Source organism: Amphritea atlantica (assembly GCF_018860855.1).
GTDB lineage: Bacteria > Pseudomonadota > Gammaproteobacteria > Pseudomonadales > Balneatricaceae > Amphritea > Amphritea atlantica_A.
The window spans coordinates 57,672-173,014 of sequence record NZ_JAHKQE010000009.1 but is presented as its reverse complement, the minus strand read 5'-3'; the positions used below and the strand labels follow the sequence as shown (position 1 = coordinate 173,014).

At 48.3% G+C, this 115,343-nt stretch carries 104 protein-coding genes and 1 pseudogene (1 of these 105 only partly in view); 56 read left to right on the top strand and 49 right to left on the bottom strand.

From position 1 onward, the window contains the following. The 3 genes from KO512_RS03580 to KO512_RS03570 all read left to right on the top strand — a co-directional run. A protein-coding gene (locus KO512_RS03580) for a DUF6489 family protein (RefSeq protein WP_215950967.1) crosses the window boundary here: on the top strand, positions 1-171 show its 3' portion. Its footprint begins 90 nt before the window's first position; only the last 171 of its 261 coding nucleotides appear in the window; its start codon lies beyond the left edge, outside the window; its stop codon occupies positions 169-171. A gap of 71 nt (positions 172-242) precedes the next feature. After that, positions 243-725: a polyhydroxyalkanoate synthesis repressor PhaR gene (phaR, locus tag KO512_RS03575; protein ID WP_215950966.1), complete on the top strand. Its 483-nt coding sequence runs from the start codon at positions 243-245 to the stop codon at positions 723-725. A gap of 130 nt (positions 726-855) precedes the next feature. After that, entirely contained in the window at positions 856-999 is a 144-nt protein-coding gene (locus KO512_RS03570) for a hypothetical protein (protein WP_215950965.1), read from the top strand. An 851-nt stretch (positions 1,000-1,850) separates the two neighbouring features. On the opposite strand, the gene KO512_RS03565 is transcribed toward KO512_RS03570, so the two are convergent. Together KO512_RS03565 and KO512_RS03560 are read right to left on the bottom strand one after the other, a co-directional pair. Beyond that, on the bottom strand, positions 1,851-2,201 hold the full coding sequence (locus tag KO512_RS03565; protein WP_215950964.1) for a ribbon-helix-helix domain-containing protein: 351 nt from the start codon (positions 2,199-2,201) through the stop codon (positions 1,851-1,853). A gap of 122 nt (positions 2,202-2,323) precedes the next feature. Beyond that, positions 2,324-2,890 (bottom strand): DJ-1/PfpI family protein, encoded by a 567-nt coding sequence (locus KO512_RS03560; RefSeq protein WP_215950963.1) that lies wholly within the window; start codon positions 2,888-2,890, stop codon positions 2,324-2,326. Between the two features lie 212 nt (positions 2,891-3,102). Between KO512_RS03560 and KO512_RS03555 the strand changes: the two genes are divergently transcribed. Together KO512_RS03555 and KO512_RS03550 are read left to right on the top strand one after the other, a co-directional pair. Further along, positions 3,103-3,492 (top strand): GFA family protein, encoded by a 390-nt coding sequence (locus tag KO512_RS03555; protein ID WP_215950962.1) that lies wholly within the window; start codon positions 3,103-3,105, stop codon positions 3,490-3,492. A 203-nt stretch (positions 3,493-3,695) separates the two neighbouring features. Then, positions 3,696-4,178, top strand: a complete 483-nt coding sequence (locus tag KO512_RS03550) for a hypothetical protein (RefSeq protein ID WP_215950961.1) — start codon at positions 3,696-3,698, stop codon at positions 4,176-4,178. A 173-nt stretch (positions 4,179-4,351) separates the two neighbouring features. Here KO512_RS03550 and speD read toward each other — a convergent pair whose 3' ends face one another. The 4 genes from speD to KO512_RS03530 form a co-directional block, all read right to left on the bottom strand. Further along, a complete protein-coding gene (gene speD, locus KO512_RS03545) occupies positions 4,352-5,167 on the bottom strand; it encodes an adenosylmethionine decarboxylase (RefSeq protein WP_215950960.1) in 816 nt (271 codons plus the stop codon). A gap of 123 nt (positions 5,168-5,290) precedes the next feature. Beyond that, the gene (phaC, locus tag KO512_RS03540) at positions 5,291-6,364 is read right to left on the bottom strand and encodes a class III poly(R)-hydroxyalkanoic acid synthase subunit PhaC (protein ID WP_215950959.1); all 1,074 of its coding nucleotides are present in this window, start codon (positions 6,362-6,364) and stop codon (positions 5,291-5,293) included. Next, complete coding sequence (locus tag KO512_RS03535) at positions 6,364-7,278, bottom strand: poly(R)-hydroxyalkanoic acid synthase subunit PhaE (protein WP_215950958.1); 915 nt, start codon at positions 7,276-7,278, stop codon at positions 6,364-6,366. Before KO512_RS03535 ends, phaC begins: the two co-directional genes overlap by 1 nt. A 52-nt stretch (positions 7,279-7,330) precedes the next feature. Continuing rightward, the gene (locus KO512_RS03530) at positions 7,331-8,212 is read right to left on the bottom strand and encodes a LysR family transcriptional regulator (protein ID WP_215950957.1); all 882 of its coding nucleotides are present in this window, start codon (positions 8,210-8,212) and stop codon (positions 7,331-7,333) included. Positions 8,213-8,377: 165 nt separating this feature from the next. Between KO512_RS03530 and leuC the strand changes: the two genes are divergently transcribed. The 16 genes from leuC (at position 8,378) to KO512_RS03450 (ending at position 26,992) form a co-directional block, all read left to right on the top strand. Further along, entirely contained in the window at positions 8,378-9,793 is a 1,416-nt protein-coding gene (leuC, locus tag KO512_RS03525) for a 3-isopropylmalate dehydratase large subunit (protein ID WP_215950956.1), read from the top strand. A gap of 20 nt (positions 9,794-9,813) precedes the next feature. Then, the gene (gene leuD / locus KO512_RS03520) at positions 9,814-10,461 is read left to right on the top strand and encodes a 3-isopropylmalate dehydratase small subunit (protein WP_215950955.1); all 648 of its coding nucleotides are present in this window, start codon (positions 9,814-9,816) and stop codon (positions 10,459-10,461) included. A 66-nt stretch (positions 10,462-10,527) separates the two neighbouring features. Then, positions 10,528-11,610, top strand: a complete 1,083-nt coding sequence (gene leuB, locus KO512_RS03515; protein WP_215950954.1) for a 3-isopropylmalate dehydrogenase — start codon at positions 10,528-10,530, stop codon at positions 11,608-11,610. A gap of 191 nt (positions 11,611-11,801) precedes the next feature. Beyond that, positions 11,802-12,917 (top strand): aspartate-semialdehyde dehydrogenase, encoded by a 1,116-nt coding sequence (gene asd / locus KO512_RS03510; protein ID WP_215950953.1) that lies wholly within the window; start codon positions 11,802-11,804, stop codon positions 12,915-12,917. A 431-nt stretch (positions 12,918-13,348) separates the two neighbouring features. Continuing rightward, complete coding sequence (locus tag KO512_RS03505; protein ID WP_215950952.1) at positions 13,349-15,940, top strand: FimV/HubP family polar landmark protein; 2,592 nt, start codon at positions 13,349-13,351, stop codon at positions 15,938-15,940. 199 nt (positions 15,941-16,139) lie between these two features. Then, positions 16,140-16,946 carry a tRNA pseudouridine(38-40) synthase TruA gene (gene truA / locus KO512_RS03500; RefSeq protein ID WP_252734805.1) on the top strand — a complete coding sequence of 269 codons (807 nt, stop codon included), beginning with the start codon at positions 16,140-16,142 and terminating at the stop codon, positions 16,944-16,946. Between the two features lie 72 nt (positions 16,947-17,018). Beyond that, positions 17,019-17,639 (top strand): phosphoribosylanthranilate isomerase, encoded by a 621-nt coding sequence (locus KO512_RS03495; protein ID WP_215950950.1) that lies wholly within the window; start codon positions 17,019-17,021, stop codon positions 17,637-17,639. A gap of 25 nt (positions 17,640-17,664) precedes the next feature. Beyond that, entirely contained in the window at positions 17,665-18,852 is a 1,188-nt protein-coding gene (gene trpB, locus KO512_RS03490; RefSeq protein ID WP_215951065.1) for a tryptophan synthase subunit beta, read from the top strand. A 23-nt stretch (positions 18,853-18,875) separates the two neighbouring features. Then, the gene (trpA, locus tag KO512_RS03485; protein ID WP_215950949.1) at positions 18,876-19,679 is read left to right on the top strand and encodes a tryptophan synthase subunit alpha; all 804 of its coding nucleotides are present in this window, start codon (positions 18,876-18,878) and stop codon (positions 19,677-19,679) included. Between the two features lie 30 nt (positions 19,680-19,709). Continuing rightward, the gene (gene accD, locus KO512_RS03480) at positions 19,710-20,570 is read left to right on the top strand and encodes an acetyl-CoA carboxylase, carboxyltransferase subunit beta (protein ID WP_215950948.1); all 861 of its coding nucleotides are present in this window, start codon (positions 19,710-19,712) and stop codon (positions 20,568-20,570) included. 87 nt (positions 20,571-20,657) lie between these two features. After that, the gene (gene folC / locus KO512_RS03475; RefSeq protein WP_215950947.1) at positions 20,658-21,953 is read left to right on the top strand and encodes a bifunctional tetrahydrofolate synthase/dihydrofolate synthase; all 1,296 of its coding nucleotides are present in this window, start codon (positions 20,658-20,660) and stop codon (positions 21,951-21,953) included. Beyond that, entirely contained in the window at positions 21,950-22,501 is a 552-nt protein-coding gene (locus KO512_RS03470; RefSeq protein WP_215950946.1) for an SPOR domain-containing protein, read from the top strand. The genes folC and KO512_RS03470 overlap by 4 nt, the downstream gene beginning before the upstream one ends. A gap of 72 nt (positions 22,502-22,573) precedes the next feature. Next, entirely contained in the window at positions 22,574-23,083 is a 510-nt protein-coding gene (locus KO512_RS03465; protein WP_215950945.1) for a CvpA family protein, read from the top strand. Positions 23,084-23,134: 51 nt separating this feature from the next. Then, positions 23,135-24,652, top strand: coding sequence for an amidophosphoribosyltransferase (gene purF, locus KO512_RS03460; RefSeq protein ID WP_215950944.1), 1,518 nt, complete (start codon positions 23,135-23,137; stop codon positions 24,650-24,652). 63 nt (positions 24,653-24,715) lie between these two features. Continuing rightward, entirely contained in the window at positions 24,716-25,933 is a 1,218-nt protein-coding gene (locus KO512_RS03455; RefSeq protein ID WP_215950943.1) for an O-succinylhomoserine sulfhydrylase, read from the top strand. 102 nt (positions 25,934-26,035) lie between these two features. Continuing rightward, positions 26,036-26,992, top strand: a complete 957-nt coding sequence (locus KO512_RS03450; protein ID WP_252734782.1) for a tRNA-dihydrouridine synthase — start codon at positions 26,036-26,038, stop codon at positions 26,990-26,992. 15 nt (positions 26,993-27,007) lie between these two features. On the opposite strand, the gene amrS is transcribed toward KO512_RS03450, so the two are convergent. Continuing rightward, positions 27,008-28,084, bottom strand: coding sequence for an AmmeMemoRadiSam system radical SAM enzyme (amrS, locus tag KO512_RS03445; protein WP_215950942.1), 1,077 nt, complete (start codon positions 28,082-28,084; stop codon positions 27,008-27,010). Between the two features lie 140 nt (positions 28,085-28,224). On the opposite strand from amrS, the gene amrB reads away from it, so the two are divergent. Together amrB and amrA are read left to right on the top strand one after the other, a co-directional pair. Then, positions 28,225-29,004, top strand: coding sequence for an AmmeMemoRadiSam system protein B (gene amrB, locus KO512_RS03440; RefSeq protein WP_215950941.1), 780 nt, complete (start codon positions 28,225-28,227; stop codon positions 29,002-29,004). Next, positions 28,991-29,581 (top strand): AmmeMemoRadiSam system protein A, encoded by a 591-nt coding sequence (amrA, locus tag KO512_RS03435; protein ID WP_215950940.1) that lies wholly within the window; start codon positions 28,991-28,993, stop codon positions 29,579-29,581. The genes amrB and amrA overlap by 14 nt, the downstream gene beginning before the upstream one ends. Positions 29,582-29,750: 169 nt before the next feature. On the opposite strand, the gene KO512_RS03430 is transcribed toward amrA, so the two are convergent. From KO512_RS03430 to KO512_RS20130, 4 genes and pseudogenes are all read right to left on the bottom strand, one after another. Next, entirely contained in the window at positions 29,751-30,170 is a 420-nt protein-coding gene (locus KO512_RS03430) for an Hsp20 family protein (RefSeq protein WP_215950939.1), read from the bottom strand. A 153-nt stretch (positions 30,171-30,323) separates the two neighbouring features. Beyond that, positions 30,324-30,731 (bottom strand): immunity protein Imm33 domain-containing protein, encoded by a 408-nt coding sequence (locus KO512_RS03425; RefSeq protein WP_215950938.1) that lies wholly within the window; start codon positions 30,729-30,731, stop codon positions 30,324-30,326. 144 nt (positions 30,732-30,875) lie between these two features. Beyond that, entirely contained in the window at positions 30,876-31,820 is a 945-nt protein-coding gene (locus KO512_RS03420) for a flavin reductase (protein WP_215950937.1), read from the bottom strand. Between the two features lie 217 nt (positions 31,821-32,037). Further along, positions 32,038-32,172: pseudogene (locus tag KO512_RS20130) on the bottom strand (helix-turn-helix domain-containing protein); the annotation flags it as partial. Positions 32,173-32,739: 567 nt separating this feature from the next. On the opposite strand from KO512_RS20130, the gene KO512_RS03410 reads away from it, so the two are divergent. The 5 genes from KO512_RS03410 (at position 32,740) to KO512_RS03390 (ending at position 37,135) form a co-directional block, all read left to right on the top strand. Further along, positions 32,740-33,594, top strand: coding sequence for a PA4780 family RIO1-like protein kinase (locus tag KO512_RS03410; protein WP_126156816.1), 855 nt, complete (start codon positions 32,740-32,742; stop codon positions 33,592-33,594). 358 nt (positions 33,595-33,952) lie between these two features. Then, complete coding sequence (locus KO512_RS03405) at positions 33,953-34,312, top strand: 4-fold beta flower protein (RefSeq protein WP_215950936.1); 360 nt, start codon at positions 33,953-33,955, stop codon at positions 34,310-34,312. Positions 34,313-34,450: 138 nt separating this feature from the next. Next, entirely contained in the window at positions 34,451-35,659 is a 1,209-nt protein-coding gene (locus tag KO512_RS03400) for an ATP-binding protein (protein ID WP_215950935.1), read from the top strand. Positions 35,660-35,776: 117 nt separating this feature from the next. Beyond that, positions 35,777-36,622 (top strand): hypothetical protein, encoded by an 846-nt coding sequence (locus tag KO512_RS03395; RefSeq protein ID WP_215950934.1) that lies wholly within the window; start codon positions 35,777-35,779, stop codon positions 36,620-36,622. Positions 36,623-36,733: 111 nt separating this feature from the next. Then, positions 36,734-37,135: a GFA family protein gene (locus KO512_RS03390; protein ID WP_215950933.1), complete on the top strand. Its 402-nt coding sequence runs from the start codon at positions 36,734-36,736 to the stop codon at positions 37,133-37,135. A gap of 150 nt (positions 37,136-37,285) precedes the next feature. Here KO512_RS03390 and acnA read toward each other — a convergent pair whose 3' ends face one another. Beyond that, a complete protein-coding gene (gene acnA / locus KO512_RS03385) occupies positions 37,286-40,003 on the bottom strand; it encodes an aconitate hydratase AcnA (protein ID WP_215950932.1) in 2,718 nt (905 codons plus the stop codon). A gap of 902 nt (positions 40,004-40,905) precedes the next feature. Between acnA and KO512_RS03380 the strand changes: the two genes are divergently transcribed. Next, positions 40,906-43,698: a bifunctional aconitate hydratase 2/2-methylisocitrate dehydratase gene (locus KO512_RS03380; protein ID WP_215950931.1), complete on the top strand. Its 2,793-nt coding sequence runs from the start codon at positions 40,906-40,908 to the stop codon at positions 43,696-43,698. Between the two features lie 510 nt (positions 43,699-44,208). On the opposite strand, the gene acnB is transcribed toward KO512_RS03380, so the two are convergent. Next, positions 44,209-46,803, bottom strand: coding sequence for a bifunctional aconitate hydratase 2/2-methylisocitrate dehydratase (gene acnB / locus KO512_RS03375; RefSeq protein ID WP_215950930.1), 2,595 nt, complete (start codon positions 46,801-46,803; stop codon positions 44,209-44,211). 424 nt (positions 46,804-47,227) lie between these two features. On the opposite strand from acnB, the gene KO512_RS03370 reads away from it, so the two are divergent. From KO512_RS03370 to KO512_RS03340, 7 genes are all read left to right on the top strand, one after another. Then, a complete protein-coding gene (locus KO512_RS03370) occupies positions 47,228-47,680 on the top strand; it encodes a hypothetical protein (RefSeq protein ID WP_215950929.1) in 453 nt (150 codons plus the stop codon). A gap of 40 nt (positions 47,681-47,720) precedes the next feature. After that, positions 47,721-49,097: a hypothetical protein gene (locus tag KO512_RS03365; RefSeq protein WP_215950928.1), complete on the top strand. Its 1,377-nt coding sequence runs from the start codon at positions 47,721-47,723 to the stop codon at positions 49,095-49,097. Between the two features lie 85 nt (positions 49,098-49,182). Then, positions 49,183-49,818 carry a hypothetical protein gene (locus KO512_RS03360; protein ID WP_215950927.1) on the top strand — a complete coding sequence of 212 codons (636 nt, stop codon included), beginning with the start codon at positions 49,183-49,185 and terminating at the stop codon, positions 49,816-49,818. A gap of 55 nt (positions 49,819-49,873) precedes the next feature. Continuing rightward, positions 49,874-50,236, top strand: coding sequence for a roadblock/LC7 domain-containing protein (locus tag KO512_RS03355; RefSeq protein WP_019622314.1), 363 nt, complete (start codon positions 49,874-49,876; stop codon positions 50,234-50,236). An 80-nt stretch (positions 50,237-50,316) separates the two neighbouring features. Beyond that, positions 50,317-50,787 carry a PAS domain-containing protein gene (locus tag KO512_RS03350; protein WP_215950926.1) on the top strand — a complete coding sequence of 157 codons (471 nt, stop codon included), beginning with the start codon at positions 50,317-50,319 and terminating at the stop codon, positions 50,785-50,787. A gap of 5 nt (positions 50,788-50,792) precedes the next feature. Beyond that, a complete protein-coding gene (locus KO512_RS03345; protein ID WP_215950925.1) occupies positions 50,793-51,539 on the top strand; it encodes a phosphate/phosphite/phosphonate ABC transporter substrate-binding protein in 747 nt (248 codons plus the stop codon). A gap of 422 nt (positions 51,540-51,961) precedes the next feature. Next, positions 51,962-53,251, top strand: a complete 1,290-nt coding sequence (locus KO512_RS03340) for an NAD(P)/FAD-dependent oxidoreductase (RefSeq protein WP_215950924.1) — start codon at positions 51,962-51,964, stop codon at positions 53,249-53,251. A 134-nt stretch (positions 53,252-53,385) separates the two neighbouring features. Here KO512_RS03340 and KO512_RS03335 read toward each other — a convergent pair whose 3' ends face one another. Next, positions 53,386-55,614, bottom strand: coding sequence for an NADP-dependent isocitrate dehydrogenase (locus tag KO512_RS03335; protein WP_215950923.1), 2,229 nt, complete (start codon positions 55,612-55,614; stop codon positions 53,386-53,388). A 283-nt stretch (positions 55,615-55,897) separates the two neighbouring features. Beyond that, the gene (locus KO512_RS03330) at positions 55,898-56,965 is read right to left on the bottom strand and encodes a 3-deoxy-7-phosphoheptulonate synthase (RefSeq protein ID WP_215950922.1); all 1,068 of its coding nucleotides are present in this window, start codon (positions 56,963-56,965) and stop codon (positions 55,898-55,900) included. Between the two features lie 272 nt (positions 56,966-57,237). Here KO512_RS03330 and dsbD point away from each other — a divergent pair, with 272 nt between their 5' ends. Continuing rightward, complete coding sequence (gene dsbD, locus KO512_RS03325) at positions 57,238-59,139, top strand: protein-disulfide reductase DsbD (RefSeq protein ID WP_303492501.1); 1,902 nt, start codon at positions 57,238-57,240, stop codon at positions 59,137-59,139. 217 nt (positions 59,140-59,356) lie between these two features. Here dsbD and KO512_RS03320 read toward each other — a convergent pair whose 3' ends face one another. Then, positions 59,357-60,016, bottom strand: a complete 660-nt coding sequence (locus tag KO512_RS03320) for a CoA transferase subunit B (RefSeq protein WP_126156831.1) — start codon at positions 60,014-60,016, stop codon at positions 59,357-59,359. A gap of 65 nt (positions 60,017-60,081) precedes the next feature. Beyond that, complete coding sequence (locus KO512_RS03315) at positions 60,082-60,783, bottom strand: CoA transferase subunit A (protein WP_215950921.1); 702 nt, start codon at positions 60,781-60,783, stop codon at positions 60,082-60,084. A gap of 268 nt (positions 60,784-61,051) precedes the next feature. On the opposite strand from KO512_RS03315, the gene KO512_RS03310 reads away from it, so the two are divergent. Then, positions 61,052-61,969, top strand: a complete 918-nt coding sequence (locus KO512_RS03310; protein WP_215950920.1) for a LysR family transcriptional regulator — start codon at positions 61,052-61,054, stop codon at positions 61,967-61,969. A gap of 267 nt (positions 61,970-62,236) precedes the next feature. On the opposite strand, the gene KO512_RS03305 is transcribed toward KO512_RS03310, so the two are convergent. From KO512_RS03305 to xthA, 3 genes are all read right to left on the bottom strand, one after another. Continuing rightward, positions 62,237-62,911, bottom strand: a complete 675-nt coding sequence (locus KO512_RS03305) for a tRNA (adenine(22)-N(1))-methyltransferase (protein ID WP_215950919.1) — start codon at positions 62,909-62,911, stop codon at positions 62,237-62,239. A 95-nt stretch (positions 62,912-63,006) separates the two neighbouring features. Continuing rightward, a complete protein-coding gene (locus KO512_RS03300; protein WP_215950918.1) occupies positions 63,007-63,327 on the bottom strand; it encodes a hypothetical protein in 321 nt (106 codons plus the stop codon). Between the two features lie 226 nt (positions 63,328-63,553). Further along, positions 63,554-64,363, bottom strand: a complete 810-nt coding sequence (xthA, locus tag KO512_RS03295; protein WP_215950917.1) for an exodeoxyribonuclease III — start codon at positions 64,361-64,363, stop codon at positions 63,554-63,556. 233 nt (positions 64,364-64,596) lie between these two features. Here xthA and gorA point away from each other — a divergent pair, with 233 nt between their 5' ends. Further along, complete coding sequence (gene gorA, locus KO512_RS03290) at positions 64,597-65,952, top strand: glutathione-disulfide reductase (protein WP_215950916.1); 1,356 nt, start codon at positions 64,597-64,599, stop codon at positions 65,950-65,952. Positions 65,953-66,322: 370 nt separating this feature from the next. Here gorA and KO512_RS03285 read toward each other — a convergent pair whose 3' ends face one another. Continuing rightward, positions 66,323-67,336, bottom strand: coding sequence for a GGDEF domain-containing protein (locus tag KO512_RS03285; RefSeq protein WP_215950915.1), 1,014 nt, complete (start codon positions 67,334-67,336; stop codon positions 66,323-66,325). 287 nt (positions 67,337-67,623) lie between these two features. Between KO512_RS03285 and KO512_RS03280 the strand changes: the two genes are divergently transcribed. Then, positions 67,624-69,282 carry a SulP family inorganic anion transporter gene (locus KO512_RS03280; RefSeq protein ID WP_215950914.1) on the top strand — a complete coding sequence of 553 codons (1,659 nt, stop codon included), beginning with the start codon at positions 67,624-67,626 and terminating at the stop codon, positions 69,280-69,282. Here KO512_RS03280 and KO512_RS03275 read toward each other — a convergent pair. Both KO512_RS03275 and KO512_RS03270 read right to left on the bottom strand, forming a co-directional pair. Next, entirely contained in the window at positions 69,275-69,877 is a 603-nt protein-coding gene (locus KO512_RS03275; protein WP_215950913.1) for a YigZ family protein, read from the bottom strand. The genes KO512_RS03280 and KO512_RS03275 overlap by 8 nt on opposite strands. 23 nt (positions 69,878-69,900) lie before the next feature. Then, positions 69,901-71,064 (bottom strand): cation diffusion facilitator family transporter, encoded by a 1,164-nt coding sequence (locus KO512_RS03270; protein ID WP_215950912.1) that lies wholly within the window; start codon positions 71,062-71,064, stop codon positions 69,901-69,903. A 426-nt stretch (positions 71,065-71,490) separates the two neighbouring features. On the opposite strand from KO512_RS03270, the gene KO512_RS03265 reads away from it, so the two are divergent. Continuing rightward, positions 71,491-72,381: a bile acid:sodium symporter family protein gene (locus tag KO512_RS03265; protein WP_215950911.1), complete on the top strand. Its 891-nt coding sequence runs from the start codon at positions 71,491-71,493 to the stop codon at positions 72,379-72,381. Here KO512_RS03265 and queE read toward each other — a convergent pair. From queE to ccoN, 14 genes are all read right to left on the bottom strand, one after another. Beyond that, a complete protein-coding gene (gene queE, locus KO512_RS03260; RefSeq protein WP_215951062.1) occupies positions 72,364-72,987 on the bottom strand; it encodes a 7-carboxy-7-deazaguanine synthase in 624 nt (207 codons plus the stop codon). The genes KO512_RS03265 and queE overlap by 18 nt on opposite strands. Before the next feature lie 251 nt (positions 72,988-73,238). Next, positions 73,239-74,153, bottom strand: coding sequence for a recombination-associated protein RdgC (gene rdgC / locus KO512_RS03255; RefSeq protein ID WP_215950910.1), 915 nt, complete (start codon positions 74,151-74,153; stop codon positions 73,239-73,241). Positions 74,154-74,318: 165 nt separating this feature from the next. Then, complete coding sequence (locus KO512_RS03250; protein WP_215950909.1) at positions 74,319-74,861, bottom strand: adenine phosphoribosyltransferase; 543 nt, start codon at positions 74,859-74,861, stop codon at positions 74,319-74,321. A 110-nt stretch (positions 74,862-74,971) separates the two neighbouring features. Continuing rightward, positions 74,972-75,751 carry a fumarate/nitrate reduction transcriptional regulator Fnr gene (gene fnr / locus KO512_RS03245; RefSeq protein ID WP_215950908.1) on the bottom strand — a complete coding sequence of 260 codons (780 nt, stop codon included), beginning with the start codon at positions 75,749-75,751 and terminating at the stop codon, positions 74,972-74,974. A gap of 86 nt (positions 75,752-75,837) precedes the next feature. Next, positions 75,838-77,229, bottom strand: a complete 1,392-nt coding sequence (gene hemN / locus KO512_RS03240) for an oxygen-independent coproporphyrinogen III oxidase (protein WP_215950907.1) — start codon at positions 77,227-77,229, stop codon at positions 75,838-75,840. Between the two features lie 69 nt (positions 77,230-77,298). Continuing rightward, positions 77,299-77,973, bottom strand: coding sequence for a sulfite exporter TauE/SafE family protein (locus tag KO512_RS03235; protein WP_215950906.1), 675 nt, complete (start codon positions 77,971-77,973; stop codon positions 77,299-77,301). Next, on the bottom strand, positions 77,970-78,176 hold the full coding sequence (gene ccoS / locus KO512_RS03230) for a cbb3-type cytochrome oxidase assembly protein CcoS (protein WP_215950905.1): 207 nt from the start codon (positions 78,174-78,176) through the stop codon (positions 77,970-77,972). Before ccoS ends, KO512_RS03235 begins: the two co-directional genes overlap by 4 nt. Positions 78,177-78,203: 27 nt before the next feature. Further along, positions 78,204-80,669, bottom strand: a complete 2,466-nt coding sequence (locus tag KO512_RS03225) for a heavy metal translocating P-type ATPase (protein WP_215950904.1) — start codon at positions 80,667-80,669, stop codon at positions 78,204-78,206. A 6-nt stretch (positions 80,670-80,675) separates the two neighbouring features. Beyond that, positions 80,676-81,182 carry a FixH family protein gene (locus KO512_RS03220; RefSeq protein WP_215950903.1) on the bottom strand — a complete coding sequence of 169 codons (507 nt, stop codon included), beginning with the start codon at positions 81,180-81,182 and terminating at the stop codon, positions 80,676-80,678. A 78-nt stretch (positions 81,183-81,260) separates the two neighbouring features. Then, a complete protein-coding gene (ccoG, locus tag KO512_RS03215) occupies positions 81,261-82,673 on the bottom strand; it encodes a cytochrome c oxidase accessory protein CcoG (RefSeq protein ID WP_215950902.1) in 1,413 nt (470 codons plus the stop codon). 174 nt (positions 82,674-82,847) lie between these two features. Continuing rightward, positions 82,848-83,732 (bottom strand): cytochrome-c oxidase, cbb3-type subunit III, encoded by an 885-nt coding sequence (gene ccoP, locus KO512_RS03210; protein ID WP_215950901.1) that lies wholly within the window; start codon positions 83,730-83,732, stop codon positions 82,848-82,850. Continuing rightward, entirely contained in the window at positions 83,729-83,932 is a 204-nt protein-coding gene (locus tag KO512_RS03205; protein ID WP_215950900.1) for a cbb3-type cytochrome oxidase subunit 3, read from the bottom strand. The genes ccoP and KO512_RS03205 overlap by 4 nt, the downstream gene beginning before the upstream one ends. A gap of 5 nt (positions 83,933-83,937) precedes the next feature. Further along, positions 83,938-84,558 carry a cytochrome-c oxidase, cbb3-type subunit II gene (ccoO, locus tag KO512_RS03200; RefSeq protein WP_215950899.1) on the bottom strand — a complete coding sequence of 207 codons (621 nt, stop codon included), beginning with the start codon at positions 84,556-84,558 and terminating at the stop codon, positions 83,938-83,940. 20 nt (positions 84,559-84,578) lie between these two features. Next, positions 84,579-86,009 carry a cytochrome-c oxidase, cbb3-type subunit I gene (ccoN, locus tag KO512_RS03195; RefSeq protein ID WP_215950898.1) on the bottom strand — a complete coding sequence of 477 codons (1,431 nt, stop codon included), beginning with the start codon at positions 86,007-86,009 and terminating at the stop codon, positions 84,579-84,581. Positions 86,010-86,383: 374 nt separating this feature from the next. Between ccoN and KO512_RS03190 the strand changes: the two genes are divergently transcribed. Both KO512_RS03190 and rlmM read left to right on the top strand, forming a co-directional pair. Next, the gene (locus KO512_RS03190) at positions 86,384-86,995 is read left to right on the top strand and encodes an alpha/beta fold hydrolase (protein WP_215950897.1); all 612 of its coding nucleotides are present in this window, start codon (positions 86,384-86,386) and stop codon (positions 86,993-86,995) included. A gap of 11 nt (positions 86,996-87,006) precedes the next feature. After that, positions 87,007-88,071, top strand: coding sequence for a 23S rRNA (cytidine(2498)-2'-O)-methyltransferase RlmM (gene rlmM / locus KO512_RS03185; protein WP_215950896.1), 1,065 nt, complete (start codon positions 87,007-87,009; stop codon positions 88,069-88,071). A gap of 179 nt (positions 88,072-88,250) precedes the next feature. On the opposite strand, the gene KO512_RS03180 is transcribed toward rlmM, so the two are convergent. Then, positions 88,251-88,724 (bottom strand): hypothetical protein, encoded by a 474-nt coding sequence (locus KO512_RS03180; RefSeq protein ID WP_215950895.1) that lies wholly within the window; start codon positions 88,722-88,724, stop codon positions 88,251-88,253. A gap of 594 nt (positions 88,725-89,318) precedes the next feature. Between KO512_RS03180 and tusA the strand changes: the two genes are divergently transcribed. Together tusA and KO512_RS03170 are read left to right on the top strand one after the other, a co-directional pair. After that, positions 89,319-89,558, top strand: coding sequence for a sulfurtransferase TusA (gene tusA, locus KO512_RS03175; RefSeq protein ID WP_252734780.1), 240 nt, complete (start codon positions 89,319-89,321; stop codon positions 89,556-89,558). 82 nt (positions 89,559-89,640) lie between these two features. Beyond that, entirely contained in the window at positions 89,641-90,090 is a 450-nt protein-coding gene (locus KO512_RS03170; protein ID WP_215950893.1) for a ProQ/FINO family protein, read from the top strand. Between the two features lie 87 nt (positions 90,091-90,177). Here the strand turns inward: KO512_RS03170 and KO512_RS03165 are convergent, their stop codons facing one another. From KO512_RS03165 to KO512_RS03145, 5 genes are all read right to left on the bottom strand, one after another. Then, a complete protein-coding gene (locus KO512_RS03165; RefSeq protein WP_215950892.1) occupies positions 90,178-92,112 on the bottom strand; it encodes a bifunctional diguanylate cyclase/phosphodiesterase in 1,935 nt (644 codons plus the stop codon). Positions 92,113-92,142: 30 nt separating this feature from the next. Continuing rightward, positions 92,143-92,715, bottom strand: coding sequence for a transglutaminase-like cysteine peptidase (locus KO512_RS03160; RefSeq protein ID WP_215950891.1), 573 nt, complete (start codon positions 92,713-92,715; stop codon positions 92,143-92,145). 216 nt (positions 92,716-92,931) lie between these two features. Further along, the gene (locus tag KO512_RS03155; protein ID WP_215950890.1) at positions 92,932-93,981 is read right to left on the bottom strand and encodes a DUF3080 family protein; all 1,050 of its coding nucleotides are present in this window, start codon (positions 93,979-93,981) and stop codon (positions 92,932-92,934) included. 29 nt (positions 93,982-94,010) lie between these two features. Next, on the bottom strand, positions 94,011-95,354 hold the full coding sequence (locus tag KO512_RS03150; protein WP_215950889.1) for an MATE family efflux transporter: 1,344 nt from the start codon (positions 95,352-95,354) through the stop codon (positions 94,011-94,013). Between the two features lie 78 nt (positions 95,355-95,432). Then, positions 95,433-97,175: a PHA/PHB synthase family protein gene (locus KO512_RS03145; RefSeq protein ID WP_215950888.1), complete on the bottom strand. Its 1,743-nt coding sequence runs from the start codon at positions 97,173-97,175 to the stop codon at positions 95,433-95,435. A gap of 489 nt (positions 97,176-97,664) precedes the next feature. On the opposite strand from KO512_RS03145, the gene KO512_RS03140 reads away from it, so the two are divergent. Continuing rightward, positions 97,665-97,919, top strand: a complete 255-nt coding sequence (locus KO512_RS03140; RefSeq protein WP_215950887.1) for a glutaredoxin family protein — start codon at positions 97,665-97,667, stop codon at positions 97,917-97,919. On the opposite strand, the gene KO512_RS03135 is transcribed toward KO512_RS03140, so the two are convergent. Both KO512_RS03135 and KO512_RS03130 read right to left on the bottom strand, forming a co-directional pair. Beyond that, positions 97,904-98,725 carry a TatD family hydrolase gene (locus KO512_RS03135; protein WP_215950886.1) on the bottom strand — a complete coding sequence of 274 codons (822 nt, stop codon included), beginning with the start codon at positions 98,723-98,725 and terminating at the stop codon, positions 97,904-97,906. The two genes, KO512_RS03140 and KO512_RS03135, sit on opposite strands and share 16 nt — an antisense overlap. Before the next feature lie 5 nt (positions 98,726-98,730). Continuing rightward, positions 98,731-100,761, bottom strand: coding sequence for a transglycosylase SLT domain-containing protein (locus tag KO512_RS03130; RefSeq protein WP_215950885.1), 2,031 nt, complete (start codon positions 100,759-100,761; stop codon positions 98,731-98,733). 213 nt (positions 100,762-100,974) lie between these two features. Between KO512_RS03130 and KO512_RS03125 the strand changes: the two genes are divergently transcribed. Next, on the top strand, positions 100,975-102,858 hold the full coding sequence (locus tag KO512_RS03125) for an ATP-binding cassette domain-containing protein (RefSeq protein WP_215950884.1): 1,884 nt from the start codon (positions 100,975-100,977) through the stop codon (positions 102,856-102,858). Positions 102,859-102,913: 55 nt separating this feature from the next. Here KO512_RS03125 and KO512_RS03120 read toward each other — a convergent pair whose 3' ends face one another. Then, positions 102,914-103,357 (bottom strand): universal stress protein, encoded by a 444-nt coding sequence (locus KO512_RS03120; RefSeq protein ID WP_215950883.1) that lies wholly within the window; start codon positions 103,355-103,357, stop codon positions 102,914-102,916. Between the two features lie 94 nt (positions 103,358-103,451). Here KO512_RS03120 and KO512_RS03115 point away from each other — a divergent pair, with 94 nt between their 5' ends. Next, entirely contained in the window at positions 103,452-103,958 is a 507-nt protein-coding gene (locus KO512_RS03115; RefSeq protein ID WP_215950882.1) for a hypothetical protein, read from the top strand. 22 nt (positions 103,959-103,980) lie between these two features. Beyond that, positions 103,981-104,199, top strand: coding sequence for a DUF1653 domain-containing protein (locus KO512_RS03110; RefSeq protein WP_303492488.1), 219 nt, complete (start codon positions 103,981-103,983; stop codon positions 104,197-104,199). A 29-nt stretch (positions 104,200-104,228) separates the two neighbouring features. On the opposite strand, the gene KO512_RS03105 is transcribed toward KO512_RS03110, so the two are convergent. Further along, positions 104,229-104,891 carry a DNA topoisomerase I gene (locus KO512_RS03105; RefSeq protein ID WP_215950880.1) on the bottom strand — a complete coding sequence of 221 codons (663 nt, stop codon included), beginning with the start codon at positions 104,889-104,891 and terminating at the stop codon, positions 104,229-104,231. A 267-nt stretch (positions 104,892-105,158) separates the two neighbouring features. Here KO512_RS03105 and topA point away from each other — a divergent pair, with 267 nt between their 5' ends. The 3 genes from topA to KO512_RS03090 all read left to right on the top strand — a co-directional run bounded on the left by topA (position 105,159) and on the right by KO512_RS03090 (position 108,717). Next, positions 105,159-107,813, top strand: coding sequence for a type I DNA topoisomerase (gene topA, locus KO512_RS03100; protein ID WP_215950879.1), 2,655 nt, complete (start codon positions 105,159-105,161; stop codon positions 107,811-107,813). 13 nt (positions 107,814-107,826) lie between these two features. Next, positions 107,827-108,351 carry a DUF6586 family protein gene (locus KO512_RS03095; protein ID WP_215950878.1) on the top strand — a complete coding sequence of 175 codons (525 nt, stop codon included), beginning with the start codon at positions 107,827-107,829 and terminating at the stop codon, positions 108,349-108,351. 78 nt (positions 108,352-108,429) lie between these two features. After that, positions 108,430-108,717, top strand: coding sequence for a hypothetical protein (locus KO512_RS03090; protein ID WP_215950877.1), 288 nt, complete (start codon positions 108,430-108,432; stop codon positions 108,715-108,717). A 42-nt stretch (positions 108,718-108,759) separates the two neighbouring features. On the opposite strand, the gene KO512_RS03085 is transcribed toward KO512_RS03090, so the two are convergent. Together KO512_RS03085 and lexA are read right to left on the bottom strand one after the other, a co-directional pair. Then, complete coding sequence (locus KO512_RS03085) at positions 108,760-109,218, bottom strand: cell division inhibitor SulA (RefSeq protein ID WP_215950876.1); 459 nt, start codon at positions 109,216-109,218, stop codon at positions 108,760-108,762. Between the two features lie 2 nt (positions 109,219-109,220). Then, complete coding sequence (gene lexA / locus KO512_RS03080) at positions 109,221-109,826, bottom strand: transcriptional repressor LexA (RefSeq protein WP_215950875.1); 606 nt, start codon at positions 109,824-109,826, stop codon at positions 109,221-109,223. Positions 109,827-109,955: 129 nt separating this feature from the next. Here lexA and dinG point away from each other — a divergent pair, with 129 nt between their 5' ends. From dinG to KO512_RS03060, 4 genes are all read left to right on the top strand, one after another. Then, positions 109,956-112,076, top strand: a complete 2,121-nt coding sequence (gene dinG / locus KO512_RS03075) for an ATP-dependent DNA helicase DinG (RefSeq protein WP_215950874.1) — start codon at positions 109,956-109,958, stop codon at positions 112,074-112,076. 134 nt (positions 112,077-112,210) lie between these two features. Then, positions 112,211-113,500: an ATP-dependent RNA helicase RhlB gene (gene rhlB, locus KO512_RS03070; protein WP_289847206.1), complete on the top strand. Its 1,290-nt coding sequence runs from the start codon at positions 112,211-112,213 to the stop codon at positions 113,498-113,500. A 17-nt stretch (positions 113,501-113,517) separates the two neighbouring features. Further along, positions 113,518-114,960 carry a protein adenylyltransferase SelO gene (locus KO512_RS03065; RefSeq protein ID WP_215950872.1) on the top strand — a complete coding sequence of 481 codons (1,443 nt, stop codon included), beginning with the start codon at positions 113,518-113,520 and terminating at the stop codon, positions 114,958-114,960. A gap of 69 nt (positions 114,961-115,029) precedes the next feature. Then, positions 115,030-115,257 (top strand): hypothetical protein, encoded by a 228-nt coding sequence (locus KO512_RS03060; RefSeq protein ID WP_215950871.1) that lies wholly within the window; start codon positions 115,030-115,032, stop codon positions 115,255-115,257. Positions 115,258-115,343: the final 86 nt, after the last annotated feature.

The window sequence follows — 115,343 nt, the reverse complement described above, 5'->3', positions numbered from 1 at the left end:
ATGGGTAAAATTCAGGAACGCATGGATGCCGGTGTTGATGGTTACGACCCGTTAACGCTGTTTCAACCTTATATGGCTAGCGGGCTTGGCTCGATGGATGCAATTCAAAAGATGTTATTGAATATGATGACTAGCTATAGCAATAAGCAAAAAACTTCAGATAAAAAATAAATGACTTTGTCGCATTAAAAAGCGGCCAGAGCTGTTTAATCAAGTAACGGAACAGGTAGAGAGACACTATTTTGAGAATTCTCAGAAAATACACCAATCGCCGTTTGTATGACACATCCCGCAGTTGCTACATCACGTTAGAGGATGTGAAACAATTGGTACTGAGCCAAGAAGCTTTTCAGGTTCAGGATTCTAAAACCGGGGCCGACCTAACACGAAATATTCTGTTGCAAATTATCAGCGAACAGGAAGCGTTGGGCCATGGAACGCTGCTGACTAATCAGGTTTTACAGCAGTTGATCCGTTTTTATGGTGACAGTATGCAGGGCATGATGAGTCAGTATCTGGAGCAGAGCATCGCTACCTTTATTGATCAACAAGAACGTATTCGTGAACAGATGCAAAATATGATCGGTGCAGCTAACCCGCTGAATATGATGAATAAAATCGCTGATCAGAATATGGCAATGTGGAATATATTTACCCCTCCGGGTGATGAGCATAACGAAAAGCAGGCGAGTAATGACGCCGAAAATGCGAAAGAAGATAAATAACGAAGTCATATCCCTTTTGCATAGCAAGGTCATTCATTGCTAAGCTTCAGAGGTTGTTTAACAAAAACCCGCTTTAGATTCCCGAAAATCTGAGCGGGTTTTTTCTTTTAATCTGTGGGAGCTAAGGGCGATGTGTCGGGTGGTGAGCTTTGCGAACCGCGCCATCAATAGCGGCACAAACGGTATTAGCGTCATGCCCACCGGTGCGATTCGTTCCTCATCAGCACCCTACGCGTCGGATATTTGGGGGCAACTGGGTTCGCGGGCCATTTGATCTGTAGGGTGTGGTGAGCTTTGCGAACCGCACCATCAATATAGGCACAAAGGGTATTATCGTCATGCCCACCGGTGCGATTCGTTCCTCATCAGCACCCTACGCGCCGGATATTTGGGTGCAGCTGGGTTCGCGGGCCATTGGATCTGTAGGGTGTGGTGAGCTTTGCGAACCGCACCATCCATATCGGCACAAACGGTATTATCGTCATGGCCATCGGTGCGATTCGTTCCGCATCAGCACCCTACGCGCTCGACACTTAGGTAGGGTGGCGGTGAGGAACAAACCGCACCATCATTGTAATAAACATCGAAACATTAACGTATTTAAAGGTTTGATTCGTAACGCGTAGGGTGTGTTGAGCCTTGCGAACCGCACCATCAATATCGGCACAAACGGTATTATCGTCATGTCCATCGGTGCGATTCGTTCCTCATCAGCACCCTACGTGCTCAACAACTTAGGTAGGGTGGCGGTGAGGAACAAACCGCACCATCATTGTAATAAACATCGAAACATTAACGTATTTAAAGGTTTGGTTCTTAACGCGTAGGGTGTGTTGAGCTTTACGAACCGCACCATCAACTTCGGCACAAACGGTATTATCGTCATGTCCATCGGTGCGATTCGTTCCTCATCAGCACCCTACGCGCCGAGAGATAAAAGGGTGTGGTGAGCCTTGCGAACCGCACCATCAACATCGGCACAAACGGTATGATCGTCATGGCCATCGGTGCGATTCGTTCCTCATCAGCACCCTACGCGCCGGATATTTGGGTGCAGCTGAGTTCGCGGGCCATTGGATCTGTCGGATGTGGTGATCTTTACGAACCCCCTCCATCATCAATACTTCAATGTCGCTTCTGAATTTCGCTGGATAATATGGCATTCGCATCTAACGCACTGATAGCGATGTCGGTATTGGTGGGGATCTCACCTGCTAATTGCAATGCGAGATAACGCATACAGCAGACCCGTAAAAATGATGTGAAATTGCCTAGATCGTGTCCGGCATCGATCGATTCGTGATAGAGGCGGGTGAGCATCTGTGGAATATTAAGATGATCACGGCTAGCAATCGCTTCTAACGTACTCCAAAAGTAGTTTTCTAGGCGCACGCTGGTCACCATGCCATCGATACGTAATGAGCGGGTGCTGCTTTTCCATAGATCAGAATTTGCGTTGATAAACAGTTTGCACATAGTGGGCTCCTGTCCTGTTATTTTTATAGGTGTTATCGCTATCTATTCTAGGCGATCAGCTCAGTATGCCGCAAAACGGCGGCCTTTGCAGGTGGCCGTTTTGCGATCGGGCAGGGGCAGGTTTATTTTAGCAGGGCCATAAATTGAGCTAACCAAGCGGGGTGGGCAGGCCAAGCGGGGGCGGTCACGAGATTGCCGTCGGTGATCGCAGCATCAATCGCGATCTCGGCGAAGATACCACCGGACTGATTGATTTCAGGCATGCAGGCAGGGTAGGCGGAGCATTGACGATCCTGCAAGACGCCCGCGGCGGCGAGCAGTTGTGCTCCGTGGCAGACGGCAGCGACCGGTTTGTTGGTGGTGAAAAAGTGACGCACCATCTCTAACACGTCGGTGTTAAGGCGGAGATATTCTGGCGCGCGACCACCGGGAATGACCAGTGCATCGTAATCAGCAGGGTTGATATCCGCAAAGGTCGCATTAAGGGCGAAGTTATGGCCTCGCTTCTCGGTATAGGTCTGATCGCCTTCAAAATCGTGTATGGCGGTGGCAACGGTGTCGCCAGCGACCTTGTCGGGGCAAACCGCATCGACGCTGTGGCCGACGGCTAAGAGCGTCTGGAAAGGCACCATGGTTTCATAATCTTCTGTGAAATCACCGGTAATCATCAGTATTTTTTTGTTACTCATAACAAACTCCTAAGTCGTGCTGATTGTTTTTGTTTGTCAATAAGGTAGCAGTTCAGAAGTGAGTGCGGGTATTAGCTGAATACTACAGGGTGCTGTTCGTTGTTCGTTGTTCGTTGTTCGCTGATCGGTAAAGGTTGCCGTGTTATCACTGAGTAGTTTAGTCTTGTTGTTTAAGCATATTTTATGATGAGTCATTTTGTATCGAGGTTTAAATGGTTACCGGAAGTTGTTTATGCGGCCATGTTAGGTATGAAATATCAGGTGCTATTGGAGATATCGTACATTGCCATTGTCAAACTTGCCGCAAAGCTCATGGTTCGGCATTCTCAAGTGTTGCTGGGGTACAGGACAACGATTTTAAATTGATGAGTGATGACGCATTAGGTTGCTATGAATCATCACCAGGGAAATATCGATATTTCTGTCAGAACTGCGCAACACAGATCTATGCCAAAAAAGAGGGAGCAGAGCATATCGTTTTACGGTTAGGGTCATTAGATGACGATCCCCAGTCGAAAGAGATGAGCCATATTTGGGTTTCTCAAAAAGCACCTTGGTACTCATTAAACAGCCGTTTACCTGAGTACGCTGAATTCGAGTAGCGCTGATCAGATCCAACAAACCGATGTTTGAAATGCCGGTTTTACCTGTAGGGCAGGGCAATAACGGCGAGCACTAGCAGTTGATAATCGGGTAGCCTTGGGGCGTCCTAATGCATCGGTAAATGGCATAATAGGCGGTAATGGCAGAGCGGGTCTTCTCAAAAATATTCATACACAGCTTGCAAGGCAGGCTTTCGGCGACAATGGAAATCACTAAAACCTTCGTTCATACATTCAAAGACAGCATTCGAACGAAACTGAGACAGTTTATGCGTCGTAGCCTGTATCGATATGCGTTCGGTGTCGCTCTTATCACTTTCGCTGCTCATGGAATGGATGCTGAGATGGGAGCGCTAGAGATTGCGCTGCGTGGGTTAATCTATCTCACCATCGCTTGTGCGGGCATATTGGTTGTTTATGTTATCTCGTCGTACGTTCAGTCAAAAAATAGGGTGCCGATAACTATCCGATTTAGTGAAGTCGGTTTGGTTGTGTCTCAGGGAGTTGATTCAGTCAATCACGATTGGTGCTGGATTCAATCAGCAGAAGAGTCGAGCAATCTGCTAACCCTCGTTATTCGAGAATTGCCGCGTTATGAGCTTTATTTGTCGAAGCCTGAATGCCCCGATAAGGAGTATAAGGTGCTTCGGGAATGGCTGGTGTTGCATGGCAAGTTGCTTAACTGAAACGTTCGCTATAGCGATATAAAATGCTGAATCCTCAAGGTTGATTCGATCAGTTGGGCTATGAGATGAGGGGCAGGTGATTACACCACTCGCTGAGAATGCTTCAGCGAGTGGTATTTTCAATGTGCTTATGTCTTATGAAATTGCATGCTGCGATGGGACGCGCGATGCGATTATTTACCGCTCATATCCGGCATGTTGCGGCCATAAAAGATCTCCGACATCTCTTTGTAGAGGCGTTCGGTAATCTCTTCAATCTCTTGTTCGCTGAGATCAGCGGTTGTTGTGCCGAATAGGTAGGTGTTGAGATCGACATCATTGAGCATCATCTTGGTGTGGAAGATGTTTTCTTGATAGACGTTCACATCGACCATCTGATACTGCTCTCGAATATCGGGGGTGATAAAGTTTTGAATCGAGTTGATATCGTGATCGATGTAATATTTAACACCATTCACATCACGGGTGAAGCCGCGCACGCGATAGTCGATGGTGACGATATCGGAATCCAGCTTGTGGATCAGATAGTTCAGCGCTTTCAGCGGGGAAATAATACCGCAGGTCGATACTTCTATATCGGCACGGAAAGTACAGATGCCATCGTCCGGGTGCGCTTCTGGGTAGGTGTGCACACAGATATGACTTTTATCTAGGTGGGCGACAACGGAATCCGGCAGTGGACCAGGTTTTTCCGTGGTATCGACATTGTCCGAATCTTTAATGGGCTCTTCAGCGACCAGAATCGTAACGCTAGCACCCTGAGGTTCGTAGTCTTGGCGGGCAACATTTAATACAGTGGCGCCAATGATTTCGCAGGCTTCAGTCAGGATCTCTGTCAGGCGGTCTGCGTTGTACTGCTCATCGATATACTCGATGTATTCAGCCTTCTGCTTAGGGGTCTGCGCATAACAGACATCATAAATACAGAAACCCAGGCTTTTGGTAAGGTTGTTAAAACCTTGCAGTTTGATTTTCCCATTAGATGGCAACTTCGTAAACTCCGGCTAAAAAACCAAGTGGTTTTTTGTTAACGACAAAAGAAAGGCCGGATTTTAGAGGAGAAACCTAACGGAAAAAAGATAATTTTTAATTATCGGACGTTTATTCAGTGGTTAATCGTGCTGTTTTAACCAGTTGGCGATGGAGGGGGCGACCTCGGTTTGTGACTTTCCGGAGACGAAGACACCAATATGGCCGGAGGCGACTTCGTATTCGCTATAATCCTTGCTATCCGTGAGACCTTTCAATGCACGGGATGCAGAGGGGGGGACGAGATGATCGGCGCTGCCAAAGACATTCAGTATGGGCTGATGAATCTGTTGCAGATCGACCGGCGTGTCGGCCACCGTGGCGTTGTGATTGATAAAGCCGTTGTGCTTAAAAAAGGTGGTGAGAAACTGACGGAACATCTCGCCAGCCTGATCTGGGCTGTCGTAGATCCATTTTTCCATGCGCAGAAAGTTCAGCGCGGAGGTTGGATCTTTCAGTTGGCGGGGAATGTTGAGATTTTTTTGCAGCCCTAAGCGCATCGGCATCAGCGCATTGTAGGCATCGTTGAGCATCGCGCCGGGAATGTTGCCGTAGGTTTCGACCGCCAGATCGATATCGATCTGCTGGGCGAGGTGGCTAAGCATGTTGTCCGGGGTTTTGAAATCCACCGGGGTCACCATGGTAATCAGGTTTTTAACCTTAGCGGGATGCAGGGCGGTGTAGCATAGGCTGAGGGTGCCGCCTTGGCAGATACCTAATAGGTTGAGCTGTTCTTGACCCGAATCCTTTAGCACCTGATCGACACAGTTGGCGATATAGCCATTGATATAATCATCCATATCCAGATAACGGTCGGCCGCGTCAGGATAACCCCAGTCGATTAGGTAGATATCCAGCCCTAGCTCTAACAGCCGCTTAACAAAGGAGCGTTGCTGATCGAGATCGACCATATAGGGGCGATTAACCAAGGCATAGCAGATGAGTAGAGGCGTTTTGCAGCGTTTGCGTCCTGGGGTTTTATCACTTTGATAGCGCAACAGTTGCAGCTTATCTTCACGATAAATAACCTCTTTAGGGGTCAGGCCCACACACACTTCATCCAGTTGTTGCAGGGTAGTAAAGCTCTGTAACAGCTGCTCGCTAAACTGGTTCAGCTCGGCGGTGACTTTTTCCGGATTGAATTTGAAGCCGCTCATCAGGCTTTGCCTCGCTGGCGGGGTTGAGTCAACTGAGCCGCTAGGCTGTTCACCAGTGTGCGTAGTTCGTTAATCTCTTGCTGCTGACGGCGTACCTGTTTACGCAGTTGATGTTGCTGATAGATAGCACTGTCGAGTTCGGCACGGGTCACTAAGCCAAGCTCTTTAAATTTGTTATCCCGGCTATCGAACGCCAGTTTACGCACGCGATTGAGGCTGTTACTGATACGGCCATGGGCGGTTTGGTATTGCTCGGTGAAGACGGTATCGCGATAGGCTTTTTCGTAACACTCGATCCAAAGATTCTGCAGTGCATTGAGACTATCGATATCACTGGTTGATTGATCCAGCAGTTGCTTCAGATCTTCACCGGTTTGTTCAAAGATATGTTCGTATTGTTGCAGGTAATCCTGCAGTGAATCTTGATAATCGAGCATTGCCTGCGCTAAGGCTCTAAGCTGTGCGGGGCTATAGGGGCCGTTACCAATCTCGGGGGTTTTTGCTAGCTGTTCGAGTAATTCGCGAAGGGGCGCTTGGGTTAGTGATTCACTATTGAGTACCGCATCTTTCATTAGGCCGGCAAAGGGCTCTGGGATATGCCACTGCCGACTGAGCAGGTCGTTACACTGGTGCTGCATATAGGTTTGCAATTGATCGACGAGTTGCTCGTGACTGACATTACCGCTGGATTTTTGCAATAGCGATTCAGCAAAATGGCTGAAATGTTCCGACTGATGTTTAACCAGATTCAGGAGGTTGGCCTGCTGATCACGAAAGTCGGTGCTAGGACCTACCTGAAGGCTATCGAGGAAAGTTTGCCACTGCTCAGATTTAAGAGGCATCTGTTGTGCCATCACTTGCCAGCGTTGCAGTTGTTCCTGTAACCAGCTATCGCTGCCTGAGCTATCGGTCATTATCGGTTCCTAAACAATGTCGGTATGAACATATTAATGAAGCGGGTGCTGATTATGAACCCTTTTCTGCTGCTTGTTCTAAAAGTTGAATAAAGTGACGGGCTGCATTACTCAGAGTGCGCTCTTTATGGGTGATATATCCCAGCTCGCGAGTGACCGCTGGTGCATCTACTTTTAGCACGGTTAAACTGTTTTCGGTCATGGTTTCCGGCAGTAGTGACCAGCCCAGTCCAATTTCGACCATCATGCGTATGGTGTCGAGATAGTTAGTGGACATGGCGATGTCTGGTTGCAGTGCCAGTTGTGAGAATTGTTGTTCCGCCAGTTGCCGGGTAAAGGTGGCGCTGCCGGAAAGAATAGCAGGGTAGCGGCAAAGTTGTTCTAGCGTGACCTGTTGTAACGAGGCCAGAGGATGATCGGTGGCAACAACATAGTTTAGTTTGTCGCGCCAGATCGTCTGACAATGAATGTTTGGATCGGGGCTCGGGGCGAGGGTGATCAGGGCTATCTCTAAATTGCCTTTAACCACGTTGTCGTAGGCGATCTCCGATTCATCAAAGCGCAGATCGAGCTTTACCTCCGGAAAATCAGAGCTGTATTGACGTAACACCGGTGGCAGGCGGTGCAAACTAATATGGTGGCTGGCGGCGACGGACAAAGTACCACTGACATCACCACGGAGGTTGCTTAACGAACGGCGGGCATCTTCTAATTCGAGTAATATTCGGCGGGCTCGGGGTAACAGTTCACGTCCCGCTTCGGTCAGACTAACGGTGCGGCCAATACGATCGAATAAGCGATTATTGAGCTGCTGTTCGAGTATTAGGATGCGTTTGCTCATCGCCGATTGGGTGAGAAAGAGCTGTTCTGCTGCCCGTGAAAAAGAGCCACTTTCAGCCACGGCAACAAAGGCCTGCAGTGAGTTGGTATCCATATACACCTGCCTCATATGATTGCTATCAGTCTATTCATTCCTTCTTGGAATGCAAACTATAAAAATAATGAATTTGTTTTCTGATAAATGGTGGATTAGGATGGCAGCCTATAAAAAGCCGGTAACGAGCAAGCCGGTTAAAAAGACGTAGTGAGGTGACCTTCAATGGCTGGAAAAACGTTATACGACAAATTGTTTGATTCGCATTTAGTGCGAACCAATGAAGATGGTAGTTCTCTGATCTATATCGATCGTCAGGTACTGCATGAAGTGACTTCACCTCAGGCGTTTGAAGGATTGCGCTTGGCCGGTCGTAAGCCATGGCGGATTGATGCCAATATCGCAACGCCGGATCATAACGTGCCAACGACAGAGCGTTCTGGCGGCGTCGATCTGATTGTTGATCCCGTGTCTAAAATTCAGGTAAAAACCCTTGATGCCAACTGTGATGAGTTCGGTATTCTTGAATTCAAGATGAATGATCATCGCCAAGGTATCGTCCACGTGATGGCACCCGAGCAGGGCGCTATCCTGCCAGGCAGCACCGCGGTGTGTGGTGATTCCCATACGGCTACACTCGGTGCCTTGGGTGCTTTGGCGCATGGTATCGGTACTTCTGAAGTTGAACATGTGTTAGCTACGCAGTGCCTGATTACTAAGAAAATGCAGAACATGCTGATTCGTGTTGATGGCGAGTTGGGTCTCGGTGTGACCGCCAAAGATGTCGTGCTGCATGTGATCGGCGTGATCGGTACCGCTGGTGGTACAGGTTATGCGATTGAGTTTGGCGGTGATGTGTTCCGCGCGATGTCGATGGAAGGCCGAATGACCGTGTGTAATATGGCGATTGAAGCCGGCGCACGGGTAGGTTTGGTGGCGGTAGATCAGATTACCATCGATTATTTTGATGGACGTCCATTTGCGCCTAAAGGCGAACAGTGGGAGGCCGCTGTTGCCGAGTGGCGTGGTCTGGTGTCTGATTCCGATGCCGAGTTTGATGCGGTGGTTGAGATCAATGCCGCCGATATCGAGCCGCAGGTAACCTGGGGAACCTCACCGGAAATGGTGGTGGGTATCTCCGGTCAGGTGCCAAACCCTGATGCTGAAAAAGATGCCGTTAAAGTGGATGGCATCAATCGTGCGCTGAAATATATGGGGCTCAAGGCTGATCAGAAGATCACTGATATTCAGCTCGATCGCGTGTTTATCGGCTCCTGCACCAACTCCCGTATTGAAGATCTACGGGATGCAGCAAAAGTGGTTAAAGGTCGCAAAGTAGCCGATAACATTATTCAGGCGCTGGTGGTGCCCGGTTCTGGTTTGGTGAAAACTCAGGCGGAACAAGAAGGGCTGGATAAGATCTTTATCGACGCGGGACTTGAATGGCGCGAACCGGGTTGCTCGATGTGTCTGGCGATGAACCCTGACAAGCTGGGTAATGGCGAGCACTGTGCTTCAACTTCTAACCGTAACTTTGAAGGGCGTCAGGGGTTCGGTGGACGGACCCATTTGGTCAGCCCTGCCATGGCGGCGGCCGCAGCAGTAACCGGACACTTCATTGATGTCCGTGAGTTGATTTAATAAGGTATCGGGAGAGCGAGATGAATAAGTTTACATTGCACACAGGTATCGCTGCACCGCTGGATCGGGCCAATGTCGATACCGATATGATTATTCCTAAACAGTTTTTGAAATCGATTAAGCGTTCCGGTTTCGGTAAAAACTTGTTTGATGAGCTGCGTTATCTGGATGAAGGTCAGCCGGATCAGTCCTGCGAAGGGCGTCCGCTGAACACCGAGTTTGTCCTGAATCAGCCCCGTTATCAGGGTGCTAGTGTTCTATTGGCACGGGAGAACTTCGGCTGTGGTTCGAGTCGTGAGCACGCTCCTTGGGCGCTGGATGATTATGGTTTTCGCTGTGTGATCGCCCCAAGTTTTGCTGAGATTTTTTACAACAACTGTTTTAAAAACGGTCTGTTGCCGATTGTGTTGCGCGATGAGCAGTTAGATCAACTGTTTAAAGAGGTGGCTGAAAACGAAGGTTATCAGCTGAGCATCGATCTTGAGCGCCAATTGGTGATTACCCCATCCGGCGAAGAGATGACCTTTAGTATCGATGGCTTCCGTAAGCACTGCCTGCTGAATGGTTTGGATGATATTGGTATCACCCTGCAGAGTGAAGCGGATATTCGTGCCTATGAAGCGCGCCGTCGGGAACAGGCGCCTTGGCTGTTTGATGCCATCAAGTAAGTGTATTTAACCTATTGACGATCTGGCTGCCCATGATTGGCAGCCTTGATGAAAGGAAAGCAGATAATGTCTAGAAATGTACTGATTTTACCGGGTGATGGCATTGGCCCTGAGATTGTCGGTCAAGCGCGCCGTGTATTGGCGTTGGTTAATGAGCAAGATAATCTGGATCTGGAACTGACCGAAGCCCTAGTTGGCGGCTCCGCCATCGATGCGGATGGCGTACCGCTGCCAGAAGCAACCTTAGAAGCGGCTCGTGCGGCGGATGCGATTCTACTTGGCGCCGTGGGTGGTCCTAAGTGGGACACGAACCCTGATTTTCAGATTCGTCCAGAGAAGGGCTTGCTGGGGATTCGTTCAAACCTAGGTCTGTTCGGTAACCTGCGTCCTGCGATTCTCTATCCACAACTGGCCCATGCGTCAACGCTGAAGCCAGAAGTGGTCTCCGGCTTGGATATTCTGATCGTTCGTGAACTGACCGGCGGTATCTACTTCGGTCAGCCACGTGGCGTGCGCGTGAAAGAAGATGGCGTTCGCGAAGGTTATAACACCTACGTTTATGATGAGAATGAAATTCGCCGTATTGGCCGAGTTGCCTTTGAAGCAGCACGGGCGCGCGATAAGCGTCTCTGTTCCGTCGATAAAGCGAACGTACTGGAAGTCACCGTGCTGTGGCGTGAAATCATGGAAGAACTCGCCAAAGAGTATCCGGATGTCGAGCTGAGCCATATGTATGTTGATAACGCCGCGATGCAGCTGGTGCGTGCACCGAAGCAGTTTGATGTGATGGTCACCGGCAACATGTTTGGTGATATCCTCTCCGATGCGGCGGCGATGCTGACCGGTTCTATCGGTATGTTGCCATCGGCATCACTGGATGTGAACGGCAAGGGTATGTATGAGCCATGCCACGGTTCTGCACCGGATATTGCCGGTCAGAATATGGCTAACCCACTGGCGACTATTCTCTCTGTTGCGATGATGCTGCGCTATTCGCTGGCAGCCGGTGAAACCGCTGATCGTATTGAAGCGGCCGTGAGCCAAGTACTGGATCAGAACTTGCGTACCGGTGATATCTGGTCAGAAGGTATGCAGAAAGTATCGACCTCTGAAATGGGTGATGCGGTAATCGCTGCTCTGCAGGCGTAATGCCGGTTTTTATGGCCTTGATTGGCTATAAAATGCCCAGGTTCAGATAGTCTATGTAGCTAAATTGTTGCATAATTGATGGGCTCGAACGTTAAGAGTCATAACGGGCTGCCACCGATTTCATGTGGCAGCTTTGTTGTTTTTATTCGCACGAACCTGATAACAGGTTCGCATAGTTTTTGGTGGAGCAGATGAAGCGTGTAGGTTTTGTAGGTTGGCGCGGAATGGTAGGTTCTGTGCTGATGCAGCGCATGATGGAAGAGGGTGATTTCGAGCATATCGAAGAGCCCGTTTTCTTTACAACGTCCCAAGCAGGTCAACCAGGTCCGAATATTGGTAAAGATATTCCGGCGCTGAAAGATGCCACATCCATTGATGAGCTCAAACAGATGGATGCCATTATTTCCTGTCAGGGCGGCGACTACACGAAACAGGTTTACGGTGCTCTACGTAGCGCTGGCTGGAATGGATACTGGATTGATGCAGCGTCTTCTCTGCGGATGGAAGACGACGCCATCATCGTACTTGATCCGGTGAACATGCATGTCATCAAAGATGGTCTAGCGAGCGGCGTAAAAACCTACGTAGGTGGTAACTGCACCGTCTCTCTGATGCTGATGGGCTTAGGTGGCTTGTTTAGCGCAGGCGTGATCGATTGGATGACCTCCATGACCTATCAAGCGGCTTCTGGCGGCGGTGCCCGTCATATGCGGGAGTTGATCAACCAGATGGGTGTGATTCATGATTCGGTCGCGGCTGATCTGTCTAACCCTGCGAGCGCTATCCTCGATATCGATCGGCAAGTGGCAGCGACTATTCGTTCTGATGCGATGCCAACCGATAACTTTGGTGTACCACTGGCGGGTTCATTGATTCCTTGGATCGATACCCGGCTGGACAACGGTCAGAGCCGTGAAGAGTGGAAAGCCTATGCTGAAACCAACAAAATTCTCGGTTTGAGCAATAACCCAATACCGATTGATGGCACCTGCGTGCGGATCGGTGCAATGCGCTGTCATAGCCAAGCCTTCACTATTAAGCTGAAGGAAAATGTGCCGATGGATGAGATTGAGTCCATGATTGCTGAAGCGAATGACTGGGTGAGTGTCGTACCGAATGAGCGTGAGATCACTGCTCGTGACCTGACGCCGGCGAAAGTGACCGGTACGTTAGGCGTACCTGTTGGTCGTCTACGTAAGCTGAATATGGGTGATGAATACCTCAATGCGTTCAGCGTCGGTGACCAACTGCTGTGGGGTGCTGCTGAGCCACTGCGACGCATGCTACGCATTTTGCTGCAGGACTAAGGCTTATTATGAAAAGATAACCGGCTGATATAGCCGGTTTTTTTTGCCTGCACAGCCGTGACTTAAATCAATTAAAGCAGAATAAATGCTTGTTGGTAGAGTGGCTTAGGCTGTCATCATTTTAGGTAGTATAAAGCAGGCACTGCTTGAATTATTTTTTGACATCAAGTCAAAAATCACAATTTGATATTAAGCCATTGAATTTATTGAAATTAATTTTTTTAGGCCTGGTTTTTTATGCTCATTCTGTCGCTATGTGGCGATAAGATATGTTTTGGCTATAGTGGTTTAGCTATTTAAGGCCGATCTGGGTTGTTGATTAAACATAGGTTTTAATGAATACTTTGGGCATTGATACTGGATACGTAACTTTCTGAATATTGACGATTTTATATAATATTCAGGACCGGGGAAATTAAGGAAGCGAAAATATGCTGCGCAAATTAGCCCTAAGCTTGGCAATTGCAGGTGCACTAGGGACCTCAACTGCACATGCGCTTGGTCTCGGCGAGATCAGAATAACTTCAGCGTTGAATGAACCGCTCAAAGCCGAGATACAGCTGTTGCAGATGCGATCTGTTGATCCGCAACAAGTTCAACCTAAAATGGCCAATGTTGATGACTTTGCCTTGGCGGGTATAGAAAGACTTCGCTTCCTTTCGGACGTGAAATTTGAGGTCAAACCCGGCGCTTCAGGTCAGGGAACGATTATCCTGACCTCACAGTCCCCAGTAAAAGAGCCTTTTCTTAACTTCCTGTTAGAAGTGAACTGGCCTAGCGGCCGTTTAGTGCGAGAGTATACGGTTTTACTCGATCCGCCTGTTTATGATCCAAACCCAGCGCCTGCCGCCGTTCAACCGGCAAGCTCTACAGCGGTTGGTTCCTCGGGCACTGTCGCGGCAAAACCCATGTCGCCGCAAAAGCCGGTTAATAATATTCGTACCCGCATGACTGATGGTCAAGTCTATGTTGATGTTAACGATACCCTTTGGGATCTCGCTAAGCGTTATAAGCCGACGGGTTCGGTGACTGAAGCGCAGATGATGTTGGCTTTGCAGCGCAAGAATCCAGAAGCGTTTCGAAACAATAATGTGAACCAGTTACGGGCTGGTGTGGTGATGGATCTCCCTTCGTTGAAGGAGGTGCAGGCGCTAGATCGAAAGCAAGCGAATGAAGAGTTCTGGCGCCAAACGCAGCGATGGAAGCAGGGTGTTACTTCAGCGCCGAGTGCTGAACCGGTGGATGCGTCCTCTACTGCTGATAAGAAAGGAGAGGTCTCCGAAAAAAAGACTGATGAGGTTGCCGCCAAATCGGCTCAGGGGCAACTGAAGATAGTTTCTCCTGATAAAACTGCTGAAACCGATATGGTTTCAGATCAGACGGCCGATACCGACATGAGTCAGGCTGACTCTGTCTTGTTAAAAAAAAACCAGCAACTCGAAACTGAACTAGCCAGTGCGCTTGAATCCGTTGATAAAATTCAGCGTGAGAATGAAGAGTTAAGTGGTCGGGTTGATGCGTTGGCGCAGCAGATGGAAAGCCTGCAGCGGTTATTAGAATTGAAAGATCAGCAGATGGCTGAACTTCAGGCCGAATTAGAGTCGGCGAAAAATCAGCCGGTTATCTCACCGGCCGATCAGGCAGCGGCAACGAATGCTGCTGAGCCTACCGAGAAAACGCTACTTGAACGGTTTGGTTTGTACATCGGCGCTGCCGGTGGTGCTCTGATAGCGTTCCTATTAGCGCTGCTATTGCTGCGTCGGACGAAGAAAGAAGATAAAGAAGATAAAGAAGATACAGGCGATGTGATTGCGCCTGTTGCGGCGGCTGCTGCGACAGCGGCGGTTGTTGATGCTGCTGCAGATGATGCTGAAGAAGCGGTTGAGCCTGCGGCAGAGGTTGTCGCTGAAGCGGCCATCGAAGAGACTGATCTTGATGATCTGGATCTAGACCTCGATCTTGACATGGATATGGAACAGGTCGATACCGCGCCCATCGATACCATTAATGAAGATGAGTTTGATCTCGGATTTGATGATGGTTTTGATTCAGAGCCTGCGGCTGTTGAAGAAGAAGCGGCGAAATCAGTCGAAGCCGTCTTAGATGAAGATGAAGAGATTGATGATGCGTTGGATTCTATTCTCGGTGAAGACACTGACTCCTTTAATCTAGATGAATTGCGGGTTCCTGAGGTTCAGGGTCTAGGTGAGGTACCTTTAGATGAACCAGAGGAAGAGCCAGAAGCTGAGAACATTGAAGAACTGCTGGCTGGCGGCGCTCAGACTGAAGAAGCTGATCAGGCCCCTGAAGATCTCGATTTAGAGTTTGATATTGAATCGTTTGACGATACTGCGGATAACACTGTTAGTGAGGCTGCGGCTGCTGATGATGATTTAGATCTCGATTTTAATCTTGATCTTGCAGATGCTGATGTTGCTGCTGATGCAGAAACGGAAGACGACTTTGGTGAAGACGATCTAGAGTTGACAGAGTTTACCTTGGATGGCGCGCCAACTGAGGTTGTTGAGCCTGCCGAAGTAGACGAGCCTGCGATTGATGCGGATGCTGAGTTAGATCAGTTACTCGCTGACACTGGGGAATCTGAATCTGACCTTGAAGAACTTGATCTTGATGCGGACCTTCAGGCATTGCTGGATGGCGAAGATGAAGATGAAGATGAGGTCGTGTTGGATGAGCAAGAGATTGCACCGAGACCTTCTGATGATTCAGTTGCCGGTCAGGATTTAGATGCTGAATTGGATTCTGAATTGGAAATGCTGTTAAGTGATGCGGGCGACGAAGATCTTAGCTTAGACATGACTGACGATTCCGAAGAATATACACTGGATAATCTAAACCTTCTCGATGATGCTGATGAAGTGGAAACCAAACTTGATTTAGCGCGTGCTTATATCGATATGGAAGATCTAGATGGTGCCAAAGATATTCTTGGCGAGATATTGAAAGAGGGTACTGAGGCTCAGCAGGCTGAAGCGAATAACCTGCTAACCTCATTAAGCTAGCCTTTATAGGCTAAGCTTTTTTTGTGGGCGTTGTTGCCTGATTTGATTAACCGTTAAGATAAGATGTTATATGCAACGGGATGATACCCAGATAGACAATCAGCAAGGGGCGACTACGGTCGCCCTTTCTTGTGTTTCGGCGGATGATAAAGCGGGTGAAGCCCGACAGCCTAATGACGATAATAGTGCTTCTAAGGTGATGAAAACGCGTCGCTATGCGCTCTGTGTGGAATACGCCGGTGGCGCGTATCGAGGCTGGCAGACACAGAAAGAGAAAGATGTTCCTTCGATTCAAGAAACGGTCGAACAAGCGCTCTCGAAGATTGCTAATGAGCCGATTGCGGTTATCTGTGCAGGACGAACCGATGCCTGTGTCAGCGGTACCTATCAGATTATTCATTTTGACACTCAGGCCGAACGCTCGGATCGCTCTTGGGTGATGGGTACCAATACGCAGTTGCCGGATGATATTGCTATTCGTTGGGCGAAACCCGTAGATGATAGTTTTCATGCGCGCTTTTCGGCCTTAGAGCGTCGCTATCGATATCTTATCTATTCGTCGCCGGTAAAACCTGCGTTGTTGAGTCGGGGAGTAACCTGGACTCATAAACAGCTGGATATGTCGCGGATGCAAACCGCCGCGAACTACCTGTTAGGGGAGCACGACTTTACTTCGTATCGAGCGGTCGGCTGTCAGGCTAAAAGCCCTGTGCGTGAGGTGAAGGCGATGGATATCTATCAGGCCGGTGATCTGATTGTGATCGATGTTCGGGCGAATGCTTTTTTGCAACATATGATTCGTAATTTTGCTGGTGTGCTGATGACCATTGGTTGTGGCGAGGCTGAGCCGATTTGGGCAAAACAGGTACTTGATGCCCAAGATCGAAGAAAAGGGGGGGTAACTGCACCGCCTTATGGGCTCTATTTTGTCGATGTAAAATACCCCGAGCAATATGAGTTGCCAAAATCTGCCTTAGGCCCTTATTTCCTAACGCAAAACGGTTAACCTCTGGCCCTGCTATCTGTTACTATTAAGCTCTTTTTAAATAATCTTTCTTTAAATAGTCTGATCTAAGTGATGCGAACCCGCGTAAAAATCTGTGGAATTACCCGATTAGAGGATGCCCTTAACGCTGTGGAAGCGGGTGCTGATGCGCTTGGGTTTGTATTTTATCCGCCTAGTCCTCGTTATGTTGAGCCCGCAGTGGCGGAAGCTATCATTCAACAGTTGCCACCTTTTGTAACAACCGTGGCGTTGTTTGTGAATGAGTCTGATGCGCAGGTCAAGATGATTATGGATCAGACTGGCATTGATCTGCTGCAGTTTCATGGTGATGAGTCGCCAGCGTTTTGTCAGCAGTTTGATCAACCCTATTTTAAGGCTGTGCGTATGTCTGCGGACATTGATGTTACGGCTGAAAGTAAACGTTTTGCTTCTGCTAAGGCTATTTTGCTGGATGCATACCGCGCAGGTGTTCCTGGCGGTACTGGCGAAGCGTTTGATTGGGACCGCATCCCATCTGATCTCGAATTACCGCTTATACTTGCCGGTGGTCTTGATCAGAGCAATGTGGCTAAAGCAATATGCCAAGTGAAACCCTATGCTGTTGATGTCAGCGGCGGGGTTGAAATGGCGAAAGGCTTAAAAGATTGTTCCAAAATAATATCCTTTATGAATGAGGTAGCTTGTGCCAACTAAAGAAGATCTCGCGATCGCAAAGCAGATGCCCGATGCCAGTGGTCATTTCGGCCAATTCGGGGGCCGTTATGTGTCTGAAACTCTGATGGCTGCTCTCCAGCAGCTTGAACAGACCTACGAAAAGCTTTGGCGGGATCCACAGTTTCAGGCAGAGTTTGATCGCGACCTTGCGCATTATGTTGGCCGTCCATCGCCGCTGTATCATGCAGAGCGCCTTTCCCGCGAGTTAGGCGGAGCGCAAATTTACCTGAAACGTGAAGATCTAAACCATACCGGTGCCCACAAAGTGAACAATACCATTGGCCAAGCATTGCTGGCTAAGTTCACGGGTAAGCCAAGGGTGAGCGCAGAAACAGGCGCTGGCCAGCATGGTGTTGCTACGGCGACCGTCGCTGCGCGATTGGGGCTTGAGTGTACTGTCTACATGGGCGAAGAAGATATTCGTCGGCAGGCACTGAACGTTTATCGGATGAAACTACTGGGGGCTGAAGTTGTCTCTGTTACGTCCGGTACACGCACACTGAAAGATGCCATGAACGAAGCGATGCGCGACTGGGTCACCAATGTCGATAATACTTTTTACATTATCGGTACGGCGGCAGGCCCGCACCCTTATCCTAAACTGGTGCGTGACTTCCAGTCGGTTATTGGTCGTGAAGCTCGACAGCAATGTTTGGCGCAGGCCGGTAAACTACCGGATGTGCTGATGGCGTGTGTTGGCGGTGGTTCTAACGCGATTGGTCTGTTTCATCCGTTTATTGAAGATGCGGATGTGCGGATGATCGGTGTTGAAGCCGGTGGTTATGGTATCGAAACAGGACAGCATGCCGCACCATTGAGTGCCGGTAGCCGTCCAGGCGTATTGCACGGTAACCGTACCTCGCTGATGTCAGATGAAGGCGGTCAGGTTATTGGTACGCACTCGGTTTCTGCGGGTCTTGATTACCCGGGTGTTGGACCTGAACATGCCTATCTCAAAGAGATTGGCCGAGCTGAATATACCGCGATCAATGATGATGAGGCGCTACATGCTTTCCGTCACCTAACACTGACCGAAGGTATTATGCCAGCACTGGAATCCAGTCATGCGGTGGCTGAAGCGATGAAGATGGCACCAACCATGGACAAAGATCAGATTATTCTGGTTAACCTGTCGGGACGGGGTGACAAGGATATCCATACCGTTGCAGAAATTGACGGTATTAACTTTTAAGCCCTGACTGAGTGAAGATTAAGATGAGTCGTATTACTGAGTGTTTTAATAATCTGAAAAGCCAGGGCCGTAAAGCGCTGATCCCTTATGTGACAGCCGGCGACCCTGATCCTAAAGTAACCGTACCGCTAATGCATGCGCTGGTTGAATCTGGCGTCGACATTATTGAGCTGGGCGTACCTTTCTCTGATCCAATGGCCGATGGTCCTGTGATTCAGCTAGCCTGTGAACGTGCGTTGCTGCACGGCACACGGTTGGTTGATGTGCTGGACATGGTAGCTGAGTTCCGTAAAACCAATCAGACCACTCCGGTGGTACTGATGGGTTATCTCAATCCGATTGAGGTGATGGGCTATGCGACCTTTGCTGAGAAAGCCAAAGCGGCTGGCTTGGATGGTGTCTTAACGGTAGATCTGCCCCCAGAAGAGGCGTGTGAATTTAACCCGTTGATGAAAGCTGCGGGTATCGATGTGATCTACTTGATCGCGCCGACCACTGAAGAGTCTCGGGTGAAGCAGATTTGTGCTGCCGGCAGCGGTTATCTCTATTATGTGTCTGTTAAAGGCGTGACCGGATCGGCTGCGCTGGATGTAGGCGAAGTGGCCGACAAACTGGAGATGATTCGTCAGTATGCCGATATGCCGATAGGCGTTGGTTTTGGTATTCGTGATGATGTCTCTGCGCGGGCGATTTCAGCCGTGGCTGACGGTGTTATTGTCGGTAGTGTATTGGTTAATAAGATTGCCGAACTGGCTGGCAATCAGGCACAGATTCCTGAGGCAGTTGCCGCGATTACTGCGAGCATGCGTCAGGCAATGGATAAATAAAGACTGCCACAGGCAGACGCTGGAGTAATAATGAGTAGTTGGCTGGATAAAATTGTTCCTTCTCTGGTTCGTTCTGAGAAGAAGCGAACCAACATTCCTGAAGGGCTTTGGGAAAAGTGTCCAAAGTGTGAATCTGTGCTGTATCGGCCAGAGCTGGAAAAAAACCTTAACGTTTGTCCTAAGTGCGATCATCATATGCGCTTAACTGCGCGGGTGCGTTTGAATGCGTTTCTAGATGAGGGGACTTTGCGTGAGATTGGTGCTGAAATAGAGCCGGTTGATCATCTTAAGTTCCGTGATACGAAGAAGTATAAAGATCGTCTAGTTGCCGCTCAGAAAGCGACCGGTGAGAAAGATGCTTTAATCGCTATGCGCGGCGAAGTTAAGGGATTGCCGGTTGTTGCGGTAGCCTTTGAGTTTCGCTTTATGGGCGGCTCGATGGGCGCTGTTGTTGGTGAGCGATTTGTACGTGCTGCCAATATCGCATTGGAAGAGGGTATTCCAATGATCTGTTTCGCGGCCAGTGGTGGTGCGCGGATGCAGGAAGCGTTGTTCTCGCTGATGCAGATGGCGAAAACCAGTGCAGCCCTTGAGCGACTTAAGCAGGCGGGTGTGCCGTATATCTCAGTACTGACCGATCCTGTTTATGGTGGTGTCTCGGCATCACTGGCTATGCTAGGTGATTTGAATATCGGTGAACCGGGTGCATTGGTCGGCTTTGCGGGTCCGCGAGTGATCGAGCAGACGGTTCGTGAGAAGTTGCCAGAAGGCTTTCAGCGTAGTGAATTCCTGCTGGAGCATGGACAGATCGATATGATTATCTCTCGGGGTGATCTGCGCGATCGGATATCCTCGGTGTTGCGTATGATGCAGGGGCTTCCAGCCGCCTGATCATGGACGTTTAATAAGGCCGCTGTTAGTTTCAGCGGCTTTTTTTGTTGTTCTAAATTGTTGTCCTGAAGAAAAGCTGAAAGCACTATGGCCGAAGTACATTTTAATACTCTATCGCAGTGGCTCGAGTGGATTGAAACCAATCATCCGGTCGATTTGATTGAACTGGGGCTGGATCGATTGCGTGAAGTCTATGAGCGCATGAATCTGGACCTGAGTAGCAGTCGTATCGTTATCGTGGGTGGTACTAATGGTAAAGGCTCGACTATTGCCATGCTGGATCAAGTGCTTCGTGATCAGGGCAAAACCGTGGGGTGTTTTACCTCACCGCATTTTTTGCGTTATAACGAGCGGATTAAACTCGCCGGCCAGCCGGTGAACGATGATCTGATTGTTCGTGCTTTCGCCGCAATAGAACAAGCGCGGGGCGATGTCCGGTTAACTTATTTTGAATACAATACGTTAGCTGCGCTGCACGTATTTGCCCTTGAACAGCCTGAGGTGATGTTGCTTGAGGTTGGTTTGGGAGGGCGTCTCGATGCCATTAATATTATTGATGCGGATATCTCTGTCGTCACAACAGTGTCAGTTGATCATGTCGATTGGTTGGGTGATGATCGGGAGCAGATCGGCTACGAAAAAGCCGGTATCTATCGTGCAGGTCGTCCGGCGGTGTGTGGCGATCCTTGCGCGCCGCAAAAGTTGATTGATCATGCCACGGCCATCGGAGCGAAGCTATTTCTGCGGGGGCGTGACTTTAATCTGTCCACTGATGTGGATGACGGTTGGTTGTGGCAGGGTGAGCAGTTGAATGGCAATATGTTGACGGTTTCAGGTTTGCCTGAGATCACCTTACCGAAAGCCAATGCTGCCACTGTCTTACAGGTATTAAACCTGCTGGATATGATGCCTGAGCCCGATGACCTTAGGCAGAGTTTGACGCGAGCTACACTGACCGGGCGAATGCAAAAGGTTCGTGTGGGAGCCGTGGATTACACGCTCGATGTCGCTCATAATCCGGAAGCCGCGGCATACCTGGCAGACCGGCTAGAGGGGCAGTCGGTTAAAGGGCGTACGTTCATGGTGCTGGGAATACTGGCGGATAAAGATATTGATCAGGTGTTGGCCTGCTTAAAGCCGGTTATTGATGAGTGGTATCTAGTGACGCTGAATAAACCCCGCGGGCAAAAGGCGGCGGCCTTGCGTGAAAAGTTAGCCAAGCTGGGTGTGATCGATACGGTTCAGACTTACGCGTCGGTGGCTGAAGCGCTTGAAACGGTTGCCCATGATGCTACGCCTGATGATCGAGTCATTGTTGCTGGGTCTTTTTTTACGGTGAGTGATGCGTTAATGGCACTTAATATGGAAGGTGAATCTACGTGAATGATGGCTTTAAGCAGCGCCTTGTTGGGGGCGCGATTCTGTTAGTGGCAGCAGGCATTTTGTTACCCATTTTCTTCGATGGGGCAGGCTACCGTGAGCGTCACCTTGAGAGTGCAATACCGCCACCTCCTTCTGAGCCGCAATTGGTCACCATTGCGCCTAAAAATGAACCATTGCCAGATACGTCCACCTTTGCTCCGCCGGACGAGCCTGTGACTGTCGCGGTGATGCCGAAGCAGGTCGCTGCTGAGGTTGCCAAGCAAAAACCACGGATTAGCGAACGAAACGACCCGCCAGCGCTGGATCAGGAAAATATTCCGGTTGCCTGGAGTCTGCAGTTGGCCAGTTTTAAAGATGAAGATAACGCTAAGGGCTTGAGTCGTAAGCTGATCAAAGCGGGCCATAAGGTCTATATTCGCAAGACCGGTGATCTGATCCGAGTCTTTGTTGGGCCGGATATTCAGAAGTCCAAACTGGTTGAATTACAGGCGGATATTCAGAAAGAGTTTGGTCTAGACGGCATTATCGTCCGCTTTACAACACGATAATCATTGGGTTAATCCGTTAGCTCTGGTAGAATTCTGCCCTTAATTTCATTGATCTTGAAGTAGATTGAAAACATGGTATTAAACTGGGCCGATTGGGCAATTATTGGCATCATCGCACTGTCTGGGTTATACAGCCTGCGCGGTGGTTTTATGAAAGAAGCCCTGTCACTGGTAACTTGGGTGGCCGCTTTTATTGTGGCTCGGTTGTTTGCCCCTTCATTGAGTACCCTGCTAGATCATCTACTTGAGACTCCCTCGCTGCGCATCGGTGCAGCCTTTATTCTTCTTTTTATTGCCACCTTGATGGTTGGCGCCGTTATCAATAGCCTTATTAATATGCTGGTTCAAGCGACGGGTTTGAGTAGCACTGACCGTATTTTAGGCGTTGGTTTTGGTGTGGTCAGGGGCGGATTGATTGTCATTGTTATCACGGCGTTATTGGTGCGTTCACCGGTAACCCAAGATAGTTGGTGGGCTGAATCTCAATTGATTCCCCATTTCTTACTGATGGAATCCTGGACCCGGGAAACCGCAGCTGATATTGGCCAGATGATCTGGAATATCAGTGGTAGAAATAGCTAAGTGTTTTAAATTTATATTGCTGTAACTAACTTAATACCTGAGGTAGCCTGAATGTGCGGTATAGTTGGCATCGTAGCCAAATCTAATGTGAATCAGACAATTTTTGATGCATTAACAGTGCTACAGCACCGAGGCCAGGATGCCGCTGGGATGGTGACCTGTGAATCAAATCGTTTCTTTATGCGTAAAGATAATGGTTTGGTAAACGAAGTGTTCCGAACTCGTCATATGAAGCGTTTGATGGGTAATATCGGCATTGGCCATGTACGCTATCCAACAGCGGGTAGTTCTAGCTCTGCGGAAGCCCAGCCGTTCTACGTCAATGCGCCTTACGGTATTGCGTTGGCCCATAACGGTAACCTGACCAATACAGCGGATCTGCGTGAGCGGATGCGCAAAGAGAATCTGCGTCATATTAATACGACCTCTGACTCAGAGGTGTTACTTAATATCATGGCGCATGAGTTGCAACAAATTGGCCGGCTTGTGCCTACCTCCGATGATATTTTCGCGGCGATTAAAGCGTTACATAAGCGTGTGCGTGGCGGTTATGCGGTCGTTTCGGTCATTACTGGTTACGGTATCGTAGCGTTTCGCGATCCTCATGGTATCCGCCCGTTGGTATACGGTCAGCGTGAAACTAAAGAGGGCACTGAGTACATGGTGGCCTCGGAATCGGTTGCTTTGGATATTTCAGGTTTTACTCTGATTCGCGATATCGAACCGGGTGAAGCGATCTTCATCACTCAGGATGGTGATGTTCACACCATGCAGTGTGCTGAAAATCCACAGTTACATCCTTGTTTGTTTGAATATGTGTATCTGGCGCGGCCTGATTCTATTATTGATAACGTTAATGTTTATAAATCCCGTATGCGTATGGGTGTGAAGCTGGCTGAAAAAGTTAAACGCGAACGGCCTGATCACGATATTGATGTGATTATTCCAATCCCAGATACGAGCCGCACCTCTGCACTAGAGATGGCTCACCATCTGGGTGTGAAGTTCCGTGAAGGCTTTATCAAAAACCGTTATATCGGTCGTACCTTTATCATGCCTGGCCAAACTCAGCGAGCTAAATCGGTGCGTCGTAAGCTCAACCCCATTGAACTTGAGTTTAAAGGTCGGGTTGTGATGCTGGTTGACGATTCCATTGTCCGTGGCACAACCTCTAAGCAGATCGTTCAGATGGCATTGGAGATGGGTGCGAAGAAAGTTTATTTCGCATCAGCGGCGCCTGCGGTACGTTTTCCTAACGTCTATGGCATCGATATGCCATCCGCTAAAGAGTTGATTGCCCACGGTCGTACCGATGATGAAGTCGGTGAAGAGATCGGTGCAGACTGGATGTTATATCAAGACCTTGATGACCTAAAAGACTGCCTGCGTGCCGGTAATAAATCGCTGAAAGGCTTTGATGCATCGGTGTTTGATGGCAAATATATCACCGGTGATATCGATGACGCTTATTTGAAACGCATCGATGATGAACGTAATGATAATGCTAAAGGCGGCGACAAAAAGTCAGCAACCAATCAAAATGCAAACCTTCATGCGACGATTCGTTAATCGGTAATTGATGTGTTTTTGGTAATAAGTTGTTAGTCGTTGTAATTATGGGAATGATGGTTGATGTCCAAGTCCAATTTTGAACGTCCAGAACGAATTCAGTTTGATGATGCTGACTATGCATTTAGTACGCTTGCCATTCGGTCTGGGCAGCAGCGGAGTGATGAGGGAGAGCATAACGATGCGATCTATCCGACCTCCAGTTTTGTTTATTCCAGTGCCCGTGAAGCCGCGGCCCGTTTTGGCGGCGAAGAAGAGGGTAATATTTATTCTCGCTTCACCAATCCAACGGTGCAGGGGTTTGAACGACGTATGGCGGCCCTTGAGGGGGCTGAACGTGCGGTTGCCGCTGCCTCAGGCATGGCCGCTATTCTTAGCACCTGTTTATCATTGCTGAAGCAGGGCGATCATGTTGTCTGTTCTCGCAGCGTGTTTGGCTCTATCGTCTCGCTGTTTGATAAATATCTAAGCCGCACCGGTATCACGGTTAGCTACGTTGATCCAACAGATATCAATGCTTGGTCGGCTGCGGTCACGCCGGCAACGAAGATGTTTTTCTTAGAAACACCGTCCAATCCATTAGCCGAACTGGGTGATATTGAAGCCGTTGCGACATTGGCTCATGCTCATGATGCGCTGTTGGTGGTTGATAACTGTTTCTGTACACCCGCTTTGCAGCAACCGATTAAGCTGGGGGCTGATATTGTGGTTCACTCGGCCACTAAATACCTGGATGGTCAGGGTCGCTGTGTGGGTGGTGTGGTGGTTGGCCGCGATAAAGAGATGGAAGAGATCTTTGGCTTTATCCGTACCGGTGGTGCCTGCTTAAGCCCATTTAATGCATGGGTCTTTATGAAGGGCTTAGAAACACTAGAGCTGCGAATGATGGCTCACAGCGCCAATGCCTTGGCGATGGCCGAGTGGCTGAAACAGCAGCCGGGTATCGATAAGGTGTATTACTCTGGTTTGGAAGAGCACCCTCAGCATCTATTGGCGAAAAAACAGCAGCGTGCATTTGGTGGTGTTCTGGCCTTTGAAGTCAGTGGTGATCAAGCGGCAGCGTGGCGCTTTATTGATGCGACCCAGATGATCTCTATCACCGGTAACTTGGGTGATGTTAAGAGTACGATTACGCATCCGGGTACGACGACCCACGGGCGAATGAGTGCCGCAGCAAAAGCCAACGCCGGTATCAAGGACAATCTGATCCGCTTCTCAGTGGGCCTTGAATCCCTTGAAGACCTTAAGCGTGATCTGCAGCTAGGTCTGGCTGCTATCTAACGCGATGCTGGTTACGATGCCCGCCTGATGCAGATCGGAGCGGGCATTTTATTTATCTGCATGGGCGAAATTTCTTTAGAGCATATTGATGATAGGGTTAATTTGAAAATTATACTGGCACCGATGGAAGGCGTTGTGGATGCGCCCATGCGGGAGATACTGACCCGTATCGGTGGTATTGATCAGTGTGTCACGGAATTTATCCGAGTCTCTGAACGGGTGTTGCCGGCTAAGGTTTTCCGCCGTATCAGCCCGGAGCTTTTCAACGATAGCCGCACCAGCTCAGGTACGCCGGTGACGCTGCAGTTGTTGGGCAGTGATCCTCGTATTCTTGCCGGTAATGCCCGTAAGGCGGTGAGTATTGGTGCTCGGGGTATCGATCTTAACTTCGGTTGTCCGGCCAGAACCGTTAATAAAAGTCGCGGTGGTGCGATTCTATTGAACGAGCCGGAACTGGTGCACCAGATCGTCTGGTGGGTACGGCAGGCGGTGCCAGCACATATTCCGGTGACGGCGAAAATGCGTTTAGGCTTTAGCGATAAATCCCGTGCTTTAGATAATGCTGCCGCGATTGCGGATGCCGGTGCCTGCGGTTTAACCGTGCATGCGCGCACCAAAGAGGAGGGCTATCGGCCACCCGCCCACTGGGAATGGATCGCGCGGATTCGTGAGCAGGTGGCTATTCCCGTGACCGCCAATGGGGAAGTGTGGAACTGGCAGGATTATCAGCGCTGCCGTGAGGTGAGTGGCTGTGATGACGTTATGATAGGGCGTGGCTTAGTGGCGGCGCCGGATTTGGGTTTGCGGATTAAAGCTTGGCAACGAGGAGATGATCCCGATCACCTGAGCTGGCCGGAAATGTTACTGTTACTCCAGCAGTTTTTAGAGATGGTTGAGCAACAATTAGCGCCGAAGTATGTGCATGGCCGGATTAAACAGTGGCTGAAAATGATGTCGCGAGAATATCCCGAAGCGATGCCGCTGTTGCAGCAGATGCGCACCCTAAAGCAGGTGGCTGAGGTGCGTCAGTTTTTGCAGCAGGCGGTGGCGTCGTTGTAAGCCGGTTTGAAACAATTAACTAAATCGTAGTACTTGTCGTTGTGATCCCCAGTCACCCGGTTGTGCTTCAAAGTGCCCCGCGAGTGGCGTTTTACAAAACCGGCAGCGACCCTGTTCGTCTAGATTCCATTCTCCCAATTGATATTGTGAGCGTTCAATCAGTCGTTGCTGGCAATGACTACAGTAGGTCGAGCCGCTGTCGAGCGACGTCACATTACCGGTATAGACATGCTTGAGACCGCACTTCAGTGCGATACGTCGGGCGGCGGCTAAGGTTGCGTAGGGGGTCGCTGGAATGTCCTTCATCTTATAGTCAGGATGAAAGGCGGTAAAATGGAGCGGCACGAACGGCCCTAATTGATCGTGAATCCATTGGCACATCGCTTCTAATTCGGCAGGGTCATCGTTTTCGCCGGGAATAATCAGGTTGGTAATCTCTACCCAGCAAGAAGTTTCATGCACCAGATAGATCAGTGTATCCAATACGGGCTGCAAATGGCCCCCGCAGAGCTTGCGATAGAACGTCTCGTTAAAGCCTTTTAGATCAATATTGGTTGCATCCATATAGCGGAAAAACTCATCTCGGGCGGCGGGTAATATATAACCGGCAGAGACTGCGATCGAGTTGATATTACGTTCTCGGCAAGCTTGCGCCACATCGATGGCATATTCCATAAAGATGACCGGATCGTTGTAAGTATACGCGATGGAGCGACAGCCGGTATCAACACAGGCCTGCGCTAGTTGTTCGGGGCTCGCTTGACTTGCGAGGGTATCCATCTGTCGAGATTTACTCATATCCCAGTTCTGACAAAACTTACAGCTCAGATTACAGCCTGCCGTGCCAAAGGAGAGTACGGGTGTACCGGGCAGGAAGTGATTGAGTGGTTTTTTCTCGATGGGATCGATACAAAAGCCGCTGGAACGACCATAACTATAGAGCACAATCTTGCCGTTTTCGCAGCCTCTGACATAACAGAGTCCCCGCTGGCCCTCCTGTAGCTGACATTGGTGGGGGCAGACATCGCACTGGGTTCGTCCGTCGGCTGAATGCCAGTAGCGGGTTGCATGAGATGATGAGGGCTTATTCATAAGGCGTTTATATTGTCTGTGTTGGCAAGGTTTTTCGATAGGCGGTAAATATTTTTCCGCGCCGAATCCATGGTGCGTCCCTCGATCTTGTTGATCGGACTATACTGATAATACCGTTAATCGTTATAGGATGAGTGTAGATGAAAATTAAACAGGCTGCTGTGGCGGGTATGTTTTATCCGCAGCAGCCGGATGAGTTGACGCGGCTGGTGAGCCAATTGTTAGCCGATAATCCGCAATCTGGGGCGAAGCCGGTGGCGATTCAGGTGCCTCATGCGGGTTTAATCTATTCCGGTGGTATCGCCGCGAAAGCCTATAATCGCATTCGGCCATATCTGGCGGATTACCGGCGGGTGGTCTTGTTGGGGCCTGCGCACCGAGTTCCGTTACAAGGGATGGCGGTGATGAGTGCCGATCGGTGGCAGACGCCCTTAGGCGAGGTTGAGATTGATACCCTGCTTAGTCAAACACTGCAGCAAGAGGGTTTGGTGAGTGTTAATGATCTGGCCCATGCGCAGGAGCATTGCTTAGAGGTGCAACTACCTTTTCTGCAGCTAATGCAGAGCGACCTGCCGGTGTTACCGGTACTGGTTGGTGAAACACCCGTTGGCGCGGTTGAGTCACTGATCACAAGCGTCTTAGCTGAAACGCAAACCTTGTTGCTAGTGAGTAGCGACTTGAGTCATTTTCATAGCTATGAGCAGGCTAAACAGATAGATCAAGCGACGCTTACTAGCATTGATCAACTGAGTAGTGATATTCAACCTCAACAGGCCTGTGGTTGTTACGCCTTAAATGGTTTGTTGGCTTATGCGGTTAAGACTGGGCTTGAGGCCGAGTTATTGGGTTATTGTAATTCAGGTGATACCGCAGGGGATCATCAGCGGGTAGTGGGGTATTGTGCTTATGCCTTCTGTTGAACAGTATAGTCAGGCCGATCAGCGTTACCTGATACAGCTAGCGCGACAGGTTGTGTCTCAAGGTGTGCAGGGCTTGCCGCCAGCGTCGCCGAACATGGCATCGGTGTCTGCTGCCTTAAAGCAGCCTCGGGGTTGTTTTGTCACACTAACCCTTGATGGTCGGTTACGTGGCTGTATTGGTAACCTCGAAGCCGATGCTTCATTGGTTGAATCAGTTTCGCGTAATAGTTATTTGGCGGCATTTAAGGATCAGCGTTTTACGCCGGTAACAGCGGCTGAACTCAATCGGTTGAGCTATGAGATCTCAATCTTAACCCCTTTAACGCCTTTGCCGGTTAACAGTGAGGCTGAGTTGCTGGCAGCGCTTAGGCCTGGAGTTGATGGCTTAGTGTTGGCTGATGACGGCCACAAGGCAACCTTTTTGCCCTCGGTCTGGGAACAGTTGCCGCAGCCGGAACGCTTTGTGAGTTTATTACGTCAGAAGGCCGGTTTGCCTGTCGGTTATTGGAGTGATTCGTTGCGCTGTGAGATTTACCAAGCGATTAAAATAAGCGATGCCAACGTTGTTGATGATTGAGTCAAGAAGCCTTTGGCTTACGGGATCATCATATAAAGCCATGGCGGAAATTAAAACAGGGAGCTGATGGCTCCCTGTTATGATGCTTATTTTTTCGTGCTTTGGTTTTCCTGCTTTTCGTTAGAGGGTTCTAATACACCCGTGTTAACGTGAAGCAATGATCAAGCTCTTAGTTAATTTCGATAGAACGGGGTTTCATCTCTTCAGGGATTTCCTGAATCAAGTCGATGTGTAGTAAGCCGTTTTCCATCGAAGCATCTGTTACTCTGACATGGTCCGCTAGCTGGAATTTACGCTCAAAACCGCGGGCGGCGATGCCTTGGTGTAGATATTGGCGTTCGGTTTCATCCGCTTGTTTGTTGCCGGTAACGCTCAGTACGCCGTGTTCTGTTTTAATGGTAACTTCTGATTTATCAAATCCCGCGATTGCCATAGTGATGCGGTAAGCGTATTCGTTGATCAGTTCAATATTGTAGGGTGGGTAACCATTTTGGGCCTGTTCGTTGCGTGAAGCGTTATCAATCATGGATGCTAAACGATCGAAGCCAATGGCGGAGCGGTACAGTGGGGTAAGGTCAAATTGACGCATAATAATATCCTCATAAAGCAATATAGTGTGAGTTGCCTATCACAATGATCAGGCGATTAACGGAGCTCGATGAGCCTCCGTTAACTTACTAGATAAGGACAAAAAAAAGCCTTTCAAGAGAAAGGCTAGCGCTTTTTTAACACTGGTGTGCTGTTAATGTTTGAAATCATCCACATCGTTGGTGATTTCAACCTCGACCTGGTCGGCCGGAATTTTAAAGTCGTAAACCCTTTGCCAGCCTTCGGCTCCGGGTGCGCGCTCCCAAACAGTGCCGGCATTGTAGTCCACTAATTTGCTGAGTGACGGGTCAAGGTTGGTCATTTTCTCAACGTCAACAGGCAGCAGGTTAGTGACTTCATCTTCAAGAAACTCAGGGGTTTCATAGCCGGTAAACATGCGCCACCCTGTATCGTTGAGGTGAGCGGGTACGGTTTTATACATAAAGCGCACGGGCAATTTTTCATCAAACACCAGTTTTGAGACAAGGGCCAAAAAGCCGTTCTTGGTTTGGGCGGTTTCATCATCTTTGCTTAACGGCTTATCGATATCTTCGAGACTCATAACAATTCAGGCCTGATCGTATTAAAAAAGGGCATTTTACGCTGTTTTTGACGGGATGTTTAGGGCAAAGCGTTGATAGTTAGCGAGGTGTCTGCCAGCGGGAGTACCGCTGGTCGTGAGTCGTAATAACAAGAGGATGACGGCTTAGCTAAGCTTTTCAATCAGTGTTTTAAGGTTTGCTTTTAACTGTCCAGCTTCATTAGCCGGTAGTTTCGATAGTAGTTCGGCTTCTTCGGCAATGGCAAGATCACGCAGTTGTGCGGCGATGCCTGAGCCTTTTGCAGTGACTTTGAGGATATCTTTGCTCTGATATTCGACCAGGCCTTTTTCTGCCATCCAGTCAGCGGTTTGACGGAGGGCAATCTCAGGTTGCAGTACCATGCCGGTTAAGTCGCTGATGCTGATCGTTGGACAGCTATCCATACGGGCAAGAATACGCCACTCTTCAGGGTTAATATCGCACTCACTTTGCAATTTAGGATAGAGCGAAGCGCTCAGTTCCTGATACAGATTACGGACGAGGTACAGCAGGTAGTCGCCGACAAAGCCACCGTCAGTGTTGGCGTTGTCACAGCTGGAAGGTGACTTCATTGTTTCGGGGTGCTGTGCGGAGATCGCATAGTGGCCGCGGGCAAAGACGAGAGGTTCAATCACATCGTTATAACGGTAGTTAATAACTTCGCCAACGAGAATAAGGTGGTCGCCACCTTCATAAACTGCCCAGGTTTTACATTCAAATTGAGCCGCATAGTCATCGAGCAGTGGGGCTCCGCCTAAGCCTGCAGAGTAGGCAGCGTTGGCAAATTTATCTTCGCCACGGCTAGCAAAATTGTTAGAGGTTGCTACCTGATCACTGCCTAAAACATTGACTGCAAAGTGCTCCGCTTTTTCAAACGCAGACAGACTGTGAGCGCCTTTATCGATACTCCAAAGCACCAGCGTCGGCTCCATAGAGACAGAGTTGAAGCTACTGGCGGTTACACCCACTGGCTTGCCATCGGCGTCCACGGTGGTAATGACGGTTACACCCGTTGGAAATTGTGACAGGGCGCGGCGAAAATCTTTTGGGTCAAAATCTGGTTGAGACATGGGGTCACCTTAGGCAATAAGAGGAGCAATGTAGTTATTGTTGTCTCTATATCGGCTGAATACTCAGCATTAATATTAATGTGTTAACTAATTATGATGTTCGATAAAGCACAAGACATATATTTTCCAGTGCTTTGTTTGCACTTTTTATCGATTTTAATACGCATCTGCTCTCGTGCCTTTATATTCTACTTTTTTTAACTATTTGAAATATAGTCTAATTCTTACTTTCACGGTATTGGCTAGCAGTAATGCCTGCATTTCTGCGAAATAAACGGGCGAAATAGGCAGGGTCTTTAAAACCGAGCTGATAACTTATCTCAGTAATGGGCGCTGAGGAGTATGTCAGTAAGCGGCGGCTCCTGCATGAGGCGCTCCATGATCAGTCGTTTAGATGGAAGCCCAGCAAGCGTCGACAGATCTCATTCAAGCGCGCCTCTGTAACACTGATCATCTGTGAATATTGTGCCAAGGGTAGGTGATCATGGTAATGCGTCTAGCCGAATCCACTCATCAGGTGGCCAATGCGCGTGCGTGTATGGAAAAAACCTGAGGTGAGCATAAAGCCTTTGGTGAGCAGAAGCGCTATTCTACTGATGAAGAACATGTTTTTTGGCGTACCAATCAGGCTTACGCGATCAAAATGTGCTGTAAAGCGGTTAATCGGTTATATGACCGCAGCTCACGCTTATACTCAGAAAATCCGGTAATCCTTCGTGGTTGTCGGATTTTTTGTGTGTGATCACAGGGGATGCCAAGGGTCTATATGCAATAGAGGTTCAACTCTTGGATAGATAATGCAGGGGCGACCATTTATCGCAGGTGCGAACAATCCTAAAAAATTTTAAAAAGTGTTAGACTTAGCTAATTCAGCTCAGCCACGGTTGGCTATAACAGTTTCTTGACTATATAGGTATGCATGAAAGCACCAAAAACGCTCCTTCCTCTGATAGATGAAGGTTTGATTGACGAAGTGATAAGCCGTCTGATGAGTGGTAAAGAGGCGGATATCTATATTGTCAGTTGCTCGGGCCAGATTCGTTGCGCCAAAGTGTATAAAGATGCTGTTAAGCGTAGCTTTAAAAATGCCGCACAGTATCAGGAAGGCCGTAAGGTTCGTAGTGGTCGTCGTGCGCGCGCGATGGAAAAGAACTCAGCTTATGGACGCAAGCAGCAGGAAGAGATTTGGCAAAACGCTGAAGTGGATGCTTTAGCACGGTTACATCGAGCAGGCGTACGAGTGCCAGAGACCTTTGGTTGCATTGATGGCGTACTGCTGATGGAGCTGGTGGTGGATGATGAGGGCGATGTAGCGCCGCGCTTAGGTGAGGTGTTATTGACCGAAGAGCAGGCGCTGGAAGATTATGCGGTGATGATGCATTACGTTAAGTTAATGCTTTGCGAAGGCATCATCCATGGCGACTTGTCAGAGTTTAATGTCTTGGTTGACGAGTATGGCCCCGTGATTATCGATCTACCACAGGCGGTGGATGCGTCGGCGAACAACAGTGCGCGCTCGATGCTGTTACGGGATGTTAATAATATGACCCGTTACTACGCTCAGTTTGCACCTATCTTGAGCTTGTCCCGTTATGGCGAAGAGATGTGGGCGCTCTATGAAGAGGGCTTGTTGAAACCTGAAACCGAACTGACCGGTCTTTATGACGGCGATGCCGATGGCGCGGATGTGGATGCGGTGCTTGAAGAGATTAAAGCGGTTATGCTAGAAGAGCGTGAACGACAAGAGCGTTTGAAGGATGCCGAGGAAGGCTAGCCACTGAATCTTGAGCGTCCCGGTCGAGGCCGTGAGCGGGCATCACATTATACGGAAGAGCCCATCTAGCGTGGGCTTTTTTGTACTTGCCTGTTTATTCGGTTGGTGATAATTTGATCATCAATAAAATCAATAGGTTATTGATTTACACGTTTATATATAGGCCAGTCACGTTTATAGGCCACTCGTCACCGAAATAGTGTGCACGCACGCTTTTCTGGAAGGGAATAGTCAAACTATGGAAGGTTTCACAATGAAATCAGTTGGTTACAAGCATAAGCCCGGTGAGTTCTCGCCAGAATATCAAGCACGCACATAAATAAGCTGTTAGGTGCCAATTCAAACACGGAGTTAAGTTATGTCATTAGAATTTTTTGATTCGTCAGGTCAACCATATGCGTATTGTGATGATGGAGATACAATATTTACTTTTAGCGGTTCGCCTATAGCATTTGTAGACGGTGATTCTATTTATTCTTTTTCTGGTGCCCACCTTGGTTTTTTCGAAGATGGTAATATTTGGGATCATCATGGTAATGTCGTGTTGTTTACTGCTGGGTCTTCAGCAGGTCCAATGAAACCTTTACAAGCATTAAAACCTTTAAAAGGTTTAAAGTCTTTAAAGCCACTCAAAGGGCTAAAATCTTTAAAGCCGCTAAAATCATTAAAATCCATGAGTTGGTCAACAATGAGCCCGAAGCAATTGTTTGAGAGTTAGGCATATAACAAGCAAATCAGCAAGGACACGTAACAGTTGGCTACGTTTCGCTTCGCTACACATTTTAACCCACTATTTTAGTCCGTTTAATGCGGCGTTATATTTTCAATGCTCTTTTCATCACAAAAAGGATTATAAATGAAAAAAAGATATATAGATCCATTCACTCCTGACCTACCTATAGATTCACCTGAAAGGTTTTCAGGACGTAAGGCGCAAATAGATAGTGTTGTAGATTCACTCTTCCAGCTTTCTAATCAAAATCCCAGACATACGATTATTACAGGTGATAGAGGTATAGGGAAAAGTTCAGTATTGACTCAGGTTAAAAATATTGCTGAAGGTGATATGGATCTAATAAAGCGCTTAGAAATAGATGCTGGCGTTGATCAGTTTGATTTTATTTGTGCATGGCATGATTGCTCAACTGATCAAAACCCTTCGATACTAGCTTCAGGAATCTTAAAGCAATTAGAAAACAGATTTAAAAGTATTTTTAATGGCTTTAAACTCGAATTGAATATTGCAGGGATATTAAAGGTTGGGGAAAAAGATTCGTCTGTAGCTACGATCAGTGAGATATCAGAAAAGTTTTGCACAGATTTAACTACAATATCCAATCAAATCAAGGATAAAGGGAAATCAGGTGTAATACTGTTCTTTGATGAACTTGACCGAGTTAAACCTGACTCTGGGGTTGCAACTTTTTTTAAGCTGTCAGCTGAGAAATTATCTCGTAATAAAGTGAAGAATATTTCTTTCTTCGCTGCAGGAATTACTGGAGCGATTCAAAACCTTGAAAAAGAGCATGGTTCTATATATAGAACCTTTAAAGATGTGCCCTTGCCGAAACTTGAAGAACCGGAAGTAAAACAAATCCTTGAAACAGGATTTAGTGCGGTTAAGTGTACGCATGATCCAGTAGTAATCAAAAATGTATTTTCTTTATCAGCAGGCTATCCTGAGCCTATACATTTATTAGGTAGTCAGCTATTAAAGTCTGACTCCGATGATTATCTAGATGTAGAAGATTTTGAAAATGCTAAAGTTGAGGTTATTGAGACACTTAGAAGAAACAAACTTGCTTCATCATTGCAGGCTGCTGGCTCTGGAAAGTACCAGAGAATATTAAAGGCAATGGCAAGCTACAGCGGAGTTAATGTACCTTTAAGTCACATTACGAAAGAAACAGGTTACGAACAAAATCAATATAGTACTAATATGAGCAATCTTATAAATAGGGATATCATTTCGCAAGTGGATAGAGGGGTATATTGTTTTGTGGATCCTCTGTTAAAGGAATACATAGACCGGTTTGGCGTGATAACTACACAGGACGAGGAGTAACTCTAACAAGCTAATCAACAAGGACAAAATACAGTTGGTTTTTGCTCGTTCCTCGCTAATTTTAACCAGCTATTTTATTGCCTCTGAATGAGGCGTTAGGTACAGGAGGTGACAGTGATGAAATTTGCTACCGGGATAGATGACATTGCCACCATGAATGCGAGCTGTTCAGGGTGGACAATTGTTTCTATCGATCACGCTTTGTTGGCTGTCTTTGAAGAAAATGCCAACCAAATCCTTCAGGATGCAAAGCTTGCTAGTTTCCATGGGAAAGAATTCAAACGCAAAAAGCTTGATTCGTATGTTCAGTTTTTGAAGTTGGTTAGGTCTACGCTAGAGGCTGGTCCAGGGTTTGTGGCTTGTACATTGCTTGGTCAAGATTGGAAATCTGATTTCGAAGAGTTCTGTAATAGAGTAATAGGAGGCGCTTTCTCACATGCGGGCATTGAAGCAGCAGCTATCACGGAGGCATCAAAGAAAATAGCTGCTCCAATGTTTACATATCAGAAGCTGGCTGAGGGAAAGTGTCAAGGTGGCACCACTCTAATGCATATTGATCGCCATGTCTTTTACGATGAATTGAACTCTGCGGAGCTACAGATAGATGGAAAAAAAATATCCAACAATCTTCCCATTATCTCAGCACTTAGAGCGTACGGGCGCGAGATATTCCCAAATTCTCCCGAGGTGGAGCGAGAGAGTATCGTTGTCTGTCCAGATGAAGATTCATTTCTAATTCAGGCGGCCGACATCATCGGCAATTTTGCAACTGCCTTTGCTTTTCGCCAACTTGGCAAATGCACAAAATCTAATGAAGCTAAATGCTCAGCATTTGATCAGGCCTTTGGAGACATTCTGGATATCACAAGCTTTCCTGATGGAGTTCGATTAAATGGTGATGATTTAGAGCTGGATGCAGGTGCTGCGTCATTTACGTTTAGCATTGGTGAAGTCGGTGCCTAACAATCGCAGGCACGGCGACGGCTTTTCCGTTGCGGCTGCGCCTTCACTACAAAGCCGCGCGTGCTGCGGGCGTTATGTGCGCTTGAACTATAGCCAACATAGGGAAACGTGATGACTCATTATTTTGGTTCTTGTCTGTGTGGCAATGCAAAATTTGAAGTGCAAGGAAATTGCGATGGTTTTTACCTGTGTCATTGTAAGTATTGTCAAAAGGATACCGGGTCTGCTCATGCGGCCAACTTATTGTCGAAGTCTGCTACGTTGACTTGGTTGGCGGGTTCCGATTCTGTGACTACCTTCACGCTTGCAGGTACTCGCCACAAAAAAAGTTTTTGTAAGGTTTGCGGTTCAGCATTGCCAAGCACCCATGACACAGGTCTTTTAGTTATTCCCGCTGGGTGTTTGGACACGGAAGTATCAATCTCGCCAACAGCTCACATCTTTACATCTAGCAAAGCTGTTTGGGACGAGGGGTTAGGGGACGTGCCAGAATTTGAGGGGCTGCCAGAGTGAGCAGCTATCACATAATGAAGTTACCTGTGATGTAGTGGTTGCCCACGAGCTATCCCCGAACGTCTATCTCTAAACAGAGTGACGATGTCAGCCTTTCAACGCTGATCATCGTCTCTCTGTATTGGTTTGCCGTTGAGTTCGGTCAACCGGTTAGGTGTTCGCGGCGATAATATCGCGTAACACCATTGGTAAGATGCCTTTATGACGTATTTGATCCAGCTCAGATGAGGTATCAACACGCGAAAGCAGTTCTATTGTCTGCGATGAGCCATCCGCTCTATGAATCGTAAGCTCCACAGATCCCCTTGCCTCAAGTGTATCAATACCCTTCAAATCAAAGGTTTCTGAACCATCCAAATTGAGCGAAGCGCGTGTAATCCCTTGCGGCAGTTGCAGCGGTAAAACACCCATCCCTACTAGATTGGATTTGTGAATACGCTCAAAACTTTCAGCAATAATCGCTTTTACACCGAGCAAGGCTGGCCCTTTAGCGGCCCAATCCCGTGACGAGCCTGTGCCATACAGTTTGCCACCAAACACAAGGGTAGGTGTGCCTTCTTCACGGTAACGGGCAGCGGCATCGTAAATCGACATTTGAGCAGGTTCGCCTTCAGATGGGTGGTAACTGGTTACAGCCCCCGTGGTGCCAGGTAGCATCAGATTTCTGGCTTTACCGTTGCCAAAAATACTGCGTAGCATCACGTGGTGATTGCCGCGACGTGCCCCAAGTGATGTCAGATCGCTCTCGGCAACGCCTTGTGAGATCAAGTACTCGCCAGGAGGGGAGTCTGGACGTATACGGCTAACCGGTGAGATATGGTCAGTGGTTGTATTGTCATCACACATCACTAACATGCGCGCCCCTGAGATATTATTTAATGCGTCCGCAGGTGGCTCCACTGAGAAACCATCGAAGAAAGAGATTTCTTGGATGTAGGTTGAATCTGGATCCCAGTCATAAACAGGGCCGGTCGGCGATGCCAGTTTCTGCCACGTATCAGGACCGTCGAGTGAGTTCTCATAGGTTTCCCTGAAGGCTTTCGGATCCATGCATTCATGCATGGTCTGAGTGATTTCGGCATTGCTCGGCCAGATATCTTTAAGGAAAACATCGTTTCCTTCTGCGTCTTGACCAATGGGCTGAGTGTTCACATCAATATTCACATTGCCCGCAATGGCCATGGCAACGACCAGAGGAGGGGACATCAGGAAGTTAGTATCAACATCCGGATGTACACGGCCTTCAAAGTTCCGGTTACCGGATAAAACAGACGCGGCGATAATATCGTGGTTTTGCAATGCGGCCTCAATGCTTGGTGCTAGAGGGCCTGAATTACCCACGCAGGTTGTGCAGCCATAACCGGCAGTATTAAAGCCCAGTGCATCCAAATGCTGTTGTAGTCCCGCCTTGGTTAAAAAGTCGGTTGCAACCGGAGATCCCGGTGCCAACGATGTTTTAACGCCGTTAGGTACTTGCATCCCAAGCTCATTGGCTTTCTTGGCAAGCAAGCCGGCTGCAATCAGCAAGCTTGGGTTAGATGTATTGGTACAGGAGGTAATCGCAGCAATGAGGATATCGCCGTCTTTTAACTCCCTCTCAGGTAAGGATACGAAAATACCGGCATCGTCTGCTTTCATCGGCGTAACGTTAACCACTTCAGGCGTGCGATCGCCTTCAGCCGCCGCTTTTTTGAAAACGTTGCCAAGCTCACCTAGCGGTAACCTATCTTGAGGTCTTTTAGGGCCAGCAACCGAAGGCTCAACGGTGGATAGGTCAAGCTGAAGAAGGTCCGTATAGCGTGGCAGAGACTGACCAGGTGTCCAGGTCATATTTTGTGCTTTATAAAAAGCGAGTGGCAGATCGCCATCTCTACCTGTTGCTCTTAGGTACTCGGCAGCGATTTCATCAAATGGGAAGAATCCCATAGTGGCGCCATATTCAGGCGACATATTGGCGATGGTGGCACGGTCAGGCAGGGAAAGGTTGGCGCATCCTTCACCGATGTATTCAACAAACTTACCAACAACACCTCCAGGATACTTGCGCAACATTTCAGTAATTGTCAGCACCAGGTCTGTCGCCGTGACGCCCTCTCTTAATGCGCCGGTGAGTTCAACCCCGACTACTTCGGGAGCCAGCATTTGCATAGGTTGGCCCAACATAGAAGCTCCAGCTTCAATGCCGCCTACGCCCCAGCCCACAATGCCTAAAGCATTAGCCATGGGTGTATGGCTATCCATACCGATGAGTGTATCGGGGACCATCAGTCCATTAATATTGAGGTAGCCCTGTGCCAGATACTCTAGGTTAACTTGGTGAACAATGCCGGTTTGTGGGGGAATAATTCTGATGGTGTCAAAGGCCTGCGCGCCCCATTTCAAAAAGGCATAACGTTCTACATTTCTGGCCGCCTCCAGCTCTCCATTGATTCTAAGAGAGGCAGGGCTACCGGTATTGTCCATTGTAACGGTGTGATCGATAACAAGATCCGCGCGTACTAAAGGTTCAATGATGGCGGGGTCCATGCCCATGCGCTGAACGGCTGAACGCATCGCCGCAAAATCGACAATGGCGGGTGTGCCGCTGAGATCGTGCATAAGGACGCGACCTGCAGTGAAAGGTATTTCGATCGGCTGTGTGCCGCGATCTTCTATCCAGCTTCCTAGCGCTTGAACTTGCTCCGCGGTGACGCCGTTTTGGCCAACGTTGCGAGCGATACCTTCCAAAATAGGACGAAGCGAAAACGGAAGTTCATCAAGGTTTATACCAAATTGTTCAGCGGTATCTGGAAGGCTATGGAAGCGGTGTGCCGTTCCGGGAAGTGTTTTAATGGAACGGGATGGATCAAAATCGATAGGACTTGTCATATTTTATACCTCACGCAGATGGGACGTTTAGAACCTATAACTTTTTTGGCACGAGCCTTCGGTCATTGTCGAAGCTGCTCGGGCTCCTTGTGCGTCATATATTCAACCGTCAAACGAACCGCTATTACCTGCCACATAAATTGTTGATTTATTAGAATTGTCGACAATAGTAGAGGATAGTTATCTTAAATCAAGGATATTGCTATTTTTTTGTCTTAATTACATACAATCTAAGACTATTTGCTAGTGTCGATCGGTTATTCTGAGAATGTTGTCAGTGCGCTAAGCGCGTTTATACAACGCAGGCTTAGGGACTGCTCAGCTGAATAAATAAAGGGTATCGGTTGAATAAACGCTAGCTAGCGGGCTATCGAGTGCCCTGATAAATTCAAGCGAATGTGAGGCGAGGTTGCGTCTAGGCCTGTCGCGAATCGTTCTATGCCTGAGTCATTGGGAGTGTCTGACAATCGTCTGTATGTTGGCAGAGAGATATTTATCCTAGACGTGTCCGACGGTTTCGGCGGATCAAGCGCGTCTGAAGTGGGCAAGAATCTAGCCATGATCGATGCTGTCTGAGTGATTGATTAAATCACCATAGACAAAAGCCCGTTAAACCGCTGTATAATGGAAGGCGATTGACCTGCTCTGGCAGCCCTAAAAATTAAGTATCCGCCTAATGGATTGATGTACTTAATAAAGACGGCCTGCCATATTTGCAAAATAAACATGGATGCCTACCACCAATGTATACCATCTGAAACACGTTAATTTTGCTATTATTTATTTTATTTATATCGACTATAAGCTCAATTTAAATTGTTTTTATTGAGCTGTTTATAACTTTCCTTATAATCTGTCGCCGATTCATAATTAGAATTAACTGAGACGAGACGCCTGACGCTATGAGTTACTACTCTGACTATCTAGAAGAAATAGAGATTCGTAAAAACGACCTTGGCCTGCATCCCAAACCGATTGATAGCGCTGAGCTACTGTCTGAAATCATTGCCCAGATTAAAGACGTTGGTAATGAGCATCGCGAAGCATCTTTAAACTTCTTCATCTACAACACGCTACCGGGTACGACTCCAGCGGCTGTCGTTAAAGCGGCTTTTCTGAAAGACATCGCTCTGGGTAAAGAAACGGTTGCAGAGATCTCTCCTGAGTTTGCGCTTGAGCAACTATCTCACATGAAAGGCGGTCCTTCTGTTGAAGTGCTGCTGGATATCGCGTTGTCTGACGATGCTCAGGCGGCGGCTGCCGGTGAAGTGCTGAAGTCTCAGGTATTCCTGTACGATGCAGACTACGCTCGCCTGGCTGACGCTTTCAAAGCGGGCAACGCCATCGCTAAAGAGCTTTTAGAAAGTTACTCAAAAGCTGAGTTCTTCACCAAGCTGGATGACATCCCAGAAAAAATTAAGGTTATTACCTACATCGCTGCTGAGGGTGATATCTCTACTGATTTATTATCTCCGGGTAATCAATCTCACTCGCGTGCTGACCGTGAACTACACGGCCTGTGCATGATCTCCCCAGAAGCTCAGCAAGAAATCGCTGAGATGGGCAAGCAAAACCCTGATGCTAAAGTGATGTTGATCGCTGAAAAAGGCACCATGGGTGTAGGCTCTTCCCGTATGTCGGGTGTTAACAACGTTGCACTGTGGGCCGGTGAAAAAACCTCTCCATACATCCCATTCATCAACAACCGTCCGGTCGTTGCGGGTACTAACGGTATCGCGCCTATCTTCCTGACGACTGTTGGTGTAACCGGTGGTATCGGTCTAGATCTAAAAAACTGGGTTAAGAAAACCGATGCTAACGGCGAAGTTGTTCGTAACGAAAGCGGCGACCCTGTTCTGGAACAAGCCTATTCAGTAGCGACAGGTACCGTTCTGACCATCGATACTAAAGCGAAGAAGCTGTACAACGGCGACCAAGAGCTGGTTGATATCTCTGATGCTTTCACGCCGCAAAAAGTGGAATTCATGAAAGCGGGTGGATCTTACGCGGTCACCTTCGGTAAGAAGCTGCAAACGTTCGCAGCTGAAACCTTGGGTGTTGAAGCGCCAGCTGTGTACGCACAATCTAAAGAGATCTCTATCGAAGGGCAGGGCCTGACGGCTGTTGAAAAGATCTTCAACCGCAACGCAGTGGGCGTTACCTCTAAGACGCCTTTGCATACCGGTTCGGATGTTCGGGTTAAAGTGAACATCGTCGGTTCTCAGGATACGACCGGTCCTATGACCTGTCAGGAACTGGAAGCGATGGCCGCTTCTACTATCTCTACCAGCGTAGATGGTGCTTTCCAATCCGGTTGTCACACCGCATCTGTATGGGATAACAAAGCGAAGGCAAACACGCCTAAGCTGATGGCGTTCATGAACGCGTTCGGTGTTATCACAGCACGTGATCCGAAACATGTTTACCTCTCAATGACTGACGTTATTCATAAAGTACTGAATGACATTACCGTTGACGACCGCGCAATCATCATCGGTGGTGACTCTCACACCCGTATGTCTAAAGGTGTTGCGTTCGGTGCTGACTCCGGTACGGTTGCGATCGCACTGGCGACAGGTGAAGCAGCAATGCCAATCCCAGAGTCTGTGAAGGTTACCTTCAAAGGTAAGATGCAGCCTCACATGGATTTCCGTGACATCGTCCATGCGACTCAAGCACAAATGCTGAAGACGTTCGGTGGCGAAAACGTATTCCAGGGTCGTGTTATCGAAGTACAGATCGGTACGCTGTTGGCTGACCAAGCCTTCACTTTCACCGACTGGACTGCAGAAATGAAAGCGAAAGCGTCTATCTGTATCTCTAATGACGACACGCTGATCAAGTCTCTGGAATTGGCTAAGTCCCGTATCCAAATCATGATCGACAAAGGTATGGATAACGCAGCGGCTATGCTGCAAGGTCTGATCGACCTAGCAGACAAGCGTATCGCTGAAGTGAAATCCGGCGAAGCGCCTGCGCTGGCTCCAGATGACAACGCTAAGTACTATGCTGAACTTGTTGTTGATCTAGACGTCATCAATGAACCAATGATTGCTGACCCAGACGTTAACAACGAAGACGTTTCTAAGCGTTACACCCACGATGTGATTCGTCCTGCTTCATACTACGATGGCCGTAAAGTTGATCTGGGCTTCGTTGGTTCTTGTATGGTTCACAAAGGCGATATGCAGATCATCGCTGCGATGCTGCGTAACCTAGAGAAGAAAGGTCCTGTTACCTTTAAAGCGCCATTGGTTGTTGCGCCACCGACTTACAACATCGTTGACGAACTGAAAGCCGAAGGTGATTGGGAGCTGCTGGAGAAATTCGCTGGCTTTGAATTCTCTGACGCGCATCCAAAAGAAGCTGCACGTACCAAGTACGAAAATATTATGTACTTGGAACGTCCTGGATGTAACCTGTGTATGGGTAACCAAGAAAAAGCAGAACCGGGTGACACCGTTCTGGCGACCTCTACCCGTCTGTTCCAGGGCCGTGTTGTTGAAGATGCTGAAGGGAAGAAAGGTGAGTCGTTGTTGGGTTCTACCCCAATGGTTGTGCTGTCTTGTGTCCTAGGTCGCTTCCCAACACTGGAAGAGTACAAAGAAGCGGTTGAGGGTATCGATCTGACTACGTTCACGCCGCCGACTAATGACTTGAGTGTTGCGCATACTATTCCTGCTGCACGTATCTAATTACTGATAATGTGCTAACAAAAAAGCCCTGATCCTTCAGGGCTTTTTTATGCCTGCAGGTTGGCTTTTCATTATGAATCTAGCGGACTAAAAGCGGGTTAGCCGCGCTTTATACCAAACGTACTGCGGCATGAATCTGTTCCGATCGTCACCCTGTGTCTGATGCGGGTTGTGCATCATCCATGACGATATGACGATGACTTTTATCGCTATAGTCTGGTGAACGGTTTTAGCGCGGTATCTGTCTGCTCTAAGTTAATCTCGGTCTTTGCTTCGTAACGGTGCGTCGCCTCTACCCAGTCGCTTAATAACGAAATAATCATGCGATAGGTTGTGATTCGAAGAGAGTGGGTCTCAGTAACGTCGTTTAGCGATCAGGCGTTGCCGTGCGGACATAAAAAAATCCGATGCTGATATCAACATCGGATTTTTGATTAAACCCTTTTATCGCTCAATGCTTAAGTGAACAGCATTGAGGCAACCGAAGGGTTGTAGCCGGTAATTTAACGGTTAAGCCGTAACGATAACATTTGATGCTTTATCGATATAGGATTCGATTTGATCGAAGTTCAGGTAGCGGTAAACATCGGCCGCCATACTGTCGATCTTAGTCGCATAACTCATGTATTCCTCAACGGTTGGGATTCTGCCCAGCAGAGCGGCTACCGCGGCCAGTTCAGCAGAAGAGAGGTAGACGTTAGCGCCATTACCCAAACGGTTAGGGAAGTTACGGGTAGAGGTTGAAACAACCGTGGTGTTATCACCTACACGTGCTTGGTTACCCATACACAGGGAGCAACCCGGCATTTCGATACGCGCACCGGCTCTACCAAAGATGTTGTAGTAACCCTCTTCAGTTAACTGAGCGGCATCCATTTTGGTGGGTGGTGCAATCCACATACGGGTTGGGATGGTCGCGCCAGATGCTTCTAGCAGTTTACCCGCAGCGCGGAAGTGACCGATGTTAGTCATACATGAACCGATGAAGACCTCATCGATATGTGTGCCAGCAACTTCAGACAGCAATTTAACGTCATCAGGATCGTTAGGGCAGGCCAAGATAGGCTCTTTAACGTCATCCAGATTGATTTCAATGACCGCTGCATAATCGGCATCGGCATCAGCTTCCATCAGTTCTGGGTTAGCCAGCCAGGCTTCCATACCGTTAATACGACGCTCAATGGTGCGCGGATCGCCGTAACCTTCAGAGATCATCCACTTCAGCATGGTGATGTTAGAGTTGAGGTATTCTTTGATCGGTGCTTCGCCTAGCTTGATCGAACACGCGGCGGCGGAACGTTCTGCGGCAGAGTCAGACAGCTCGAATGCCTGCTCAACTTTCAGATCTGGTAGACCTTCAATTTCAAGAATGCGACCGGAGAAGATATTTTTCTTACCGGCTTTAGCAACGGTCAGCAGACCCTGCTTGATGGCGTAGTAAGGGATGGCGTTAACTAAGTCGCGCAGGGTAACGCCAGGCTGTAGGGTGGTGCCTTTAAAGCGAACCAAGACAGACTCAGGCATATCCAGCGGCATCACACCGGTCGCCGCAGCGAAGGCAACCAGACCAGAACCTGCAGGGAAAGAGATACCGATTGGGAAACGGGTGTGAGAATCACCACCAGTACCCACAGTGTCAGGCAGCAGCATGCGGTTCAGCCAAGAGTGAATGACACCGTCACCAGGACGCAGTGAAACACCGCCGCGATTCATGATGAAATCAGGCAGGGTATGGTGAGTCTGAACGTCGACTGGCTTAGGATAAGCCGCCGTGTGACAGAAAGACTGCATGGTTAGGTCCGCGGAGAAGCCTAAGCAAGCGAGATCTTTCAGTTCGTCACGGGTCATAGGCCCGGTGGTATCCTGAGAACCCACGGTTGTCATCTTAGGTTCGCAGTAGGTACCAGGACGGACGCCATCAACGCCGCAGGCTTTACCCACCATTTTCTGTGCCAGAGAGAAACCTTTGCCGGTATCTTCTGGTTGTACGGGTTTGCGGAACAGATCAACGGGGCCTAGACCCAGTGCTTCACGGGCACGTTCAGTCAAGCCGCGACCAATGATCAGAGGAATACGGCCGCCGGCACGAACTTCATCTAGAATAACCGGTGTTTTCAGGCTGAATTCGCACAGCAGTTCGCCGGTTTCAGCGTTTTTAGCCACCCCTTCGTAAGGGTAAACGTCGATGACGTCGCCCATGTTCATTTTTTCAACATCCATTTCGATCGGCAGAGCGCCAGCATCTTCCATGGTGTTGAAGAAAATAGGTGCAATCTTGCCACCGAAGCAGTAACCGCCAGCACGTTTATTCGGTACGTGTGGAATATCGTCGCCGAAGAACCACAATACAGAGTTGGTCGCTGATTTACGGGAAGAACCGGTACCAACGACATCACCGACATAAGCAACCGGATGACCTTTGGCTTTAACTTCTTCAATTTGTTTTAGGGGACCAACACTGCCAGGCGCGACAGGCTCGATACCATCACGTTCCATTTTCAGCATTGCGTTAGCATGCAGTGGAATGTCAGGACGGGTGAAGGCATCTGGGGCGGGCGACAGATCGTCGGTGTTGGTTTCGCCTGTGACTTTAAAGACGGTGACGGTGATTTTCTCTGGCAGCTCTGGCTTAGCTGTAAACCATTCGCCGGCCGCCCATGATTCCATAATTTGTTTTGCAAAGGCGTTGCCGGCATCAGCTTTATCTTTGACATCATGGAACGCGTCAAACATCAGTAGCGTGTGAGACAGCGCTTTAACCGCCGTGGGTGCTAAGGCATCTTCATCCAGTGCCGCAATCAATGGTTGGATGTTGTAACCACCCAGCATCGTACCGAGTAACTCAACGGCTTTAACTTTGTCGATCAGTGGGGATACGGCTTCGCCCTTAGCGATAGCGGCCAAGAAGCCTGCTTTAACGTAAGCTGCTTGGTCAACACCAGCGGGAACGCGGTTTTCAAGCAGTTCTAGAATAAATGCTTCTTCGCCAGCGGGCGGATTCTTCAACAACTCAACCAGTGCCGCGGTTTGATCTGCATCAAGCGGTTTGGCTGGCACGCCTTCTTGGGCGCGTTCTTCTACATGTTTACGGTAAGCTTTAAGCACGATATACACCTCATCTGTTATCTCTACCAGAGGGTACTTGTGTGTGACGATCTGGCAGTCGATCGACATTGATCACGTCGATCTTAAATTGGCGTGGTAAATTCTAGCCTAAACCGGTTGTATAGTTAAGATTGATAGGCGCTTTGCTGCTAATACTTTCTGTTTAGTCAGACCCGTGGTGGGCCTAAGTGAATGTATTAACGAAAGGTTTCGAAATTTTCACTTCATGATGTAGATCAAAGTTACCTCGCTATCCTGAGTCAAGGGGTATTGATTTATGTATCATGCCTCAATAGTCAATCAGATTTTGATGGCTGCATTTACTAACACGTTTCATTTAGCGTTATCGTTTGCTATCGGGTTAGTCCGGTTGTTGTGCACGTTATCCGGATCTGATTAATCTAAGTAGTAAGAGGACAGGCTTGTGAATTCACCTATTTGGGCCGCCGTTTCTGGCTGGGAACTAAACGCTGAGCTTGAAGGGCCTAATGCCCTGAATATCGAGACTCTCTTTGTTGCCCTAGAAGGTAAAGGGTTGATCTATGACGGGCCTCACAAGTCGATACTGCTGAATCACTATAATCGTTTAGTGGCGGCTAATCCCAATAACCTTCGGCATCAGGTGCAGAGGGTTTATCTTGCTATCTTATGTCATGAGGCAGACGAACTGATCGGTGCGTTGATCGATCTGTTTATAACCCTTGATGAGCGCGGTAAGGGCCTGAAAGTTCGTTTATTAGAGCAGGGAGCGTCACTGTTACGTGAAGAGGATCTCTCTGTGTTTAACGATATTTTGGGGCAGGGTGAGAAACGAAAACTCTTGCAGCTCAATAAACAGAAGTCGGTGCTTTGCAACGGTAATTTTTCGCTTCATTAATTTGAATTTTCTATTTCTGGCTTAACGGAGTGGGGCAGTCGTGGGGGTATCTCATATCAAATTGGCTAAGCGGACAGGCAGCAGCGTTCTTCAGCTGAGTGTTGTCGGCTTTGAGTTGCAATCGAAAACTGCGATAGAGCTGTTTTTTATGCAGCATCAGCAGAGCTATGCTCTGGTGCCGGCGGATCGCGCTGATGTCGTCATTTTTGATATGGAGCATCCGACGGTTAAGCCATTGATTGAGGAGTGTCGTGGTCAGCGCCCAATTGTTGCCGTAACCGCCACTGAGCAGCAGTTCTCAGAATTTATCACCTTGCGTAAACCCCTTGAGGGAAAGCGACTGATAAAAGCGATTCAACAGGCTGTCGATCAGTTCGCTCCCGACACTCAGCAGCACAGCCTGCGTCAGAGTGTGAGCAGCGAAGGTGAAAAAGCATTTCAAGCGTATCAGAAACGTTTAGCCGCTGAACGTCAGGCGATTGCCGAATATCGCGCGAGCAGTAGCGATCGTGCACTCAGCTCTGCAGATGTACGTCAGCGTTTTCAATTAAATCAGGATGATACCAGCAGTAAAGCGAGCATTAGCGGCCATGATGAGCACTATGAACCCGTTAGCTTAGCGTCCTCCTCAAGCAGCGATCATCAAACATTAATACCGGCAACGACCGAGACTGAAACCTCCTCCATAGCAACAGCAGCAGCAGCAGCAACAGCAACAGCAACAACAGCGACAACAGCACCGACGCTTGACGATAATATCGAAGATGAAAAAACGGATGATATTTCGGCTAATAATAAAGCGAAATTAACCTATCAGATGGTATATGAGTGCTGCGGTAACGCGCCCGATATAAATCTAAATGAACCTGACCAGCGCCGTCGAGTGTTCTTTAAAAAAGATTCTACTCTGTTGGCTATTTTGCTGGAGGTCATAAACGAGGTTAAAGCACGTCGCTTACCCGTTGAGGTTGTCGGATTACCGGGGACGTTAGCTTATCTGCCTGAATCTCAACAGTTTCTCTTTGATTTTAGTGATGACCTTTTGATACCACTCGCACTAACACGCTTTGGTTATCAAGAGTTAACGTTGAACGTGCGGCCTGATCTTGAGGCCGATGCTTCGAGTGTGGTTAGCCCGCAGACGACGATCATAAACAGGGATGAGTTGATCTGGAAGCTGGCGTTGTGGACATCAAAAGGACGATTGGACCGTCTTATTAATCCTGAACAGCCTTATAAGCTCAGCCAATCATTGGATATTGAGCGTCTATTACCGATTCCTCATCTCGCGACGATGGCTAGTCTGTGGGGGCGGCATCGCTTGTCAGCGATTGAAGTCGTAAAAGTGCTCAAAATTCAGCAACGTTATGTTTTTGCTTTTATGACGGCGGCCCATGCGTTAGGGGCGTTTGAGTAACCATTATTTTTAGGCCCATACAGCAACCGTTGGTTTAGCGGTGGCAAGGGCTTTAATCATTATTAACAGTGTCGGAGAGATTTTGGTGGGAGATTATAATCAGGATTCTATTCGTTATATCGCAATTACCCCAAGCGGAGCTTACTTTGCAACCTTAAACTCGGCTTCGGATGATGCGCGGGCCATGTTGTTGCAGCTGCTATCCACGGATTTTGAATTACTCTATTCGCTCGAATTGGTCGCCGAACTTGCCGACCTTGATGAAACACAAGCAATGGGTTTGTTTCAACAGCTACTCGATCGCGGTTTTGTCGCGCTGTCTGATACGCCGCCTGAGATTAAACGAGGGCCGCTTGAAGACATTCTGCCGCCCTTGTTAGAGCAGGTCTCTAATAGTGGCAAGGCCTTGTTGGCTGATGATCAGGGCTTCTGTCTGTCATCGGTGGGCTATTCGGTTGAACAATCTGAAACATTGGCGGCCCTCGCCGCAGATCTGCTCTCACTGCAGGAGCGGCATAAACATGTTCTGACGAGTGAATTAGGGTTGGCCGGTGACTCTTGGGGCGTTATGAATGCGGCAGGGCAAAGCCAAGTCGGCTGTTGGGTTGTTTATATTGGGCATCAGCGTTTTACCTTGGTGATCTCCGATATGCCTAAGCTTAATCAACAAGCATTTGCTGAAATTCTAGCGAGCCTAGCGCGTCGCTATCTGGATTATTAATCATTGGAATTTAATAAGCTTCCATAACGGAAGCCTTTACGGAAGGAGTTTTTCTATGCGTTCTGAGATGCTTACCTCTATTTTGAGTGATCTCAACGGCACTTCAGCAGATATTGAAGCGTCAGCCGTCATCTCGACAGATGGTTTGATGATTGCTGCGTTGCTGCCGTCGAGTATGGATGAAGACCGAGTGGGGGCGATGAGTGCTGCCATGTTGTCATTGGGCGAGCGCACGGCAAAAGAACTTGCCCGGGGTGAGCTTGAGCAAGTATTGGTTAAAGGGGATGAAGGTTATATTTTGATGACCCATGCTAACCAAGACTCGGTATTGACGGTAGTAGCGAAGCCTAATGCGCGTTTGGGATTGATTTTTCTCGATGTTAAACGCGCGGCAGAAGCGATCGGCAAGATCCTTTAATGGTTAATCTCAGGCACCGAATAATGGATGAAACCACACTCAAGGATGATAGTGGTGCCTGAGTGAATAAGGCTGGAAGTATGTCTGAACAAGATACTGGAGAGATGCGTACCGTCGAGATTGCTTATTTTGATGGTACCAAACGCACGGCAGCGATTGTTGATCGGGAGGTTCCTTATCCTGATGGCAAGTTGATTGTGTCCCGTACTGATCCGCAAGGCGTTATTACCCATGCGAATCAGGCATTTATCGATATGTCTGGTTACTGTGAAAGTGAGCTGATCGGAGCTAAGCACTATATTTTACGTCACCCTGATATGCCAGCGGTCGCCTTTAAGGATCTATGGGATACCATTGGGCGGGGTGAAAAGTGGAATGGCTATGTTAAAAATCTATGTAAAGATGGTTCGTATTACTGGGTTAAAGCAACGGTTATTCCGAATATTCGTAATGGCCAGTTGGTGGGCTATACCTCTGTTCGGCGCAAACCCTCTCGACGTAAAATCGAAGAGAGTGAAGTGCTGTATAAAACCCTGTTGGCTGAGGAGTGAAGACCATGACATTCAATCTTTCGGTCAGCCCCGATTTTGCACCTGATCATATATCAGGATGGTATTTTTTTAATACCTGGTTACAGCGCACGCTGGATATCGGTATCCATCTAGAGCTCTATGATAGCTTTGAGGCGCAGCGAAAGGATATTCGCGCTGATAAGTTTGATCTCATTTATGCGAATCCTTACGATGCTTCGATGCTGGTGAGGGAGCTGGGTTTTCAGGCAGTGGCCAAGCCTGCTAGTCAACCTGACGAAACCATCATCGCCGTGAATGCTGAGTCTGATTTTCATTCGGTTGAAGATCTAACTGTCGGCTGTCGAGTGGCTACCACGGATGACCCCGATGTTCATACGATGGGGATGATTATGCTGGAGTCTGCTGATTTGGATAGCAGCAATGTTGAGATCAAACAGCATAGTAGCTACGTCGTGGGGGCTAAAAATCTTTTAAATGGCGATGCCGATGTAGGCTTCTTTTTGAAGGATGCCTATGAAGAGTTGTCTGAGCTAATTCGTTCCCGCATGCGGGTGTTAGTCGGCAGTGAAATCAGTGTTGTGCACCACAGTTTGTTAGTGGGGCCGCGAATGGCCGAGTATATTCCTGCACTTCAGACTGCATTACTGACGATGCAGGATGATGAAAAAGGCAAAGGTGTGCTGGAGAGTATGGGCATCACGTCATGGGAGCCGATGGATGCAGAGCAGACCGAGTTTATGATCGATCTAATTGATACGCTGATCGATTAAGCCCTTCTAAGCGCCCCGCAAGGGGCGTTATGTTAATAACCTTTCCTCTAACGACATACGATTTTGTGTGTTTGTCTTTCTTCATGCGCTCCTTAGCTTCTGTAGTATTCGCGATATTAACCACTGTGCTCATCGCTGATCTGTACTGATATATAATAGTTTTTCGTCGAGGGTCGATCTTAACTATGTCGTATGTGATGTCGTATGTGATGTCGTATGTGATGTTGAATTAATAGCGACTTGGCCTGATATTACGACTTAGGTCGTTAGGCTTAAGAGAGGCTAGCTGCATCCTTTTATCGATAGATAAAATGCTAAATAGGTGGCTTAGTAGTATTGTATGGATGTTATCGCTGTCTTTTCAGATGGGTGAGATTAGCGCTGGTGAGCCAGTGCTAACCTGACTTTTTTGAGGATTAAAGATGAAAACCATAATTGTTGTCGGAGGCGGGGCAGGCGGTCTTGAGTTAGTTACTCGGCTGGGTCATAAGCTGGGTAAAAAGAAACGGGCCAGAATTATTTTAGTTGATCGTAATCGCAGCCATATTTGGAAGCCGCTGTTGCACGAGGTCGCAACGGGTTCATTGGATATGAGTAGTGATGGCGTGGTTTATCGTGCGCATTGCGCAGCACACTATTATGAATTTCAACTGGGCACCATGATCGGTCTAGACCGGGTGGCGAAAAGTATCCGCTTAGAATCCCTGAAGGATGATGAGGGTAAAGAGGTACTGCCAGAAAGAGAGCTCACCTTTGATACGCTGGTGATGGCGGTAGGGAGTGTGAGTAATGATTTTGGTACGCCGGGTGTGGCTGAGCATAGCTACTTCCTTGATTCCCATCAGCAGGCGGAGCGTTTTCACCGTGCACTGTTAAATCAATTTATGCGGATCAATCAAAGCGCAGCTGATACCGAGTTGCAGTTAGCCATTGTGGGTGGCGGAGCTACTGGGGTTGAGTTGGCAGCCGAGTTAAATCATGTGGCCGATCTATTTAAGTTTTACGGCATGCCGGAGATGTCGGCTAAGCGATTGAAAATCCATTTAATTGAGGCCGGCCCACGAATTTTGCCAGCGTTGCCGCAGCGAATAGCCGTGGCAGCGAAGAAAGAACTCAATGAATTGGGTATTACGATTCATGAAAATGTACGGGTGACTCAGGCCACCGATGATGGCTTTATGACCCAAGATGATCAATTGATTGCAGCGGATCTACAGGTGTGGGCGGCGGGGGTTAAAGCGCCAGACTTCATTAAGTCCATCGACCTGTTTGAGACCAATCGCAACGGCCAGATCATCGTTAAACCGAGTCTGCAAAGCACTGTTGATGATGCTGTTTTTGTCATCGGCGATTGTTGTGCCTGCGAGCAACCGGATGGAAGCTGGGTGCCACCTCGGGCGCAGTCAGCACATCAGATGGCCGGGTTGGTATATAAAAATATTCTGCTGATGGAGCAGGGAAAACCGCTGCAAAGTTATCTCTATAAAGATCATGGCTCGCTGGTTAACCTTAGCCGCTATAGTACGGTGGGGAGCCTGATGGGTAATCTCACTAATGGTACGATGTTTGTTGAGGGGCATATCGCACGGCTGGTGTATATCTCGCTTTACCGTATGCATCAGGTGGCTATACATGGGTGGTTAAAAGCGGCGGCTATCTATTTTGCACAGAAAATTGGCGGTACGGTTAAGCCAAAAATGAAGCTTCATTGAGGTTGGCATCTAGTCGTTAACGCTCGATATGCAGAGTAATAAAAAACCCGGATCAGGCTAGCTGGTCCGGGTTTTTTAGTGCTTAACGGTTATCGATTAAGGCTTAACCGATAACGGTTTTTGACGCGAGTCGATTAAGACAATGCCGCCAACGCTGCGTTCAACGTTGCGCTTGGACGCATAACTTTCTTAACGTCTTCGCGGTTCGCGTGGTAGTAACCACCCAAGTTAGCAGGAGTGCCTTGAACGGCGCTCAATTCGGCTACGATCTTCGCTTCGTTGTCAGCCAGGTTTTTAGCCAGTGGCGCGAAGATAGCCGCTAGTTCTGGATCTTCAGTCTGAGCGGCAACTTCTTGTGCCCAGTACATACCGAGATAGAAGTGGCTACCACGGTTGTCCAGTTCGCCAGTTTTACGTGAAGGAGACTTGTTGTTCTCCAGCAGTTTACCGGTGGCTGCATCCAGTGTTTTCGCTAGGATATCGGCACGCTTGTTGCCTTCTTTGATGCCCATCTCTTCCAGAGAAACGGCCAGAGCAAGGAATTCACCAAGAGAGTCCCAACGCAGATGGTTTTCTTCTTGAACCTGTTGTACGTGCTTAGGTGCAGAACCGCCAGCGCCTGTTTCATACATACCACCGCCTTTCAGCATAGGTACGATAGATAGCATTTTAGCGGATGTGCCCAGTTCCATAATAGGGAACAGGTCAGTCAGGTAATCACGCAGTACGTTACCGGTTACTGAGATGGTATCGTTACCACGGATCATGCGATCCATGCTGTAACGAATCGCCTGATTGTAAGTTTTGATCGTAATCTCTAGACCGTCAGTATCGTAGTCTTTCAAATACAGTTTAACTTTCTTGATCAACTCAGCATCGTGGGCACGTTTGTGGTCCAACCAGAAGACAGTAGGCATACCGGATTGACGGGCACGGGTAACGGCCAGTTTAACCCAATCACGCACAGCGTCGTCTTTGGTTTGGCAAGCACGCCAGATATCACCTTTCTCAACTTCGTGTTGCATCAACACAGTGCCGTCAGCAGCAACAACACGCATAATGCCGTCAGCCATCATTTCGAAAGTTTTGTCGTGAGAACCGTACTCTTCTGCTTTACGAGCCATCAAACCAACGTTAGGGACAGTACCCATAGTGGTTGGATCGAATGCGCCGTTAGTTTTACAGAAGTTGATCATTTCCTGATAGATACGGGCGTAGGTGCTTTCAGGCATAACGGCTTTAGTATCTTTTGGCTTACCATCAGGGCCCCACATTTTGCCGCCATTACGGATCATGGCTGGCATAGACGCATCAACGATAACGTCAGAAGGGACGTGCAGGTTGGTGATACCTTTAACAGAATCAACCATCGCCATTTCAGGGCGGTGTTCTAGGCACTCATGGATCGCTTCTTCGATCTCTTCACGCTTAGAGGTTGGCAGTGTTGCGATTTTGTCGTATACGCTGCTGATACCGTTGTTAGGGTTAACACCCAGTTCTTCAAACAGATCGCCGTATTTATCAAACAGCTCTTTGTAGAAAACAGTAACCGCGTGACCGAAGACGATCGGGTGAGACACCTTCATCATGGTGGCTTTAACGTGCAGAGACCACATTACGCCGGTGTCTTTCGCGTCTTGCATTGTTTCTTCAAAGAACTCACGCAGGGCTTTACAGCTCATGAGCATGCTGTCGAGAATCTCGCCCTTTTCTAGGCTCAGTTCTTTCTTAACTTCAACATTACCGGCCTGATCAACGAACTCAAGGCGGACATCGCCGGCTTGGTCCATGGTGATAGACTGTTCGCTATGGAAGAAGTCACCGTCACGCATGTAATCCGCATGGGTGCGTGAAGCTTTGCTCCACTTGCCCATTGAGTGTGGGAATTTACGGACGAAGGCTTTTACAGCACTTGGGGCACGACGGTCAGAGTTACCTTCACGTAGAACCGGGTTTACTGCAGAACCGAGGATTTTAGAATAACGAGCCTGAATGGCTTTCTCTTCTTCTGTCTCTGGCGCTTCAGGGTAAGTAGGGATATCACAGCCTTGTGCTTGAAGTTCTGCGATGCAGGCTTTCAGCTGAGGGATAGAGGCAGAGATATTGGGTAGTTTGATGATATTAGCGTGTGGGTCTTGAGTTAATGCCCCCAGGAATTTCAATCCATCTTCAGCTTTTTGTTCTTCGGTCAGCTTTTCGGGGAATGCCGAGAGAATACGGCTAGCGAGAGATATGTCGCTGATTTTAACGTCGATGCCGGCCGCTTTGGTAAATGTTCTTACAATTGGTAACAAAGAACAGGTTGCCAGTGAGGGTGCTTCGTCGGTCAGGGTCCAGTAAATAGTGTGATTCGTGGTAGTCATTGTATCCCCTTGTCATTTGGCTGGTAGCCAGAGGCTTAACAGAACAGCTTATGGCTATCCGTTACATCTTTGCGTAAGCCCGTAATTAATTATTCCGCGGGCGCATTATACGTCAAAAAATTACTAATACTGAAGTAGTTAGGCCGATTCAGAGGGATCTTATCGACTAAAAGATAGTATGACTGTAGTTTTATTACCGATATAGAGGGGTGGTTTTACTGTTTTAGACTGAAAAGCAATAAAAAAGGGATCCGAAGATCCCTTGTTTTTAATATTGTGTTGCTCAACGATTAGGCAAAACGTCTTTCAGTTTGTTGTGCATATCGAGCAGGGTTTTCTCGGTGGTATCCCAATCGATACAGGCATCGGTAATCGATACACCGTACTGAAGATCGGCTGGATTATCAGTCATTTTCTGGTTACCCCAACCGAGGTTGGATTCCACCATCAGGCCAACGATTGATTTATTGCCATCAATGATCTGGTTGGTGACGTTTTCCATCACCAGTGGCTGCAGCGCTGGGTCTTTGTTGGAATTGGCATGACTGCAATCAATCATAATGTTCTGCTTCAGGCCGGCTTTTTCCAATGCCTGTTCGCACAGAGCCACATGAACAGAGTCATAGTTAGGCTCGCCATTACCACCGCGCAATACAACATGACCGTATTTGTTACCACGGGTACGCACAATGGATACTTGGCCCTGTTCGTTAATGCCAAGAAAGCTGTGTGGGTGAGCGACCGATTCTAGGGCGTTGATCGCCACGGTAAGGCCACCGTCGGTGCCGTTCTTAAGACCCACGGCGCCAGACAGTCCACTAGACATCTCCCGGTGAGTCTGGGATTCGGTCGTACGAGCACCGATAGCAGACCAAGAAATCAGATCTTGGATGTACTGTGGTGAGATCGGGTCAAGCGCTTCGGTTGCCAGCGGTAATCCAGCTTCGGCCAGTTGTAGCAGCAATTCACGACCAATATGCAGGCCCTCTTCAATCTGAAAAGAGTCATCCATACGGGGATCGTTAATCAGACCTTTCCAGCCGACAGTGGTACGGGGTTTCTCAAAATAGACGCGCATAACCAGATAGAGAGTGTCCTGTACCTGCTCAGCAAGCTGCTTTAGCTTCTGACCATATTCGATAGCCGCTTTAGTATCGTGAATAGAGCAGGGGCCCACCACAATAAACAACCGCTTATCTTCACCTTTCAGAATGTTCTTAATAGTCTGGCGACTTTCCATCACGGAAGTGGCCGCAGATTCTGATAGGGCTAATTTTGCTTTCAGCTGATCAGGAGTGATCAGTACATTATTACTCTCAATATTGAGGTTTTCGACTCGGTTATCAGACATCTCAATTTCCTAAAGTGTACAGCCTTTACTCTATACACCCGTTAGCGCGTTCGTAAAGGAGGTACTTTGTAACATATTCAGAGGAAAGGTTTAAGTGCTGGTGGGTGCTATCGGATGATACAATCGGAATAAATATATGGACCTTTGATCTAGCGAAGAATTATTGCCATATTTAGAGGTTTTTTCGTTGTTTTGGGCTGCGCTAATCGAACTCCTCTATTATTGTGCTGTCCACTAGCTGTTCGATCCGACTTACACATTAAGAGGTTACTGTGCCTGTAGTATTTCAATCCTTCGTTTTACAACGCTTAGGTGCCAGCATCATTGCTGTGCTGATGATGTTCCTACTTCAGTTTAGTGTGCCCGCTCAGGCTGGTTTATTTGATAACGCCAACCCTTTCAGTACGCAACAAGATGGGCCGTTGCCGGTCGATCAGGTTTATCTGCTGGACAGTGAACAGAAAGATGGGCAGCTTAAGCTGATCTGGACGATCAAAGATGGTTACTATCTTTATCGCGATAAAATCGAACTGAGTTATGGATCTGACGTTGCTGAGCTTAAGCGCAGTTACTCTGAGGCGGAACAAAAGGACGATCCTTTGTTTGGCCGGGTTTGGGTGTATCACAACCAAGCACTGGTGGATCTTGATCTGACCAGCACCACAGGTCAGCCGGTAGATAGTACCGTCACGATTACTTATCAGGGTTGCTGGGATGGCGGCATCTGTTATCCACCGGTCACCACGACCATTGACCTAACTCAGCTTCCTGTGAATACCGTTAACGTCGATAGCTCATCATCTGCGGTGAATAGCTCAGCGGCGATGACTGAGACTATAACCGGTCAGACGAATACCGTTGCACCGGTCATTCAAAGCGAGCAGGACCGTTTTGCGGCCATGATTTCCGGCAGTAGTTTGCTGTTAACGCTGGGCGCCTTTTTTGTCGCTGGGTTGGCCTTGGCGCTGACCCCCTGTGTGTTCCCGATGATTCCTATCCTGTCGAGCATTATTGCTGGCCAGGGGCACCGTACCACGGCTATGCATGGTTTTATGCTATCGCTGGTGTATGTGCTGGCGGTGGCCGTCACTTATACCATCGCGGGTGTGATTGCTGGGTTGTTCGGTGAGAACCTGCAGGCGGCCTTCCAGAATGCCTGGATTATTGGCCTGTTTAGTTTTGTCTTTGTGCTGCTGTCATTGTCGATGTTTGGTTTCTATGAACTGCAACTACCGAATGCGCTACAAAGCCGTCTGAATAATCTCAGTAACGGTCAAAAAGGCGGTACGGTGTTGGGCGTAGCTGTGATGGGCTTTTTATCTGCGCTGATCGTTGGTCCCTGTATGGCGGCACCGTTAGCGGGAGCGTTGATCTACATTGGCCAGACGGGTGATCCACTGCTCGGTGGTGCCGCGCTGTTTAGCCTGAGCATGGGGATGGGCGTACCACTGCTGATTGTCGGTGCATCGGCGGGTAAATTATTACCGAAGGCGGGGGCGTGGATGGAAAGCGTTAAAGCCGGTTTTGGTGTGATGTTGCTGTTGCTGGCTGTCTGGATGCTGGATCGGGTGATCGACGATAGTATCGCGCTGCTGCTGTATGCCATTATCTTGCTGGTGGCGGCGGTGTATATGAAAGCCTTGGATCGATTGCAGGATGAGGCCCGAGGCTGGCGCGTGTTCTGGAAAGGTATTGGCGTCGTGTTGCTTATCTATGGCGCGCTGCTGTTTGTGGGCGGCATGACTGGCGGTACGAGCTTGCTTCAGCCGTTGAAGAATATAGCGGCGGCTGGGCCTGCTCAAGCGGCGACAGAGATGAGATTTGTCACCGTGACCAACAAGACCCAGTTGGATCAGTTGTTAGCGGAAGCGAAGGCGCAAAATCAGCCGGTGATGCTCGATTTCTATGCTGACTGGTGCGTTGCCTGTGTCGAGCTGGATTATTTCACCTTTTCGGATGCTGGCGTACAGCAGGGGCTGAGCGGCTTCTCTCGTATTAAAGTGGATGTGACGGCGAATGATGATGCAGCAAAAGAACTGAGCCGTGATTACAGCGTGATAGGTCCACCTGCGTTGATCTTCTATGATCGTACCGGTGAACTGCAAGCGAATATGACCCTCATCGGCGTGATTGAGCCTGACGTGTTTATCAACCATATTGCTCGGTTGAATTAACCGCTTGTGATCAAGGGGTGAATTGCTTTATCAGGGGAATAAAAATAGCTATAAATCAATTGTTTAAATTAATAACTTAAATAAGATACTTAAATAGAGCCTTAAGCAAAGTACTTAAATAAAGCACTAAAAAAAGCTCTTTAATAAAGCACTAAAAAAGGCTGATGTGTAAACATCAGCCTTTTTTTATGGGGACATACTTGCTTGCGTTATTGTCTTAAGCGAACGTCATTTCCGGTACATTGTCCGGCACAATCAATTTGCCTTCGGTCTTCTCGATAATCTCTTCGACTGAAACACCCGGTGCCCGCTCTTTCAGGTGGAAAGCACCATCTTCAATTTCGAGGTAGGCGAGGTCGGTCAATACTTTCTTAATGCAGCCACGGCCCGTCAGTGGCAGCGAGCATTCAGTCAGCAGTTTCGATTCACCATGCTTGGATGCGTGGGTCATGGTAACGATAATATTATCCGCACCGGCGACTAAGTCCATCGCACCGCCCATGCCTTTAATCAGCTTGCCGGGAATCATCCACGAAGCAATATTGCCGTTCACATCGACTTCAAAAGCGCCCAACACGGTAAGATCAACGTGTCCGCCACGAATCATGGCAAAGGATTCCGCTGAGGAGAATATCGATGCTCCCGTAGCAGCCGTTACCGTTTGCTTACCGGCGTTAATCATATCCGCATCGATTTCATCTTCGGTAGGGAAAGGGCCCATACCCAGTAAGCCGTTTTCGGATTGCAGCATTACTTCGATCCCCGCAGGGACATAGTTTGCGACCAGTGTGGGGATACCGATGCCTAGGTTGACGTAAAAACCATCCTGAAGCTCGCGTGCAACACGCTGAGCCATCTGTTCACGAGAGAGTGCCATTGTTTTTCCTCTTCTCCCTAATAGCCGTTATAAACCTACAGCTATCTGGAATACATTATTATTGTTTAGCCCTGACGTACGGTACGTTGCTCAATACGTTTCTCGAAGGAGCCTTTAATCACTCGATTGACGTAGATGCCCGGGGTGTGGATCTCGCTAGGGTTCAACTCGCCAGGTTCGACGATCTCTTCAACTTCAACTACGGTAATTTTACCGGCTGTCGCGGCCATCGGATTAAAGTTCTGAGCGGTGTCGCGGTAGACAACGTTGCCGTAAGTGTCGGCTTTCCAACCTTTGACAATGGCAAAGTCGCCGGTAATGGATTCTTCCATAATATAGTGGCGACCGTTAAATTCGCGTACTTCTTTGCCATCACCCACCGGTGTGCCATAGCCTGTTGCAGTGTAAAACGCAGGGATGCCAGCGCCGCCAGCGCGCATCTTCTCGGCTAGTGTGCCCTGTGGGGTGAGTTCAACCTCAAGTTCGCCCGCCAGCAGCTGCTTTTCAAACAGCGCGTTTTCGCCAACGTAAGATGAGATCATTTTTTTGATTTGACGATCGACTAGCAGAATACCGAGACCGAAGTCATCGATACCGCAGTTATTAGAGACAATGGTAAGGTCTTTAGTGGCCATCGTTCTGATCTGCTTGATCAGATTTTCAGGGATACCGCAAAGGCCGAAGCCGCCTGCGATCACCGTCATGCCATCTTCTAGGCCTGCCATCGCTTCTTCGTAGCTATTTACTACCTTGTTGAAACCCGCCATGTATGCAACTCCGCATTAGCTGTTGTTGTTATAGGCAGATGCCCGGCTGGGACCGCTCTGTTGCCAGAACACCGGGCACCTGATGCAACGATTCTGATCCATATCGGCTGGCTTAAAAGGGCCAATCGAGTCGATCAGTGGGTTAAGTCTCATATACTGGGTATTATTTAGCAAATTTAATGATTTTAACTATTTATAAGATTTAATTATAAATAGACTGTAAATTACCCTGTATAGAGAGATTAGAGTGCACAACCTTCGGTGAGATATGGCCAATATTACCCTTAAGCAGTTGAAAGCATTTGTGGCGGTCGCCCGCACCCAGAGCTTTACTGATGCCTGTATACAGGTACATCTGTCGCAACCGGCGCTGAGTCTCGCCATTAAAAAGCTTGAAGAGGAGGTCGGGGGGGCGCTCTTTAGTCGCACCACTCGGGCTATTGCGTTAACCCCCGAAGGGGAGGAGTTCTATCCGGTAGCTCGCAAGATACTGCAGGATTGTGATACTGCCCTCGATGACCTAAACCAGCGTTTCGCCATGAATCGAGGCCGAGTCGTGTTGGCAGCAATGCCCTCGTTTGCCAGTAGTTTACTACCGGGTCTGATTCGTGAATACCGGGTGCTTTACCCCAGCGTCAGTGTCACGGTAAACGATGTGATCGCCGAAGATGTGGTGGATATGGTGCGTAATGGTCAGGTTGAGGTCGGTGTTACTTTTGATCCTGGCCGTTTTGATGATTTGACCTTTATTCCCCTTTTTGAAGATCGATTTGTCGCGGTTGTTTATGCGCAACACCCATTGGCCAGCGAGGAATCGGTTTCATGGCAAGCGCTGCTGGAAGATGACTTTATTACCTTGCAGCAGCCTTCCAGCATACGCTTATTGATCGAAGCGAAATTGCGTCAATTAGGGATGCAGGTTCACCCCGAATTTGAAACCCATCAATTGGCTACCATTGGCCGCATGGTCGTGACCGGCTTAGGTGTCAGCGCGGTGCCTTCGCTGTGTATCGGACAGATGCGTGAACAGGGCGCGGTCTGTCGTGAACTGCATACTCCGGTGATGTCCCGTCCAGTAGGGATCGTCACCCGCAAACGCTATCCACTTTCAACCGCCGCACGTAGCCTGGTTGATATTATTCAGGCCTCGGCGGACCGACTTTCCCAAGAGGTGAAACTGACCTAATTAGGGGTAGATATAGCCTTATTTTGTGCATCTTTGTGCCGATTTCATGTGAAGTGGTATTGAGTTGGTTAGATCAACTATATCTTGAACACTGAGCAATTTATGAAATCAGAGATAATGAGCTTGTGGTTGTTCGCTTGAAACCGGTATCGGCAAACACTGGTGTAGCGAGGCACGCCCCCATGCCGATAAGCAGTATGAAGCGATAACCTAGTTCATGCTTCCTTGTTCTCTCTATGGTGCTCAATCAAGGGTCTAATCAAAGGGCTAATCAATGACCGAACGATAAGCCTCGATAATGTGGCTCACATCCGCTGTGTCGCCCTGTTGCATTCGTTGGTAGTGTTCCAGCGTTGTTTGCAAATAACGCTGAATAACATCACGTTGCTCGTTTGAATTAGCTTGCCAAATAGTCTCACCCACTGGGCTGATAGGCCTACCGGGATCGCTTTCAGATGACACCAGCATGATTTCGTAAAAGCGATGGTTCTCTTCGATCAAAGCTTCATCCTTTAAGCTCAAATTTAGTTCGATCAACGTCTGACGCAAGGCAAATTGATGGTGCACGGGGCAGAGTAGAAAATCGAGGGTCAAGCCAATATGTGTTTGTTGAATGATGCTAACAAACTGCTTAATGAGATCGCCGCCCACCCCCGCAATAATGACCAGTTGCCTGCCGCTGTACTGTTCTAATGGAAGTAGTGCGACATCAAGGCAGTGAGTTGTCCAGCGTTCAGCGAGGTCAGCGTAATGCTGCTGCAGCCTGCTTTCTAGTTCAGTGATCAGTGATGGCACAATATCAACAAAATGGACCTGGGCATCGCTGTGGCGCGCGAGTAGGGCTGCACCGAGGTGGCCATGATCGCAACAGCAATCCCAAATATGGGTATAGCCAGGAGCGACCAACTGTTCAATCTGAGTTAATCGTTTACTGAGTTTCAATTAAGGGCCTTGGGCTTTTTTTTGTTTATAACGATGGCTTGTTCAGCGAGCACTGAAGCCCGTTTTTCTAAGAGGGCTTTGGTGGTCAGTAAAACCTATACGCCAGCCAGCGAATAAAACACATTGGCATAGGCGGCAAAAACGACTAAAAGCAGGCAGCCCAGAGAAAGGAAGAGGGTTGTTTTGGGTCGGCCAAACAACAACGGGGCAAGCCCGCACGCCACAAGAGTCAGGAGCATAACCCACCAGTATTGGATATTAGCCATGAGCAGCGATGTGATATAGGGGACTTCGTTGCCGGTCGCTTGGATAGCACCGGTGAAACTGCCGGGCTTAACATGGCTCAATGCAAACAGTAAGAACCCCGCTGCGCCCAGCATAAGGCTGGAGAGTATGCCGCAGAATGCTTTTATCATGACTATTCTCCTAGCCTTTGAGGCTAATGTTTATTCGAGTCGATCATTTTAACGACACCGGTTGCAAGACCTACACGGATCAAGCGTCATTCAGATGAATGACGCTTGCTATGGATTGAGCTTGCTTAAACGCTCTATGATGCGTGCCTAGCCTTGCTTACTTTCACGCTTAAAAGACGGTATTTAACGTTTAGTCTTGAAAGCCTATGTTCATAGCCGGTCGTGGTTATTTAAACTCGGCCCATATAGGAGCGTGATCTGAGGGTTTTTCCATGCCACGGATATCGTAATCGATATTGGCATCGATACAGCGCTGATAGAGTGATTCGGTTGCCAGCACGGCATCTATGCGTAGGCCGCGTTTAGGTTCGGCTTCGAAACCTCGGCTGCGATAGTCAAACCAGCTAAAGAGGTTGTCGGCGTCGGGGTGGATTTTACGGAAGGTATCTTTGAGGCCCCAGCCGAGCAGACGCGCTAACCATTCACGCTCTTCAGGCTGAAAGCTAGTTTTACCGGATTTAAGCCAGCGTTTGCGGTTAACTTCACCGATGCCGATATCGATCTCTTGCGGTGAGATATTCAGATCGCCCATGACCACCAATGGCTGAGTAGGGTCGCAGTGCTGTTCTAGATAATCCTGTAGATCGTTATAGTATTTGCGCTTCGCTGGGTATTTGGTTTCATGGGCAATGTTTTCACCCTGAGGGAAATAACCGTTCAACACCTTAACCCGCACGCCGTCGATATCGTATTCACCGATGATCATCCGTTTCTGGGCGTCGCTATCATCGCCGGGGAAGCCTTTCTCAATGGTTACTGGTGGCAGTTTGGAAATTAGACAGACACCGTAATGACCTTTCTGACCGTGATACTCCACATGATAGCCTAGGGACGTAATCATCTCTTGAGGGAACTCGTCATCATGTACTTTGGTTTCTTGAATACCGATGACGTCGGGCTGATGTTTGTCGATCAGGGCTTTAATTTGATGGGGGCGGGCGCGTAGGCCATTGGTGTTAAATGAGATCAGTTTCATGCTACTTCCAAAGGAAAATCGATAAGAGGTGCGATATGGCGCATACGTTAACCTTCAGATAAAAAAAGTGCAATCTCGGGCGATTGAAAAACCTTATTACCAGTTTTGTTGATCTTTATTGGCATCATGGCACCACAGCAGGTAGATTAGGCCCATAAAGTTTTATCAAGCAGAAGTCTGGCGTTGCCGTTCTGCTTTTTCAGTTAATTGTTATCTGTGTTAAGGGGATCTCTGTGGCAGAATTTGATTTTGACCTGTTTGTAATTGGTGCTGGCTCTGGCGGTGTGCGGGCTGGACGTATGGCAGCAGGCATGGGCGTTCGGGTCGGTATGGCTGAAGATCGTTATTTAGGCGGCACCTGCGTGAATGTGGGTTGTGTACCTAAGAAACTTTTTGTATATGGCTCTCATTTTACTGAAGATTTTGAAAACGCCGCTGGGTTTGGTTGGACCGTGGGTAAATCAACCTTTGATTGGCCAACCCTGCGGGATAACAAAACCAAAGAGATCGAACGTCTGAACGGCATTTACCGTAATATGTTGGTCAATTCCGGGGTTAACCTGTTAGAAGGTCGGGCGCGCATTACAGGGCCGAATACCGTTGAGGTGTCTGGCAAAGAGTACAGCGCTGAGCGTATTCTGATCGCCACGGGCGGCTGGCCTTTTGTGCCTGAGTTCCCAGGCAGCGAACATGTCATTAGCTCGAATGAAGTGTTCTATCTGGATGAATTTCCTAAACGGGCCATTGTGGTCGGCGGCGGTTATATCGCGGTTGAGTTTGCCGGTATCTTTGCTGGGCTAGGGGCTGAAACATCATTGGTTTACCGTGGTGATATGTTCCTGCGTGGCTTTGATCAGGAAGTGCGTGAATTTACCGCCGAAGAAGTGGCGAAGAAAAATGTTTCGCTGCGTTTCAATAACAATATTGAAAAGATTGAAAAGCAGGCCGACGGTTCATTGTTGGCTTATCTGACCGACGGCACCACGCTAGAAGCCGATACCATTATGTATGCCACCGGTCGGGTGCCTAATGTGAAGGATCTCGGGCTGGAAAATATCAACCTGGAACAAAAATCGAATGGCGCGATTGTCGTTGATGATCAGTTCCAAACCGCTGAACCGTCTGTGTATGCGATTGGTGATGTGATCGATCGGGTGCAATTAACTCCGGTAGCACTGGCTGAAGGTATGGCGCTGGTGCGTAACCTGTATGACGGCCAAGCGCAAAAAGTGGATTACGATTTGATAGCTACCGCGGTGTTCTGTCAGCCAAATATTGGCACCGTTGGACTTTCTGAAGAAAAAAGCCGTGAACTCTATGACAATGTCGATGTCTATTCTTCTAAGTTCAGAGCAATGAAGCATACGCTTAGTGGTAGTGATGAGAAAACCTTCATGAAAATGTTGGTCGATCGTGACACAGATAAGGTGCTTGGGGTGCATATGGTTGGCCCCGATGCAGGCGAAATCATTCAGGGCATTGCTATCGCTCTGAAAGCCGGTGCAACCAAGGCGGTATTTGATTCCACCATTGGTATACACCCTACCGCTGCGGAAGAGTTTGTAACGATGCGTGAGCCCGTAAGTTAAGTAACCTTCATCGACTTTAGCCTCGGCTGCTTCGGCAGACCGGGGATTTTTTTGTCTGGAATTTGTAAGTCGGTAAGCTTATTTAAATCGGCTTAGTTAAATTAGTCTAGTTTTCTAAGTTCTAAGTTCTAAGTTCTAAGTTCTAAGTTAAGAGTTCAGTTAAACGGGCTTGTGCTTAAGCCGGTGATAATTCTGGAAGTTGTGAATTCTGGAAATTGTGCTGATCTAAACAGTGTTTGAGAGGTCGGGCGTTGATGAGAAGTAAGCTTTAACGGGTGAAGAAAACAGTCTCAGCATCTCTTGAGAGCGGCGCTTTAGATCACTATCTAAAGTTCCGCCTCAAGCAGAAGGGCGTGAAAGGTGAGCGCGCTTAATCGGCGATCTGCACGTTATTACGGCCCGCTTCTTTTGCTTTGTAGAGTGCGGCATCGGCACGGGCGATAAGATTATCCGGTGATTCATCGCTACTCAGTCGGGCAACCCCGAAGGAGGCGGTGACAGAGCTGATCACTTCGCCGCTTTTCTTTTGTTTGATGCGAATAGCGGCAATTCGGTGGCGTACCTTTTCGGCCAGCTCACAGGCGTCTGTGACGTTCATGCCGGGTAGTAGCATGGAAAACTCTTCGCCACCAAAACGGACAGGAATTAGCGGTTCGGTGCAGGCTTCTTTGATCAGCTTGGCAACGTATTGCAGCACCTTGTCGCCCATCTGATGGCCGTAGGTGTCGTTAAACTTCTTAAAGAAATCGATATCAATCATGATGAGTGATACATCGGGTTCAGGCTTAGCTGCCTGCTCACTGATTTCTTGATCGAAGACACGCCGGTTAAATAAACCGGTGAGAGGATCAATCGTGGCATCTTGGCGGGATTGATCCAACTCTTGTTTCAACTTCGTAATTTCGGATTGTGCATCATCAATTTTAGCTTGGAACTGCCGAGTACTTTCACTGATCGATTCAGTATTCGCCGATAGGTTTTGAATAATGGCTTCTAACGATTTCGTGTCATTGCCGGTTTTAAGGGCTGCGAGACTGTCTTGCAGAATCTCATTATAGGCTTCGGTATCCTGTACCGTACTGGATGCCGAACTTTCCAAATCACCCATTACCGACAGCAACGCCCGCTGGACGACTTCGGAGTTAGCGGCCTCATCCTTTATCAAGTATTCACTGAACAGTTGTTCGCTGACGCGATTAGGGCAGGTGCCGTAGATCTCTAATACTTTATCCATCTGCTGATTTAGCTTGGGGATGGACTTAGATACATAGGCGTACCAGAGAGCATAATTCAGGGGCGTGGGGGGGATGACATTATGCACCATCAGAGGAATAACTTGACGGAGGTATTCGGTGGCCTGGTGGGAATTATCTGCGAACTTCATAGAACCTCATTTTGTCTATCTCGCTAATACTTGATAACGGTCTCTCTCTCCACGATATCGAGAGGACTAAACAATAACACTATTTCTGCTATTCGGTGATTTTTTAGCGTATCCGTAGGCAGATTATAAAGATTAATTATTTAGAATTGCACGCTAATCTGTCTGCATAATGAATCAATACAACTCAATTGATGGTTCAGGATTAAACAATAATTTTATAACCAACTATCCTATTGAGGCAGTACTGTTAAATTCTCTTAGGTTGTAAAACGTATTAAGGGGCGGGTATGTCACTGATTTACGGACTCCACTTGAATAATCTCAAAGGTGACCTATTTGGCGGATTAACGGCAGCGGTGGTGGCGTTACCGCTCGCGTTGGCGTTTGGTGTGTCATCGGGTGCCGGTGCCATTGCCGGTTTATATGGGGCTGTTTTTGTTGGCCTGTTTGCCGCGCTATTTGGCGGCACGCCGAGTCAGGTGTCGGGCCCGACTGGGCCAATGACGGTGGTGATGGCATCGGTTTTTACCCAATTTGTTGCGCTTGATCCGGTCAACGGTGCGGTATATGCCTTCACGGTGGTGATGATGGGAGGATTGTTGCAGATGTTGTTTGGTCTGCTGAAACTGGGTAAATATGTCACCTTGGTGCCGTTTCCAGTGATCTCCGGTTTTATGACCGGTATCGGTATTATTATTATTTTGTTAGAGCTTGGGCCGATCTTTGGCTACCCGTCTTCCGCTAATACGCTCGAAGCCTTAGAGCAGATACCCCATTACATTCTCGATGCTAATCCTGCCGCCCTGTTACTTGGTTGTGTGACCTTGGGGATTGTTATTTTTTGCCCGAAAAAAATTGCAGATGTTATTCCACCAACACTGTTGGCGCTGGTGGCCGGTACGGTTATCTATCAGGTTTTTCATGGCGATACGGATCTGGTGGTGATTGGCCATATTCCGACGGGGATGCCGCAGTTTTTGGTGCCTCAGTTTTCCATGCAGATATTGGGTGACATGCTATTTGCCGCATTGATGTTAGCTGTATTGGGGTCTATCGATTCGTTGCTGACCTCTCTGGTGGCGGATAGCGTCACCAAGACGCAGCATAACTCTGATCGAGAACTGATCGGTCAGGGCATCGGTAATATGGTGGCGGGTCTGTTTGGCGGTTTACCTGGGGCAGGAGCGACCATGCGTACCGTGGTTAACATCAAAGCCGGTGGTCGAACCCCGCTGTCGGGTTGTTTTCATGCGTTGGTTTTAGTGGCGGTATTGCTCGGTGCTGCACCGTTAGCCGAAAGTATTCCCCATGCGGTATTGGCTGGCATTTTGATTAAAGTCGGCTTGGATATTATTGATTGGCGCTTTTTGTCTCGCTTACACCGTGCACCACTGTTTGTGGCTGCGCTGATGTTAGTGGTGATGGTGTTAACCGTGGTGGTCGATCTGGTGACGGCGGTGTTTGTCGGGGTGTTTGTCGCCAATGTGGTCACGGTGAAAGGGTTGGCGGATCATCAGCTCGATAGTATCCGGGTGATTGATAGCCATGCGGGTAGTGATGAAGGGCTGAGTAAGCGTGAGCGGGATTTATTAGCTGAAACCCGAGGAAGGGTTATCCTGTATCAATTTGATGGGCCAGTGAGTTATGCGGCAGCACAAGGGTTAGCGGGCAAACTGCAGGGGCGTCGACCCCATGATGCTTTACTCATGGATTTTAGCCGAGTGCCTTTGATCGATGTGTCTACCGTGCTGGCGATTGAGGATATGATCGTTGAGGCGCAAACATTGGGGCGGGATGTGCATATGATTGGCTTGAACCCTATCGTTAAGGATATTCTGGAGCGATTTAAAGTGCTTGGATTGATTCCGCCGAGCTGTTGCCATGAGACCCGAGAAGAGGGGTTAGAAATGGCCTATGCGATGGTCTTTCGTGATGAACTCAGCTGATATTCAGACGGATCAAATGCTGGAAAGGTGTGAGCGCCTGTTTAAGATCATTCAATCGGTTGATGGGTAGCTGTGCTGTTATCTGAATGTCAGTGCCAAAGCAGCGTTCACAGTCGATCAATTTAAACTGACTAATGAGTTGTTCTAGTTCGCCAGTTAGTTCATAGGAGGCGATCATTACAATCTCTTGAGTTGGGGTGACGATCTCTGTGGGGAGTGTTTGTAGGGCTTCATTCACCGCTTGAGAGTAGGCTCGAGCGATGCCGCCGGTACCCAGTTTAATGCCGCCAAAATAGCGCGTGACCACCGCGCAGATATTCCCCATATGGCTGTGTTGCAACACATTCAGCATGGGTTGTCCGGCGGTGCCTTTAGGCTCACCGTCGTCACTATAATTCCATTGATGAGCATCATCTGGACTGCCTGCGATATAGCTCCAGCAGTGATGGTTCGCTTTAGGTTCTCTTGCCCGTACCGACTCAATAAAGGCGGTGGCGCTATCTCGATCGTTAACCGGTTGTATATCACAGATAAAACGGCTCTTACGCACCTCAATTTCAGTCTGATGCGCGCTGGCGGGGCGGTGATAATCCATGGTTATGACTCCTGCAGCGCCGATTACAGTCTAGCGGGTTGCTTACCAAGCCACAGGTGAATGCTTCTGAACCATCCGTATTGACTAAACAGCTCGGTCAATTCGGCTTCGAGAGCCTCCAAGTCAATTGCACGGTTGTCGGTGGTATCTAATAGCATCAGTTCAATTTCGACCGAATCCCGGCGGTAAAATAGCGCTAGCCGATTGATGTTTAGTTCGGGATGACCGGTTTGATCGAGTAGTTCCCACAGAATACCGCTGATTTCGGTTCTCACAGGCAAGCTCATCGAAAGGTCATGGCCCTCCTCATCATCATAGGTATCGATATGGAAGATGGCATGGCCAACATCTTCAAATTTTTGCATTAAGCGGTGGACCGCTTTGTCCCCAATAAAGTGGCCTTCAGACGCGCTCAGGTGGGGTGCTACTTGTAGATGCATCTCTAACTGGCTCTGGCTTCCCATACTGCGACTTTTAAAGCTATGGACGCTGAGGACGCCTTCTACACCCATAATGACATCGGTATAGGCTTGAATCTGTTCTTCAGGCAAAGCGGTATCGACCAGCTCGAGAATACTTTTCCAGGTCAGATCCCAGCCGACTTTAGCAATGATCAGTGCGACACCGATGGCGGCGACAGAATCGAGCCAGCTAATACCGGCCATCGCGCCGGCGACACCGAAAAATACCACAATTGAAGAGAAGGCATCGGTACGGCTGTGCCAAGCATTGGCAATAATCAGATCCGATTTGATCCGTTTGCCAACGGTGAGGGTATAGCGATAGATCAGCTCTTTAGCCGCCACGGAGATAGCGGCAATGACTAATGCTGGCCACTCAGGCAGTTGTAATACTTCATTGCGAATCAAGGTGAGCAGGCTTTCGTAAGCCATGGCACCGGCTACAGCGACCAGCACGCAACCTAGAATAACGGTGCCAATGGTTTCAAAGCGGGCATGACCCCAAGGGTGCTCTTCATCCGGTTCTTGATGGGAGTATTTGATAATCCATACCACCAGAACATCGGTGACCAGATCAGATAGAGAGTGGATACCATCGGCGATCAATGCACTCGAATGGGCTATCATCCCGAACACAATTTTGAGCACCCCGAGTATGGTATCGATAACGGAACCGATAATAGTGATGCGTTGCGCTTGTGACTGGTGGCTACGGGATTCGAGCATGGTAAAAAAGTCCAATTCTTGACAAGGCCAATATGGTAAGTGGAACCGCTTGAATTGGCTAGTTGAAAGATTTTATTTATAAATTTATTTATAAAAAAAAGATTGACTTCTTTTCGTCACAGCAACGACGCGGAATTGAAACCTTTCTGGGATAAAAATAGACAAGACGTCGAATGAATGAGTTTTATCTAATATAAGCACCTGAAAAATAAGAAGAAAAACATCTGGTTAAAAAGTAACCGTATTGTCTGGATGGGTGTGAATTCGGGTGTCTTGGAGAGGGTAAAGCAGGGTACCCACAACGTTATCCACAATTAATGTGAGTAGATTGAGACAGCCCTTTAGTTATCTATAATCTGGCGGTTGTCCCCAGCGTCGCAGGACCCTATTATGGCCCCTCGCAAATTAAAAAGGGAGTAGGTGAGGATGGAGGGTGGCAATGTACTTTCGCTGTTATTACCGGTGGCGCTGTTTGTTATTATGTTGGGCATGGGGCTGACGTTGAAGCTCGAGGATTTTGTCCGTTTACGCTATCGCCCTGTGGCCATTGTTGCCGGTTTGGTGTTGCAGTTGATTCTGTTGCCGTTACTTGCCTGGCTGGTGGTGAGTCTGATGGATCTACCGCTTTTATTGGCGGCCGGGTTAATGATTGTCTCCTTTGCGCCCGGCGGTGCGACATCGAATATGATCAGTTATCTCTGTCGGGCGGATACGGCTCTGTCGATCTCGCTGACGGCCATCACCAGTCTCATTATTCCGTTTTCATTGCCCTGGCTTACTTGGTTAACGCTTGAGTATCTACTGGGAGAAGGCGTCATGGTGGCGTTGCCACTGTTAACCACCATTATGAAGTTGGTTGTGATTACATTAGTGCCGGTGGCGTTGGGGATCGTTATTAATCATCGATGGCCGCAGATCTGTGCGCAACTGCAGGGGCCGATAAAAGTGTTGTCGCTGGTGTTTATGGTGATCGTGGTGGTGATGATTAGTTGGGCGAACCGTGAGGTGCTGCCACAACTGCTGCCGGTGTTGAGCCCTGCGATTGTCTTACTGGCGAGTGGCGCGATGATTTTAGCGGGGTTGTTGGCTCGTTATCTGTTGCACCTGAGTACGGAAACAGCATTGACGCTGAGCATTGAGACCGGTATTCAGAATGCGGGAACGGCTTTGATGGTCACAGGGGCTTTATTGCAACAGCCGGAGATGTCATTAGCGGTGTTGCTGTATGGCATTTTGATGCAGATACCGGCGCTGTTATTAGTGGTTTGGCGTAACTGGCCGGTAAAGCAGCGATCCGTCTCAGTCGATACCCAGTAACTTATGGGTTTGTAAACTCAATTTCCATTGAGGGTTTTGTAAGCAGAACTGGATGGTGTCCCGAGTGTTCATCGGCTGCATCGGGCCATCCATCGGCTGCAGGTAAAAATGTTTAAAGGAAAGCTGTTGAAACTGCTCAGGACCGGCTAAGGGTTGCGGGTATACCAATTTAAGTTCATCACCGCTGTGCTGCACGAGTTCAGCATCGGCCTTGGGACTGACACAGATCCAGTCTATGGTGTCAGGAACAGGTAAGGTGCCATTCGTCTCGACTGCTATTTCAAAGCCTTGCTGATGCAGGGCATCGATAAGGGCTGCGTCTAGCTGTAGCAGTGGCTCTCCTCCGGTACAGACGACATAGGGCTTACCTTGCTGGCCAGTTTCGGTATCAGGCCAGAAGCTTTTAACGGTTTTGGCTAAGGCCGCCGCTGAGGTGAATTTGCCACCATTTTGCCCATCGGTGCCGACAAAATCGGTATCACAGAAATCACAGACGGCTTTGGCTCGATCTTGTTCCCGCCCGGACCAGAGATTACAGCCGGTAAAACGACAAAAAACCGCAGGCCGACCGGCCTGAGCACCTTCACCCTGAAGGGTGTAAAACATCTCTTTTACGCTGTAAGTTTTGCTCACTGAATCGCCCCGGTCTGCTGGATGCGGCTAGTCTACACAGTGGTTAAAGAAGTTTAAATAATAACTTGAGAAACGATGTTGAAATGACGAGGATATTGTCATTAATTGGCGTGCAGTACTGATACTGAATGTGGAAGAGGATAAAGAGGTAAACGTGCGGTGATCATTTGGTGTTAGGTCAACCGGCCTGACGAGACCGGCTGAGCGTTTGTTAGAAGCTGGCTTTAAGGGCGTTGAGCTTCACCGCCAAAGGCTTCGGTCAGTGCTGGAATCAAGCGAGTGAGTTCCAGTGACATCTGCACGAAGTCGGCATCAAACTGCGCAAAGGCTTCGTCAGGGCTGTCCTGATCCATCTTCTCTTTTAGTTGATCGGAGAGCTTAATCCGTTTGATGCACAGATCATCCTGCAGAATAAAGTTGAGGCTTTCCTGCCATTCCAAGGCCAACTTAACGACCCGTTTACCTGCTTCAAGGTGATGGCGAATCTCATCACTCTCAAGATCCTGTCCTTTACAGCGGATAACAGCGGTTTCGACTGCACTGTCTCTGAGTTCGCACTCATCCAATGGTTCTAGGCCGGTGTAACGGTCCTGTGGTTGCTCCAGCCAGTTCGACATAACTGCCGATGGGGATTGATTCACATCAGGCAGTACCACCGGTAGCGAGCCTAGTAGGCTGCGCAGGTGGCTGAGGAGTTCCTCTGCTCGCTTATGGCTACTGGCATCAACGATAAATAAGTTATGTTCTGGGGCGATGAGTGCCCAGGTGGTTTGGTATTTGCTGAATGCTCGGGGCAGCAGGTCGAGAACAATCTCATCTTTAAGCTGGTCTTTCTCTTTTTTATAGACTTTACGCGCCTGCTCATCCTCGATTAACTTCACTTTGTTATCGAGTTGCTGACGGATCACCTGCGTGGGAATGATTTTGTCTTCTTTTTGCGCCGCAATGAGCATAAATCCATTGCCGGCATGTACCAGCATCTCAGATAGATCGCCACTTGGGCTTACCCAGCCAAAGCGGCTAAGTTCTTGGCTACCACAGGGGGTGAAGGCTTTCTCGCTGAGCTTTTCTTCAAGTGCTTCAGGGGTATAGGTAAATGGCTGTGTGAAACGGTAAAAGATGGCATTTTTGAACCACATGAGATAAGCCTTTAATAACAGATAAAAATGAGTGGCTATTGTAAAGAGATATACCGCAGGCGACCAGAACCCATCAGAATATAATCGATGTTATATACGGTCAGGAGCGGTCGGCACCACTCCGTTATCGTTGCTATGGAAACCAGAGCCTAGCGGTGAAAGGGATCAGAGCCCTTCATAGGCCAGTAGGGTAAAAACAGGAATATCGCTTTGTTGAATCAGTGCTGAGCCGTTTAGGTCGGGCAGATCGATGAGGGCCGCTGCTTCATACACGTCGGCGCCGAGTTCTTTGATAATGGTGCTGGCGGCGAGGATGGTACCACCCGTGGCAATGAGGTCATCAAAGATCAGTACTTTATCGCCTTCGGCGACGGCATCAATCTGCATTTCGACGGCGGCAGTGCCATATTCAAGGGCATATTCGCGATGAATGGTTTTGCCCGGTAGTTTGCCTTTTTTGCGCACCAGCACTAAGGGAAGGTTGAGTTGATAGGCGATGATAGAACCAAACAAAAAGCCGCGCGCATCGATAGAGGCAATATGAGTGACTTCAGTATCGATATAACGTTCGATAAACGCATCGGCAATCATTCTGAGGGCTTTAGGGTCTTTAAAGAGAGGGGTGATATCTCTGAACATAACGCCGGGTTCTGGCCAGTCGGCTATCGTACGCATGACTGACTTTATATAACATTCATCGAAACTCATCAGGATTACCTTAGAACAGTAGGGCTAAAATCGGGTTGTGATATAAAAAGGGAGTGCATAATAACAATAATACCCGCTAAAAAGCGGGCATTATTTTTTATGATAGCGGTTTACTCAAGTGGACAAGCTTTACCATTATGCTCATGAACATCCTGAGGTTCGCCGGATAGGCGATAGATCTCTTCGAGATTGCACAGATCAATCTCTTTACCATCCACCCGTAGCAGCTCCATTTTTTGGAAGCGGGTAAAGATGCGGCTCACGGTTTCGACTGCGAGTCCGAGGTAATTACCGATTTCGTTTCTGGACATGGATAAACGGAACTGCGTTTCTGAATAGCCACGCATTTTGAATCGGATCGAGAGTTTGATCAGGAAGGTTGCCACACGTTGTTCTGCGTTTTTCTTACTGAGTAGCAACATCATCTGCTGATCATCACGGATCTCTTTGCTTAGCGTGCGCAGAATCTGACGGCGTAGCTCAGGCATCTGTCCTGATAGCTCATCGAGCCGTTCAAACGGAATTTCGCAGACTGTAGTTGTTTCGAGAATTTTGGCCGAAACAGGGTATTGATCATTATCAAAACCACTCATGCCAACCATTTCACCGGGGAAATAGAAGCCTGTAATTTGCTCTTCGCCTTCGTTGGTGAGGGTATAGGTTTTAACCGTACCAGCGCGAATAGCATAAACGGAGGTGAATGTTTCACCCTGGTGGAAGAGGTGATCGCCCTTTTTGAGAGGCCGGCTTTTATCAATAATATTATCTAGTCGGTCTATCTCAGTCATATTAAGGGACACAGGTAAACATAAAGAGCTCAGGCTGCAAGTATTACAGTGCACCTGTCTTAAGCTGTGTAGTTTCCCTTCTGAAGCCTTATGGTTGCCCATAATGATGTCCTGTTTCGTTGATTTATTAGATGTTGCTGATAAATGATTATCTACTAAATCGACGGCAGGGTGAAGTATTTCCCGAATCAAATGATGCGGGAAAAGCCTTTAGTCGGTTCCTGTTTAGGAATATAGGCATCAAAAGCCATGCAGATGCGGCGGATTAGTAAGCGCCCTGCAGGGGTGACTTCGATGCGTTTATCACTGAGGACGACTAAGCCATCGCCGGTGAATTTTTGCAATTCCTGGAGTTCCTCGGCGAAATAATCGGCGAAGCGGATATCAAATTGCGCTTCGATATCGGCCATATCGAGTTGGAAATGACAGATTAGTTGGGTGATAACGGCTCGTCTAATACGATCATCGGTGCTAAGCGTGACGCCGCGTTTAATCGCATTAGTACGCGCTTCGACGGCGCCGGTATAAGCACTCATATCATGCTCATTTTGATAATACACATCACCGATTTGACTGATCGATGACACACCCATCGCTACCAAGTCACAATCACTGTGAGTGGTATAGCCCTGAAAGTTACGATGAAGCTTGCCGTTTTGTTGCGCTAGGGCGAGTTCGTCGTCGGGTTTAGCGAAATGGTCCATGCCGATATAGACATAGCCAGCAGCCATTAACTTGCTGATGGTGGTTTCGAGAATCGCTAGTTTAGTTTCAGGGCTAGGTAGATCTTCCGCTTTAATGTGGCCCTGAGAGCGAAAACGGTCGGGCATATGGGCATAGTTAAACACTGACAGCCGGTCAGGGCTCAACTCAATAATGGTATCCAGAGTCTTAGTAAAGCTGGCCAGGGTTTGATGTGGCAGGCCGTAGATCAGATCGATATTGATAGAGCGGAAGCCAAGGCGGCGGGCTTCATAGAGGACATCGGCGATCTCTTCAACCGGTTGTACCCGATTAACCGCCTGCTGCACTTTTAGTTCAATATCTTGAACGCCAAAGCTGACCCGGTTAAAACCGATCTCACGCAATACTTTGAGCATCTCATGATCCACTTCGCGGGGGTCAATCTCGATGGAGTAATCACCGGAATCATCGTCTAACAGGGTGAAATTTTCTCTAAGCTTTTGCATCAGCTCAATCATCTGCTGATTGCTAATAAAGGTCGGTGTACCACCGCCAAGGTGCAGCTGTTCAACCGTACGATCGCCGGCATACCATTGAGATAACTGGGTCATCTCTTGATATAAGGTATCCAGATAGGGTTGCGCTTTTTTACGATTACGGGTGATGACCTTATTGCAGGCGCAGTAGTAACAGACATGGGCGCAGAAAGGGATGTGCACATAGAGCGATAAAGGCGCTGTTGTATCCGCGGTTTGCTGGCCGGTAGAGACGAGATTTTCGGCGGATAGATCCGGATTAAACTGAATCGCAGTAGGGTAAGAGGTGTAGCGAGGGCCGGACAGGTCATAACGACGGATCAGATCGAGATCCCACTTAATCAGGTTATTCTGGTTCACAACATTTCTCACTCTTACTGCAAAGGGAGGCGATTATAAGGTTTTTTGCCGAATCAGTATTGATATCAATCAATAAAGGGGCAGACCTAGTCCCAGCCAAGGAATGGTATACAGCCCAAACAGGACGATCAGCAGTCCCGCTATCGTTTGAGCTTTTCTATTTTTGAGCAGGGCTTGCACCTGGTTGGCCAGCAGGCCCGTAGCCAGCATGGCGGGAACTGTCCCAAGGCCAAAGCAGGCCATCATTAGCGCCGAGACTTTCCAGTCGCTGGCCGTTGCACTCCAGATCAGTGTGCTATACACCAGACCGCAGGGTAACCAGCCCCACAGTGCCCCTAGGGCGAGTGCTTGTAGTGGGTTGCTAACGGGAAGTAGTTTACGGCTGAGTGGTTGGATGTGGCGCCAGAGGTGATTGCCCTGTTTTTCGATATAGGCAAGGCCGCGCCATATCTGAGCCACATAGAGACCCATCAGAATAAGGATGACCCCAGCGAAAGTGCGTAACAGTACCGCCGTTGTCGGTGAGCTAATCAACCAGCCGAGGCTGCCGAGCAAGGCACCTGCAACAGTATAGCTGGCAATCCGTCCGAGGTTAAACCCGAGCAGCAGCAGAATTGGCCGTTGATTTTTTCGGTCGATACCCATCGAGACCGCACTGGAGATACCGCCACACATACCGAGACAATGGGCGCTGCCGAGCAGGCCTAACAGCAGGGCGGTGAGGGCCGAGACTTGTTCGGTCATTGGGGTTTATCAGCGGGCTTGTTAATAGGCTTGGGAATCTTCGCTTCGTCGGGAATTAAATCTTCATCATCGTCATATAAAATGCTGTGGGCTGGAGATTCTAGATCGTCTAATTGGCCGCTGTTAACCGACCAGAAGAACCCCCAGATAGCTATGCTGGCGAGTATAATAGCGATAGGGATAAGCAGGTAGATAATTGACATGGTAGTGCTTCACTTAGATTGTTGTAGCTATTCTACCTGATCAGGACGACCAAGTTTAGTCAACCGTAGGGCGTTACCCACGACGACAAGGGAGCTGACAGACATACCAATAGCCGCCATCCAAGGGGCGATCATGCCTGCGGCGGCAAGAGGTAAGGCAATCAAATTATAAAACAGTGCCCAGCTAAGATTTTGACGAATGTTCGCCCGCGTTCGCTTAGCGAGTTGTAATGCTTGCGGTAAGCGCATCAGCTCGCCGGAAATTAATACCGCATCGGCATTGGTTTTAGCGAGATCGGTCGCCGATCCCATGGCAATCGAGGTCTGTGCCCCTGCGAGTACTGGAATGTCGTTAATGCCATCCCCAACCATGATCAATTGTGCGCCATCATCCTGAAGCTGCTGGATATGCTGTAGTTTTTGCGCCGGGCTAACCCCTGAAATGACCTTGTCGATCTTTAACTGTTGGGCGATATGGCCGACTGCAGCAGAACTATCGCCGGTGAGCATCTGTACTTCAAGTCCCATCCGCTTCAGCTGTTCGATCATCTTGGGCGCTTGCTTGCGAGCGGGGTCATTCAGACCAAACCAAGCTAACGGCTGTGTTTCACTGGCCAGTAATAGCCACTGGCAATGGTTGTCAGGTGCTAAATCGAAATCGAGTAAGGTATCGCAACATTGACTGGCAAATTGAGGCTTTCCAATGAAATAGCGTTGACCATTGATACAGCCTTCTAAGCCTTGGCCGACATGGTTAGTGAGTTGCTCCGCGGGTGAGAGAGAGGCTGACTGCGTGGCTTTATGGAAGGCTCGTGCAATCGGGTGTTCGGAGTGGGCTTCTAGCGCAGCGGCTATCTCAAAACATTGTTGTTCTGAGAGCTCAGCAAGCGTCTGGGTGTTTTGCAGTGATAAATTGCCTTCGGTCAGGGTACCGGTTTTATCGAACACAATATGGGTCGCTTTGGCGAGACTCTCTAAGACATGCCCTCGGGTAATTAACAAGCCATGTTGGCGAAGTGTACCGGTCGCGGCAGTCAACGCGGTAGGCGTTGCCAGTGATAGGGCGCAAGGGCAGGTGACGACCAGGATGGATAGAGTGACCCAAAAAGCATGGCTGGGGTCGACCTGCCACCAATATAGGCCGACGGTCGCCGCAATGATGAGCACGGCTGTTACAAAATAGCCGGATACTTTATCTGCCAGCCGCGCGACTTTGGGTTTTTCCTCATGGGCGCGCTCAAGCAGGCGAACAATGGCTGAAAGCTGTGAGCTGGCACCGACCTGAGTGACTTCGACATGAATAGGGTTTTCAACATTAATGGTGCCGCCGACAACCCCGTCGCCTTCACGTTTAGTCAGGGGAAGGTATTCGCCGGTGAGCGCTGATTCGTCGATACTGCTGCTGCCTTGAACAATATTACCATCGGCGGGGATCGTATGGCCGGGTTTGACAAGAATGCGGTCGCCCTGTTGTAGCTCGTTGGCGGCAACAATGGTTTCGCCCTCGTCGGTGCAGAGAATAGCACTGGCCGGCAATAAATTGAGCAGCGCGTTGCCCGCTTTGCCGGTACGGTGGCGGGCTTTCATCTCGAGGAAACGGCCGATCAACAGGAAGAAGGTAAACATACTGACAGAGTCGTAATACACTTCGCCGCTGGCGGTTAGGGTGGCCCAGATACTAGCGGTATAAGCACCGCCAATGGCAATGGATACTGGGAGATCCATGGTTAGGTGTCGAGTACGAAGATCTCGGAAGGCGGCTTGGAAAAAAGGCCTAGCGGCATAAAAAACCACGGGCGTGGCTAAAACGAGGCTGGCCCAGCGAATAAAGTTTTCATAGTTGCTTTCAAGACTTGCGCCAGCACCGGTATAGAGCGCGACGGCCATCATCATAATCTGCATGGTGAAGACCCCAGCAATGCCTAATCGACGCATGGCTCGCTTGGTTTCTTGTTCTAGCAGCTGCTCTTCTTTATCAGGATGATAGGGGTGGCCTTGATAGCCGATACTATGCATTGCCAGAAATATATCACTGAGCTTTATCTGGTCGTCATCCCATTGTACGCGGGCGCGATGATTAGTCAGATTGACGCTTGCGAGTTTAACACCTTCTAGCGAATTTATATGATGTTCGAGTAACCAAACGCAGGCGGCACAAGTGATACCCTCGATTACGAGGGTTGCTTGTTTACTGCCATCGGCTAGTTCGGCGACAAAATGTTTCTGCACGCTGGCGTGGTTATAGAGCTCGTACTCAGCTTGCAGTTGTTCTGTGGCACTGAGAGCCTCGGGGGATGAGGCCTCATTGGTGCGGTGCTTATAATAGTTTTCCAGACCACCATCGGCGATGACCTGGGCTACCGCCTGACAACCAGGACAGCACATTTGACGCGGCTGTCCATCGATCGTAGTGAAATACTGACTGCCAGAAGGGATATCAAGTCCACAGTGGAAACAGTTCAGGTTATGCACGTTACCTTCAGGGGCATTCATTACTGCTTACGGATTACCAAAAGTGAAGCTTTGTTGATCGTAGGGAGGTTCGGCTTCATTCACCAATTCCCACTGTCTGTCTAACGGGCTAATAATCAATTTTTTATTGCCTTTGAGGGTATTTTGCAGTTCACCGCCATAGTAGCCAGGTCTGATCTGATTCAGCGTCACGCTGATATCAAGGCTGGCCTTGGTTGGGTGGCCAATAATCAGGTTTAACTGTGCCGGTAACGTTTCGCCTGTTGAGCTAGCAAGCTCTAAATTGATATCGCCAGCAACGGTGTCAAATCGAAGTGCACCGCTAAGACCTAGCGACTGCGCTACTTCTTTCAGACTGTTATCTTCGTGAAATGATTTGGCACTCTTAGTGTATTCTTCCAGTACCACACCATCATTGGTCACAACCGAGGCGGTGATATAAATAGTGGAGTAGAGGACGGTGGCAATCAGTGGAGCCAGAATAAACCATAGCCAAGGTTGTCTATACCAGGGGCCGATATCTTGATCAGTCATATGTTTCCTTAAAAAGAAATAGCTGCTCGGAAGTAAATCCGGCAGCTATTCTAACTCAGTCAATTGACGGAGGGTAGCTTAACGCTTAACAGGGCTAATAAAGCGGTTTTCTTCATTGACCACAATGCTTGGATCATCGAGCGCTTGTACTTTGAAGGTAATGTCATAGTTTGGACGATCGAGGAAGCGAGGATCGGCTTGAAGACTAATCGGGTGTACCAATAGCTCTCCAGAACGAATTAATACTTCTCGATCGCCAGCCATGGTAATACCTTCGACACCGGATACATCGATATTGAAACGGTGATCAACTTGCGACTTATTCGCCAGTTTAAGGGTATAAACGTTTTCGATCATGCCGTTAGAGGCCTGCACAAAAAGCTGTCCTCGGTCGCGGATGATATCGACTTCAAGCGGAACCCTGCTGTACAGCGTATAGCTGAAGGCGATAAACATAACGCAAATAGCAACGAAATAAGCGATTAGACGCGGACGAAGGATGTGGGTTTCGCCACCTTCCAATGCATGCTCAGTGGTATAGCGAACTAATCCACGTTCATATCCCATACGATCCATGATGTCATCGCAGGCATCGACGCAGGCACCACAGGCAACACACTCATACTGCAGACCGTTACGAATATCGATACCGACGGGGCAGACATGAACACAGTTGCCGCAATCGATACAGTCACCTAAGCCTTCTGCTTTATAATCTGCATTTTTCTTACGTTTGCCGCGATTTTCACCGCGCTTTTCATCGTAAGAGATAACCAGTGTGTCAGCATCAAACATAACACTTTGGAAGCGGGCATAGGGGCACATATAAATACAGACCTGCTCGCGCATCCAGCCCGCATTGGCATAGGTTGCCACGGTTAAAAAGCCGATCCACCAGCTTTCCCATGGACCTAAGTCCCAAGATAGCACGGAGGGTACTAATTCACGGATAGGGGTGAAATAACCAACAAACGCAATGGCAGAAGCGGCAGCGATGACTATCCAGATAGTATGCTTAGCCGTTTTTCGGGCTATTTTTTCGAGGCTCCAGCCGGCTTTGTCGAGTCGCATCCGCTGGTTGCGATCACCTTCGGTAATGCGCTCGGCCCAGATAAAAAACCAGGTCCAGACGAATTGAGGGCAGGCATAGCCACACCAAAGGCGTCCCGCAAATACGGTAACAAAGAAAAGGGTAAACGCTAGGATAATTAGCAACCAGGATAACAACATAAAGTCCTGGGGCCAGAAGGTGAAAGCAAAAATATGGAACTGTCGGCTTGGTAGGTCAAATAAGATTGCCTGATGACCATCCCATTGAATCCAAGAGAAACCATAAAACATGACCAGCATTAAGATGCCGGATATGGTTCTTAAATTTTTAAAGAACCCTTTGTAGTACTTTACATAAATATGTTCACGCTTGGCGTACAGATCGCCTTTATCGCCATTATTTGACTTTGGCGTTACATCCTTAACTGGTATTTGATTCATACCATTCCTCACCATAAAGTAGTCGAAATACCAACACCAATAGCCCTCGCATTATATTTGAGATGGTCTATTAGTGAGTTCGAATATTATACGCGGTTTAAGACTGCATTTAAGCTGCAGCACAAAAAAAGGCGATATGATTAGCATCATATCGCCTTTTTATTGATCTAAGCCTTACTTGTTAGACAAGCTGTAAACGTAAGCGGCGATGAGTTTAATCTTATCATCACTGAGTAGCGCTTTGTGTGCTGGCATAACACCGTTACGACCGGTACGGATTGTGTGGCTGATCTGCTCAAAAGAGCCACCATACAACCAGGTATTGTCGGTCAGGTTAGGCGCGCCCAATGCTTGAGTTCCTTTACCATCTGCACCATGACAAGCAGTACATAAAGCTTGGAACTGTTGTTGGCCGCGAGCAGCCATATCAGCATCATGCTCTGCACCGCTCAGTGACAAGATGTAACTTGTCACATCACGAACGCCTTCTTCACCTAGGACAGGACCCCAGGCAGGCATAGCGCCTTGACGACCTTCAGTGATGGTTTGTTGAATAGTGGCAGGAGCACCACCATACAACCAGTCATTATCGGTCAGGTTAGGGAAGCCGTGAGCACCCGCACCCGTTCCGCCATGACATACGGCGCAGTTATTGGCGAACATCCGTTGACCGATTTTCAGACCGTCGGGTTTACCTTGAAGGTCTTCAATCGACAGAGATGCATATTTAGCAAAAACAGGTTTGTATACCTCTTCAGCGTGTGCCATCTCTTCTTCATACTGACCAACAGATGACCAGCCGTAAAAACCTTTTACGTTAGCCAGACCGTATAGGCCAAGATATGCAACAGCGAAGATAACGGTTCCTACAAACATCTGGAACCACCAGCTTGGCAGAGGATTGTCATACTCTTCGATACCATCAAAGGTGTGCCCCAGAGTTTCCTCTGTTGCTTCCTTATGAGGCTCGCTTCTACGCGTGGCAAGCAGCAACAAGGTACAACCTAGTATGACTACCAGGGTAATTGTCCATACCCATGCGTTCCAAAAAGGACTCATTTTTCATTTCTCCCGTCATTGGTTATATCAGTGCCATCAGAGCCTTCGCTAGGAGAATCTTCATCCTCGTCGGCAAAGGGCAGTTGTGATGCTTCATCAAACCTTTTTCGGTTGCCGGGTAATAACACCCAGATAAATAAACCGATAAACGTAATCAGCATCAATAGAGGCAGATATGGACCATAAACTTCGTAGCTCACTCGAGTTACCGCTTGTTGGTATATTGAGAGTGGAGTTTACCCAGTGCCTGCAGGTAGGCGATAACGGCATCAATTTCAGCCTTACCTTCTACTTGCTCACGCGCTTTACTAGCTTCTTCTTCGGTGTATGGAACACCCAATTTTGCTAGGACACGCATTTTGGCAGCCGTATCTTCACCAGACAGTTTGTTTTCAAACAGCCATGGGTAAGAAGGCATTTTGGATTCGGGTACTACATCACGTGGGTTATAGAGATGGGCACGATGCCAGTCATCACTATAACGACCGCCTACACGGGCCAGATCAGGACCGGTACGCTTAGAGCCCCACAGGAACGGATGTTCCCATACGCCTTCATTAGCGGTTGAGTAGTGACCGTAACGCTCAGTCTCAGCACGGAAAGGACGAATCTGTTGAGAGTGACATACAGTACAACCCTCACGGATAAAGATGTCCCGTCCTTCGAGTTCCAGCGGCGTATACGTCCGCAGGCCTTCGATCGGCTTAGTCGTCGCGTTGGTGAAGAACAGAGGTACGATTTCAGCTAGACCACCGCCACTGATTACCAAGATAATCAGGAGGATCATCAAGCCGATGTTCTTTTCAATCGTTTCGTGTTTGATCATTTTATGTGCTCCTCTGATCCTTAAGCTGTTTGCGCAGACGAGCTAGCAACAGGTGCTTTGCTGTCTTTACGAACAGTTTGCCATACGTTGTATGCCATCAGGATCATACCGGTCAGGAAGAATGCACCGCCCAGTGCGCGTACCATATAGCCTGGGTGACTTGCTTCAAGTGCTTCTACGAAGCTGTAAGTCAGGGTTCCATCTTCGTTCACTGCACGCCACATCAAGCCTTGCAGAATACCGTTAACCCACATCGCACAGATGTACAGTACAGTACCGATAGTCGCCAGCCAGAAGTGTGTGTTAATCAAGCCAACGCTAGCCATCTGAGTTTTACCCCAGAGCTTAGGAATCATGTGATAAACAGAACCGATAGAGATCATCGCTACCCAACCCAGTGCACCCGCATGTACGTGACCGATAGTCCAGTCAGTATAGTGGGAGAGTGCGTTGACGGTTTTGATTGCCATCATAGGGCCTTCGAAAGTTGACATGCCGTAGAACGACAGAGATACAACCAAGAAGCGCAGGATAGGGTCTGTACGCAGCTTGTGCCATGCACCTGACAGGGTCATCATACCGTTGATCATACCACCCCAAGATGGTGCCAACAGGATCAGAGACATAACCATACCCAGTGTCTGAGCAAAGTCAGGCAGTGAGGTGTAGTGCAAGTGGTGACCACCCGCCCACATATAGGTTGCGATCAGAGCCCAGAAGTGAACAACAGACAAACGGTAAGAGTAGATTGGACGACCAGACTGCTTCGGTACGAAGTAGTACATCATGCCCAAGAAGCCAGCCGTTAGGAAGAAACCTACCGCATTATGGCCATACCACCACTGAACCATGGCATCGACTGCACCTGGGTAGACAGAGTATGACTTGAACAGTGTTACAGGCATTGCTGCGCTGTTAACAATGTGCAGTACTGCTACTGTCAGGATGAAGCCCATGTAGAACCAGTTACCTACATAGATGTGAGATGTCTTACGCACCTTCACAGTACCCATGAATACGATAGCGTAAGCGACCCACACAACGGTGATCAATAGATCAATCGGCCATTCCAGTTCGGCATACTCTTTAGAAGAGGTCAGACCTAGTGGCAAAGTAATGGCTGCGCTCACAATCACTAGCTGCCAACCCCAAAAGGTGAAAGCCGCTAATTTATCAGAGATCAGGCGTACTTGACTCGTACGTTGTACGACGTAGTAAGAGGTTGCGAACAATGCGCAGCCTCCGAATGCAAAGATAACGGCATTGGTATGCAACGGACGAAGACGTCCAAAGCTTAACCAAGCTGTATCAAAGTTTAGTGCAGGCCATACTAACTGGGAGGCGATTAACACACCCACGGCCATTCCGACGATTCCCCATACCACTGTCATGATGGCGAATTGACGCACCACCTTGTAATTGTAGGTTGGGTGTTCAGCTGCTGTGCTCATATCAGGCTCTCATCAACAAGCTATTAGAAAGGTTTAGAAAGTAAATTTCCGTCGGCTATTATGTTGAAACAGCGGTCACATTTCAATGCGTCAACGGTATTAGTTGCGACATAGTGCCGCAGTGCAAAAGAGAGGAAATAGGATTTTATAGACAATGATATTCATATTGATTTCATTATAGATTATTGAATTATAAGCAATTTATATGATTTTATCTTTTTCAAATCCTTGCGGTTTTAGTGGTTTATTGCTGCTTTTAGTGAATGTTGATATATATCAAGCCCACGGCAAAAGTTTATAATTTGGCTTTAGTTGATATGGATCAAGCGATAACTGGGGCATAATTAGCCGCTTTTTTAATCATGGGTGTGAGAATGTTAATAGAAGGGCGTGCAGAAAAAGGCCGTATATTGCTGGCTCATGGGGCTGGTGCGCCAATGGATAGCTTGTTTATGAATCAAGTTGCGGCAGCCATTGCTGCCGGTGGTGTTGAGGTGATCCGGTTTGAATTCCCCTATATGCAGCAGCGACGTATCGATGGTAAAAGGCGTCCGCCGGATCGGCAACCTAAACTACTTGCGTATTTCTCCGAGCTGATTGAAACATATCGTGATGATCATCTGCCGCTTTGGTTAGCCGGTAAGTCGATGGGCGGGCGTATGGCGACGATGCTGGCAGAACATGAAGCAGTGACTGGATGCTTTGTTTATGGTTATCCTTTTTATGCGGCGGGCAAACAAGATGCGCCACGTATTGAACATTTGCAGTGTGCGGTTAAACCGGTTCATATTTTTCAAGGAACTCGGGATGCGATGGGGCGTAAAGAGCAGGTTGATAGTTATGCTTTAGCCGACGCAGTGACGCTTCACTGGCTTGAAGATGGCGATCATGACTTGAAGCCGCGCAAAATGTCGGGAATAACTCAGGACGAACACATAGCGAATGCAGTAGAATCCACGCTCAAAATTATCAATAGCCATCATTGAGGTACTGTCCTGTGAATCATCTTCTGCTCTACTGTCGTCCCGGCTTTGAAAAAGAGTGTGCTGCCGAGGTGCGTGAACAATGTGAGCAGCAAGGAATTTACGGATATTGTAAATTAGAGGAAAACAGTGGTTATGCGCTGTTTGTTAGTCACCAGCCGGATGGTGCAGCGCTAGCCGTTGAGCAATTACAGTTCCACGATCTTATTTTTACCCGACAATGGATTGTCTGTCTGCCAATGATTGAGGGAGTTGATACCCAAGATAGGGTGGAGTCATTGATGCCGCTTGTCCGTGGGTTACCACAGTGTAGTGAACTCTGGGTTGAGCCGGCAGATACCACCGAAGGACGCGAAATGCAGCGGTTCTGTAATAGCTTTGGCTCCGCTTTTAGTCAGGTGTTACGTAAACAGGGCGTTCTGCAACGACAGGCGACTTATCGGCTGCATATCTTTGCGCTGTCCGGTAGCTGTTTTTATATTGGTTATGCACCCATTAATAACTCGGCTCCCTGGCCGATGGGGATCATGCGGTTAAAATTCCCGCAGCAGGCACCAAGCCGTTCGACGTTGAAACTCGAAGAGGCGTGGCACTGGTTTATACCTGAACAGCAGTGGCATCAGTATATCAGCAGTGGTAAGCGGGCGGCGGACTTAGGGGCGGCTCCGGGGGGGTGGACCTGGCAGTTGGTGAATCAGAATATGTTTGTCACCGCGATCGATAACGGCCCCATGGCTGAGTCTTTGATGGAAACAGGGCAGGTAAAGCATCTGACGGAAGATGCCTTTGCCTATCAGCCGCAGAAAGCGTTTGATTGGATGGTGTGTGATATTGTTGATAAACCAACTCGCGTTATCAAGTTGATGACTCAGTGGTTACAGGAAGGCTGGTGTCGCGAAACGGTGTTTAATCTTAAGTTGCCGATGAAGCAGCGTTATCCTGAAGTAAAGAGTTGCTTGGATTATCTGCAAACAACATTGAATGAGGCGGGGATTGATTATCGCCTTGCCGCTAAGCATCTTTACCATGATCGTGAAGAGATAACGGTGCATGTGCGGTTGTTGAGCTATCACGGTTAGTGTTGGTCCCTCAGTTTGTAGCGATAGATAGCCTCTGAGTTTTGTTCAGCGGCTATAGAGCGTTAGTGTTCTAACATTGTGCTTTATTCATCTTTTTCGAACATCGGGATCATAGCGTCCATCATCTGCTGATGGGCAGTAATGGAGTATTCTATTGGGTTGGATCAGTCATTGACCTGTTATTCTGGGCTGATCTCTTTCTTATGGCTGTTCAGCTCAAGGATGCGGCTGGTGTTGCCTTTGATCACTTGCGGGCGGGTTTTTTCCTCATGGATATGCAGCTCAAGCATATAGGTGGTCTTGTCTGCAGGGAATTTTACCGCGATCTCGTTGACCATCTTGCACGGCCCACACCAGATATCACCAAGCGCCTTCATGCCTGATTGTACGAACGCGCCATCGGCACCGATATGTTTAGCAACGGTTTTCAGCACAAAGGTTGGGCGATCCGCGCCCTTGAGGCCATTGAGCATTTTGATCTCGCGCCCATCGAGGGAGAACGGCTTGATCGGATGACTACCGGGGTCTTTTTTGATGATAATATCGATGCCCTCAATCGGATCATTGCCGCCAATGGCCATCGCGGGGGCGGCCATCATGATGCTCATCCCGAAGGCGGCTGCGCCGAGTAACAGTGTGCGTTTTAATGTCATGGTTCTGTCCTTTTTTGTGTTTATGCGGTGCGCTGTAGCGTCACGGTTGGTCTGGCCTGACTTTCCTAATATCTCCCCAACAAGGATTAGAGAGCCCCGTCAAATGTGCTGGATGGCATGGAGTTGATGGTTTTTTATACATTTTTACGCCATTGCTGCTGAACCATCAATGAATGAGTCATAATAACGCAGTTTTGCCAGCCTGTGGTGACCCAAGAATGCTCCACACCCGCTAAGGTTGTATGCCGCTGAAACGGCTGCACTTGCCAACGCTAGATGACATTGATACCGATCTGCCGCTCAATCTAGATCGCTTATATTAACGATTCATTGGTAAAAATCCATTGGCTTGCATCGCCGTCTGCTCTGTATTGGAAGCTGCTTTTCATCGAATTTGACGAGGCCAGATGCAATATAGTGCTTTCTCAGGACTCGGATCATCTTAGCACTGCTTTGCTAGCGCAAATTATTCTCATTAATTTCAGTATAATAGCGCTGATATGGCCGATAAAAGGCGATCTGATCAAAAGATGGGTTTTTCTATACCGCCGAATTTGCGACAATATGGTTCCTGATGTATTTGAGGTGGAGTTGATGGTTGAAGTTAAAGCGGATCAGGTAATGGATGCAACCGGCTTGTTCTGTCCCGAACCAGTTATGCTATTGCACAATAAAGTGCGCGAGATGGCTATTGGTGAAGTGTTGCAATTAATGGCAACTGACCCATCAACACAGCGTGATGTACCAAAGTTTTGTACCTTTCTGGGACACGAGTTGATTGACCAGAAAGCTGAAGATGATCAATTTTTTTATCTGATTCGTAAAGGCGAGTAACCTTTTTTGGGAATCAGATCCTAATTTTATAAAAGTGGCCGGTTTAGCTGGCCTATAGATAAATGGTTGAGAGAAACTTACAGTGACAGCAACAGATACTACGGATAAAACTAAAACCCGTACTCGTTCAAAAAACCGAGCAGCTAATCAAGCGGCTTTGCAACTGTTGTGCGATGCCTACCCTGAGGTTTTCAATCGGGAAAGTATGCGACCATTGAAAATCGGAATTCAGGAAGATCTGATTGCTGATGAGAAGTTGGCAAAGAATAAAATTAAACGGGCTTTGGCATCTTACGTTCGCTCCCCTTATTACTTCCGGAGTCTGAAAGAAGGTGCTGACCGGATTGGCCTAGATGGTCAGCCTGCAGGCGCTGTGACAGAGTCTGAAGCCGAGCACGCTAAGCAACAGCTGAAAGAGATTAATAAGCTGCGTCAGCAGAAGCGACAAGAAGAGCAAGCCAAGCAGAAAGCGAAGGAAAAAGAGGATCGTCTTAGCAATAAGCTGGAGATGTTATTGACCAAACGCGGTTAGTGATACCGACTTATAGCGTAAAAAAACCGCCTGCTGGCGGTTTTTTTATGGGCGTTATTTATGATGTGACAAGGCTAGCTGAGTCGTTTACATGCGTTCAGGTTTGCCATGAACCCAACCCTGAGATCCATCGACAGCCAACTGTAGCAGGGCGCTTAACTGAGTTTCCCGTTCGACGTGTTCTGCATAGACTTTGATGTCTAAGCTGTGGGCGATAGTGACCAGACTGCGGACAAAGAAACGATCTTCCGCGCTGCTGTCGAGTTCGCGTATGAGGGAACCATCAATCTTGATGTAATCAGGGTTGACTGTGTAAAGATAGCTAAAGCCTGCGGGGTTGATACCGAAATTATCGACCCCAAACAGTACGCCAGATTGTCTTAATTGATCACGAAAGAGGGCGACTTGGTTAATGTTATTTAAGACAGATATTTCATTAATTTCAATACAAAGCTGTTTGGCTATTGGTTGCTTATGAGTGGCACGAATAAGCCAATCACAAAATGCCATATCTTTAACTGAATCATTACTCAGGTTGACGGCTATTTTAAGATCAGGGTGGCGTTGCAACTGCTGTTTGACCGAGTGTAATACCGATTTGTCTAACGCCGTCATGAGGTTTAATTGTTTAACAACGCTAATGAATTCGCCAGCAGCGCAGGGCTGATCGTCCTGATTCAAAATACGGGCGTAGGCTTCGCAATGGATAGGGGCTTGTGTTTCAGACATGGGCTTAGTTGGCTGACATTGTAAAAAGATATCGCCGCTAATAATTTTATCGCTGACATGCTGATGCCAGCTGCTCTGTATATCGGGATTGCCAACACCTTTACAGTAAACGTTGGTGTTTTCTTGATGCGCGCGTTCAGCGGCGAGTTTTGCATTAGCCAGTAATTTTTCAGAACTTTCCTGTTCGGTATAAGCGATCGCACCGATATAGAGAGCATAATGTTCACTGGAGCCATTCAGTTGGCGATAATTGTCTTTAAGCGTATCGGCTAGTTTATTTAGTTCACGGCTTAATTGATCGGGGTCGGTTATATGGCTCAGTAAAATAAATTCTGAACCGCTGATGCGGCCGAGTATAGGGTCATCTGTCTGTTGAGCCAGTGCTTTCAGTTGTGCTGCGCAGGCACGAATAAAGTTATTGGCCTTTTCCACGCCGAGTTCAGCGTTGAGCCCTTGAAGGTCTGCGATATGGAGGTGAATAAGACTACCCGGGCCAAAGTCATTGCGATAGTCGAGGCGCTCGTTTAGTTGGCTCATCGTCGCACGTTGATTGCTTAGCCCTGAAAGCTCGTCTTGATAGGCAGCGTGGCGAATCTCTTCAATGTATTTGGTTTGTTCATTAAACATGGTGCGTACGCGGCGTACCATCATGTTCATGGCCAGCACCACCTGCTTCAGTTCTCGAGTGCCAGGGATGTGAGTTTGCTCAATGTATTTTTGTTGTGATAAGGCGATGGCTTGATCCTCAACCCCCTTGAGTGGGTTAAGAATATAGCGCATCAGCAAGCTGATAAAAAACAGGCTTACCAATGAAAGAATCACAAACCAAGCGAAGGTCTTTTCAGTACCCAGCCAAAGTTGCTCATACGCATAGCCCGCACGGCTTTGAACAAAGATAGAACCCGCTTTTTGCCATTGATAGGTTATTTCGCGGGTCATCTCCGGCGGTGTGATTTCTATCAGGTTAATGAACCAGTCGGGTACGCTGTCACTGATTTGGGCGTCGGTCGATTTGATATAAATAGGATCATTATCGGCGTCGACAACGCGTATCTGCTGGTAGAAACCACTGTCGAAAATGGCGTTTACCGTGGTTTCAATCACCGCTTTATCATGGTCTGCCATAAATGGAGCGAGATAAAGGCCCAGGTGGGTCGCCGTATCCTGCCCATGAGACTCGAGTTGATGTATTAGCATCGTCTTAGAGCTGTCGGACATCAGATAGACAGTGCCTGCCGCTAATCCGATCAGTACGGCGAGTACGGCTGCCATTAACTGATTTACGATTGACATGTTTGATTCCTCATTAGCGCGTTGATCAGGTTAGTAATCCTGACTCTCTATTCGTGATTGTAATTGTACCCAAGGTTTCAACTGATCAGAGGTGCCCACCAGTGTACTGCGGCGGCCCTTTTTGGATAACCATAGATTATCGCCGTTAAAACTATAGACGTGTTGTAAATCTGGGCGTCGATTCGCCGGTTTTATTTCTGGAATGAGATTGTCGAGAATCAGGGGTGTAGATTTTGGTGTTTTGTAATAGGTTAATACCATATGGGCCTGATTGAGCCTTAAGGCTTTAACATACACAATGCTGAGCTTCTCGATCGGTACTCCAACCTGACGTAGGGTGTAATATTTGGCAATCGAAAAATCTTCGCAATCGCCACCGTTAGTAATGAGAAACTCTGCCGGGCTGGCCCAGTAATCGGATTTGCCCCAGTGCTGAATATCATCGACAAAGTTTAACTGGTTAAAAAAACGGTTTACCCGATACAGTTTTTCATCATCATCAAAATCTTTGATCTCGGCGATCAGGTTTTGCCAGCTACGTAACCGCCGTTCAGCCATTTCACCATATTTACGCCCCAGTTTGTCTATCTGGGCCTCGGTCATGATAACGCTGAGCCCTGGTGCGGCGGTTAGCGTATAGGTGAATATGAGTAGTGAGAGGACCGCCATAAAGCCCAGGCGAGTTAAAAACGTACCTGTTGTGGAGCTTCTTGGGCTGTATTGGATTACTCTATACACGACGAACCGATGATGATTAAAAATGTCTTTATTGTTTCATACTCCATCGCATAACACCTGTTTTATTTACTCAAAATGGTGTTAGCCTGATTGCCCGCCGTTGGGCATTAGGTTGCACTGCTTGAGGAGTCGTTGCCATGCTTGTGTATGGCGATCTCTGGCTTGGGTATAGTGCTGCCAAAAAGGGCTATTCATGGTTAGCATTAAAGCTTGATATTGTAGCATCGTCGCTGGAATATAATTGAAATTCGCCAATAGCTGTTGATTCAGACGCAACCATTCACGGCCATCACGATCAATTTTGGCCATATAGGGTTGTAGTTCACCGGCATAATATTTATTGAAGACGTTTTTTACGATCAACGCCTTTGGGGTCGCTTGTTGGTTGTAGCATAGAGGGCGTTGTTGCAGTCTCTGCTCAATCACACTGGCGGTATGATTCAGAGTGTAAGTCATCAAATAAATAGAGCGGAGCCAGCGACTACCGTAACGCAATGTCGATAGCGCTTGATAGTGGGGTTCCAGCTGATCTAGGTTGTTCGGTTCGTCCCATCGTGTTTGATTGTGAATGATATTATTGAGCGCGGCGATGCGGTTGAAGGCTTCTAGCGCTTGTCGGGTCTGACTGAAACCGCCATCTCCCTCAAGAGGCAGCGCTGCTTCTGAGTGTGAAAAATTACGTTCAATCGCTTCGCTGGTAAATATACCGTTCCAAAGTGAGGCTTCGAAACTCTCTTTTTTGATACGATAAATTTCGTCAAGTTGTTGAGTCAGTTCCTCATCAGCTTGGCTCTGTCGTAATGTCTGCCGACAATTATTGAGTCGGCTGAGAAACTGTATTTCATAGACCAGCTGACGAGAGGGTGGCATCACCTTGCCTAGGGAGCTGTTGCGTTTGGCGACCAATGGAATTAACTGGCAATGACGCAACTTTAAAACGTCGAGTAATCCTTGTCGAAGATCGGTTACTGAACGAATACGTTCGCGTCTGCGCGGGTAAAGGGGGAGGTCGAGTGAAATATTGAGGTCTAATTGTGCATCGCTGTCTAAGCTATTCGCTACGCGGTTACTGTATCTTTCCAGCATCGACTCTACCGGCCGCTGCTCACAGCCTAGCAGCAGTAAAGTCATACTCAGCATTATAAAGTAACGGTTTGGCATTATCGTTTAATATGTCGGTAACGAAGTAACAACAGTATAGCGCCAACGGTTAAACCTGCGATCATGCCTAGCCAGAAACCTTTGGGGCCAGAGGCGGGCGTAATTAAATCGGTTAGGCCGAGGGTGTACCCCAGAGGTAGTCCGACCAACCAATAAGCGGTAAAGACAATCAGCAGTGGGTAGACAGTATCCTTATGCCCTCGGAGCAAGCCGGCGCTGGCCACTTGAATTGCATCGGGTATTTGAAATATCGCGGCGATCAGTAATAGGCTGCTGGCGAGGGTAATAATGTCATGATCAGAGGTATAGAGCCGCGCGATCGGCACGGAAAGTAGGGCGATCAGTGTGCAGGTGGTGATGGATGTTAAGATCACGATCATATAACCGCTGGCTGCGGTGACTCGAGCACCATAATAGTCTTTACGGCCGATACACTGACCGATTCTGATGGTCAGGGCCATGGCGATACTCAGCGGGATCATAAACACCATGCCAGTAAAGCTGAGCGTGATTTGATGGGCGGCAATAACCTGTTCACCTAAGCGGGCAATTAGTAGGGCGATAACGGAAAACATACTGACTTCTATCAGCATGGTAAAACCGATCGGGACACCAATACGAAGAATGTTGGTGAAGTAAACGGCTTTAAAGCGGGGCCGAATAATGAGGTTCAGGTGACGAAAATGACGAGAGTAGCGCAAATATGCGGCTCCGCTGAACGCCATGATCCACATCACGATGGTGGTTGCCCAGCCACAGCCCACGCCGCCGAGTTCTGGAAAACCAAACTTACCGTAAATTAACACGTAGTTCAGCGGGATATTGCAGAGCAACGCAAACAGCCCGATTTTCATTAACGGCTGAGTCTTACCGAGGCCTTCAGAATAACTGCGGCAGGCTTGATACAGCATAATGCCGGGCACGCCCCATGATAACGCTTCGAGATAGCCCAATGTCTTAGCTTTCAAGCAGCCGCTAACCTGCATCATCTCTAACACGGGGGCCATATTGCGTAAGATTAGCCAAGCTAGCACACTGACGCACAGCGCAATCAATACCCCTTGATGAAAGATCAGCCGCGTTCTGCGTAACTGACTGTTGCCTGCATGGTTTGCTACCATCGGGGTAACCGCCATCAACACACTGCTGAGTGAAATCAGTACCGGTAACCAGATACCTGAGCCTAGCGCCACCGCGGCTAAGTCTTCAGCGCTATAGCGGGCTGCCATCAGCGTATCGACAAAGCCCATGGCCGCCTTTGATAGCTCTGCAATTAGAATAGGGATGGCGAGTGAGAGTATGTTTCGGCTCTCACGCAGAGAGCATAGCGATGTGTATTTCAATGGCGATCAAATTATCAAAGTGACGGAAATAAAAAAACCGGAGCGCAGGCCCCGGTTTCTGAGTGACTGCGATAGTGGCTAGTCGATGCGACTCGCAACATAACGGCCGGGTGCTGGTTCGATTACTTTAAACTCAGCATTACCATAGTCTTTTGGTGCGTCTACTTTTTTACCTGCTTTAGGTTTGAGCCATTTCGCCCAATTTGGCCACCAGCTGCCTTCTTGGCGCTCGGCGGTTTCAAACCAGTGATCGGCTCCCTGGCCTAACTCGCCGCCGGTCCAGTAGTTGCGACGGTTTTTCGATGCCGGGTTAACGACACCAGCAACGTGTCCACTAGCCCCAAGTACGAATTCGATTTTACCCTGCATAAGTTCGGTACCTATAAAGGTGCCTTTCCAAGGAGCAATGTGATCATCGATGGCTGACATGAAGTAGGCCGGAACTTTGATATCACGTAGATCGATAGATTCACCGCAAATAGTTAAACCGCCCGGTTCTGCCAGTTTGTTTTTAATGTACATCTCGTTGATATAGTAGGTGTACATATTGGCTGGCAGGTTGGTGGAGTCAGAGTTCCAGTAAAGAATGTCAAAGGGAGCAGGATTCTGACCTTTAAGGTAGTTGTTAACCACATAGGACCAGATTAGGTCGTTGGAGCGCAACATGTTAAAGGATGTGGCGAGGTCGCGGCCATTCAGTAAACCTTGCTCATCGACTTTGTCGGTAAGCTGTTTAACTTGCTGTTCATCGATAAAGACTCTCAGGTCGCCAGGGTCGGTAAAGTCGGTCAAGGTTGTCAAGAAGGTTGCTGAAGCAACAGAATCATCTTTACGTTTGGCCATAACCGCTAGCGTTGACGCGAGCATTGTGCCGCCGATACACCAAGAGACGCAGTTGATCTTTTCTTGATCCGTGATCTTTTTGACCGCATCAATCGCCTTCATGGTGCCGTTTTCGATATAGTCATCCCAAGACAGATCCCGTTGTTCTGTGGTTGGGTTAACCCAAGAAACCAAGAAGACGGTTTGTCCCTCTTCAACGCAGTATTTAACGTAGGAGTTATGTTCCTGCAGATCAAGAATATAAAACTTGTTGATACAAGGGGGGATAATCAGCGTTGGGCGGCTATAAACCTGTTCAGTTTTTGGCTTGTATTGGATCAGTTGCAGCATTTCGTTTTCGAAAACAACCGCACCTTCAGAGGTCGCAATATTTTCACCGAGGGTGAATGCTGACTCGTCGGTCATCGTGATACGACCTTTTTCAACATCGCTCAACAAGTTCTGCAGGCCGTCGACCAAGCTTTGACCTTTGGTTTCAAGTGCTTGCTGAAGTACTTCAGGATTGGTCAGTGCAAAGTTGGTTGGTGACATTGCATTGGTATATTCCTGAGTATAAAACTCCAGCTTACGTTGTTCGTTCTCGCTCAGGTTGGCTTTAGATGCCATATCTTGGAGCAGTTCGGCGGTCAGCAGGTAAGATTGCTTAATGTAAGAGAATACAGGATTTTCGCTCCACTCTTCAGCGGCAAAACGACGATCGCCTTTCTGTGGCTCTGCGATCGGTTTGTCTACGGCTTTGCCGGATAGAATGTTCTGCCATAAGCTAATTTGAGCTTGTTGGTAGTCCGTGATGACACGAACCCACACGGAGGGGTCTTCAAAAGAGCGTGAAGCCAAGTCTGTCCATGACTGGGTGAACTTCTTATACATCTCCTCATGACCGCCTTGAGAGTATTTCTCAAGAATTTTTTTGCTTTCGGTGTTGAGATAATTAATAAATTCTTGTGGATTAGAGAGAATGTTGCTGTTGTTGTCCATAAAACTGCCTTCTTTCTGAAGCCTGACTTAGTCAGCGGAGCTAACGTTTTAGGAGAGCCGCCACCCGTGTATTGTTATTATTGCCTGACGCTCTGTATCTATTGCTCAATATTCCGAGCTTAACCAATCTATTGTTGAAACAGAGTTATTGAGCATAGACAACTTGATGCGGCGCAGCAAGCTTCAATTACACTACTTTAGTCAGACAATGCGGGGAGCAACGCCTAGTTGATGACTAAATAATAACATCGATATGTTGCAAGGTTAAAAATATACCTGTTTTAAGTGAGGCTAATCATATTTTGCCCAGAAGTTGCTTGTTTGGGGTTTAGTCGGTCATGGTGTTCTGTTAGTGCTCGCTGGGTGATATCGCCTACCGCTGTCAAAACGATAGCTCTGGTGGTATATACTCTTTTTCCCGATTAAGTTGCCCGATTAAGTGCCTAATTGAGTGAGTTAATATGTGAGCTAAATGATTAAGGAGATGTAATGCGCCAGTTTTTACTGATGAGCAGTGTTGGTTGTCATCTATGTGATACCGCCGCTGAGGTATTGATAGGAAGCCTTGATCCTCAGCAGCATCTGCTGGATGAGGTAGATATCGCCTACGATGATGAACTCATGGCGAAGTATGCTGTGCTGATTCCTGTATTGGTTGATGAGGCCAGCGGTCTTGAGTTGCGCTGGCCATTTGATGCTAACAATGTTCGGGATTTTCTGGCTAGCGTTTATGCGCAGGATTGATCAAAAGCAAATAAGCGTTGTCCATTCACTTCTGTTTGCTGTGCCAGTGTGTCAGCATCGCAGCCTCTAGCTAAGGCAACCTCTTGTAGAATATGCGGCAGATAGGCAGGCAGATTGCGGCGACTTTTCGGCTTTGGTTTGAGGTTGCGAGGTAGCAAGTAGGGGGCATCGGTCTCTAAAAGCAGCCGCTCAGCGGGAATCTCTTTAACGAGATTGAGCAGTTCTCGGCCACGACGTTCATCGCAGATCCACCCCGTAATGCCGATATATAAGTCAAGATCCAGATAGTTGTAAAGCTCTTTTCGGGTGCCGGTGAAGCAGTGTGCGACCCCGCCGTGGATCACGTCACGGTACTGCCTGAGCATCTCTATCTGTTGCTTATGAGCATCCCGTTCATGCAGGAACAGAGGTAGCCCTGTTTCACTGGCGAGTTCTAGTTGTTGCTCAAATGCCCTGATCTGCTGTTCTGGTGTGGAAAAATTCCGGTTAAAGTCGAGCCCAGTCTCACCGACAGCGACCACCTGAGGCTGTTTTAGCAGGGCGAGCAAGGTGCTACGAACCTGCGCTGAAAAGTCTTTGCTGTAGTGTGGGTGGACGCCGGCGGTGCAAAACAGTTGGCCGGGGTATTGTTGACACAACTCAACGGCCTGTTCACTTTCGGTTGCCGTCGTGCCGGTCACTAACATCCGTCTCACGCCGACCTTAGCCGCCTCGTTAATAACCGTTTCCCGATCGGGGTCAAATGCACTATCGGTCAGATTGACGCCGATATCCGTGAGGGCGTAGGTCTCGTTTATCTCGCTCATGAGTATTATTGGGTCGATATGGGTGAATTATTATGGCGGATGTAATCTCTCAGCTCTTCAGCCTGATTAGCGCCCGTTGAGCTTTGCAGCGCGACGCGAAAAGCGGTTTGGCCTTCGGGAAGGTGAGCAGGCTTGCCTGCTAAGGTGCGATAAACCGCATGATAAGCCATTACATTCATCACATAGCGACGGGTTTCATTGAACGGAATCGTTTCGATCCAGATGTCGATAGGTAGTTCCCCGCGCTGTTTTAGCCAGCGGTTGACGCGGCTTGGTCCCGCATTATAAGCAGCCGTCGCATATACCTGATTGTTGTCGAACTTTTTCTGCATCTCCGCAAGATAGGCAACCCCTAGATTGATATTGGTGGCGGGTTGATACAGGTCGTTAGTGTTTTTGTAAGGGATTTTATGATGCTTGGCAGTCATTTGGGCTGTTTTCGGCATTAACTGCATCAGTCCGCGAGCGCCGACCCGAGAGCGAGCGCGGGGCTGGTAGGCACTTTCTTGGCGAGCAATCGCGCGTGCCCAGTTGGTGTCAATATTGAACTTGCCTGCCAGTTTTGCAAAGGTATCCGAGTAAGGCATAGGGAAACGCAGGGCGATATCATCCCAGTATTTGGCTTTGGCTATCCCGATGATGGCCATATTATGCCAGCCCCAGCGGTGCAATACGGTAGCGGCAGTGCGCAGTTGATCAGCATCGAAGTCATGGGTTAGTTGGTTCCACTCCCGTCGAGCCAAATAACGTTCGTCCAGTTGATATAGTTCGTACATTCGCTGCATCGCAGGACTGTTGGCCAGTTTCAATACGGCTGTTTCGGCAACTTTGTTCTGCATTGGGTTGAGGCGAAATCCGGTTTGTAATATACGGGCCGCTAGTAAACCGTAATAGCTTCGCTCGGTGCTGAGTTTGATGAAAGCATCAGAATAGACCGGTTGTAATCCTTCGATATGGCTAGCGGAGAGCGTTTTCCAATAGACCCAGCGCTCCTCTTGTTGCACCTTGGGTGGCATCTCATCGATGAGTTGGTGAACTTTTTCCCAATTGAGGGCGGTGAGTGCGAGTTTGATGCGCCGCTCCTGAATCTGCTCATCCTGAGTTGTATTGAGTTGCTGCAGGAGTTTGTCGGTCTGCTTATCCGGTAAGTTGGCCAGACGGCGTGCCAGTGTTTGACTGAGTTCGAGTTGATCTTCAGGGCTAAATGACCGTTTGGTGCGAATCTTAAACCAAGCCTGTGTTGCCGCTTGAGGGCTTTTTCGCGACAGGCGGTCAATACCGTACAAGTAAGTTGTTCGGCTGGCGAGGGTGTCTCCAGGAAGGAAATTTGGGTCCTTCACCAGTGCCGGTTCATTGTACACCTTAAGAAAACGCTCAGTTGTCTGTTTCTGTGATGCATTTTTGATATAACGCTGTAGGTATAGCGCGAGTTTAATATTATTACCGTCGACCGCTTTCCAGAATCGCTGATATGCCAGCGTACTTGATGGGCCTTTATGTTGGTCAATCCAGTAACTGAAAACAGGATCGCAAGCGCTCGAAATAGAGTGTCCTGCATTCCAAAGGGTGTCGATGTTTTTAATGGCAAGCTGTGACTGATCTGTTTGCAATAAGGCGTTTCGGTAATGACATTGCGCCTGTTCGCTTCTAACCGTGGAGTCAGTATACGCGGTGATATAGTCTTTCCAGCGCTTATTGGCGGCGAGGTAGCTAAGCCATTTTTGTTCTAGCGGATAAACGGTGGGAAGTCCGGCGAACTGTGTTACATACCGGTTAATATGCTGTTGTGTGATGTTTTTGAAATTATGCCTCAGCTCACGTTGTTCCAAATAAGGGTAAAGCGGGTATTCGCTGAGCTGGGCTTTAAGTTGCAAGTAGCTGTCTAGATTATCCGTATCTAGCTGCGTGAGTGCTTTTTGATAAAGCTGGCGCGTGTCGGTTGATTGGTTTGCAGTCGCCGTTCCTGCTACGAAAAAGCAGAGAAGGAAACTGGATACGAGACGGCTGCGCTTAGCATTACTTTTTTTAATCAACATCATCCATCTTTGTCGGTAGCTGCATTTAATCTCATCATAGCGGCAAAACCGCCCTAAATTCGAGAAAAATATGACTGAATTTTATGAAATCTAATCTAGAGCCGGCATATCGGGCCTCTTATTGGATTTAAGCGTAAATATATTGTGATTGCGTATCACCGCCGAGTGGTTTTTCTGTAGAATATGCGGCCAACGTTTTTGATGGATTTAAGCATGGCTCTGATCAGACTGGACAAGGTCTCTGTCGCCTTTGGCGATAAACAACTGCTCGATCATATCGACTTTCAACTGGATAAAGGCGAGCGGGTTGCCTTAGTGGGCATTAATGGTGCGGGTAAATCGACCCTGCTGAAAGTGCTGGCACGGCATCAGGCAACGGATGATGGTGAAATCTGGCAGGATGGCGGCGCTCGGGTAGCGGAGCTGTCACAGATGTTGCCGGCCGCGGATGAGCGTAGGGTTCGAGATGTCGTCGCCTCTGGCTGTGCCGAAACGGTTGATCTGCTCAATCGCTATGAAGCCTTGGCGATGAGCCAAAGTGATACCGATATGGCTGAGCTTGAACGCTTGCAGCATAAGATTGAGATGGTTGATGGCTGGCATTTAGAGCAAAAAATATTACAGGTGCTTGAGCGCCTTGAGTTGGATGGCGATCAATTGATGTCGGCGCTATCGGGTGGTTGGCGTCGTCGGGCAGCCCTCGGTGCAGCGCTAGTGCAGTCGCCAGATATCTTGCTGCTTGATGAGCCGACCAACCATTTGGATATCGAAACCATCGAATGGCTGGAAAAACAGATCATGGAATTCCGTGGGGGCGTGCTATTTATCTCCCATGACCGTTCATTGGTTGAACGTTTGGCAACCCGCATTGTTGAGCTAGATCGCGGTAAACTGACCTCCTTTCCCGGCAACTATTCTGCTTACCTGACTCAAAAGGAGAAGATGCTTGAGGAAGAGGAGCGTCATAACGCTTTGTTTGATAAGCGACTCGCCGAAGAGGAAAAATGGATTCGTCAGGGCATTAAAGCCCGTCGTACCCGTAATGAAGGCCGCGTGCGCGCCCTTAAAGATCTGCGTGTTGAACGTTCTCAGCGGCGCGACAAGCAGGGCAAAGCAACGTTCCAAGTGGAGCAGGCTGACCGTTCTGGCAAGATCGTTATTGAAGTCGAAGGCGTTAGTCATGGCTATCACGGTGAAACGGTGCTGCGTGATCTAACGCTGTCGGTTCAACGGGGTGATCGAATCGGCCTAATCGGTCCGAACGGTGTGGGTAAAAGTACCCTGTTAAAAGTGCTGCTCGGACAGTTGCAGCCTGATCAGGGGGAGGTCAAGCTTGGCACCAGTCTTAATGTCGCCTATTTTGATCAGCTGCGCGGTAAGTTAGATCCTGAAAAAACCATTATCGATAATATCTCTGAAGGTCGTGAAAGTATTACCATTAATGGTAAATCGCGCCATATTATCAGTTATTTGAGTGATTTTTTGTTCTCTCCAGAGCGTGCTAGGACACCGGTAAAAGCCTTGTCCGGCGGTGAGTGTAATAGGGTTATGTTAGCGAAGCTGTTTAGTCAGCCGTCTAACCTGTTGGTGCTTGATGAGCCGACCAATGATCTAGATATCGAAACCCTAGAGTTGCTTGAGGAGATTCTGCTGGAATACAAAGGTACTTTGCTGCTGGTGAGTCATGACCGAGCCTTTTTGGATAATGTTGTTACTTCAACCTTGGTGTTCGAAGGTAATGGTAAAATCCAAGAATACGTGGGGGGCTATGAAGACTGGTTACGTCAGCGGTCTCAGGTAAATAGTGCGGCGAGTAAACCATCGACTAAATCTGCCGCAGTTGCTGCAGAGCCGGTAAAGGCCGCGCCTGCGAAGAAAAAATTGAGCTATAAATTGCAGCGGGAGTTAGATCTACTGCCGGGGCAGTTGGAAACCTTGGAAGGCGATATAGCGCAGTTGCATGAACAAACCGGTGCGGCTGACTTTTATAATGGCGATCATGAACATGTTGCGGCCACTTTAGCCGCGCTGCAAACGAAAGAATCTCAGCTTGAAAAATTGATGGAGCGTTGGGTTGAATTAGAGGCGATGCAGTAACACTGCCATCGCCTCACCTCGACTGTCAGACCGAGAAAGGGCCAGAGGTTATGCTCTAGTCTTCTTTTTCGGTGACTCTGATAGCCAGCACATCGCATTTAGCGCCGTGTAAGATGCCGTTAGCGGTAGAGCCTAACAACAAAGCTAGACCGTGACGTCCATGATTACCGACGATGATTAGATCGCAACTTTGTTCTTCAGCCACTTTGTGAATCTCGGTTTCAGTATGACCCGAAACGACGTAAGACTCTTTTACTGGATAGTCTAATAGCTCGGTAAAGCGAGTCATTTTGGCCTTTGCATGTTCATCTAACTGGGCTTGAATAGCGGTTAGATCCATTGGAACGTCGCCGCCATAGGCAAAACTCAGCGGTTCGATAACATGAATAATGGACAGCTCAGCATTTGAGAATTTAGCAAGCTGTTTTACTTTGTCGACCAGTTGATCAGATTCTTCTGATAAGTCGGTCGCTACTAAGATGTGTTTATATAGGGACATGGGAGTCGCTCCTTTTGATTCCTATGATGAGAGTAACATAGAACTTATGGTCCTAATTATGACCGGTATCAACTAGATTAGTCGAGGGTGTTGAATGAAGTGGACCATTATTATTTTAATTACGATGTCGTTGCTGGGATCTATCATGTGGGCTATGCCGAGTCCACGGCAGCGGTTCTTAGCAAAACTGCGGCAGCAGGCCTCTCAGCATGGCTTTCAGGTGCAGATGGTGCGGATGACACCGCCACGGGCAGCGGGTCAAGTTGAGCCTGAAACGTTGATGGCAACGGCCTATCGATTGCCGCGCTATAATCTAGATAAAGAACACCGTAATCATTTTATTGAGTGGCAGGTATTTCGTCAGGTGGCCGTTGCCAATGAGGGGCTGCCTGAAAACTGGTGCTGGGGTAGGGGTGAACGTTGTTTAAATGAGTCGCAATTGGCGATTCTAAATGATTTCATTGAGCAACTACCCGCGGGTGTGTCATCAATTGAATCAACGCCGATACATATTTCGCTGTATTGGGATGAGCGTGGTGATGAAAACTCCTTGGATGAATTCCAAGTACAGCTTAAGCCCTTTATTGATCAACAGTTTTAGTCGAACGTTTTTAGGAGTTATTGTGGCACTTTCTGCAGGTATTTATCGTCATTACAAAGGGGCTAACTATGAGGTGCTCCACCTCGCTAGACATTCTGAAACGGAGGAATGGCTGGTGGTGTATAAACCCTGCTATGGTGACCATGGTGTCTGGGTACGCCCACTGACGATGTTTATTGAGGAGGTGGTGGGGCCTGATGGTGATCTTGTGCCACGCTTTCAGCTGTTAAGTACCGAATAGGGGCTTACGACAAGCAGCGTATCTATGTTTTATTCCTCTTTGCTCTCTTTTTGACTTAACAGATCAATCGATGCAGCCAGATTGCCCGTTGCCATCGCGCTGCTCGGTCGCGCTTTGTTAAGTAGATCTCTAATCTTATCGACGTAATCCTGTTTTTGTTTCTGCGGTACGTTAGCGCGGGCAACCATTGCTTTAGCATGCTTGTAATGAGACATGGCGATGAGTTTGTCATCCCGGGCGAGGTAGTAATCTCCTTGGTTGATATGGGCATCGGCGAATATGCAGACATGCAACCAGTAGAGATCATGCTGAAACTGCTTCGCACGGGAGACACTTATTTTTCCTTGCTGCGCCATTTCGATACAAAGTTTCTCTGCATACTGGATATGTATCTGCGCTTTTTTGAGTGCTCGGTCGTTATTGAAGCCTCCGGGGACCGGTGTAATGCGATCGGTGCTTTCTTTTTGTGCACCGATATCTTGCAGTAAGTCCGAGTCGGGAGCGAGCGTTGAAATCTCTTCGATCATACTAACCACAAAGCCACTTAATGCGTTGGTGATTTCGGCGCGACAGTTGGCTTCCCTAAGTACCGCAAGGCATTCAAGGGCTTCTGCTGATTTCTTGTTCAGCTCTTTCAGACGCTTGCTGCGATACTCCTGTTGCTGCTCTCGAGTCGAGAAAAAGTTATTCACCAGCAACGCCACGAAACCGACAGCGATCAAAGAAAAAAGAAAAATCAGGTTGTCTTGCAACATATTCTCAGGTAGTTGTAATTAAGGAACTGACTAATATTGGCGGCAGCATACTGCATTTAAGCTACCAGAAACATACCTTTATTAGCCAATTTTCTTGACCGATTGGCGTGTTTTTTTTAGCAGAAGCTTGACCCTGCTGGTTACAGCCCTTATATATGCACGCTGTTTTGTATTGTCACCTCGTCCTTTAAGGATTTTATTTATATGGGAAAGTCCCTAGTTATAGTTGAGTCACCTGCCAAAGCTAAAACCATAAACAAGTATCTGGGTAACCAGTTTGTGGTTAAATCGAGCGTGGGCCACATTCGGGATCTGCCCACTAGTGGCTCGGGTAATGGGGCTGCATCGGATCCAAAAGAGCGCGCCCGACAGGCTGCAATCACCCGTAAACTGTCACCGGAAGATAAAATCCGGCACAAGGCTGAAAAGAGCAAAAAACAACTGATTGCCCGTATGGGGGTTGACCCTGAACATAACTGGGATGCCCGTTATGAGATTTTGCCGGGTAAAGAAAAAGTCGTGGATGAGCTGAAGCGGCTGGCGAAAGATGCTGACACTATCTATCTCGCAACCGATTTGGACCGCGAGGGGGAGGCGATTGCCTGGCACCTGCGGGAAGCGATCGGGGGTGATGATTCACGCTACAAGCGCGTGGTGTTTAACGAGATTACCGAAAAAGCGATCCAAGAGGCATTTAAAAAACCTGGAGAGCTTGATATCAATCGGGTGAACGCGCAACAAGCACGACGTTTTCTCGATCGGGTCGTTGGTTACATGGTCTCTCCACTGCTGTGGGAAAAAGTCGCTCGCGGCTTATCAGCGGGTCGGGTTCAGTCCGTTGCCGTACGTTTGTTGGTCGAGCGAGAGAAAGAGATTCGCAGCTTTATCCCAGAAGAGTTCTGGGAATTGCATGCCGATGTCGAATCAGACAAAAAAGAAGCGTTACGTTTTCAGGTTGAGAAGTTTCAAGATAAGGCATTTCGGCCCGTCAGTGGCACCGAGACTGAGGGTTATGTTGCGCAACTAAAGCAGGAAGCTTTTAAGGTTACCAATCGGCAGGATCGTCCGACGAGTAGTCGTCCTTCCGCACCGTTTATCACCTCAACATTGCAGCAAGCGGCAAGTACGCGGCTGAGTTTTGGCGTGAAGAAAACCATGATGTTGGCGCAGCGGCTCTATGAAGCGGGCTATATCACCTATATGCGAACCGACTCGACTAATTTGAGTGCGGAAGCGGTGGCTACCTGCCGTGAATATATTGAGGAGAACTTTGGTAGCAAGTATCTACCGGAAAAGCCAAACTCTTATAGCAGCAAGGAAGGCGCTCAGGAGGCGCATGAGGCGATTCGTCCGTCGGATGTAAGTATCGAAGCTACATCACTAAAAGGCATGGAGCGTGACGCTGAGCGCCTCTACGAGCTGATTCGACGGCAGTTCATGGCGTGTCAGATGACACCAGCCCTTTATACCAGCACTCGAGTGACCATCACCGCGGGTGAATTTGAATTACGCACCAAAGGGCGGATTCTACGATTTGATGGATATACCCGTGTGATGAATAGCCGAGGCAAAGATGACGATATCATCTTGCCAGATGTAAAACAGGGCGATGTATTACAGCTTAAACAACTGGACCCTAAACAGCATTTCACTAAACCTGCGCCGCGTTATACCGAAGCGAGTTTGGTTAAGGAGCTCGAAAAGCGCGGTATTGGCCGACCATCGACATACGCATCGATCATCTCGACGATTCAAGATCGAGGCTATGTAGAGGTTCATAATCGCCGTTTCTACGCACAGAAAATGGGTGATATTGTCACCGAAAGGCTGGTTGAAAACTTTACGGACCTGATGGACTTTAGCTTTACCGCACGGATGGAGGAGTCGCTTGATGATATTGCGACGGGTGCTGCCGATTGGAAAGCACTGCTCAATCAGTTCTATGAAGGTTTTAGTAATCGCTTAGTTCAGGCACAAAACCCAGAAACGGGTATGCGGCTTAATGCGCCGACAGAAACGGATATTCCCTGTCCCACCTGTGGTCGGATGATGATGATCCGGACGGGCACAACAGGCGTGTTTTTAGGCTGCTCTGGGTATGCTTTGCCACCGAAAGAACGTTGTAAAACGACAATGAACCTGATTCATGGTGATGAAGTCGTTAGCGTCGATGGCGATGATGAGGAAGAGTCTCGGATTCTACGTAACAAGCATCGTTGTAAAATTTGTGACACGGCAATGGATAGCTACCTAATCGATGAGCAACGCAAGTTGCATATCTGTGGTAATAACCCTGACTGTCCCGGATTTGAAGTTGAAAAAGGCGCCTTTAAGATCAAGGGTTATGATGGTCCAGTGCTTGAGTGCGATAAGTGTGGCGCAGAGATGCAACTGAAAACTGGTCGCTTTGGTAAGTTTTTTGGTTGTACAAGTGATACTTGCAAAAACACACGTAAGCTATTGAAAAGTGGAGAGGCAGCGCCGCCTAAGATGGACCCAGTGCCAATGCCAGAGCTACAGTGCGAGAATGTTGAGGACACCTTTATCCTGCGTGATGGTGCCTCCGGAATGTTCCTTGCGGCTAGTCAGTTTCCGCGTAAGCGTGAAACACGTGCACCGAAAGTGGCTGAGTTGTTGCCGCACAAGAGTGAGATCGATCCAAAGTATAGTTTCCTCTTCAGTGCACCGGTAGAAGATGATGAGGGCAATCCTACGATTGTTCGCTATAGCCGTAAAACGAAAGAACAGTATGTGATGACGGAAGTTGACGGCAAGGCGACCGGCTGGCGAGCATTTTATACAGGTGGTAAATGGGTAGCCGAGGCTGCTAAACCGAAGAAGGCAGCAGCAAAAAAGTGAGCGGAGATTTAGTATGAGTGGTGTGTATTTAACCCGTACCAATCAGAAATTAAACTTTACCCGCATCCATCTGGATGCGCTTAAGGTTGCTCAGGAATCGACTGGGTGGAGTAAGCATGCGTTGATCGAGTCCTATAATGAATCAGTCTTGTTTCATATGGCGTCAGCATACAGCTCATTACTCAGGGAGATTGCTGAACAATATAGTTTTGATGCGAATCGCATTACTAAGCTTAGTCAGCTAGTTGCTCAGATGGAGGCTCAAGGGCTTGAGGCACCGGAAGTCGCTGAACTGCAACAGTTGCATAGTAATGCTGATAGCTGGCTACATAAGTTATTAGCGGCCTATAAAGCATGCTGGCGTGCTGAGGAGCATAAAGAATCGCGCGGGCAGGCTGAAAGCGTATCAGAAATACATGTCATGCAGATCAATCCGGATCATGCCGAAGATAGTGATATTCTCAGTGAATATCAGCTCTGGTTTAGCGAGTTTAAATCACTGGTCGAACGCATGCGAAGTAGTATGCAGGAGTGGTAATAGAGCAAAGTAGGGGGCTGGTGAGCAGTCATCGCACCGGCTGCTTTAGTCATGAGTTTGAGCTGAAGTGAGAAGAGTATGTCTGATATGTTTTTAGAAATAATCGAGCTAGATGATGGTCAGATTGCATTACGCAGAGCTGATTCTAATGATGAGCCTATTATGCGAATCAGTTTCTCAAATGACGTTAGAGAACAGCTTGATGAAGAGTGCATTGATGTCGCTAAAGTCATGCTGACAGCGGGTATTCATATGATTTCAGATCTCAACGTTAAGGGTGCTGTCGGTCCTGATAGGGCTGATGGAGATAATGACCTAGAGGATGCTGAAGCGTTATCCGATGATCGGCCTCGGGTGATTCACTAGCAAAAAAAACAGCGCTTAGGCGCTGTTTTTTTTACACTGTGTTCAGGCTAGCTGGCGATCTCGGATAACGATACCGTGGCTATTTCCATTGACGGCCGCGTCTTCAAGGCCGGTTAACTGATCATTACTGAGACTGCCAGGCCAGCTGATGACTGCGTGGCAAGTGCCCGCTTTAAGTGCCTGGCAGGCGAGCTGGTAGGTTGAGTGACCTTGATCAGGTTGCAGTAGCATCACTTTTTTAAGGTCGATACCGGCAGCCTCAAGTAAGCTCTTCGGTAGAGATGCAGGCGGGGCTATCCACGCGAACCAGCGATCATCTTTACTGAGTTGCGCTAGCAGTGGCAGCAGCATGGTCATTTGCCCAACGTCACTGCCCTGCAAAACGATTTCCGTAACCTTGCCTGCGAGTTCCGGATGATTTGATTGTGGTGCCGTTGCCGGACGAATAAGGCCGGGCAGTACGGGTTCTGAGCTGATGAAACTGCTAACTGCGTGCAACATGATTATTGTCCTCTTCTGATAACCCCGACACCGAGGCCTTCAATTGCCAGTTCCTGTTTTTGCAGGTCAACCACAATAGGCTCGAACTCTTCATTTTCTGCGATGAGGTAGACAAGATTGCCTTCCCGTTTAAAGCGCTTAACAGTGACATCATTATCGAGACGGGCAACAACGATCTCACCATCTTTTGCCGCTTGACACTGATGCACCGCCAGTAAATCGCCATCCATAATGCCAACGTTTTTCATGCTGGTGCCGCGAACGCGGAGCAGGTAATCGGCAGCGGGATGGAAGAAGTCAGACGCAATGGTAATGCGTTCCTCAACATTCTCTTGAGCTAAAATAGGCTCTCCCGCAGCGACCTGACCAACAACCGGTAGACCGGGGTCTTCCTCGTCGAATCCAGGAATTCGGATACCGCGGGAGGTACCTGGGATCATCTCGATAGCACCTTTGCGCGCTAAGGCCTTAAGATGTTCTTCGGCAGCGTTAGCTGATTTAAACCCCAGCGCTTTAGCAATGTCTGCCCTAGTGGGCGGATAGCCTGTGGTGCTGATGCAGTGCTTAATGCATTCAAGTACATCTGTTTGGCGTTGTGTCAGTTTCATGATGAACTCTGTGTTTTTATCCAGTAGCTGTAACTATATACAGTATTATGGCTTTGTAAACATTTTTCTGTCTATTTATCCAGTATTATTGCTAGAATGCACGTCGTTACGGTGTATTAGGGCGGTCAGGTGCTTTCAGAAGAGATTAAAAAAGAGATACAGGGGGCGTATAGACGCTTTCTGGAGAGCCGGAAGCTTAAGCCGCGCTTGGGCCAAAAACAGATGATTGCTGAAGTTGCGAAAGTGCTTGGTGCAATAATGGAGGATGACAAATCCCATCGTCTGGGTGAAAAGCATGTTAGCGTCATCGAGGCGGGCACCGGTACCGGTAAAACGATTGGCTATCTGTTAGCCGTATTGCCGATTGCTAAAGCCAAAGGTAAAAAAGTCGTTTTGTCGACCGCCACCGTTGCGCTGCAAGAGCAACTACTGAATAAAGACCTGCCGGAAGTGGCAGAGCATGCTGGACTATCTGTCACCTATGGTCTGGCTAAAGGACGTGGACGCTATTTCTGTATCAGTAAGGCTGAACAGCATCTGGATGCCCATGGCGCAACGGGTCAGCAGGCGTTGTATGAAGATGAGCAAGCTTTGCGAATCGACAGCGAAACGGTTGAGTTCTATAAAAGCTTATTAAATGAATTTGCTTCTGGACGCTGGGATGGCGACCGAGACAACTTGACGATCGATATCAGTGAACAGGATTGGTATCCGCTGACCAGTGATCATCTTCAGTGTACTAACCGTCGTTGTAGCAATTTTTCTGCTTGTAGCTTTTTTAAAGCGCGTAAAGATCTCGATCAAGTTGAATGTGTTATCGCCAATCATGACATCGTACTGGCCGACCTAGCGTTAGGTGGCGGCGCCATTTTGCCGGATCCCGCTGAGACGATCTATATCTTCGATGAAGGCCATCATCTATCAGACAAGGCCAGCGGCCATTTTTCGTTTAATCTGCGTCTAAAATCGACTGAACGTTGGTTGTCAGGGACGCTGAAGCAATTAGATAAAATGCTAGAGCAAAGTGGTAATCCGCAATTGATGCGTGATTACATTGAGCATCAGCGTAAGCCGATCCAAGATCTGCAGGTGGTGTTGAATAACTGGGCGGAGCTTATCCGTCCGGTGTTGATGGATGATGCCTTCAGTCGACCTAAAGAGCGTTATCGTTATCCGAGTGGCGTGGTGCCTGAAGAGGTTAAGCAGTTCGGTTTGCAGGTTGAACATCTAGCGGCCCGTATGGGTACAAAGATGGAGATGATTTTGGATCTCTTGAAAGAATCGCTAGATGGTGAGGGGGGGATTAATCGTCAAGCGGCCGAAATATGGTATCCCCGCGTCGGCATGATGGTTGCTCGGATGCAGAATATTACCGGTTTGGGGCGGTCAACGGGCCATGTTGATGCAGCAAATAGTACCCCGACGGCCCGCTGGGTTAGTCTTGTCGAAACAGCCCAAGGGTATGATTTTGAGTGCAGTACCGCTCCGGTTTCGGCGGCGCAGATGTTACATATGAATCTGTGGCAGCATTGCTATGCTGCGGTGGTGACCTCGGCGACATTAACGGCGTTGGGGCGTTTTGATCGGGTCTTAGCTGATCTAGGTTTACCCGCCGATACCCCCTGTTTTAGCTTAGCGAGTCCCTTTGATCATTATAAGGCGGCCGAACTCTATGTACCGCCGATGAAAGTTGAAGCGAATGACCCCGAATTGCATACTCAGGCGGTCACCGATTATCTCAATAATCACTTGAAAACCGATACCGGTACACTGGTATTGTTCAGCTCATGGCGGCAAATGAGATCAGTGCTTGCCAGTCTCGACGAAAAGCTCAACAATAGGGTGCTGTCGCAGGGCGATTTCAGTAAAAATGAGATTCTGAAACGTCATAAGGCCGAAATTGATGAGGGGCGAGGGAGTGTTATCTTCGGTCTCGCTTCTTTTACTGAGGGGGTTGATCTTCCCGGTGATTATTTGACGGAAGTTATTATCACCAAGATTCCCTTTAGTGTGCCGGATGATCCGGTGGATGCCACTATGGCTGAATGGATACAGCAGCAAGGTGGAAACCCTTTTATGGAATGGTCAGTGCCGATGGCATCGGTGCGCTTAACTCAGGCTGCTGGACGGCTGCTGCGAACTGAGCAGGATAGAGGACGCATCGTATTGCTTGATCGACGTGTTGTAACTAAACGTTATGGTCGACAACTACTCGATTCATTACCACCATTCCGACGAAATATTAGCTAACCGTTCGCTTAAGCGGATAAGGTATGACTTTGTTAAAGAAAATATTTAAGCAACCAGACGCGATGCCGTCTGCCAATACTGAAACGTCGGAGACGACACCCGTAACACCCATAATCGCGCCAAACGAGAGTCAAATGGATAATACCGTGCGCAACACATCAAGCAGCGGTGATCGTAAGCGACAGCAAACGAGTGATAGCACAAGCCCTTCTAAGACAAAAACGTGGCGCCGCGAGGATTTTGCCGTAGTGCCGGTTGAAGGCAAGCAACGTTTCCATGATTTCGATCTACCCGACGATGTTATGCATGCCATTGCTGATCTGAATTTCCAATATTGTTCTGATATCCAGGCGGCAACGCTTATAGAATCCCTTGAGGGGCGGGACATTATCGGTAAAGCTCAGACGGGTACCGGTAAAACAGCCGCCTTTCTAATCAGTATCATTACCGATCTATTAGATTATCCGCTGGAATATAAAGCGGCTAAAGGGGTGCCTCGTGCACTCATTATTGCACCGACCCGTGAACTCGCATTGCAGATTGCATCGGATGCTGAAGAGATGGGTAAATATGCCGATATCGGTGTGGTCGCCTTAGTGGGGGGAATGGATTACGATCGCCAACGCAAACAACTAGCGGCCCGTCCGGTTGATATTCTGGTGGCGACGCCGGGGCGTTTGATCGATTTCGTACGTTCATCTGATGTGGACTTAGGTGATGTGGAAGTGTTGGTGCTTGATGAAGCCGATCGAATGCTGAGCATGGGCTTTATTCCGGATGTGCGTACGATTATCCGCCATACCCCGCGTAAAGGTGACCGGCAAACCCTGCTTTACAGTGCCACCTTTACCGATGATGTGATGAGTCTCGCTCGTCAATGGACGGTGGATGCTAAGGTGATCGAGATCGCCCCAGAGCAAAAGAGTACCGACTCGGTTGAGCAGTTGGTGTATCTCGTTTCACGTCAGGATAAATACCGCTTGCTGCGTAACTTTATAAAACTGAATCAGTTGGAACGGGTGATCGTTTTTGGCAATCGTCGTGATGAAACCCGTCGTTTGGCCGAACGGTTGCAGAAAGATGGTTTTAAAGCCGCTTTGATGTCCGGTGAGATTACTCAGCAGAAGCGGGTTAAAACACTGGATGATTTTCGCAGTGGTAGGATCAATATTCTGGTGGCTACCGATGTTGCTGGGCGAGGGATTCATGTCGACGGTGTAAGCCATGTGATCAACTATGCATTGCCGGAAGATGCGGATGATTATGTTCACCGTATTGGCCGCACCGGCAGAGCGGGCTCTACCGGAACCTCCATTAGTTTTGCTACCGAGGATGATTCCTTTTTGTTGCCTGAAATTGAAGAGGTAGCCGGGGTGAAAATGAAGTGTGTTTATCCTGATCCTAACTTACTTGAATCGAATTAAGTTTGCGGCGCTAAGTTATGACGGTATGGGGCGGATTGGATCAGCTACAACTAGAAAATCGTTTCCGACAGTTACCGGCGGATCTGTATCAGTCGGTTAGACCTCAGCCCCTTAAAAATCCGCATTTGGTTGCCTTCAGTACGGAGGCAGCGGCGTTGATCGGTCTGGATCCCTGTCAGGCTTCTGCGCAGCAACTCAGTGAGTATTTCAGTGGTCAGCGACTGCTCAATGGCAGTGATCCGCTTGCGTCGGTTTATGCCGGGCATCAGTTCGGTGGTTATACGCCGCAATTGGGGGATGGCCGCGCGGTGTTGCTGGGCGACCTTGTAGGTAGGGATGGTCAGCGCTGGGAATTGCAGCTCAAAGGTAGTGGCAAGACGCCTTATTCACGCCATGGTGATGGTCGTGCAGCATTACGTTCGGTGATTCGGGAATACCTCTGCAGTGAAGCATTAGCGGCATTGGATGTACCCACCACTCGAGCTCTGTGCATTATTGGTAGTGAAACTCAGATCTATCGTGAATCGATTGAATTTGGCGCCTCAATGGTGCGAATGAGCCCGAGCCATATCCGTTTTGGCCATTTCGAATATTGTTACTACACCCGTCGGCCGGATCAGTTAAAACAACTGGCCGACTTTGTTATTGAACATCATTATCCTCACTGTGCCGATCAATCAAACCCTTACTTGGCAATGTATACCGAGGTGGTCGAGCGTACGGCACAATTGCTGGCTCGCTGGCAGGCTCTAGGCTTTTGTCACGGAGTGATGAATACCGATAATATGTCTATTCTTGGGGTGACGTTAGATTACGGTCCCTTCGGTTTTCTCGATGAGTATCAGCCTGATTATATTTGTAACCGCTCCGATGAGCGTGGCCGTTATGCCTATAAACAGCAACCCTCGATCGCGATGTGGAACTGTGTTTGTTTGGCTCAGAGCCTAAGTGGACTGGTAAAACAAGCAGATCTAGAAATCGCTTTAAACCGTTTTCAGCCTGTTTATGGGATCGCGTATACCGAACTAATGAAGCAGCGCTTGGGAATGGAGGGTAAAACGGGTCAGGACGGCGTACTGATCGAAACCTTTCTACAGCTGCTTGAACAGCAAAAGGCAGATTATAATAATGTTTTTGTAGCACTTGAGCAGGCAATTGACGGCGTTATGGCGCCTATAAATCAGTTATTAGGCGGGGCAATAGGCTTTGCTGATTGGTTTAGCCAGTACCGTCAGCGACTGAGAGGTAATGCCACGACTCTGATGGCGCAGCATAATCCTCGGGTGATATTGCGCAACTATTTAGCGCAACAGGTTATTGAACGAGCCGAGCAGGGCGATTTTAGTGATCTTGCGCAATTGCATGCGGCGTTAAAGACACCTTTTGCTGCGCATTTGGATATATACTCACAGGCAACGCCTGAGTGGGGTAAAAATGTCTCGCTCAGTTGTTCATCCTGATCGATATCACTCAGATTCTTGGGTGTTTATGGGGGGGTTACATGATTAAGAGATATACAAGAGGACAGCATGGATAAACATAAAACCGGCCGGATTAGCCAAATTCTGGCGATTGTCGTGAGTGTGTTCTTTCTTTTTATTGCGGTAAATGGTTATCAACGAACCGGAGATATTTCCGTGTTCCTATTGTTTAGTCTCTTGGCTGTAATGGGTTATTTTATCGTTAAATTTTTATTTTTGGGGGTCAATAAGTTGTTAGATTCGCTGGAAGATAAGCATAACCAGCGTTCTAAATAGAACCCCTGTTAAGAACCGTTCTGCTTGAGGCGGGTTGCTTCAAGCATATTTTTATCACAACGCTTTGAATACATGTAAGGAATCTC

Bases quoted from the DNA above. Each gene is read 5' to 3' on its own strand.
- KO512_RS03570 (WP_215950965.1), top strand. From the start codon at position 856: ATGTGTCGGGTGGTGAGCTTTGCGAACCGCGCCATCAATAGCGGCACA.
- KO512_RS03565 (WP_215950964.1), bottom strand. From the start codon at position 2,201: ATGTGCAAACTGTTTATCAACGCAAATTCTGATCTATGGAAAAGCAGC.
- KO512_RS03560 (WP_215950963.1), bottom strand. From the start codon at position 2,890: ATGAGTAACAAAAAAATACTGATGATTACCGGTGATTTCACAGAAGAT.
- KO512_RS03555 (WP_215950962.1), top strand. From the start codon at position 3,103: ATGGTTACCGGAAGTTGTTTATGCGGCCATGTTAGGTATGAAATATCA.
- KO512_RS03550 (WP_215950961.1), top strand. From the start codon at position 3,696: ATGGAAATCACTAAAACCTTCGTTCATACATTCAAAGACAGCATTCGA.
- phaC (WP_215950959.1), bottom strand. From the start codon at position 6,364: ATGAGCGGCTTCAAATTCAATCCGGAAAAAGTCACCGCCGAGCTGAAC.
- KO512_RS03535 (WP_215950958.1), bottom strand. From the start codon at position 7,278: ATGACCGATAGCTCAGGCAGCGATAGCTGGTTACAGGAACAACTGCAA.
- KO512_RS03530 (WP_215950957.1), bottom strand. From the start codon at position 8,212: ATGGATACCAACTCACTGCAGGCCTTTGTTGCCGTGGCTGAAAGTGGC.
- leuC (WP_215950956.1), top strand. From the start codon at position 8,378: ATGGCTGGAAAAACGTTATACGACAAATTGTTTGATTCGCATTTAGTG.
- leuD (WP_215950955.1), top strand. From the start codon at position 9,814: ATGAATAAGTTTACATTGCACACAGGTATCGCTGCACCGCTGGATCGG.
- leuB (WP_215950954.1), top strand. From the start codon at position 10,528: ATGTCTAGAAATGTACTGATTTTACCGGGTGATGGCATTGGCCCTGAG.
- asd (WP_215950953.1), top strand. From the start codon at position 11,802: ATGAAGCGTGTAGGTTTTGTAGGTTGGCGCGGAATGGTAGGTTCTGTG.
- KO512_RS03505 (WP_215950952.1), top strand. From the start codon at position 13,349: ATGCTGCGCAAATTAGCCCTAAGCTTGGCAATTGCAGGTGCACTAGGG.
- truA (WP_252734805.1), top strand. From the start codon at position 16,140: ATGAAAACGCGTCGCTATGCGCTCTGTGTGGAATACGCCGGTGGCGCG.
- KO512_RS03495 (WP_215950950.1), top strand. From the start codon at position 17,019: ATGCGAACCCGCGTAAAAATCTGTGGAATTACCCGATTAGAGGATGCC.
- trpB (WP_215951065.1), top strand. From the start codon at position 17,665: ATGCCCGATGCCAGTGGTCATTTCGGCCAATTCGGGGGCCGTTATGTG.
- trpA (WP_215950949.1), top strand. From the start codon at position 18,876: ATGAGTCGTATTACTGAGTGTTTTAATAATCTGAAAAGCCAGGGCCGT.
- accD (WP_215950948.1), top strand. From the start codon at position 19,710: ATGAGTAGTTGGCTGGATAAAATTGTTCCTTCTCTGGTTCGTTCTGAG.
- folC (WP_215950947.1), top strand. From the start codon at position 20,658: ATGGCCGAAGTACATTTTAATACTCTATCGCAGTGGCTCGAGTGGATT.
- KO512_RS03465 (WP_215950945.1), top strand. From the start codon at position 22,574: ATGGTATTAAACTGGGCCGATTGGGCAATTATTGGCATCATCGCACTG.
- purF (WP_215950944.1), top strand. From the start codon at position 23,135: ATGTGCGGTATAGTTGGCATCGTAGCCAAATCTAATGTGAATCAGACA.
- KO512_RS03455 (WP_215950943.1), top strand. From the start codon at position 24,716: ATGTCCAAGTCCAATTTTGAACGTCCAGAACGAATTCAGTTTGATGAT.
- amrS (WP_215950942.1), bottom strand. From the start codon at position 28,084: ATGAATAAGCCCTCATCATCTCATGCAACCCGCTACTGGCATTCAGCC.
- amrB (WP_215950941.1), top strand. From the start codon at position 28,225: ATGAAAATTAAACAGGCTGCTGTGGCGGGTATGTTTTATCCGCAGCAG.
- amrA (WP_215950940.1), top strand. From the start codon at position 28,991: ATGCCTTCTGTTGAACAGTATAGTCAGGCCGATCAGCGTTACCTGATA.
- KO512_RS03430 (WP_215950939.1), bottom strand. From the start codon at position 30,170: ATGCGTCAATTTGACCTTACCCCACTGTACCGCTCCGCCATTGGCTTC.
- KO512_RS03425 (WP_215950938.1), bottom strand. From the start codon at position 30,731: ATGAGTCTCGAAGATATCGATAAGCCGTTAAGCAAAGATGATGAAACC.
- KO512_RS03420 (WP_215950937.1), bottom strand. From the start codon at position 31,820: ATGTCTCAACCAGATTTTGACCCAAAAGATTTTCGCCGCGCCCTGTCA.
- KO512_RS03410 (WP_126156816.1), top strand. From the start codon at position 32,740: ATGAAAGCACCAAAAACGCTCCTTCCTCTGATAGATGAAGGTTTGATT.
- KO512_RS03405 (WP_215950936.1), top strand. From the start codon at position 33,953: ATGTCATTAGAATTTTTTGATTCGTCAGGTCAACCATATGCGTATTGT.
- KO512_RS03400 (WP_215950935.1), top strand. From the start codon at position 34,451: ATGAAAAAAAGATATATAGATCCATTCACTCCTGACCTACCTATAGAT.
- KO512_RS03395 (WP_215950934.1), top strand. From the start codon at position 35,777: ATGAAATTTGCTACCGGGATAGATGACATTGCCACCATGAATGCGAGC.
- KO512_RS03390 (WP_215950933.1), top strand. From the start codon at position 36,734: ATGACTCATTATTTTGGTTCTTGTCTGTGTGGCAATGCAAAATTTGAA.
- acnA (WP_215950932.1), bottom strand. From the start codon at position 40,003: ATGACAAGTCCTATCGATTTTGATCCATCCCGTTCCATTAAAACACTT.
- KO512_RS03380 (WP_215950931.1), top strand. From the start codon at position 40,906: ATGAGTTACTACTCTGACTATCTAGAAGAAATAGAGATTCGTAAAAAC.
- KO512_RS03355 (WP_019622314.1), top strand. From the start codon at position 49,874: ATGCGTTCTGAGATGCTTACCTCTATTTTGAGTGATCTCAACGGCACT.
- KO512_RS03350 (WP_215950926.1), top strand. From the start codon at position 50,317: ATGTCTGAACAAGATACTGGAGAGATGCGTACCGTCGAGATTGCTTAT.
- KO512_RS03345 (WP_215950925.1), top strand. From the start codon at position 50,793: ATGACATTCAATCTTTCGGTCAGCCCCGATTTTGCACCTGATCATATA.
- KO512_RS03340 (WP_215950924.1), top strand. From the start codon at position 51,962: ATGAAAACCATAATTGTTGTCGGAGGCGGGGCAGGCGGTCTTGAGTTA.
- KO512_RS03335 (WP_215950923.1), bottom strand. From the start codon at position 55,614: ATGACTACCACGAATCACACTATTTACTGGACCCTGACCGACGAAGCA.
- KO512_RS03330 (WP_215950922.1), bottom strand. From the start codon at position 56,965: ATGTCTGATAACCGAGTCGAAAACCTCAATATTGAGAGTAATAATGTA.
- KO512_RS03320 (WP_126156831.1), bottom strand. From the start codon at position 60,016: ATGGCACTCTCTCGTGAACAGATGGCTCAGCGTGTTGCACGCGAGCTT.
- KO512_RS03315 (WP_215950921.1), bottom strand. From the start codon at position 60,783: ATGGCGGGTTTCAACAAGGTAGTAAATAGCTACGAAGAAGCGATGGCA.
- KO512_RS03310 (WP_215950920.1), top strand. From the start codon at position 61,052: ATGGCCAATATTACCCTTAAGCAGTTGAAAGCATTTGTGGCGGTCGCC.
- KO512_RS03300 (WP_215950918.1), bottom strand. From the start codon at position 63,327: ATGATAAAAGCATTCTGCGGCATACTCTCCAGCCTTATGCTGGGCGCA.
- xthA (WP_215950917.1), bottom strand. From the start codon at position 64,363: ATGAAACTGATCTCATTTAACACCAATGGCCTACGCGCCCGCCCCCAT.
- KO512_RS03285 (WP_215950915.1), bottom strand. From the start codon at position 67,336: ATGAAGTTCGCAGATAATTCCCACCAGGCCACCGAATACCTCCGTCAA.
- KO512_RS03280 (WP_215950914.1), top strand. From the start codon at position 67,624: ATGTCACTGATTTACGGACTCCACTTGAATAATCTCAAAGGTGACCTA.
- KO512_RS03275 (WP_215950913.1), bottom strand. From the start codon at position 69,877: ATGGATTATCACCGCCCCGCCAGCGCGCATCAGACTGAAATTGAGGTG.
- KO512_RS03270 (WP_215950912.1), bottom strand. From the start codon at position 71,064: ATGCTCGAATCCCGTAGCCACCAGTCACAAGCGCAACGCATCACTATT.
- KO512_RS03265 (WP_215950911.1), top strand. From the start codon at position 71,491: ATGGAGGGTGGCAATGTACTTTCGCTGTTATTACCGGTGGCGCTGTTT.
- queE (WP_215951062.1), bottom strand. From the start codon at position 72,987: ATGTTTTACACCCTTCAGGGTGAAGGTGCTCAGGCCGGTCGGCCTGCG.
- rdgC (WP_215950910.1), bottom strand. From the start codon at position 74,153: ATGTGGTTCAAAAATGCCATCTTTTACCGTTTCACACAGCCATTTACC.
- KO512_RS03250 (WP_215950909.1), bottom strand. From the start codon at position 74,861: ATGAGTTTCGATGAATGTTATATAAAGTCAGTCATGCGTACGATAGCC.
- fnr (WP_215950908.1), bottom strand. From the start codon at position 75,751: ATGGGCAACCATAAGGCTTCAGAAGGGAAACTACACAGCTTAAGACAG.
- KO512_RS03235 (WP_215950906.1), bottom strand. From the start codon at position 77,973: ATGACCGAACAAGTCTCGGCCCTCACCGCCCTGCTGTTAGGCCTGCTC.
- ccoS (WP_215950905.1), bottom strand. From the start codon at position 78,176: ATGTCAATTATCTACCTGCTTATCCCTATCGCTATTATACTCGCCAGC.
- KO512_RS03225 (WP_215950904.1), bottom strand. From the start codon at position 80,669: ATGAATGCCCCTGAAGGTAACGTGCATAACCTGAACTGTTTCCACTGT.
- KO512_RS03220 (WP_215950903.1), bottom strand. From the start codon at position 81,182: ATGACTGATCAAGATATCGGCCCCTGGTATAGACAACCTTGGCTATGG.
- ccoG (WP_215950902.1), bottom strand. From the start codon at position 82,673: ATGAATCAAATACCAGTTAAGGATGTAACGCCAAAGTCAAATAATGGC.
- ccoP (WP_215950901.1), bottom strand. From the start codon at position 83,732: ATGAGTCCTTTTTGGAACGCATGGGTATGGACAATTACCCTGGTAGTC.
- ccoO (WP_215950899.1), bottom strand. From the start codon at position 84,558: ATGATCAAACACGAAACGATTGAAAAGAACATCGGCTTGATGATCCTC.
- ccoN (WP_215950898.1), bottom strand. From the start codon at position 86,009: ATGAGCACAGCAGCTGAACACCCAACCTACAATTACAAGGTGGTGCGT.
- KO512_RS03190 (WP_215950897.1), top strand. From the start codon at position 86,384: ATGTTAATAGAAGGGCGTGCAGAAAAAGGCCGTATATTGCTGGCTCAT.
- KO512_RS03180 (WP_215950895.1), bottom strand. From the start codon at position 88,724: ATGACATTAAAACGCACACTGTTACTCGGCGCAGCCGCCTTCGGGATG.
- tusA (WP_252734780.1), top strand. From the start codon at position 89,319: ATGGTTGAAGTTAAAGCGGATCAGGTAATGGATGCAACCGGCTTGTTC.
- KO512_RS03165 (WP_215950892.1), bottom strand. From the start codon at position 92,112: ATGTCAATCGTAAATCAGTTAATGGCAGCCGTACTCGCCGTACTGATC.
- KO512_RS03160 (WP_215950891.1), bottom strand. From the start codon at position 92,715: ATGACCGAGGCCCAGATAGACAAACTGGGGCGTAAATATGGTGAAATG.
- KO512_RS03155 (WP_215950890.1), bottom strand. From the start codon at position 93,981: ATGACTTTACTGCTGCTAGGCTGTGAGCAGCGGCCGGTAGAGTCGATG.
- KO512_RS03145 (WP_215950888.1), bottom strand. From the start codon at position 97,175: ATGGACAACAACAGCAACATTCTCTCTAATCCACAAGAATTTATTAAT.
- KO512_RS03140 (WP_215950887.1), top strand. From the start codon at position 97,665: ATGCGCCAGTTTTTACTGATGAGCAGTGTTGGTTGTCATCTATGTGAT.
- KO512_RS03135 (WP_215950886.1), bottom strand. From the start codon at position 98,725: ATGAGCGAGATAAACGAGACCTACGCCCTCACGGATATCGGCGTCAAT.
- KO512_RS03130 (WP_215950885.1), bottom strand. From the start codon at position 100,761: ATGTTGATTAAAAAAAGTAATGCTAAGCGCAGCCGTCTCGTATCCAGT.
- KO512_RS03125 (WP_215950884.1), top strand. From the start codon at position 100,975: ATGGCTCTGATCAGACTGGACAAGGTCTCTGTCGCCTTTGGCGATAAA.
- KO512_RS03120 (WP_215950883.1), bottom strand. From the start codon at position 103,357: ATGTCCCTATATAAACACATCTTAGTAGCGACCGACTTATCAGAAGAA.
- KO512_RS03115 (WP_215950882.1), top strand. From the start codon at position 103,452: ATGAAGTGGACCATTATTATTTTAATTACGATGTCGTTGCTGGGATCT.
- topA (WP_215950879.1), top strand. From the start codon at position 105,159: ATGGGAAAGTCCCTAGTTATAGTTGAGTCACCTGCCAAAGCTAAAACC.
- KO512_RS03095 (WP_215950878.1), top strand. From the start codon at position 107,827: ATGAGTGGTGTGTATTTAACCCGTACCAATCAGAAATTAAACTTTACC.
- KO512_RS03090 (WP_215950877.1), top strand. From the start codon at position 108,430: ATGTCTGATATGTTTTTAGAAATAATCGAGCTAGATGATGGTCAGATT.
- KO512_RS03085 (WP_215950876.1), bottom strand. From the start codon at position 109,218: ATGTTGCACGCAGTTAGCAGTTTCATCAGCTCAGAACCCGTACTGCCC.
- lexA (WP_215950875.1), bottom strand. From the start codon at position 109,826: ATGAAACTGACACAACGCCAAACAGATGTACTTGAATGCATTAAGCAC.
- rhlB (WP_289847206.1), top strand. From the start codon at position 112,211: ATGGATAATACCGTGCGCAACACATCAAGCAGCGGTGATCGTAAGCGA.
- KO512_RS03065 (WP_215950872.1), top strand. From the start codon at position 113,518: ATGACGGTATGGGGCGGATTGGATCAGCTACAACTAGAAAATCGTTTC.
- KO512_RS03060 (WP_215950871.1), top strand. From the start codon at position 115,030: ATGGATAAACATAAAACCGGCCGGATTAGCCAAATTCTGGCGATTGTC.